This window comes from Catonella sp., from assembly GCF_057250765.1.
Map to the genome: position 1 here is coordinate 1 of NZ_DBHIEC010000013.1, position 88,978 is coordinate 88,978.

Below are 88,978 nucleotides of genomic sequence, written 5' to 3' on the forward strand. Positions count from 1 at the left end.
TTTTTGTGGCCATAACCATACCTCCTTATTTTTGTAACTTGTATCTGAAGTTTAGTATCTATATGATTATGAACATAATTATAAACATATAGAGGTATTTTGTCAAGATAGACTTTCTTTCCATCATTATGATTGTTATTTGAAAAAGTAAAGTCCACATTGGTATGGATTTTACTTATTCCAAATACCATGATTAACTCACTGGACTTTCCTAATTATAAAGATTGTATTTATACCTACGGACTTTACTGATTACCTGTTTAAAATATATATGGTGTGAGAACTCATTAGGTTAGGGTTATATATTATCAACCAAAGGGGTTTTTAACTATGAGCAAATACTTACATCTTTCTTTAGACATGCGTTCCGACATAGAGGTTATGCTGGCTAAAAATTTAGTTTCAATATGATTGCACAAGCGTTAGGAGGGAGGGGAGGTAGTTACTTATTTCAGATTCTGGAATGTATCCTCGGCTCCTGTTTGCTATGCGGTAAAAAAGAGAAATCTATGCTTGTAAGGTTGATTATAGTATTTTTTTATTACAAAGTACATATTTACACAAAAATATTATTTAAATTTAGAAAAAGTAAGTTCCAGTCTGAGCTTGAATATAAATATTGAAGCTCAGATGCGGAACTTACTTTTTCAATTCACCAAAATTAGTGATATGTAAAACAATACAAATGTTATTTCTTTAAGCACTACCAATTTACACTCTTAGATATGTCTCCGTTTTTACTACAGGTTATCGTATTACGGCAATAAATATCCTGAATAACAAGTCCATTCCCTTCATATTCTAAACCAAAATGAAAATTCCCTGAACACTTAGCTTGGTAAGATGTTCCTGACGCTTCATGACCTCCGCTCCAATTTGACACTTGCCAAATACTTAAACATCCATTTGTCAATATTACTTACAAATCTCTAAGTTTCATCTTCTCCACTTCCTTATTTTTTATATTCCTTTTTCTATACACATGGTAAATTATATAAAGAACCAGTGTAAAAATATTGGTCAAAATAAAAGTTGCAACTGCTACTAAATTTACATTCTCTCCAATTTTTGCAACATTCAATGTATAAATAACTGATACAATAAATGCTATTACAGGTAAAACAAGTCCTATTTTCCCTTGTGACTTTTTGCATATTATAACCTGTAATGCAAATGGCATAACTAAAACTACAACCCAAAAAGTCATCACAATTAAACTATCTTTCATCTCTATCACCTCCCAAAGTGCTTTTATATTTCTCAATCAGAACCTTAGCAATGTTGAAATCTATTTTATCATCAATAGCTAAAGTTTTAATAAAATTTATATATGGCTCATCTTTTTCACTTTCATTTAATTTAATTTTTTGGATAACTCTATCAAGCCTCAATCTAACTGTTGGATACGAAACATCATACATCTTTCCCAGCTCCTTAAGTGAGCCAGACATTATCACAAAATTTTTAATAAAATCTATTTCGTCGTTCTCCAAATTTTCAATCCATCCTAAAACATCGCTCTTCAATTCAGTTTTTAATTATCCTTTCTTTTATTGTCTAGATATATTATAATATTAAATTTTATTAAAGTCAAGTTTAATTTTCTTAAAGTTATAAATAAAATTATTCTTGATTAAATTAAGACATGTTATGTAAAAACATACATTGTTATTTTAAAAAGTAAAGTCCGCACTAGTATGGATTTTACTTATTCCAAATACCCTGATTAACTCACTGGACTTTACTAATTCTAAAGATGTATTTATACCTATGGACTTTACTGATTACCTAACTAAAACATATATGGCGTGAAAACTCATTAGGGTAGGGTTATATATTATAAACCAAAGGAGTTTTTAACTATGAGCAAATACTTACATCTTTCTTTAGGCATGCGTTAATTCTTATTCTAGAGCGAAGTTTGGAAACAAGAGCACTTACAATAATTTTGCGTTTCAATGTAGCAAAATAATATTAAAGAGCCTAGGTATACAAAAAAATTTCCCTAGTTGAAATTACCCAAAACCCTAAGCTCCTAAAGAGATAAACCGGTATTTCAGGTTACAAGATGAGTTCTCATACCACAATAAGGGAGGGGCGGAAGTTACTTATTCCGGATTCTGGAATGTATCCTTGGCTCCTGTTTGCTATACGGTAAAAAAGAGAAGTCTATACTTGTAAGGTTGATTATAGTTTTTTTACAAAGTACATATTTACTCAAAAATATTATTTAAATTTATAAAAAGTAAGTTACAGTCTCAGCTGGAATATAAATATTGAAGCAGAGATGCGAAACTAACTTTTTCAATTCACCCATCTTATAAGTTTTATATATAACTGCTTATCAAAATTGGCTGGATTATATAAGTGATTTTACTATAATCTCTACGAGGCTTTTTGAGTACCTTGCCAATATGCATTTTTTATGCTACACTAAGCCCTTGAGAAACACAGATGGTCGCGCCTGCCTTATGGCAGGTGAGGAAAGTCCGGGCTTCACAGGGCAGGGTGCCAGATAACGTCTGGTGGAGGTGACTCCAAGGATAGTGCAACAGAAAATAACCGTCTGACTTTGTCAGATAAGGGTGAAAAGGCGTGTGTAAGAGACCACCGCTCCTTCGGTAACGAAGGAGGCTGTGTAAACCCCATCCGAAGAAAGACCAAATATAAAGCTATACGGCTGCCCGTCGTGCTTTTAGGTGGGTCGATAGAGATTGTCGGTGACGGCAATTCGAGATAGATGATCATCAGATACATAACCCGGCTTATAGTGTTTCTCACTTAATAATAAAATAATCTAAAATATGCAAAAAAGAAGTACCCTTTCTAAGATAGATTAACGGCTTTTAGGATAAGTTCGTATAATCCCTTAGTCAGGTGCTTCTTTTTTCCTGCAAATCATATTTAGTTTTTAATGCTTAGCAATACCTCTGAATTGATGCCTTACACAGGAAAACAATTTCCTCCTATGAACTCCTTAACAAGCGAATTCTTTGGAACATTGTCAGATGGCATAGTAAGGAAATAATCCAAAAACTTAAGCAGTCTGTTTGCCTCAGAATAATAAGGCGAGTCTGTAGGTATGCCAAAAAGTAAAGGTTCTGCATACTGCTTTAACACAGCGAGCTCGTAAACAAGTGAAGAATCAAACATCTCATCTGCGCCCTCCTGGAATGGGAAGATGTTCTTTTCCTCTCCCCTCCTCACAGAAGCCCATCTTGCAAGGGTATCCTCTGCACTGCTTCCTCTTGTTCTTGCATCTCTTACCATTCTTCTAAGCAATCTCAAATCAGTAGTATGGATTCTGTTGTGGTCATCAATGTTTAGCTGAGTAAGTGCACTTATGTATATCTTAAACTTACTTTCCTTCGGAAGTGATGCGGAAAACTTATCGTTTAAGCCATGAATCCCCTCAATCACAAGGATATCCTCATCTCCCAGCTTAAGAGTCTTTCCCTTATACTCCCTCTTACCCGTCTTGAAATTAAAAGAAGGCATCTTCACTTCTTTTCCTGCAAGAAGGTCTGTCATATCCTTATTAAACTGCTCTACATCTATAGCCTCGAGGCATTCAAAGTCATATTCTCCGTTCTCATCCTTTGGAGTATGCTCCCTATCCTTAAAGTAATCATCCGCAGCGATAGGATGAGGCTTAAGTCCCTGAACCATAAGCTCTATGGACAATCTATGTGAAAATGTAGTTTTGCCTGATGAAGAAGGTCCTGCTATCATAACAATCTTCTTCTGCTGTTTTGCTATATTCTCAGCAATCTTACCTATCTTGCCCTCCTGCAATGCCTCGTTTACAAGCATTACATCATTTATCCTTCCCTCAGAGATGGTATCATTAAGATTGCCTACATTTGCTATCCCAAGGCGTTTACCCCAGGAATTTGCCTCTTTCATAGTCTTGTAAAGCAGCTCACGAGGCTTCCAGGATGGGCGCTTTACTTCAAGCCCTTCTCCTGCATTAGGCAGTGCTATAACAATGCCACCGTCATATGTCTTTAAGTCAAATGACTTCAAAGCACCTGTAGTAGACGGCATATAGCCATAAAAATAATCATGATAATTGCCAAGTCTGTATATATTGGTGGTTGAGCCTCTTCTGTATCTAAACAAATGTTCTTTGTCAGATAAATCGTTGTTAAGGAACTTGTCTATAGCCTCACTTGTAGATACGGTGCGCTTTTCAAACATGATATCCTCACTTACAAGCTCATCCATCCTCTCCCTTACTTTGAGGACAAACTCATCATCTACCTTTACATTGCCTATTATCTCACAAAATATACCGTTACCTAAAGAATATTCACAGTTCACGCCTGTAACTTCACTTTTATCATATACGTCATGAACAGATTTTATGAAAAGGAATAGCATTCCCCTCTCATAGGTTCTCGCACCATCGCTTGAATTTATATCATAGAAGGTAATCTCTGCATCTTCTGACACCTTTTTCCACAGTTCCTTTAGCTTACCGTTTACCTTGGCAAGTAATTTCCCATTATCATCTCCATATACGTCCTTTGCAATATCAGAAAGCTTAACCGCATTTTCGTACTCTAATGACTTTCCGTCAACTTTAATTACCATCTTCTGTCTCCTTTTATCCATTAATCCTAATTAGTGCCTCTTTTACCATATTTAATTCATTTTCAATTATGGCTATTCTGTCATTATTAGTGGCACTTTGTGATGTAAGAAAGCTCTTATTTTGCAGAAGCCTCTCATAATGATTCTTCCTCTTTTTAAGAAATTCCAGTAGTACAGGATGCTTTTTCTTTATAAGAATAGGGCCAAACTCGTTCTCAGCCATAGCTCCTATATCATCACAGACTTCCATTCTTTCCTTACTTTTTACTGCCTTCATAATCTGATAGTATTTTCCACCTTCACTTAGCATATCTTCATCAATTATTTCAAAACCGATATCCTTAAGATAAGCCCTTACCACTCTTAGGTCTGACTGTGGCTCTAGAATAAGGGTATCGGCCCTTCTAACGACATCTATACTCTCTGAAAGTATCTCTTTAACTAACCTGCCTCCCATGCCCGATATAAGAATGGTATCAACTTCTCCTGCCTCATAGCCGCAAAGTCCCGCACAAAGCCTAGTCTCTATCCTTTCCTCAAAGCCTTCAAGTTTAATGTTGTCTTTCGCTATATTAAGCGGTCCTTCTCTAAGATCAGAGGCAATTATTCTTTCAGCTTTACCATTTTCAAGAAGATTTATCGAAATATATGCATGGTCACAGCCCACATCTGCAAGTACCTTTGAATTGTCAACCAAGTTAGCTATAGCAAGCATTCTTTTCGGTATTCTTTTTCTTTTCTTCATTATTCCAAATAATCCTTTAATTTTCTGCTTCTGCTAGGCTGTCTAAGCTTTCTTAGTGCCTTTGACTCTATCTGCCTTATTCTCTCCCTGGTCACATTAAATTCTTTTCCTACCTCTTCAAGAGTCCTCGTACGCCCATCCTCAAGCCCGAACCTAAGTTTTATGACTCTTGCCTCTCTATCTGTAAGGCTTCCCAGTACCTCTTCAAGCTGTTCCTTAAGTATGGCATGTGTAGCCATTTCTACCGGAGCCATGTTGCTGTCATCAGGAATAAAGTCACCTATATGGCTGTCCTCCTCTTCCCCTATAGGTGTCTCAAAGGATACAGGCTCTTGGGCAATCTTCATGATATCCCTTACCTTTTCAGGCTCCATAGCGAGTTCTTTAGCTATTTCTTCCGGCTGCGGCTCCCTGCCCAAAGTCTGTGTAAGCTGCCTCTGTGTCCTTATCAGCTTATTGATGGTTTCAACCATATGTACAGGTATTCTTATAGTTCTTGCCTGATCTGCTATGGCCCTTGTAATAGACTGTTTTATCCACCAGGTTGCATAGGTGCTGAACTTATAGCCCTTTGTATAGTCAAACTTTTCAACTGCCTTTATAAGTCCCATATTTCCTTCCTGAATCAGGTCCAGAAACTGCATCCCTCTTCCGAGATATCGCTTCGCTATACTAACTACAAGCCTTAGGTTGGCTTCAGTTAACTTCTGCCTTGCCTCTTCATCACCCTCAGACATTTTTTTGGCAAGTTCTATCTCATCCTCCATTGACAAAAGCGGAACCTTGCCTATTTCCTTTAGATACATCCTTACAGGGTCTTCAGTACTTATTCCATCGGGGACAGTAAGGTCAAGAGACTCAGATTTTTCATCACTATCTATATCGTCACTATTCTCGTCAGTCAACAGAGGATCATCCTCTTCATCACTTAGTTCATCTAAAATAAGCACATTAATACCATGTTTTTCAAGGTATTTATAGCATTTATCAAGCTCTTCACTACTTATATCATAGCCTTCAAAAAAATGCTTTACATCATCCTCTTCCAGTATCCCCTTCTTTTTCTTAGCGTCCTTTACAAGCTCATTCAACTTACTTTTCAGCACCTTTTCATCCATAAGTTTACCCTCCCGAGGTCATAAAAAAGATATTAAATGCCTAATCTAAAAGTCCAGTTTCCCCAGCTCTCTTTGCTTCTTAGTAATCTCCATAAAGCTCTTCATGTCTTTACTGTCGATTGATTTAAGTTCTTCTTCAAGTCCGGCTCTTTTAACCTTAATCACTATTTCCTTAAATGCCTTATCTCTCTCAGCTTCATCAGGCTCAGCCTCAAAGTTCTCCTCAAATACCGCAGTGACCAAAGACTGATCTTCACCTGACTCATACCTGCTTATTATCTCGGCTGCGTTAGGCTTCTTACCTTCTTCAAGCTGAGAAAATATTCTCTCCGCCAGGTCTTTGTATAAAGGGGTAGCGAAATCCCCGGCAGATATTATATTTTTAATGCGGCTATATAGTTCAGGCTTGTCAGAGATGAGGCTAAGTAACAGTCTATTCGTCTTTAACAGGCCCTCATCCGCTGTCTTAGCCCTGTCTGCCTTCTTTATCCTCTCACCTGCATCTTTATATATTTCCCGTATCTCTTTTGCTCCACCTATTTTATTGACCAGGCTTTTGAGGGCATCCTTTGATACAAAATATCTATCAGCAACAGCTGCTATATAGTTCTCTCTTTCAAGCTCTTCTTCAAACTCGGTAAGTCTGTCAGCAACCTTGTTTAAGAATTCCGTCTTCCCTTCAGGCTCTGTCAGGTCATAGGACTTCTCAAGGTTTGAAAGCTCAAAATTAAAGCTGTTTTCAGCATTTTTGATTCTCTCCTCGTACTCCCCTCTTCCCACTGCCTTTATAAGCTCATCAGGATCCTTATAGGGAGTCAGCTTTAGTATTTTAGTTCTTATTCCTGCGGATTTCAAGATAGGAATCGCCCTGATTGCAGCCTTCACCCCTGCTCCATCGCTGTCGTAGGTAATAATTACATCCTTAACATATCTCGCTATAAGCCTTGCCTGCTCCTCTGTAAGTGCAGTGCCAAGAGAGGCAACAGCATTGGTAAAGCCCGCCTGGTGGAGCGCAATCACATCCATATATCCCTCACAGAGTAAGATATATCCTTCTCTGCTATGCTTAGCAAAGTTTAAGCCATAAAGATTCCTTCTCTTATTAAATATGTCTGTCTCTCTGGAGTTAAGGTACTTGGGCTCTCCATCACCCATCACTCTTCCTCCGAAGGCAATAACCTTATTGTTTAAATCCATAATAGGGAAGATAACCCTATTCCAGAACATATCAAATATCCCCCTGCCCTCTTTGAAGGATACAAGTTCTGCCTTTATCATTAATTCGTCACTATAGCCCTTTGACTTTAGATAGTTGTATAATGCATTTGGCGATTTTACTGAGTAGCCAAGACCAAAGTCATTGATAGTCTTATCTGTAAGCCCTCTGTTTTTAAGGTATTCCATAGGGTGGCTTCCATATTCTCCCCTCAGTTGGAAGTAATAAAACTTTGCTGCCTCCTTGTATATCTCAAACAATCTAGTCCTTAGATCTGCCCTCTTCCTCGCTTCTGGATTATCCTCTTCTTCAGGAAGCTTAATCCCTGCTCTGTCAGCCAAATGCCTTATTGCCTCGGGAAACGTCAAATTCTCATACTTCATTACAAAGCTGTATGCATTGCCTCCAACACCACAGCCAAAGCAGTGAAAGGTCTGCCTTCCTGTATTCACCGAAAAAGAAGGCGTCTTTTCATTATGAAACGGACACAAGCCTACGTAGTTGGAGCCTCTTTTAGTAAGTCTGACATAGGGAGAAATGACATCCACTATATCATTTTTTTCTCTAACCTCATCTACAATCTCTTCTGAATAAAACATGTATCTCCTTAGTATTTTCCCCAGCGGACAGGAACAAATATTTCTTTAATCGTCTTTATGGCATAGTCATCTGACATCCCCGCTATGTAGTCGCAAACCACCTTTTCAAGCGGTTCTCCCCTCTCCTCTACCAGCCTTTTATACTCTATAGGCAGTATTTCATAGTTTTCAAGATAATACTTATATAAATACTCAACAAGCCTCTGCGCCTGAACCTCCTCACTCTTTGCGGCAGGATTACAATAGACTTCCTTCATAAGGAAAGACCTAAGGCCTCTCATGGCCGCCTCAACAGTCTCAGACATCTTTACTTCATTTTTTCCCATACTGGTAAATATTACATCCTTTACCATGGTGTCTATTCTCTTTGCCACATCATGTCCAACCACAGCAGTAAACTCGCTTGGGAGGTCATTTTCAGTCAGTATGCCTCCCCTAAGTGCATCATCTATATCGTGGTTTACATAGGCTATTTTGTCAGAAAGCCTTACAATCTTGCCTTCAAGGGTTGAAGGCTTGCAGGCACTTCTGTGGTTTTTGATTCCATCTCTAACTTCTTTTGTGAGATTTAGCCCCTGTCCGTGCTTCTCAAGCAGTTCAACCACCCTCACGCTCTGCTCATTATGATGGAAGCCATAAGGTGAAATCTTGTTTAGAGCCCTCTCTCCTGCGTGGCCAAAAGGAGTATGACCTAAGTCATGTCCCAGGGCTATGGCTTCAGTTAGGTCTTCATTTAGCATAAGGGCTCTGGCTATGGTTCTTGCAATCTGTGAAACCTCCAAAGTATGGGTAAGCCTTGTCCTATAGTGGTCTCCTTCAGGATCAAGAAAGACCTGAGTCTTATGCTTCAACCTTCTAAATGCCTTGCAGTGCAGTATCCTATCTCTGTCCCTCTGATAAGTAGTCCTTATCTCGTCAGGCTCTTCCTCCACATCTCTGCCAAGTGATGAATCTGAAAAAGATGCATATTCACATAGCATCTTTCTTTCAAGCTCTTCCCTGAGTTCTCTAATACACTTTTTATCTTCCATATATCCCTCCTGTTGCAAAGCCCATACTATTAATATTCAAATAAACTATGACATTTCCTTTTTTTAGCCTTTCATTCCAATAATGTATTATAATGATACAGCTGTCAAATATTAGTTTTAAAAATTCTACTTATATCTTAACATATTGATGCAAACTTACGATATACTAAATAGTATATATGATACAAGTGTCAAAATTATAAAAATTCGATGCAAGCTTGCTTGCAAGAGAATTTATTATCTTTTGACACGCAAAAAATATGAGTAAGTAGCCATTTTTTGCAAAAAAAATGAGCGGATTACGAATATTTTTGCAAGGATTGCGGAAAGCGCAGCTGTAGCAATCCTGTATCAATGGGTGTCAAATACTTTTGACACCCACATCTATATATATGAAAACCCCTGGGAGAAAAAAATGGTACATAATTATTGGTTTGAAATAGCTGCCTTTATTTTGGAGCTTACCATTGGTTATATGCTATTGTTTAGACATACAATAACGTTGCCATATAACGGTATATTCAGAAAGCTGTATGTGTGTTGTTTGATCACTACGCTTTCTGCCTTAATACAGGCTTTACTTGAAGACTACATCTACTATAGTGATAAAAGTATTGCGGATTACACTCTAATCCTCAATGTTTTATCTATGATATTTTTCTATACACATATTTTGTGCTGTACCTTATCAGCATTTTATGAATGTTCAGTGCTTAACATCAAGGTAAATGAGACATTAATCAAACTATTGCTAAATGTACCGGCGGTAATTGCAATAGTAACCATAAGCCTGAATCCATTTTTAAGTACTGTATTTTATATTGATCCTGTTTTAGGCTATCAGAGAAGAGCATTTCTTATTCTTCTCTACTTAGTTGCACTTTACTACCTCATTTTTACATTAGCAATAATAATTGCCTATGGGCAAAATATAAGGCGTGACAAAAGAATAGCTTTTATCCTGCTGCCATTCATTCCGTTTTTTGGTACTGTCATTCAGTACTTTTACAGACATTCCGGAGTAGAAAACTTCTTTATGGCATTATTAGTCCTTGTCATGTATACTACAGTTGAAAGTCCTGCGGATTATATTGACTATGTAACAGGGCTTCAGAACCAAAATGCGCTTTTTACGAACTTCAGTGTGGCTATGTCAATGAAGAAGCCGGTTTCAATCGTTACTATCGCTATAGAAAAGATTGATGCCTGGGATAAGGAATTTGGTACTGAGCACACTAACTTGCTTATACTCGAGCTTTCATCCTACCTTATACACCTGTCTAAGAATGCCAGCGTCTACTCCCTTGGACGTGGCAAATTTGCCCTTTGCATTTCTTTAGAAAATTTTTGGGTAAATATGCGAATGGCGGAATTACTTGCCTATAGCATTTTGGATCGCTTCGAATCTTCTTTTGACATAACTGTTGCTAACAAGGTTATTCTTTCCAAGAGGATATGTCTATATAACTGTCCTGAGGATATAGACAGTGTGAATTTACTACAAAAAGCCATGCTCTCAGAAGCAACTGCAGTTCTTCCCAAGGGCAAGGATTATCTGACTATTGAAGACATTGACACCACTGCAAACGATAGGGAAAGGCTTATAGCAGCAAATATTCAAAGTATCTATGAAAATGGCACTATTTACCTGTCATTTTTGCCTGAATTTAATGCTTCACTTAAGATATTTGACTCTGTGAAAACAGAGCTTACAATGTATATACCTGAAATAGGTTACGTCAGTTCGCGCAGCCTTATTTCTGTTGCAGAAAAATACGGTTTGATTATTGGATTCTATGACTATATTTTGGAATCGCTGTTTAAGATGATTAGGGATAACCGCCTTATGGCATACGGAGTAAAATCAGTTGAAATTGTCATGCCTGTTTCCTTTTTGCTTAAGAAGAATAAGGTAGCAAAGCTTGTTAACCTAGCGTCTCAATATGATATTCCTCCTAAGCTTATATGTTTTGAGCTTGCTAAAAACTCTATGATTAAATTTGACGGCGTAATTGTAGATAACATGAAGGCTATGACAAGAGCAGGCTTTAGGTTCATACTTGAAAACTATGGCAATGGTTATACTAACGCTTCTGCTTTGACAGACATGCCTATATATGCTGTAACAATAGATAAATTCCTTACAGGAACCGCGATTAATTCAGAATTGGCTCATAAGATTCTTAGTTGTACAATAACTTACTTAAAAAAATTTGACTTACAGGTTAAGGCTGAGCATATTGAGACTAAGGCTTCAATGGAATATGCTCTAATGCTTGGTTTTGATTACTTACAGGGTTATTATTTTTCAAAACCGCTTAAAATAGCAGAACTAACTGAATTTTTAATAAAAGGAGGAGTACGGTAATGGCATATAGCATCTGGTTTGACGTTTGCTCTATAGTGATATTACTATTCCTTTATTTATCATATAAAATAAAAAATTCCATATCAGTGTATCAAGATGACAACTTGATGTATACTATATTTAGTGTAACTTCCTTTGTGGCAGTTGATTTCTTTGCCATTTTACTTGATGGCAAGGTAGAACCGTTACTCATATACTGTCTGCATTCTCTAAAATATATTATGATGTACAGTTCTTTTTGCCTTATGCTATTATACACTTCTATAGCTGTCAATCAGCATTTCCATGGAAGCAACATATCAAAGCTTTTTATAACACCTCTTGTTGTTGTTGCCTTGTTAATGATTATTAACTATAGTGACAGTTTTATATTTTATATTACAGAAGATGGAAGATTTGAACTTGGCAGATTTTATCCCCTCTTATACATCATTGATGCTTACTATATTGTCATATCTACTCATCTTCTACTACGCGGAAAAAAGGCACTATCACAAAACTACAAGATTATAATTCCTGCAATTATTGTTATCCTAATAACAGGTACACTGCTTGAATACTTTTTCCCTTATGCTTCTTTTATACAGTTTACATTTACCATCTTCATCACTTTGGTATTTATGGGTACACAGAATCCTGATGAGTATTATTATGAGGATTCCCAAATGATGAATAAAAATGCTTTTATAACAATGTGCGGTTCCAGATTTACTTCTGAAACCAAAACTTTGTGCATAGCGGTAACCATACATAAAATAGATTTGATTACCAGCACTTTAGAAATAAGTAAGGTAATTAATGCAGAAGGGCTATTCTTAAAAAATATAAAACAATTTTCAAAGAAGCTGCTAACTTTCAAGCTCGCAAACGGTCAATACATAATTGTGCTTGATGAAAGCAATGAAGCAAAAGCAAGACTTATATATGAGGAAACGTGCCATATAATGGAAAAGTTTGCCAACGCAACACTCTTTAGCTTTCCGATTTACTCCACCTGTTGCTTATTTAGCTCACCTAAAGATGTCTCTAGCCTCAGGATGGTGAATACACTTTTTGATGCACTAAAGCTCTATGATAATAAGGATGATATCCTAACCATTGAACCTGAGGAATTACAATTAAAAAGTGATACGGAGATTGAACGCATTGAAAAACTGGTGAAAAATGCTTTGAACGAAAACAGACTGGAAGTTTATTTTCAGCCAATTTATAATGTCAAAGAAAAAAAATACACCTCAGCTGAGGCACTTATCAGAATGAAGGATGATGAGGGCAATGACATATCCCCGGGGGTTTTTATACCTATAGCCGAAAAAAGCTCTGTCATCATTGATATAGGCGCTTTTGTTATAGAAGAAGTATGTAAACTACTCTCTACAGAGAATCTTGGTGCTTATGGACTTGAATATGTAGAGGTAAATATTTCAATGGTGGAATGCCTCCAAAGTAACCTCGCTTCCAATATTTTATCAGTCCTTAAAAAGTATAACATTGCTTCAAGCCAGATAAACTTAGAAATAACTGAAACCTCTGCCAGTGAATTTACCGATATCGTGGATACCAATATTAAAACATTATCAAGTAAAAATATTAGCTTTTCACTTGATGATTTTGGTACCGGATACTCCTCTCTTTCAAGAATACTGTCTTTACCGCTTAAGTTAATTAAGATAGACAAATCCCTGGTACAGGCGCCATTTATAAGCCGTGACAAAAAATCTATGATTCTACTTGATAACTTTATAAAAACAGCTTTTGTCGCTGGCTTTGACATTGTTGCAGAAGGTGTAGAAACAAACGAAATGGCTAAGCATGTGATTGCTCTTGGATGTACATATATCCAAGGCTTCTATTTTTCTAAGCCGTTAAGTAAAACTGATTTTGTTGATGTAATCAAGCTCAATAAACCTGTAGAAATATGATAAGTATGACCCCTGTCATTAGCAGGGGTTATATATATTTTAAAGTTCTTTTATGGCTTTATGTGTTGACTAATAATATTAGTTGTACTATCATTATCTAGTATTTATAAGGAGGGTAAATAGATGGGTGGTTTTTTTGCAGCAGCGCTTAAGAATGACTGTGTATTCGATTTATTTTTTGGAACAGATTATCATTCACACTTAGGAACCCGTAGGGCAGGTATGACAGTTCTTGGAGAACACGGTTTTGATAGAGCAATTCATAATATTGAGAATTCTCCTTTTAGAAGTAAATTTGATCGTGATGTCCAGGAAATGAAGGGAAATTACGGCATAGGCTGTATATCTGACTATGAGCCCCAGCCTCTGATAGTAAGGTCTCACCACGGTACTTATTCACTTGTTACAGTGGGTAAAATCAATAATACCGAAGAGTTAGTAGACGAGATTATAAAAGAAGGAGGAATACACTTTCTCGAAATGAGTGGTGGTGTAGTTAATCAGACTGAGCTTGTAGCCTCCTTAATCAATCAAAAAGGCAATCTCATTGACGGTATTCAGTACGTGTGGGAGAAAATAAAAGGCTCCATGACTATGCTCATCCTCACTCCTCTTGGCATATACTGTGCCAGAGACTTATATGGAAGGACTCCAGTTGCAATAGGAAGAAAGGATGAGGGATTTTGTGCTTCATTTGAAAGCTTCGCCTACCTTAATCTGGGCTATGAGCACTACAAAGAGCTTGGTCCAGGTGAAATAGATGTAATCACACCTGAAGGTGTAAAAGTTCTCGTTGATCCAAAAAGTACAAAGAAAGTCTGCTCATTCTTGTGGGTATACTTTGGCTATCCATCTTCCAGTTATGAAGGTGTTTCTGTAGAAGCCATGCGAAATAAGTGCGGCAGCCTTATGGCTAAGAGAGATGACTTCCCAAAAGATAAACTAGACATCGTTGCAGGTGTTCCTGACTCCGGAACCGCTCATGCTGTGGGCTATGCAAACGAGTCAGCCATACCTTTCTCAAGACCTTTTATAAAGTACACTCCTACCTGGCCACGTTCATTTATGCCTACCATACAATCAAAGCGTGACTTAATCGCTAAGATGAAGCTCATCCCGGTGCACGAACTAATAGATGGCAACAGGATTCTTCTCATAGATGATTCGATAGTTAGAGGTACTCAGCTTAGAGAAACCACTGAATTCTTATATAAAAGCGGCGCTAAGGAGGTACACGTAAGACCTGCCTGTCCTCCTATAATGTACGGTTGCAAATTCATAAACTTTTCACGCTCAACCTCAGAAATGGACCTCATTACAAGACGTGTAATAAGAAGTGAGGAAGGAGAAAATGTAAGCAGCGAAGTACTTGAAGAGTATACCAATCCTGACTCTGAAAAGTATAAACGCATGGTGGATGAAATCCGTAAGCAGCTTGGTTTTACCACCCTTAGCTTTAACAGGCTTGACGATATGGTAGAAGCAATAGGCATAGGCAAGGAAAATCTCTGTACCTACTGTTTTGACGGTAAGGAATAATATAGGGGCTGTTGCATAAGATATATCTCTTATACAACAGCCCTATTTTTATTTGACAGGAAATTTCTACGAAATTACCTGTCAAATAAAAATCTCTCCGAGGGATCGCACTGCGGCGGATATGTAGATGTCGCAGCTGCGACCCGCCGCAGGCGGTGAATCCTGCGAAGCAGGATTCTTTCTTGTCTTAATATGCATGTATGCCCATAATCAAAGTACCTCAAAGCTTAATCTTCTACACCAAATTCCTTTTTAATATCAGATTCAATAAGATTCCTGCCTATGACAATGAATATGTCCTGTCCCTTAGCTATATCACTTATTTCAACGTTATTTTTCGTCATATTTATAAATAGGTATTTGCCGTTTTCTTCTATAAAGCCTTTTATTCTTATGATAGCACCGAATTTATCAGGATTTTTAAATAGATGCTCTGCTTTTTCTTCAAGCTCCTTCCTATTTAGCTTTCGGTTCATAATGAAGACCGATTTGAACTCTTCCATTTCATAAAATTCCTTCTCATAATCAGAGACAACATAATCTGCCTCAGAAACCCGCTCAAAGTCACAGTTGTCAAACTTTCCTTCTGAAGGTATAACAACATTCTCATCCAGTCTTCTGTCACATTTTATCCTTTCAAGCAGGCTGTTTAGATAAGAAAGCGTACCCTCTTTGCTCCCAAACTTAAAGTTCTCCTGCTTGCTAAAGATGACTGCACCGGTGCAGGCAAGCTGAGTGGCAAGGAGATATTCAGAAGCCTCAGATATGTCCGCTGCAAAGCTTGCATCCACTATGGTTATTACACTGCCTATCTCATACCATTTATCAAGAGGCTCTTCATAAAGCAGATCAAAGAACTCTTCAGGCTCAAATATCCCTGATGGCTCTACTATAATCCTGTCATATCCGCTCATCGCCATAGCTATAAGCTTAGTCCTAAATCTCCTCTTATGTGTCTCTTGGTCTCCTCCACCTATTATCATCTCCAGCTCACAGTTATCTCCCATGATATCGCCAAGTAACATCAGGTCAATGTTGATAGCACCGTAATCATTTTCAAGTATTCCTATTCTAAGCCCTTTATCTAGGAAATACTTTGCGTATTTTTTTATAAATGTTGTCTTCCCCGAGCCCAAAAATCCTGTCACCAAATCTATTTTAATCATAAATCCCTCCGTAAGTATTATTAACCATATGTTCAATTATCCACTTAACGGTAAACACCACCTTTTGCCGTCTTCTAAATCTTCTTACATTAATAAGCTATCACTTAAAAAATATTTGTCAAGAAAAAAAATCATGTTGTTTTAACAACATACTTATTGCCTACACATCACTATAATTAAGACATCATATGAAATATATGTAACTACAATAAATCTAAAAAATATTTGGAGGTAAAAATGGAGAATAAAATGTTTTGTTATCAGTGTCAGGAAACCGCAGGCGGTAAGGGCTGCTCAGTAAGCGGTGTCTGTGGCAAGACTCCTGAAGTAGCTAACATTCAGGATCTTCTTGTTTATGTAACTAAGGGATTGTCAGCAGTTACTACTGCACTTAGAAAAGAGGGAACACCTGTAAGCTCTGAGGTGAACCACCTCATTACACTTAACCTTTTCATTACCATTACAAATGCAAACTTTGATAAGGATGCTATTGAAGCAAGGATTATCGAGACTCTTAATGTGAAAGAGGAACTCTTAAAGAGTGTTAAGAATACTGTCTGTCTTCCTCCTGCTGCTATCTGGAACGGAGATGAGGCTTCCTTCCCTGAAAAGGCTAAGACTGTAGGTGTACTTTCTACTGAGAATGAGGACATTCGCTCTCTTCGTGAGCTCATTGTATACGGTCTTAAGGGACTTTCTGCTTATTCTAAGCACGCAAATGCCCTCCTTAAGGATGACGAAGAAGTAGATATTTTCTTACAGCGCGCACTTGCTGCAACACTTGATGACAGCCTTACAGTAGATGATCTCGTTGCCCTCACTCTTGAGACAGGTAAGTACGGTGTGTCTGGTATGGCTCTTCTTGATACTGCCAACACAACTGCTTATGGCGACCCTGAAATAACCAAGGTAAATATCGGAGTGGGTAAGAATCCTGGCATACTTGTATCAGGCCACGACCTCAGAGATATAGAAATGCTCCTTGAGCAGACACAGGGCACAGGAGTAGATGTGTATACCCACTCTGAAATGTTACCTGCCCACTACTATCCTAAGCTTAAGAAATATACTAACCTTGTAGGTAACTACGGTAATGCTTGGTGGAAGCAGAAGGAGGAGTTTGAGTCATTTAACGGACCTATCCTTATGACAACTAACTGTATAGTTCCTCCAAAGGACAGCTATAAAGACAGACTTTACACCACAGGTGCAGCAGGCTTCCCAGGCTGCAAGCACATTCCGGGTTCATACGGCGAAACAAAGGACTTCTCAGAAATCATAGAGCAGGCTAAGAAATGCCCTCCTCCAACAGAGATTGAGACTGGAGAGATTGTAGGCGGTTTTGCACACAGTCAGGTATTCTCACTTGCAGGTGAGGTAATCTCAGCTGTTAAGTCAGGTGCTATCACACGTTTTGTAGTAATGGCAGGCTGTGATGGTAGGGCAAAGAGCCGTAACTACTATACCGACTTTGCTAAGGCTCTTCCAAAGAGTGCAGTTATCCTTACAGCAGGCTGTGCTAAGTATAAGTACAACAAGTTAGACCTTGGCGATATAGGTGGTATTCCAAGAGTACTTGATGCCGGACAGTGTAACGATTCTTATTCACTTGCTGTTATAGCACTTAAGCTTAAGGAAATATTTGGAGTAGAAAGCATCAATGACCTTCCTATCACATACAACATTGCTTGGTATGAGCAGAAGGCAGTAATTGTACTCCTTGCCCTCCTCTACCTTGGAGTGAAGGATATCCACTTAGGACCTACTCTCCCTGCCTTCCTTAGCCCAAATGTGGCAAAAGTTCTTGTAGAGAACTTCGGCATAGCAGGAATCGGTACAGTTGAGGATGATATAGAGCTTTTCTTTGGAAAGTCTTCAAATGGCGGTGATAAGATAACAGCTGATATGCTTATGGGAGATATCTTACAGGCTTATCCTGAGGCAGCTGAGGTCCTTATGGATGCCGGTATGCACTGCATAGGCTGCCCATCTTCTCTGATGGAATCTCTTGAAGATGCCTGCCTTGTACATGGTCTCGACGCATCAGAGCTCTTAGAGAAATTAAATGAAATTGCAAATGCTTAAATAGAAGTTTTAGAAAAAACAGGGAGATTAGTTTCCTCCCTGTTTTTATTTATTACAATATATTAGTCCATATCTGAAGCTTGCGTGCTTACATCACTATATTCCGTATCCATTACTGCCTCTATCCTATATTCCGGATAGTGCTTCTGTATCTTATTTACAACATTTTCAAACACCTGTTTTCTGTCTTTTGCATCAAAGCTGACCACCAAATCAAAACGAACTGATTCTTCTTCCCTATTAAAATAAAAACCATGCATTTGCAGAATATAAGGATTCATCGAAACAAGTTCTTCAATTGTATCTTTTATATGTATAGCACGCTTATCACTTGAATTCAATGAGTATATGCCTATAGCTGTTAGAACTACATTGTGCCTAGCATATACCTCAAGGGCAATCTTTCTGGTCAAACGGTCAATATCATCAGCTGTAAATACATCCGGAATTTCTATATGGAGTGAGCCCTGATAAACATCAGGCCCATAGTCATGTAAAACTAAATCATAGGTACCTGTTACCTCAGGAAATTCCATTACTGTTTCAGTTATTCTCGAAGCAAGTGCAGAGTCAGGTGCCTCTCCAAGTATATGAGAAAGAGTTTCTTTCAACATATCGATACCGGCTTTTATGATGAAAATAGATATAATTACACCCAAATAAGCTTCTACAGAAATCTTAAAATTTAAATATAAAACTGCCGCTACAAGAGTCGACGCAGAAATAGCAGCATCCATACTTGCATCTGTACCCGAGTTGATGAGAGATTCCGATTTCACTAAAACTCCAACCGTTTTAACATAGCGTCCTAAGATTATTTTCACTACAACAGCCACAGCGACTATTATAAGCGAAACTGTAGAGTATTCAGGTACATCAGGGCTAATTATCTTCTTTACAGATTCGACTGCAGAGGTCACACCCGCATATAGGATAATGACAGCAATTACCATCGCACTTAAATACTCAACCCTGCCATGTCCAAAGGGATGTGCCTTGTCAGGCTCCTTCTTTGACAACTTTGCACCTATTATAGTAACCACAGAGCTTGCCACATCAGAAGCATTGTTCACTGCGTCAAGTACTATGGCTATGGAATTAGTCATCAGCCCTATAACTGCCTTAAATACTGCAAGAAGTACATTTGCAACGATACCTACTATACTTGTCTGGATTATTTTCTTGTCTCTGAATTCGGAGTTATTTCTTACCTCACTTAAGCTAAGTGTATCTGTGTTATTAACACCAACTCTATTTTCCTCCATCTTTTCCTCCATACAATTTGAACGCAAATTTTATTACAGATTTTTACTATACATTGAATCATTTTACTCCAGCATCCACTTCCACATAGGTATTACCTTAACTTTTATCTCATCATATTCAAGCTCTGCCTCTTCGCTGTTGGTAATTACAATACATTTTGCATCAGGAATGAAGTTTTTAAGCTTTACAAAGGCTCCAAGTTCCCTTGCCTTCGTATCCGGATTGTCAAGCAAACTGTAGCTTACCTGTATAGCCAGCCCCCTGTTCGGAACATAAAAATCAATTTCTGCATTATTCTCAAAATAAAATACATTATCTACACTATATCTTCTAATCAGCTCAATTGCAACAAGATTTTCAAGAGCTGCAGTATTACTATCCATAATCAAGAGTCCAAGCAATCCTGTATCCATAAAATAATATTTTGACATGGTTTCTTTATCAACTAACTTTGCTGAATAATTCTGTATTTTAAATAAAAGATATGAGTCAAGCATAAATCCCATATAATTAATTACTGTCTGCTTGCCAATGGCTATACCTGTGCTTTTTGTTATATTTGTAAGCCTGTTATATGATATAGGATGCATTACAGATTCTGCTATTTTTTTTAATATCAAGCGTACTGCAAAGTCATTTGTGATTTTATTTCTTCTAATTATATCTCCAAGGTATATAGTCTGATAAATATTACTTAAATACTCTCTCTTGTTCCTTATCTCTACTAATTCAGGAAATGCACCATATTTCACATAATCATTATACAAACTGATTATTTCTGCTTTATCCGCTGTACTGATTATCCCCGAATAATCCTTTATCTTCTCTTTTGCAGTCAAATATTCCTTAAATGAATAAGGGAAAATCTGTACTATCATAAATCTTCCCCCAAGAGTTGATGCAATTTCACTACTAAGCATCTTACTGTTACTCCCGGTAATATTTACCCTATACTTCGTATCCGAAAGGCGACGTACAAACTTCTCCCAACCGTCTACATTTTGAATTTCATCCAAAAACAAGTACGGTTTGTTATTTGTACCTGATAATTCAATACTAACTTCTAAAATCATATTTAAATCATCAGTAGTTACTTCTAAAAGCCTCTCATCTTCAAAGTTAACATAAGCTATCTGATTTAACGAAACTCCGTCAACAATAAGCTTTTTTATCTGCTGATACAGCATATAAGACTTACCAGTACGTCTTATACCCACAAAACAATAATTTACATTATCTTCCAACTCATAATTCCTAAAAATAACAGAATTATTTAGGTACATTTCTTTTTGGTCAATTAGAATCTGTTTCATATTTTCTCTGTTCATAGATTCCTCCTGTCTTGTAAATAAGACAATTTTAATCCATTTTTGTCTTGTTTATAAGACAATTATACATAAATATTGTCTTACATGCAAGACAGTAATCCCACTTATTGTCTTGTTTATAAGACAATATCACTCTATTTTTGTCTTACTCACAAGACAATCTTAATTCTTATTTCCTTCCTTGCCTCCCTTCTTTTTATCTGATATGATGTTGTATAAAAGTATTTGGCACCTAGGAGGTATTTATGACAAAATACAGCTTTCCACCACTTATCAACTCATCTTCAAGAATACTGATTCTCGGCTCACTTCCTGGCGAAGAATCCATTAAACAAGCACAGTATTATGCACATCCACGCAATGCTTTCTGGAAGATTATGTTTACTGTTTTCAATGAAGCCTACAGCGAAGACTACTCTGCAAAATGTGAACTTCTCCTTAAAAATCATATAGCTCTTTGGGATATGGTGCATAGCGGTAACCGCGAAGGCTCTCTTGATTCTGATATTAAGAATGAAATCCCAAATGACATCGAGGGATTGTTAAATCAATATCAAGGCATATCAACCATTCTTTTAAATGGAAAAAAGGCAGAGGCGATGTATAATAGATATTTTAGCCAAATACCTATAAATACCATCACTCTGCCTTCTACAAGCCCTGCAAATGCAAGGCTGAATTTTGAAGAAAAACTTAATCTTTGGAAAGAAGCTATCAATCCCCCGAATCCAGCTTAAGCACACTCATAAATGCCTTCTGTGGTATCTCTACGTTACCCACCTCACGCATTCTCTTCTTTCCCTCCTTCTGTTTCTCTAGAAGCTTTCTCTTTCGTGAAATATCACCACCGTAACATTTTGCAAGCACGTCTTTACGCATAGCCCTTACAGTCTCTCTTGCAATTACCTTGCTTCCAATGGCTGCCTGAATAGGCACTTCAAAAAGCTGGCGTGGAATCTCATTTTTAAGCTTTTCACACATTTTCTTTGCTCTCTCGTAAGCACCGTCTTTAACTATAATGAAGGAAAGGGCATCTACTGACTCCTTATTGATGAGGATATCGAGTTTTACAAGCTCAGCCTTCTGATAGCCCTTAAACTCATAGTCAAATGACGCATAACCCCTTGAACGGGACTTAAGGGCATCAAAGAAATCATAAATAATTTCATTAAGCGGAAGGTCATACTTTAGCACCACCCTTGTCTCCTCAATATAGTCCATTCCATTGTTTACACCACGCCTTTCCTGACAAAGCTTCATAATGGAGCCTAAATACTCAGTTGTAACCATAATTTCAGCCTTAACAATAGGCTCCTCCATATAGTCTATCTCTGAAGGATCAGGAAGGTTTGACGGATTGGTAATGTCAATCACCGTACCATCAGTTTTATGTATCTTGTATACTACGCTAGGTGCAGTAGCCACTAGGTCTATGTCATAGTCACGCTCAAGTCTCTCCTGAACTACATCTAAATGTAATAATCCAAGGAAACCGCATCTGAAACCAAAGCCAAGAGCAATAGAGGTTTCAGGCTCGAACTGGAGGGCAGCATCATTTAGCTGAAGCTTTTCAAGTGCATCTCTAAGGTCTGCGTAATGTGCTCCATCCGCAGGATAAAGTCCACAGTAGACCATAGGAAGCACCTTCTTGTAGCCAGGAAGCGCGGTATCGCAAGGATTGTCCTTATCGGTAATGGTATCGCCCACATTGGTAAGCCTTAGGTCTTTGATACTTGCAGTAATATAGCCAACCATACCAGCTGTAAGCTCTTCACAAGGAATAAATTGTCCTGCTCCAAAGGTACCTACTTCTACAACTTCTTCTACTGCACTAGACTGGAACATCTTAATCTTTGTGCCCTTTTTTACAGTTCCTTCCATAAGCCTTGCAAATACGATAACTCCCTTATATGCATCATAAAGCGAGTTGAAAATAAGTGCCTTCAATGGATTCTCAGGCTTTCCTGACGGAGCAGGTATCTTCTCTACTATGGCTTCAAGCACATCCTCTATATTTAGGCCATTCTTGGCAGAAATAAGTGGTGCATCGTGGGCTTCAATGCCTACTATATCCTCTATTTCCTCTTTAACCCTGTCAGGATCAGCACTTGGAAGGTCAATCTTATTGATTACAGGCACAACCGTGAGGTCGTGCTCTAAGGCAAGGTATACATTGGCAAGTGTCTGAGCCTCCACTCCCTGAGAAGCATCTACTACAAGGATAGCACCCTCACAGGCAGCAAGGCTTCTTGATACCTCGTAGTTAAAGTCTACGTGTCCCGGAGTATCAATGAGGTTAAATATATACTCCTCGCCATTTTTTGCCTTGTACACTACTCTTACTGCCTGAGAACGGATGGTAATACCACGCTCCCTCTCAAGCTCCATATTGTCAAGAATCTGATCCTGCATCTCTCTCTTGGTAAGGGTGCCTGTTGCCTCTATTATCCTGTCCGCAAGGGTTGACTTGCCATGATCAATATGTGCAATAATGCAAAAATTTCTGATATTCTTAGTATTTATCTCCGACATTCTTCTCTCCGTATTTTAATATTTACTCTGACTTATACAGATTACAGTATTTTTTAAAATTTATCAAGTAAAATTCCTTTAAATCTGTTGACAATCCTTCCATTTTGTATTAAAGTAAATTAGTGTGTTTGCGTTAAGCGTCCGTGTCCGGATTAATGAAACACTTTTAATCAAACAATGATAATGGAGGTGTTAAATTGGCTAATATTAAATCTGCGAAGAAAAGAATCAAGGTTGCTGCAAAGAAGACTCTCAGAAATAAAATGATTACTTCTAGAGTTAAGACTCTTGTTAAGAAAGTCGTTTCTGCTGTTGCAGTTAGTGATAACGAGGCTGCTAAGGTTGCTCTCGCTCCTGCAGTTGCTGCCATTGATAAGGCTGCAAACAAAGGCGTATATCACAGAAAAACAGCTTCTAGAAAGATTTCACGTCTTACAAAGTCTGTAAACAAGCTTGCGTAATTAATTATATTGCATATAAAAACAGCTGCCATATCGTCATCAGTATGGCGGCTTTTTTCTTTTAAATGTTGACTTTACACCTTTGTATGTAATATTCTGTTTATATGCAGAGTAAAGACTAAAGGAGAAAGTTATGATAAGACTGAAATGCAGTTCCTGCGGTGGAGAGCTTGAACTGAAAGGCTCGGTGATGTTTGAATGTCCTTATTGCGGTTCAAAATCATTTATGTCCGATGCTGATTTTAGAGGCAACGAAGAATTCAGAAAGAAGCTTCTCGAGTACTTAAAGGCAGAGGCTTGTAACAAAGATTTTGACTATGCCGGCGATTCCTTATGGAAACAAACCGGTGAAGACTCTTTTGTTATGGCAAACGACAAAGAGCTTACCATACAGTATATGTTTAAGTACGATTATGACTCCTGTCTTTGCTACCTTTCAAAAGAAAATGTGGTATATGTTTTAGATAATGTGCGTGAGAAAGAAAGATTTTTATTTGGAGTCAATTCTCTTGTATTTCCGGAGGCAGACAGCAAGCTGCACCGCTGCTTTCCGCAGTTAAAGATGGAAATCTCCCTTAAAGACGGCAGGGAGGCTTTGGTATTCCTAAGACGTCCTAACTTCTTCTCTGTCGAGTATTTTGCACCGCTTGAGTCAAAGCATTTGGCTTGGGTAATATCCAGAATGGAGAATATATGCTGTGAGCTAGAGTATTCCGGTATTGAGCATGGCTGCATAGGTCTGAGTGCAGTCTGGATTAATCCCATCACTCATGAAGGGGCGCTGTTTGGCGATTGGAGAAAGGTTAGACCGATTAATGGTAATAAAGACCTGGTAGATGTCAGAAAGACGGCTATAAAAATAGTTAAAAATTCGAGAGAACCTATCGAGTTATATAAGTTTCTTAACTCAAACCCTGCAAAAGATGCTTTTGCTGATTTTAAGGCTTGGGATGATGTTATAGAAAAAGGCTTTGGCGGCCATAAATTTATAAAAATGTAAAGGAGAAGTCACTGTATGGGATATGGAAGTTATTCAGCTTCAGATTGGAGCAGATTAAAATCAAGCAGGAATCTTTCGGATACACAAAGCGTAGATGAAATATTTCAAAGGAGAGCCTGCAATCCTAAGTTCGATCCAAAGTTTATAGGAACCAGGGAGTGTTTTGATTCAGAGGAGCATCCAAATACAACTCCTATTGTAGTAGGTCTTGATGTTACCGCATCTATGGGCTATCTTGCTGTGGAGGTCGCAACAAAGGCACTTAATCAGCTTATTATGAAGCTGTACTCTACTGCTGCTGTTGAAGATCCCGCACTTATGTGTGCTGCGTATGGTGATTTTGGTGATTTTTCGCCTCTTCAGGTAACTCAGTTTGAATCAGATATAAGAATAGCTGAACAGCTGTTAGAGCTATATTTTGAGAGTCACGGATGTGGTGAGGTGGTTCCGACCTGTTTGTGGGAATTTCTGTCAAGACATACCAACATAGATGCCATCAATAAGAGATCAAAAAAAGGATTTTTGTTTACTATAGGTGACAATGCAAATATCAGAAAAGATCAGATTGAAGAAACCGTCAAGAGGGTAATAGGTGATGATGTTCCAGGGGCTACCCGGGAGAGTCTTTTGGAGGAAGTACAGAAGAAATTTCATGTTTTCCACATTATGATAGGCGGTGAAGGAAACAAGGATATATTGATTGGTAAAAAGATGGTGATCTCGGAAAATGAGATTGAAAATATACCTGAAATTATTATAAGTGCTATTCAGCTACAGCTAGGCAAGTCGTTAAAGGACGTACTGGCGCAGTGGGATCCTCTCAGTGTTCCTGTGATAAGTGCTGCAATCAGACAGTTGAGTATAGCTGATAGCGGGCAGTCGATTACCCTATGAGAACAATAGCTGTAGTAGGCAAGAATTACGGTGATGAAGGCAAAGGGCTTGTCACAGCAAGCCTTTGTTCTTCGTTTAAAAAGCCTTTAATCATAAAGCACAACGGTGGTGCACAGGCAGGACATACTGTAGAGGACGAGGAAAGGGGCACACGCTTCGTCCATCATCAGATAGGTTCTGGTGCTGAATACGGCGCTGATACCCTCTTTGCTGAGACTTATTATCCTGATTTGTATCAGATAAGGAAGGAAATCGAGGAGTTCAAATCCATTTTCAACGTGGCTCCAAGGATATACGGCGAGGAAGGTTGCTGTATAACGACAATAGACGATATCCTTATAAATATGGCCATTGAAACTAAGAGAGGTAAAAACAGACACGGCAGCTGTGGTATGGGAATCAATGAATGCAGCGAGAGGATTAGCGCAGGTTATAAGATAACTCTTAGGCAGATAGCAGATTCATCCTATGACGGGCTGCATGGTTTGCTTGTAAATATAAGAAAAGAATATACCCTAAAAAGAATAAAAGAATTGAAAATATCCGAACAAAATCCATATTATTCTATGATTTTTGATGACAATATTGTAGATAACTTTGCTGTAGAAATAAAAGACAACAGCAGGTTTATCGATCTTGTCAGTGCGGATAGTACCTGGCTAAAGCGTTATGATGGATTGATATTTGAATCTGGACAGGGTTTGCTTTTGGATAAGGATTATACTGCGAATGCTCCCCATCTCACATCCTCTAAAACCGGCATTACCTACCCCCTTAGATTCTTAAATAAGAGAAGTCTTAGCTTACAGGAAGCAATATATGTTACAAGAACCTATGTTACAAAACACGGCGCAGGACCGCTTCCATATGAATTTAGTACAAGTGATTGGGCTGATTTGGAGATGGATATGACAAATCTTCCTAATGAATGGCAGGGATATATCAGGTATGCAAGTCACGGAAGCACTTATGACTTTCTTCTTCCTGTTATCAACGATATTAAAGATATAAACATCAAGCCTTCTCTAGCTATTACTCATATGAATGAAACAGGTGGTAAAATACTATTTGAAAATGAGAGTCTTGACCTCAAGAACCTTAGGGAAATGTATGGTGATAAGTTACAAAATATATATATATCCAGAAGTCGTAGCGGGATTGAAAAATATTTTTAATTTACATCTAGACAATTTATATTGTATGTGATATAATTTTACAAAACCAAATGAAAATGTGAACTGAAGTTTTAATAATTCAGTTGACTTTTTACGGTTTAAGTATAATATTAAATTGAGCACACTTTTGCTCATATCAAACAAATACAAGGAGGGTTATGAAATGGAGAATTTAGGATTTTATGTCTGTAAGGATTGCGACTTTGAGGTACAGGTAATTAAGAAGGGTGACCACGAACATGAGCACAAGCTTTTCTCAGAGGAGCTCAAGTACTTAAAGCCAAACTCAAAGGAAGCTGCTCTTGAGAAGCACGTACCTGAGGTTACAGTAGATGGCGATACCATCCATGTAGCAGTAGGCAGCGTTCTTCACCCAATGACAGAAGAGCATAATATTGAGTGGGTATATCTTGAGACCGAAAAGGGCGGACAGTTAAAGCACTTTAAGGTAACTGACGAGCCTAAGGCTGTATTTAAGGTAGCTGACGATAAAGCTCTTAGAGTTTATGCATACTGCAACCTTCACGGACTTTGGGTTAAAGAGTTGTAATTAGATATTAGTAACATTAAGCCTGTAATAAGAAACTAATTGATATCATATCAATATATAACTTATTACAGGCTTTTAACTTTTTTATTAAACTCCCGAATTGATTTTATATACCATTTCGGTGTTTTAAAATTTACATTACTTAAAGTCCCATCACATATACCTGGCAAGGATTCCATTCATCCCAAAGCGTAGGAAATATTTCAAATTCCTTGAATCCGAGCGAAAGATAAAAACAGTTGGTATCATCATACTCCTTATATTTACCCATCTGAACCGTTTTTACCTGCATAAAGGAATATCCCTTCTGCTTTGCCAATTCTTTAACCTTTTCCACAAGCTTTCTGCCAATACCTTGTCTGTGATACTCTTTAAGTATTCCCATCACATAGAGTTCAACCGTATCCTTACCGGTTTCATCCAAATATACGAAACCTATAGGTTTGTTCTCATCGTATGCAGCAAAGAAAGGCCGATTTGAGCTTTCGGTTATATATTCCTCCCTTGAATCGGGAAGTCCGAACCACTCCGGTAGAGCCTCCAGTATCAGTCGTGTAATCCTCTGCTTTTCCAAAGGATCTTCTACTTCTGAAATCCTAACCTTATCTGCATTTTTCTTAAAATTATACACAAGATTTAAGCTATCCGGCACAGCTTCATCAATGTATCCTGTGTCCGCAAATCCTAACTTTTTATAAACGTGCAGAGCGGCAACATCATCCATTTTTACGCAAACTTCAACACAGTCATATTTACGCTCTTTTTCAAGCTCTGACAGAAGTATTTTTAACGCCTGTCTACCATAGCCTTTTCCCTGATACCTCCGGTCAATCATGAATTGCTGAAGCTCATAGCAGGCAGGCTCTTCATCCATATTCCTTACCATAACAAGCCCTATGGCTAATTCATCATCAGCTATTCCAATTACTCTTGCTCCGGATGAACGATAAACATATCCTCTGGCAATTATTCCTATGTTGTCTGCCAAAAAATGTTTTTGACTTTCTTTTACGGATAGTCCTGCAAAATCTATCCAGTTTTTCTCATTTAGTTCAACTAAACTTATCATTTTAATCCTCCGATTTTTATTGGAGGGTTAAATTTCGTGAACCCTCCATACACGATTTATCTTTTTCATAAAAATCACTCCTTTCATTCTTCTTTGTTACCTGAACCGAAAAACTGCGGGTATGTCAGCAGTTTATCCCAAGTCAGGTTTTTACTACTATTGATACAGGATTGCTCAGGTTTCACCTTTCGTAATCCTTATATCTTATAAAGTATGTAATATTTCATACAGCTTGTCAATATTTTTTATTCGCATCTTTTTCTTAACTATCGTAATCAAACTTCCCATCATTCTTCTCTTCAAGAGCTTTAATGACATGGAAGATGATTTCTCCTTAATGTCAACCTTTTACAGCTCCTGCGACCAAACCACTAATCATATATCGTTGGAAGAAGAAGAACAAGAAAATCATTGGCACGGTTCCTACAATTGATATCGTATTAATGAGTGACCAGTCATAAGAAAGTTCTCCCAGATATCGAAGCGCTACACCTGCTGACAAGGTTCTAAGCCCATCTGTTTGAATCAATGTTGTTGAGTGAAGATAGTCATCCCAAGTGATTAGGAATGAATAAATTCCCACAGCTAAAATTCCGGGTTTAACTAAAGGCATTACAACTTTGAACAGGGTTCCAAATCTACCTGCTCCATCAATCTGTGCCGATTCTTCAATAGCCTTAGGAACAGCATCAAAAAAACTTGACATCAGCATAATTGAAAATGGTAAGATAGAAGCCGTTAACGCCCAAATTAGCCCTGTCCTCGTATTAAGCAGGCTTACATCCTTCATTATTTTATAAAGAGATATTAAACGGCTTATAACCGGAAACATCTGTGCAGAAGTGAAAATGGCCAGTATAAACATGTTCCAGCGAAAATGAAATCTGGAAAGCGCATATCCACCAAATATTGCAATCATGCAGGATAAGGCTGCTGTCGCTCCTGCCACTATAAAATTGTTTCGATAGTAAATAAAAAACTCGTTATTCTTTTTATAAAGGTCTATATAGCTTTGGATAGTAAATTCTTTAGGCCAAAATGAAGGCGGAAACTGATAGGCCTCCATATTGTTCTTAAATGAAGTCATGAGTACCCATAATATTGGAAAAAGCAAAAACCCTAGAATTAATATCAAAACAATTATACGTAAAATCAGCCAAGTGTACTTCTTTGCTTTCATCTAGACCTGCCTTTCTGTACGCACTGCTTTATTAAACAGAAATACAACTATTATCATAAGAGCCATCCACATGGTAGTAACAGCCGCACCTGAGCCTAAGTTATTAGATACAAATGCTTCACGATAACTTAAAACACCCAAAGTGGTTGTTGCACCGTTAGGTCCTCCTCCCGTCATAGTCCATACAAGAGGAAATTGCTTAAAATTCTCAATTATCGACATTGTTAATGTGATTTTTATCACTGACATCATTGATGGAATAATGATTTTAGTCAGTTTCTGCCAGTAATTTGCGCCATCTATTGATGCTGCCTCTTGCATATCACTTGGCACATTACTAAGACCTGCCAGTAAAAGTAAAGCCCCAAGAGGTATCTGTTTCCATAGAGCAGCAATTATAACTCCAATTAGTGCAGTGTTTTGATCATTAAGAATCGCAAAATCCGTAATTCTTCCACTGGAAAACAGACTTACAAGATATTTTAACAAACCATACTGCGGTTGATATATCCACATCCATACAAGGCCTGAAATAACTGTAGGTACTACCCAGGGAATCATCATTACACTGCGGAAAAAGCGGCTTCCCCTGATCTTTTGATTTAATATTAATGCCAAAGTCATACTAATTACAAACTGTAATGTTACAACAGCAGCAACAAAAACAAGATTTACCCACACAGCTTGAAGAAGTTTTCCACTTTGAAAAATCTTAATGTAGTTTTGAAATGAGTTCCAAGTCCCAGCTGTACCCGATATAATATTTTTGATTTTAAAATCCAATAAACTTCTGTAAAAAGAGTCTAAAATTGGAATCACAATGAATAAAACCGTGGTAATCACTGCAGGCATAAGCAATGCAAGCGAAAATAATTTATCTCCGGTTTCCCTTTTTAAGCCCATTCCTTTTCTTTTTTCTACCTTTACCACACTCTCTCCTCTCTGACACTAAAACTTCTCACCAAGTTAATAATGACATTCATCTCATATAAAAGCCGTACCCTTTTCAGTGCGGAAGTAAGACGACCGCCGTCAAAAGGTACGGCTTAATGATTTTACGCCATTTTACCCCAAAATGATGTCCAATTATGCTATACTATTCCTAATCAATTGCTGCCTGTCTTAAATCTGTTACATCTTTAATATAACAATACTACTGATTTAATATTGTCTCCGCAGATTTCTTAAAATTCTCCAGTGCTGCTTCAACTTCTTCCCCACCAACAGTAATTGCCTGTGCAAGTCCACTAACTTCAAGCGCAAAGTCATTTAAGTTTGTTATCATTGGTAAAGGAGCTAAATTTGTATTCGCTGATTTAGCCTGCTCGAGCAAAGGATTAATCTCTGCTTCCATTGACTTACGTACAGCAAATGCAGGAGTTACATTTTTTAAATAGTCACTCAGTATTTCAGGTGAAATTATAAACTGCATGAAATTCTTGGCAGCCTCTAAACGCTCTGCTCCATTGTCAAAGGCAAAAAATGTATGTGCCTGTAATATAGACTGTCCGCTTCCATTTCCACCTTTAAGAGGAACAGCTACAGCAGTGAAATTAACCGCATCAGGATTGATAGATTTGATACCGTTAAATCCCCAAGAATTGTCATAATACATCGCTAACTGACCTAATGCAAAGAGGTTTCTTAAATCCTTAGCCTTTGCATTCTGTGGGTTATATCCCTTGTCATTTAAGTCTTTTAACATAGCTAACGATTCTTTTAACCCTGCATTTTCAAGACTTAACTTGCCATCCTTATCAAGATATTCTCCTCCAAAATTAGCGGTATAAGCTAATAAACTTATGCCTGAAACCGGTACCGATGCAGTTGTCTGTCCAAATGCATAAATTTTGTTTCCATCATCAGTTTTTAACTTACTAATCTTCTCTGCCATTTCGAGCATTTCCTCGTAAGTTGTTGGTGCCTTAGAAGAATCAAGTCCGGCTTTTTCAAATATATTCTTGTTATAGAATAAAACTGATGGAGAAGAGTAAAGAGGCAGTCCATACAAATGTCCGTCAACAGTAAAAGCCTCTAATATCTCAGGATAGTAATCATCCAAAAAGTCCTTATCTATAACCTCTTCAAGAGGAGCTGCAAGTCCAGCATCTATAAGAGCAGGCATCCATATCATTTCTCCAAACATAAGGTCAACCTTATCTCCGCCACCAGCCATATTAATAACTGTATTTAATATTTCAGCGTAAGGAGCTGTTACCCACTCAATTGTTACATTTGGATACTTTTCTTCAAACTTTGTTTTAGCGTTATCCCAAAATTCAGTGTAGCCTTTTTCCAAAATTGCATAGTTAGCTATTTTAAGTGTAATTTTTCCTGTAGAGCCGGTTGTGCTCTTGGCTGATGTAGACTGACTTTCAGTCTTTTTTTCTGACGTCTGTTTTGTGTCATCTTTAGAAGTCTGACTGCCACATCCCACCATACCAAACAATAATACCGCCACCAACAACATACTAAGTATTTTTTTCATCCCATTCCTCCTTTTAAGTGCGAGATTATACAAGCCTTCTATCCCTTGTGCTTCGTACTCTCTCTTTCAATCAATCTAGTTTCAAATACCTTTCTTAGCCCTTCCGATACAAGATTTTTTGTGCCTTGGTTCATAATTTCGATTAGTTCAATAGCAGTTTTGCTCATCTCCTCCTTTTGCTGTTCAATTGTAGTTATTCTTGGGGTCATAAGGCGTGAAATACTCGAGTTATCCACTCCTAGTATCATAATATCTTCAGGAATCCTCCTGCCAATATTCGTGACAATCTTAGAGGCTGTTGCCGCCAGCCTGTCATTTCTTGCAAAAATTGCATCTGTTTTGGGGTTATCTAATAAAAACTTAGCAAAACTCTCCTGCCATTGGTCTTCATCAAAGCCTGCAAAAGTCTGCTCTAGGACTTTCTCCCTGCTAAGACCATGGCGCTTCCCAGCCTCTTCAAAAGCTAAATACCTTATATCCTTATTTAGTTCGCTCTTTTTAAGAGGTTGAGCCAGATAAACTATATTCCTTGCTCTCTTTTCCCAAAGCAGGTCAAGGCCCTTTAATACTCCATCATATAGTCCTGAGTCAATAGTAGCTACTCCCTTAGGTATATCTTCATATTTTTTGCTTAGGAATAACACCACAGGGATTCCGCCGCCCGCAATCTGCCTTATGTACTCTGTCTTAAATCCCGCAGAATTGATTATTATTCCATCGAATTGGCTATTCATAACCCTTCCAATATAGGAATCCACGTTGTGATACTTACAGAGGGAAACCAGGTAGCCTTTATCATAAGCATATTTATCTAACTGATATAGGATTTCTCCAAAATATTCATCAAGTACTATATCAGTAATTAAGAGAATCTGCTTACTGGTCTTCTTTTTCAAAGCCCTTGCAATCACGTTAGGATGATAGTTTAGCTCTTCTATGGCCTTTTTAACTCTTTCCCTCTTGTCCTTTGACACATACCTATTGTCATTTATAACATAAGAAACTATTGTTTCACTCACACCTGCACGTTTTGCAACATCAGCCCGTGTCGCCCTACGACTTTCCCTACTCTCATCGGGCTTTACTTCTTTTTTCTTAGGCGTACGATCCATTTCATACCTTTCACTTAATATTTACGGTTATACTCCTTTATTGGAAGTCCTGTTCCATAGCCGTATTCGATAACTTCTCCCTCTTCTCTGTGACGGCTTCTGGAGTATCCTCCACAATCCCAAGACACTTTCTGCCTATCCTTTCTCCAAGGGCGCTTCTCCCAATAATAGCCTCTTAGCGGATCTCTTGTATCATTTTGCCAATCAAGGAGCAAATCATGCATTTCATTTCTAATTGCCTCACAAGACGGATCATCAATCAAGTTGTGCATCTCATCAGCATCTTCGTAAAGATTGTAAAGTTCATCCTGAGTTAAAAGGTTGATTGTAAGCTTCCACTTGCCCTTTACTATGCAACGCACCGGCTGGAATCCACCCCAGCCATCGTGGTCTACCTCATATCTGTTAAATTCTACAAAGACAGGCCTTCCTTCCTTAATCTCTGTTATATTCTTATCTGTTAAACTATTTAATAAGCTCTCACCTTCAAGGCTCTCAGGCTGTGGAAGTCCGTAAAAGTCGAGGATAGTTGGAACAACATCTATGTGGGAAACAGGCATTTCACTGGAAATACCCTTCTGGATCTTATCTTTCCAGCGCACAATAAATGGGATATTGATTATTTCCTCATACATTGCAGGTCCCTTAGCGTGAATTCCGTGTGAACCCTGCGCATCTCCGTGGTCGGAGGTGTAAAGTACAAGTGCTTCTTCAGCATTTTTCTCAGCTCCATCAAGCACACGTCCAATCTGAGAATCAATGAATGAGTTTGAACCAAGCAGACCTACCGCACATCCATCACCGTTACCACCTTGAATCTCCATATATTTTTCGTGCCATACCTTGATGTGGTCAGGCAACTTTGAAAAATCCATATGCTGGTTAGCCTTCTGTAAATATGGTTTATAAAAAGGCTCATAATAAGACTTTGGCGCTAAGAAAGGATGATGAGGTTCATCATAAGATACGACTAGAAAATAATCCTCATCCTTATGCTTTTCCATAAAGTCTAACGCTCTCTTGGTACAGCGGTATCCATAGGTAAACTCTTCTCCTATGCCCTCTCCCTCCAGAGCAGTCTCAAGCATACGGGAGCGTTCCCTATCTTTATCACTTTCAAGCTCATCCAGATAGTTTCTCATGTCATACCAATATTCCTCATCCCACCCATCCGGGCAGATGCCGTCTCCAAAATAGTCACCGCCATCCAAATGCCATTTCCCTATATAGGCAGCATGTATACCTGCACGGCTTAGTCTCTGTCCTATAGTTAAACTCTGCTGTGACAAAGCCATACAGTTACCTAACATTCCATTGGTATGAGGGTAGGTTCCTGTAAACAATCCGGCTCTTGCAGGACCGCAGACAGGTTGTGTAGTGTAGGCAGAATTGAATGCAAGTCCCTCGTCACACAGGCGGTCAAGACAAGGTGTGTGCATATTCTCTCCTCTTTCATTGCAGCGGCTTACCATATCACGTCTTTGGCTGTCTGTCATAATTAAAATGAATTGTTTTTTAGCCATTTTTATCTCCTTATATCATATTTCTTATTCATAAAATTACCATATACACACGAGTGTATATTTTTTATAAAATAAAAACTGCTCCCAGCTATGAGAACAGTTTATCATGTTTCGTCAAATAATACAATATTTAATTAAAATATATGATATAATTTGATATTTTGATATCAATCTAACAGGTGCTTTTCTTTTATTTCATCATTTTTACATCCTAAGCATAAGCTCCCTGTCCACTACTTCACCATGTTCAACATATATCCTATGTACCCTCTTGCTTACGGCACATACAAGTTCGTACGGAATTGTTCCTGCAATTTCCGCCATAGTTTCTATTGGATTGTTCTCGCCAAATATCTCTATCTCACTGCCCACATCTATGCTGTACTTGTCTGTTATGTCAATCATACACATATCCATACAGATTCTACCTCTTTGCTTAACAGGTCCTGCTTCCGTCATAAATGAATATTTGTTAGAGAGGCAGCGCATAAATCCATCTGCATATCCATAAGGCACAACTCCCATACGGGTTTTCTCGGTAGTTGTGTAGATTCCTCCATAGCTTATCTTGGTACCCCTTGGATAAACCTTAATCGTGCTAACAGTGGTTTTCATTGACATTACTGGCTTTAGACCAAGCTTTTTAGCATATTCGCCGTATCCATAAAGCAAAAGTCCCGGACGCACCATGTCCATATAGCTTTCAGGATAATTTACTGTAGCACCGGTATTGGCACAGTGGTGAAGTAAGAACTTCTTTCCTGATATTCTCTCTACTTCAGCTATCACATCCTTAAAAAGCTTTAACTGGTGTTCGGTATACTCTCTGCACTCCTCTCCTTCTTCATCAGATACAGCAAAATGGGTAAATATGCCCTCTGCATCTAAGTTTGGAAGATTGCATACATTTACGATTCCCTGGACTCCCGTATCAAAATGATCACCCTCGCACAGATAGCCAAGCCTTGACATACCTGTATCCACTTTTATATGAATCTTAAGAATTCCCTTGCATTTTACTGCCTCTGCACTGTATTCCAGAGCCTTGGCTTCACAAGTAACTGCCTGTGTAATATTAAAACAGATGAGCCTATCTACCTGTTCTCTGGGAGTATGTCCAAGGATTAGGATGGGCATGGTAATTCCGTTAAATCTAAGCTCCATCGCCTCATCAATGCTGCTGACTGCAAGATAGTCCGCACCCAATTCCTGTAACTTTTCTCCTACCTTTACAGAGCCATGGCCGTAGGCATCTGCCTTTACAATGCCTGCAAACTTGACATTTTCTCCGATATGCTCTTTGATTTTCTTATAATTATACTCTATGGCATCTAAGTTTATTTCTGCCCAGGTTCTTTTAAGTGTTGATTTCATTTAGTCCTCTTTTCATAAAGCTTCACATCCAACTGTTTGTCAACAATTATAGTCCAAAACTCTAAAAATACAAGTGCATATCACAATTATTAGGAAGCATCCTAATATTAACGCAAAGCCTCAATTGCTATATTTTAGATGTCCGGAATGCTGCATCAACTACCCACTCCGACAAACTGGCTATTATAAAGCTCTGCATAAAAGCCCTTCTTTTCAAGAAGTTCCTCGTGACTACCCTGCTCTATAATGGTTCCTGCCTTCATTACAAGAATAATGTCGGCCTCCTTAATGGTTGACAGCCTGTGAGCAACTATGAAGCTAGTTCTGCCCTCCATCAGGCGGTTAAATGCCTTCTGAATCTTTATTTCAGTTCTTGTATCAATCGAGGAGGTCGCCTCATCAAGAATCAGCATAGGAGGAAGTAAGAGCATTACCCTTGTGATACATAAAAGCTGCATCTGACCTTTTGACAGTCCACTTCCAGCCTCGTCTATCACAGTATTGTAGCCGTCTTTTAGCTTGCTTATAAAGCTATGTGAGTGCGCAGCCTTTGCAGCCGTAATTACTTCCTCATCAGTTGCATCAGGCTTACCCATAACTATGTTATCTCTTATAGTTCCCTGTCTAAGCCAGGTCTCCTGAAGCACCATTCCGTATGACTTTCGTAGACTATGTCTTTTAATATCCCTTATATCAGCATTTTCTACCCTGATACTTCCACTGTCCACATCGTAGAACCTCATAAGCAGGTTGATGATAGTCGTCTTGCCACAGCCCGTAGGTCCTACTATGGCTATTCTCTGGCCTTTTTTCACACTAAGGTTAAGTCCCTCAATAAGTTTTCTATCCTTTACATAAGAAAATGAAACATTATCCAGTTCTATATCACCAATTTCGCCCTTTACTGCGCTATTTTGCCCCATGTGCTTTGATTCGCCTAGTTCAATCTCACCATCCTTTACCTCAACCTCCTCATTTATAAGTTCCAGAAGCCTGCCTGCACAGGCTATGGCATTTTGAAGCTCGGTAATGATTCCTGAAATGTCGTTAAAAGGCTTGGTATACTGGTTTGCATAGGCCAAAAATGCAGTAAGGCCACCTACGCTTATGCCTCCATTTATTACCTGAAAGGCTCCTACAAGTCCTACCAGGGCATAGACTATATTGTTGACAAACCTTGTCGCAGGGTTGGTAATAGACGAGAAAAATATGGCTTTAAGCGATGCTTTTTCTATCCTTTCATTTACCTCATCAAAGTCAGCTATCACCTTCTCTTCCCTTGTGTAAGCCCTTACAACTTGTGAGCCACCTATCATTTCATTGATATGTGATGTCTGCTCTGCCCTGGTTTCGGACTGGAGCTTAAACATATTGTAGGTATGTTTTGATATAAATTTTGCGACAAATAGCGACAGAGGGGTGAGGACTACTACAATGAGGGCAGTAAATACATTTAACCTTACCATAAAAAACAATGTCCCGAAAATAGTCGCAATCCCTGTAAAACTCTGTGTAAAGCCTAACAAGAGTCCGTCTGAGAACTGGTCGGCATCAGCTATCACCCTGCTTACTATATCTCCTGTTGGATGGGCATCAAGGAAGCTTAGAGGGAGATGTTCAATCCTCTTAAATGCATCGTTTCTTATATCTCTTACCACATTGTAAGCTATATTATTGTTGATTGTAGTCATTACCCACTGAAGTAAGGCCGTAGCCCCTGACACCAGTGCAGCTGTTATAATAACCTTAAATATGCTGTATAACTCATTAAGGCCATTTTCTGCGATAAGATCAATGGCATTTCCAAATAATATAGGCAGATATAGGGTAAGAACCACAGTTATAATCGCCATTGCAAGCGATATCACTAGCAAAATCCTATAATTGCCTATATAGGCAAGAACCGCCTTAATTATCTTCTTGTTATTTTTCATATTGCTCCTTATTCAATAAACAGATTACTTATACTGAGAATTATAAATCTCCCTGTACACCTCGCAAGAGTCAAGTAACTCATCGTGCTTTCCAAGTCCTACCATCTCTCCATCGTCAAGCACCACAATCTTGTCAGCTTGCATAATGGAAGAAGTCCTCTGTGACACTATAAAGACCGTAGGCTTATAAGAAAGTGCATTTATCCCCTTTCTAAGGGCAAGGTCAGTAGCGTAGTCAAGAGCAGATGAGCTATCATCAAGAATAAGGATTTCAGGCTTTCCTACAAGGGCTCTTGCAATTGAAAGCCTCTGTTTCTGTCCTCCTGACAGGTTTCTTCCTTCCTGTTCTATCACAAAGTCAAGTCTTCCTTCTTTTGAATTAACCACATCTTCTGCACAGGCAATGCGTACAGCCTCCATAATCTCCTCATCGGTAGCATTTTCATTGCCCCATTTGATATTGTCTCTTATACTGCCCTTAAAAAGTGAAGCTTTCTGCAATACAACAGCTACGGTTTTTCTTAGTTCCTTAAAGCTATAGTCCTCTACACTTCTCCCCTTAACCCTTACTTCACCCTCACTTACATCGTAAAACCTTGGTATAAGGCTGATAAGGGATGTCTTCCCTGATCCTGTTCCTCCGATAATACCAATGGTTTCTCCCTTTTTAACCGTAAAATTGATATTATTTAAGGCATTTTCCTCTCTATCAGAAGATATTCTACCGTTGTAGTTAAGACTGACATTGTCAAATTCCACTATATTATCTCCATTTTCATCTGCTGCTTTAAGAGCCATTGCATTTCCTTCTTTCATACCAGGCTCAATTTCAAGTATGCTATAAACCCTGTTGCCACAGGCAATCGAACGGGTAATATTTAAGAACATATTGGCAAATTTGACAAGCTCTACGAGTATCTGCGACATATAGTTATAAAGAGCAACTATCTGTCCCTTGGTGAGAGCTCCTGCCTCAACCCTGATTGCACCTTTATATATGAGGAACGCTATTCCTATATTTATAATTACATAGGTCAGCGGATTCATAAGAGAAGATACAGCTCCAACCTTTTTGCTTAAATCAGTCAAAAACTTATTTGAATTTTCAAATTCTCTTATTTCTTCATCTTCCTTGCAAAATGCCCTTATAACCCTGACTCCTGTCAGGTTCTCCCTGGTCTTTCCAAGCACCTTATCAAGAGCTGTCTGCACTTCCTTGTACTTAGGAATGCACCAATACATAACTCCAAATACCACAAGTGATAGTACTAAAATGGTAATAACAAAGATAAATCCAATTTCCACATCTATCATAAATGCCATAATCATGGCACCAATTACTATGAAGGGAGATCGTAAGAATAATCTAAGTGTAAGGTTCACTCCGGTCTGAATCTGATTCATATCACTAGTAAGCCTTGTAATAAGTGTATTGGTGCCAACTCTGTCTATGTCTGAGAATGAAAACTTTTGAATATGTGCAAATACAGCGTGTTTTACCTGCTTGATAAATCCCACACTTGCTTTTGCAGCAAAAAACTGGGCTGTTATCGAAAATGTAAGTCCTACAAATCCCAGTCCAACAAGTAAAAGGCAGAGCCTCACTATAAGTCCCTTATCACCACTTCCTATGCCCTTATCTATGATATAGGCCATTACAAGTGGCACTATGAGGTCAAGGCTGGCCTCTAAGAGCTTAAAAAGCGGTCCTAGTATGCTTTCTAGTTTGTAATCACGGATGTATATTAATAATTTTCTCAATGGTTTTCTCCCAATTTTGCAGATTATATAATATCAATTTAATCACTATTTCTCATGCCTAAATAAAGATAAGCTACTTTAATTTATACGATAGTATCATTCTCCTCAGATAGTATAGCACAAGTATAAATACAAAAAAATCCCCTTTAAAAAAGGTGTTATTTGAAAAAGTAAATTCCACATTAGTATGGATTTTACTTTTTCCATACTCCATGCCTTTAACTGTGAATTTTACTAATTCTATATATCATACTTTTACCTTTGGACTTTACTGATTCCATGATTAAAATATATATTGGGTCAGATTCATCAGGTCAGGGTTTTATATACAAACTGAAAGGAATATATAGACGGCATTGTAAGTCCCCTTCTGTTAAAAGGACAATCCATAAGACATATAACAGTCAACCATTCTGATGAAATCATGGTTTCCGACAGGACTCTCTAGAAATATATAAACAACAGTCTGTTTTCTGCCAGAAACATTGACATGCCACGTACTGTAAGAATGTGTCCAAGAAAAAATAAAAGTCAAGCTTTGAAAGTTGATAAAGAGTGCAGGAAGGGAAGGACTTATGATATTTTTGCATTTCAATATGGCAAAAAAATATAAAAGAGTTAGGTATTCAAAAAATTTCACCGGATGAAATTACCCTAACCCCTAAGCTCTTAGGAAAATAAAAAGGAAATCACCGGTTAAAGGATGAACTTCTAGCTCATGTATAAAGGATGGATTTTACTTATTCCTAGTTTCGGAAAGAAAACTCGACTCCTGTTTGCCATGAAAAAAATTAGGTCACGTTCTTCCTGCAAGGCTGAGTATAACATTTTTTTCAGATAATGTATACATCTAGCCTTAATTTATACAAAATTTGTAAAAAATAATTTCCATACCGTAGCTAAAATATAAAATTTATACTTAGGGGTGGAAGTTACTTTTGCAATTCACCACTTTTAAATTTCATCTGTAGATATATTCCACTCAAGCAGTGGGCTTTCGATGATTCCCACTCTCCAAAGTACCAAAAATTCAAGGTTGATGAACTCCCTAGAATCATATCCTACGAACAGGACTGGAAGTGGAATGATCTTATTCCTTACTACGAAAAACGCTATGGTAAAACCATTAAACCTACATTTCGTAGAGTTGAATGTGACATCCCTGAGGAGTACACCTGCCCTATCTGTAATGCACCACAGCCTTATCTCACTTGGAATGATTGTAAGAAAAAATCACAGATTCGTTGCAAGGTCTGTTTTAATCTCCACTCTCCATCTGAAGATAACAGAATCTCTAAAACTCATAAGCTTCGTTGCCCTCATTGTTCTCATATCCTTGAGCCTGTAAAGAATCGTAAACACTTTATCATTCATAAATGTAAGAATCCCAGGTGTTCTTACTTCCTACACAATCTTAGAAAGGTAAAAAAAGAACATCCACAAGAAGATAAGTATAAATATAAGCTCCATTACATCTATCGTGAATTCCAGATAGATTTCTTTAAGATGGACTTAAACAGCTTACCTAAAAACGCTTCATTACTTAAGTTCACCAAGTTCGACCAGCATGTAATGGGACTCTGTCTTTCCTACAAAGTCAACCTTGGTTTGTCACTACGAAAAACAGCTCATGCATTACACGAAATTCATGGAATTAAAATATCCCATCAACAGGTGGCTAACTATCTTAAAACAGCAGCCGTTTGTGTTAAACCTTTCGTTGATAACTATGATTATCAAGCCTGCTCCGTTTTTACTGCTGATGAAACCTACATTAAGATTCGTGGAGTTAAAGGCTATATCTGGTTCATCATGGATGCCGCCAAACGTTCCATCATCGGTTACCGGATATCCGACAATCGTGGTGTTGGACCTTGTATCAAGTCAATGCGTATGGCATTCAAACACTTAAAAGAGTTACCTAAAAACTTCAAATTTATCGCCGATGGATACAGTGCATATCCTCTTGCTGCACAACAGTTCTTTATTCAATCCAAAGGTAAAATAAACTTTGATATCACTCAGGTTATTGGACTTACCAACGACGATGCTGTCTCCAAAGCGTTCCGTCCTTATAAACAGATGATTGAGAGACTCAACCGAACTTATAAACAGTCTTACAGACCTTCCAACGGCTTTGATAACATCGACGGTGCCAACTATGACCTATCCCTTGGGGCCACCTACTACAACTTCCTTCGCCCACATGAACATGCTGGCTATAAAGTTTTAAACAAAGTAGACAAACCCGAAGGTGCTTCTAACATGCCTGGTAAATGGCAACTACTAATATTCCTAGGGCAACAACGAATATTAAAAATGCAACAGGCCAAAGGCTCTAACTGTTCTTAGATTCTGAGCCAGTGGTAAGAAAACAGCCACCGCGCAAGAGGCTTGCCCTTGATGGCTCATAAAAGAACTGCTACACTGCTGTAAGTGACGGAGAAGAACTAACTGTTCTCATCATCTTCGCCGTCGGTAACGACCTTCCAGCAGTTCTTGTTGTGCTGTCAAGGGTGGCGTACTGCTAAAACAGCCTAAAATATCTACAGTTTTCAAGGTGCGAAAGTGTTTTTTTTCTTGCTAACGTTTTTTCATATTTTAGTTGACACTATCACTTGCTTCGTAGCCGAAGAACTTCCGTAACGGAACCGTACTTTGTCTCAATCCCTGCAACAGAACGGAATCAGGTAAAATATCTTATTTCCGACATGTACAATCCTTACATTGCCTATGTAGAAAAGTACTTCCCCAACGCAGTCCCTGTTGTTGATTCCTTTCATGTAATTCAATGGATTACACACTCTATTGACAACTACATACGGCAGCTTCTAAAAAAATACAGGCAACGCGACCGTGAATATCAGGACAAGCTTTCCTATGAACAGCAACGACCTGTTTCACTTCCGCCATCAGACGAAGTATACCTTCTGCAAAAATACAAGAGATGTACGTACAGTTTAATTCGCGAAACGGCGGAAATCCACTCCTTGCACGGAATGAATTAAAAGAATTGATTCAGACATACAAAAGCTCCCGCAACTTTGAACACTTTCGCAACAGATTTATTTTTGCAACCAGACAAACACCGGTGCTTAATGGAATCACTGATTATAACCCTGTAGCTTATTATGAAGAAAATGATTTTTAGGAGGAAACCACATGGAAAACTACTGTGCAATTAGCAAAAACCACACTTGCCTTAAATGGCTTGACTACGTAATAACACGTCAAGAACTAGAAGAAGCAGACTCTCTCTGTCACGGAAACTGGATAGAGATTCAACGCAAGAACCAATACATTCAGACCCTACAGGAGATTCTAGACAGCAATCACATCTCAATCCCCGATGAAATATGGTTTAATTTAATAAAAGGTCTGGCTACCCAGCCAGACCCTCATAAAAGACCCTCACGAAAGACCCTAAAGCCAGACCCTATCGAAGAACCCTAAAATACTATGCTTTTTTTAATGCCAGACCCTATCGACAAACCCTAAAATAGATTGGCAAACCCTAAAGAACTTTGATTATCCCAGAAAACTGCCGTCAAGCCACATCAATTATCATAGAATATCTGAATTTACAGAAAAAATTTCACACCATCGCTTTTGCCGTATGCAGCTTAATGCATATATGGATTTGGGGAGTATTCTACTATCCTCCCCATGTTCCCTGTTACTTATCAACTATATCAGTTCATTATAAAAATCTTAGATTTTTGTCTTGACAACTGAGCCACTATAACGACCATTTTTCAATTTTTCTCTATATATTTCACAATTCTATCTACATTTCCGTTTTCATATTCATCGTGTGTTAACTTAAAACATTCTTCCATATTAATACCGCTATAGTCCATATAACTTGCAATATCTTCTGGAATCAAAAACAAGTTTACTCCTTCACGTTTTAGAAATTGTAAATCTCCGTGATTAACATCAATAACTACTTCCACTTCCTGATTTTTTGATGCAAGTGCGGACTGCAAATTTTCTTTTAATACAGTACTTCTCTTTTTTTTAAAAATATTAAGATGTCCATCACATCCAACCTGCGAATTTCTTCCATTAGTTACATATGGTATAATAGCAATTTTTTTAATCATTATTTTAATCCTCCTCTTTTTTAGTTTTCCACAAATTAAGGTTATATTATATCATTCTTTTTGAGCCAATTCAACAATTTTTCCACTGGCAAACCATCTTTTGTTATTTGAAAAAGTAAAGTTCGCAATAGTATGGATTTTACTTTTTCCATACTCCATATCTTTAACTGTGGATTTTACTAATTCTATATATCATACTTTTACCTATAGACTTTACTGATTCCATGATTAAAATATATAACAATCAAACATTTAAAGCTCACTTTCATAAATTCAACAATGTTCTCTACTTTCTCGTTTATAATCGGTAAAAAAATCCCATTGCAACTTCTTAATTGAAATTGCAATGGGAAACATGTTTCGCAGTAGGCCTTATTGTATATTTCATGCAAGGAGTTCCTCCATCATCCTATCAACATCTGTATATGCTTTACCAATGGAATTATCTTTCTTCATAGCTTCCACTTCTTTAATCGCATCAATTGTATCTTTATTGGGTATTTCAAAACGTATTACATCCTTCATATATTTTAAAAGATTACCTTTTACATTTTCATGATTTTTAGTCACAATATTTTTATATGCATCATATGTTTCTCTATCTAAAGTAAATGAGCAAGTAACTATCTTTGTATCAGCCATAGATTTTCTCCTTATTTTAAGTTAGTCTACTTAGTAAATATACAACATTAGTATTACTTATTTCAATTGAATTCCCACAATTCACCATTACAACGAAACGAAGTCCAAGTATTTCTATGTAAACATTACCACCTTCTACTGAGTGCTATTATTATCCTCTAACCGACACAATATTCTCTTTTTCTACCAGCCTGTTTATAAAGCCTGTTCTGTCGTAGCCCGCTGGGAACAGCAGCTCAAAATCAACCTTGAGATTGTTGCTGTCTCCTTTTGTTATCTTAATCGCTCTGATTTCTATTTTCTCTTTTGTCAAATACTCTTCAAGCTCTTTTACTGCTCCATCTGATTTTTGCAATACAACTCTTAGATTATCCTGAAAGGCTTCATTTGACAAGAATCTTACCCTGTGGAAAACTACCTGCATTACAAGAATCATCACTGTACTTATGGTGGCAATGAAATACTGTCCTGCCCCCATACTCATTCCCATGCCGGCTGTAGCCCAGATGCCTGCAGCAGTTGTAAGACCACTTACCGAATTATTATTTCTTACAAATATAATTCCCGCACCAAGGAAACCTACTCCACTAACTATCTGAGCAGCAACTCTGGATGCATCAAATTTTTCCATGTCATAAAAACCATATTTTGATACTACCATAATTAGAGCTGCACCAAGTGCCACTATTGCGTGTGTACGCACTCCCGCCAGCTTATTACGATTCTTTCTCTCGAAGCCGATTGCGGCTCCCAAGAGTCCTGCTAGAAGTATTCTTAAAGCAAATTCTCCCTGAAAGATAATCTGATTCCTCAACAAGTCAAGTATAGCGTCCACCTCCTAAAAATAATATCACCATCTAATAATATCGGCAAATATCCATATATTATCAACAAGATTACTAAAATCTTTAAAATAAATCCAAATCAAGCTTTTCAATAACCAGCCTATTATCCATATCAGTGTAACAAAAGATGATACTATCTTTCAAGTAGAATTAGTATAAATTAGTGTTATTTGAAAATAGCAGTATAATTAAAAGTCTCTCCACAACATTTGCAGAGAGACCTATGTATTACTTAATTAAATTATAGAATTAGTTGCCCATCTGAGCTGCAACTTCTTCAGCGAAGTTCTCGCTCTTCTTCTCAAGACCTTCACCAGTCTCAAAACGAACAAAACCTGTAAGAGCCATGTCTGCTCCCTCGGCCTTAGCTACACTATCGATGTAGCTCTGAACTGTCATGCTGCTATCCTTAACATATACCTGGTCAACAAGGCAGATTTCCTTAAGTTCCTTGTTGAGCTGTCCCTGAAGGATGTTCTCAAGAACATTAGCAGGCTTATTAGCCATCTTAGGATCATTTGCTGCCTGAGCCTTAAGAATCTCTAACTCATGGTCAAGATATTCTTTAGAAACGGCATCTCTATTAAGGTATGTAGGGCGCATAGCTGCTATCTGCATAGCTACGTTTCTTGCAGCTTCTTTAATAGCCTCATTAACTACGTTAGTCTTAAGAGCTACAAGTACACCAATTCTGCTGCCGTGGATGTATGACTCAACTAAGCCATCATTCTCTACAAGCACTGCAAATCTTCTGATGTTCATGTTCTCACCGATAACTGCAATCTGCTCTGTAAGAGCTGTCTTAATGGACTTTCCTGCCTCAAACTCTTCCTCAAGGAAAGCCTCTATATCAGCTGCAGCTGTCTTAAGAGCCTTAGCCGCTACCTGATTAGCAAATGTAGTGAACTTCTCATTCTTAGCAACGAAATCAGTCTCAGAGTTAACTTCAACAATTGCTGCACTCTTTCCGTCTTCTGCAACTGCTGCTGCACAAACACCTTCAGCCGCAATTCTCTCAGCCTTCTTAGCAGCCTTCATAAAGCCGTTTTCTCTAAGCCATTCAACTGCCTTATCCATATCTCCGTCAGTTGCACCAAGTGCCTTCTTGCAATCCATCATACCTGAGCCTGTTATTTCACGAAGCTCTTTAACCATAGCTGCTGTAATTGCTGCCATTTTCTCTTCCTCCTATTAATCTTTATCTAAATAACTACCAAATTATTCTTCTGTAGCAACTGCTTCAGCTGCATCACCAACCTGCTCACCCTGATTAGCCTCAATAACAGCATCAGCCATCTTAGCAACGATGAGCTTTACAGCTCTGATAGCATCATCATTACCAGGAATTACATAGGTAAGTTCATCAGGATCACAGTTAGTATCAGCGATACCGATAACAGGAATATCAAGTGTATGTGCTTCCTGAATACAGATTCTTTCCTTCTTAGGGTCTACTACAAAGATTGCGTCAGGAAGCTTCTTCATCTCCTTAATACCGCCAAGGTTCTTCTCAAGTTTCTCCCAAGCCTTCTTTATCTGGATAACTTCCTTCTTAGGAAGTACATCAAATGTGCCGTCTTCGCTCATCTTCTCATACTCTTTAAGCTTTGCGATACGGCTCTTGATTGTCTTAAAGTTAGTAAGCATACCACCAAGCCATCTCTCATTTACATAGTACATACCTGAACGAATAGCCTCATCCTTTACTGCTTCCTGAGCCTGCTTCTTTGTACCAACAAAGAGGATGGTTCCGCCATTAGCTACAATGTTCTTAATAGCCTCATAAGCTGTATCAACCATTCCTACGGACTTCTGTAAATCAATGATGTGGATACCGTTTCTCTCGGTATAGATGTATGGAGCCATCTTAGGGTTCCATCTTCTGGTCTGGTGTCCGAAATGTACACCTGCTTCAAGTAACTGTTTCATTGAAATAACGCTCATTTTTCTACCTCCATGGTTTTTCTTCTGCCTGCTTCAGCGTTTACCTGCCATACCCCTTGGGGCACCATCAGTATAAAACAGACATGATTTAATAGTTAAGGTATTCATAAAAATACCCTGCACATTTTAGCGCAAAGTATATTCTATCACAAAACTGTATATATTGCAAGCACTCTATTAGATTAGTTTAGCTTTCATCATCAGATAACTTCATCAATATATAAGTCTTTTCTCCTTGATAAGTCTATGAAATCGCTACCCGCTACAATCATAGGTTTAGAGAGATAAACCTTATTGGTCATCAGCACTTTGGCCTCACGTCCGTCATTTAAGATAACTCTTGTTCCTATAAAATTATCTGCTATATGCTTAAGGAATACTGTATACATACCGGCATCATACTTCTGTATGCCCTCATCTTCAAACATCCTAATAACCTTGAATGGGCAAATCATGCCTCTGTAAGGTCTCTCAGAAGTAATGGCATCATAAATGTCCACCAAGGCAATCAACCTTGCATAAGGATCAATTTTCTTAGGTGCAAAAGGCATAGGATAGCCTGTTCCGTCAACCTTCTGATGATGTTGAAGGGCTGCATTTAATATATGAGGATTGGCATTCATCTCTTTTAATATCTCATAGCCCGCTACAGGATGATTACAAATGGTTTCATACTCTTCAGCAGTCAATTTCCCAGGCTTTGTAATGATTTCAGACGGAATGGTAAGCTTTCCTATATCATGGTAGAGGCCGCACTGTTGTGCAAGGGCTATTTCCCTCGGAGAGCAGCCCAGCCATTCAGCAAGAAGTCCGGCAAGCAAAGCAACATTGAGGCTGTGTACATAGCAAACATCATCAAATCGGCGTAAGTTTGAAAGCAAGTCAAAGATAGGAAGACTACCTTCCGGCATAATCAAATCTCCCATTATCTTCTTAGCAGTTGTCTCTAAGTCTGCGTCAGGATTGCCATCAACTATACGATTCAATGCACCTCTTAATTTAACAACTCCTGAGGAGAACTTTCCTCTAAAAAGCTTATAGTCAGGACTCTGCTGAACTCTTTCATAATATGAGTACTTCTCATCTGAGTACGATACAGGCTTTGAAAGAGCCTTGTCAAAGTCCTTCTCTTCCTTAACGAACACAAAAGAAACTTCATTTTTCTTGAGTTTTTCTATACTATCATTATCCACTTCTTCTCCAGAAGTGATAAGGAGTAAACCTGCTTTAGTATGTACATCTTTGGCTATAACCATACCGGGTTGCAATTCCCCACATCTTTTTAATACCATAATTATCCCTCATCAAAAGTTATTAGTTATACTTCTATTATACCTATTTTTACAATGATTATCAACCAAAAAAAGACAGATATTGCAATAACGCAATACCTGCCTTAATAGTTTAACTATAAAATTACTTAAGTGTAACCTTAGCGCCTGCCTCTTCAAGCTTAGCCTTGATAGACTCAGCATCTTCCTTAGAAGTAGCTTCCTTGATTACCTTTGGAGCAGCCTCAACTGCTTCCTTAGCTTCCTTAAGACCAAGGCCTGTAAGCTCACGAACAACCTTAATAACCTTAATCTTCTCTGCGCCTACCTCTGTAAGCTCTACATCAAATTCAGTCTTCTCTTCAGCTGCTGCTGCGCCAGCTCCTGCTGCTGCAACTACAACACCTGCTGCTGCAGATACACCAAATTCTTCCTCGCAAGCCTTTACGAGATCGTTTAATTCAAGTACGCTCATGCCCTTAATGGCATCAATAAATTCCTGAGTTGTCATTTTAAATACCTCCATTAAAATTAAATGATTTTTCGGCCAAATCTATGACCACCTGATAACAAAAATTAAGCTTCAGCTCCGTTACCCTTCTCTGCAATCTGCTTAAGCACACGAGCAAAGTTGGTAATAGGTGACTGTAAGCTGCCAAGGAGTTTGGAAATAAGCTCCTCTCTTGAAGGAATGGTTGCAATAACATTCATTCCCTTTGCGTCATAGTAGGTTCCCTCTACAACGCCGGACTTAATCTCAAGCGCCTTAGCCTGCTTTGCAAAATTAGAAATAATTCTTGCAGCAGCAGTAGCATCCTCGTAAGAAAATGCAACAGCTGAAGGTCCTTCTAAGTCCACATCTAACTGTGAAAAATCAGTTCCTTCAAAGGCACGCTTTAAGAGGGTGTTCTTGTATACCTTGTATACAACTCCTGCCTCTCTTAACTCCTTACGGAGCTTTGTGTCCTGCTCAACAGTGAGTCCACGATAGTCAACTAAAACTACAGAGCTTGATTTCTCAACATGTCCCTTAATCTCGTCAACTATTGGCTGTTTGATTTCAACTTTAGGCATAATCTTCCTCCATTCCGAAACACCTGTAGCCTAAAAGGCTGGGATAGAGTGTTTCTAGTAATATCCCTTTACTGCTTGAAGTCAGATGAATTATTGCTTTTACTCAAATAAAAAAGCCTGAAACTGCGAGAGTTCAGACCGTAATATTCCTAAAAATAATTACATCCCTCGGCAGGCGCTTCCACTTACACATCTTAACTGATGTACCTGCTGTCTTCGGCAGCTGTTCTTTACGAACGGTAATATTTATAACATATTGGGAAGATATTGTCAAGCATTAATTAAAAAAGCGTGAAAGCGGTGCTGTAAAGTAAACTTCACTGCCACCACACACGTTTTAAATGTGAAGTGGCAGTATATGCTTTATTTTGAAAACTTTATATTTTTAATATTTATTTCCATTCCGTCCATTTTTATATATAGTTTCTCAGGAAGTTTTTTCTTATCATTTATAGAATGTAATGCATTCATACTTACTTTATTTATTTTTATTTTTGCCTTAAATGTCAGCTTGCCGGAAGCCAATTTCCCTTTTGTTCCGTTCTTGATAAAATCACCATATAAATACTTTTTCCATACATCAGACATTTTCTTATATTCACCTGTCTGAATAGAGTCTGTCATAAGTTTGGCACTCTCATCATTCAAATGAACAGTTGACTCATTCTCTTTATATGTTACTTTACCTGTTTTTAAATTCTTGGTAATTATATAATTCTGCTTTACCTTAGTGTTCTTAATAGTTGATACTCCTGAATATTTCATTGTAACCATTTGTTTCTTAATGTTAAATTTATAATTTATAATAGATTGGGATTTCATTCCACCAAAATCAATTTTACTTACCTGATCCATAGAAACAATATTATACTTATTGACAGCTTTTTCTATGTTCTTATCTAAGCTATCATCATATTTAACTGTCTTTGCCTCAACTTCGAGCGGGGTAATAAACATCGCACAAATGAGTAAAACCATTACCGCAAATATCTTAAATCCTTTGTTCATCTTATTTTTCTCCTGTCTGTGATTTAACCGAATTTCTGTTATTTTGTTAAAGTGTCTCTTGTACTTTACCACATAAGAACCTCTACAGTCAATTATCTTATTCAATTTTAGATTATTGTTCAGAAAGTTTTATATGTCGGATACAAGTATCAAATTCATAAAGCTTCGATGCAAACTTGCTTACAAAAGAATATATTATCTTTTAACACGCAAAAAGACCGGCCACACCCTGACCGGTCATATCCCAATTTGTATAAGCTGGCGACGGGAGTCGGACCCGTGACCTCCGCACTACCAATGCGACGCTCTACCACCTGAGCCACGCCAGCAACACGTTACTCTTTTTAGAGCAACCTTAGACATTCTACTAAATTTTAGCCTAAATGTCAAGTATCATTTTATAAACCTTACTGCCCCTATTATGCCTGCATCATTGCCAAGTTCCGCAGCCTCTAAGACCAGTCCTTCTGCAAAATTAGGCATAACATGACTAAGTACCCTTTCCCTTACCTTATCTACAAAAAGTTCCTTCTGCCCGGATACTCCTCCGCCTAAGATTATCATTTCAGGATTGAAGGTATGAACAAGTCCTACCAGTGCCGCTGATATGTAGTTTATCCATTCATCTACATACTTCATAACCATTTCATTTCCTGCTGCCGCTTCCTTAAATATCCACCTTCCATCAACATCATCAGCTTCAATTCCTTTTATTTCTCCTGAGATAACGGCTTCTTTTACATTTCTTACAAGGGCGCTTGTAGAACCATAGCGCTCTATACAGCCCTTATTGCCACAAGAGCAGTCTTCTCCGTCAACATTGACAGGTATATGGCCTATCTCGCCTGCAAAGCCCTTTCTGCCAAGCAAAATCTTAGAGTCTACTATTATCCCTCCGCCAACTCCTGTACCTATTGTCATAACAACAACATTTTCCTTACCTCTTGCGGCACCCTTCCACATTTCTCCAAGGGCTGCAGCATTGGCATCGTTTAATACAGCAGTCTTTACGCCAAATTCACTCTCAAACCTTGACCTGATGTTAGTACCTTCCCAGTTCTTTATATGTCCTGCAGAACCCTCTACTATGCCAAGCTTAGTGTTTATGCCACCTGTAGCCGACACACCAATTCCCGCAATGTCGGTAAAGTTCTTATTATTTTCTTCCATAAAAAGCCTTGTGCTCTTAACTACAGTTTCAATAATGGGCGTTTCATAATTATCGAATTTTACAGGGTATTCTAAAACCCTGCTTATCAAAGTTCCATCAGCATCTACAAGTCCAAACTTTACTGCTGTACCCCCAATATCAATTCCCAAGAAGATTTTATCAGCCATATTCTTCACCTCCCTATTGGTAGTCTATATTACTCCTCTTTGTACCTTATACCCATTAAAAACAGCCCCTTGGCAGGCAGAGTTGTTCCAAGATGTCCTCTGTCTTTTCTATCTATAATAGCGAGAATGTCTTCAGGTTTTATCTTCCCTTCTCCAACCTTTACCAAAGTACCTGCTATTATTCTTACCATGTTGTAGAGGAAGCCATCTCCCCTAACCCTTATAATCATTCCGTTTCTAATGGTTTCTTCAACATCTATCTGAAACACCGTCCTAACCTTATCTTCCTTGTCAGTCTTAGCCGAACAAAAGGAGGTAAAGTCATGCCTTCCTTCTATAAATGAAGCCGCCCTTTGCATAGCTTTTGTATCTAAACTACGCCTAACATTGTGGCTGTACATTCTATCTGTCGGAAACGGGATTCCAGCCGTATTTATATGATATTCATAGGTCTTATCTATAACGTTCTTCCTCGGATGAAAGTCTGCGGATACTTCAGCGCTTTCCATTATTCTAATACTGTCCGGAAGCTTAGTATTGAGTGCAAGTGCCAATTTCTCTGCGGGAATAGTGGTTTTCGAGTCGAATACAGCCACATTCCCATAGGCGTGAACTCCGGCATCTGTCCTGCTTGCACCCATTGTTACAATATCTTCTTTAAGAAGATTTGACAAAGCCTCATTGACAAAGCCCTCAATTGTAGGTAGTTCAGGTTGATATTGATAGCCACAGTAAGCGGATCCATCATAAGCAACCGTCAGTTTAAATCTCTTCATTACTCAGACTCCAATGTATTTGTTAGCCAGTATATTCACGACTATTATAAGTCCCACATAGGCAAAACAGGTAATATAGGCTACTCCGTCACGCCTCTTATACTTGAGCGGTTTCATCTTGGTTCTGCCTTCTCCACCGTGATAACACCTTGCCTCCATAGCCATAGCAAGGTCAATTGCCCTCCTAAAGGCTGATACAAAAAGAGGAACCAGGATAGGTATGAGTGCTTTTGCCTTTTTGATAAAGCTTCCGCTTTCAAAGTCTGCTCCTCTGGCCGACTGCGCCTTCATTATCTTATCTGTTTCTTCAAGCAGTATAGGTATGAATCTAAGTGCAATTGACATCATCATAGCTATTTCGTGAACAGGTAAACCTATTTTCCCAAATACCGATAATCCTTTTTCCATACCGTCTGTAAGCTGGTTTGGGCTGGTAGTAAGAGTAAGCACAGATGAGCCTATTATAAGAAGTACAAGCCTTATTCCCATAAATATAGCCGTTTTCAGGCCTTCCTCCGTTATCCTCACATTTCCAAATAAATGTATAAGCTCCTTACCCGGAGTTAAAAACATATTGAAGACCACAGTAAACAAGAGCAATATAAATACTGCTCTGAGACCTTTAATTATAAACTTAAAGGGTACTTTTGATAGCTTGATAACTGTACCCAAAAACAAGGCTACCACTATGTAGCCAGTAAAACTGCTGAATAAAAACAGTGATACAATGAAGATAATGGTTCCCGCAAGCTTGACTCTTGGATCAAGCCTGTGTATAACCGAATCTGCAGGATAATACTGCCCTATTGTTATATCTCTAATCATTATACATCCTATCTATGTTAAAACATTCACAATATCAGGCTTTTGATTTTATTACACTCTCTTCAAAGCTCAGTCTTGTAAAGCTTTTATTATACCGTTTTAACCTTTATTTTTGCTATGAAAAGCATTTAATATTTCTTCTTTTGCCTCTTCTACAGTAGAAACATCCGTATCCACATCAAGTCCTAATTCTTTCATAGCCTGCATAACATATGTAATCTGAGGAGCCGATAGTCCCATTCTCTCAAGTTCCTTATAATGCCTGAATACTTCCTTAGGTGTTCCGTCAAATGCGACTTTTCCCGAATTCATGGCTATAATCCTGTCTGCATACTTAGCCACATCTTCCATGCTATGAGAAACTAAAATTACTGTTAGTCCCTCTTCGTGGAGTTTTGCTATCTGGTCTAGGATTTCATCCCTGCCCCTCGGGTCAAGCCCTGCTGTAGGTTCATCCAAGATGAGGATTTCAGGCTTCATAGCCAGAACTCCAGCTATAGCCACCCTTCTCTTCTGTCCTCCTGACAGCTCAAAAGGCGAATCATCATAACATTTTTCAGAAAGCCCTACCTGTTTAATGGCTTCAAAGGCTCGAAAGTCTACCTCAACCTTACTAAGGCCTAAGTTCTTAGGACCAAACTTCACATCTTCGAGCACAGTTGTCTCAAAAAGCTGATGCTCCGGGTACTGAAACACCAGTCCTACTCTGCTTCTAAGACTCTTCATATTGAAGTCTTTATCGTAGATGTCCTGTCCGTCAAAATATATGGCTCCACTCGTTGCCTTTTCAAGTCCGTTAAAATGCTGGATAAGGGTTGATTTCCCAGAGCCAGTATGCCCTATGATTCCGATAAATTCACCTTTATTTATAGTCAGGCTTACATCATCAAGAGCCTTTTTTTCGTAGGCTGTGCCGGGGCTATATACATAACTAATATGATCTGCTATGAGTAACATTTTTTGATAGCCTCCCTAAATTCTTCAACTGTGAGCACTGTTTCATCTATAGGAACTCCACTTTTCTTAAGTTCATAGGCAAGCTTTGTCACCTGAGGCACATCAAGCCTGTAGTTTTCAAGTCTTTCAACCTCGGAAAAGACTTCTCTTGGAGTGCCCTGTAGCACCACCTTTCCCTCTTCCATAACAAAGACCTTATCGGCATCTATAACCTCATCCATATAGTGAGTGATGAGGATGATGGTTATATTTTCATTTTTATTTAACTTATGAACTGTTTTAAGTACCTCTTTTCGTCCTATAGGATCAAGCATGGCCGTAGGTTCATCAAGTACTATGCACTTTGGCCTCATTGCCATTATTCCTGCAATTGCAACCCTCTGCTTCTGACCACCTGACAGCTTATTAGGGGAGTGCTTGGCATAACCTGACATCCCCACTGCTGCAAGGCTGTCCTTTACCCTTGTATGTATTTCTTCAGTTGGAACACCCATATTCTCAGGACCAAAGCCAACATCCTCTTCTACAACAGAAGCAATTATCTGATTATCAGGATTTTGAAATACCATGCCTGCACTTTGTCTTATATTTAACAAATTATTTACGTCCCTGGTATCAAAGCCATTTACCCACACTGTGCCCTCAGTAGGTACAAGCAGGGCATTAAGGTGCTTGGCAAGTGTTGATTTACCGGAGCCATTATGCCCTAAAATTGCAATAAAATCCCCCTCAGAAACCTCAAGCTCTACACCATCTATAGCACGCTCTATCTCTTCTGTATTTCCTTCTTCGTCCCGTCTTATATACTCAAATACAAGATTTTTAATATCTATTATTCCCATTTAGTCATCCTTTTCATCTTACAGACCTTTATTCAATCTGTATCGATGAAAGTATAACACAAATCTTCTAAAATGATAAGCATAATTATTATTATTCTCTAACTCCCTTAAGAGCCTGCAATGACTGGTCATGTAGTGCATCTTTTTCAAGCTTGTTTCTGCCTACATATTCATTGTAAAGCACGTCTATCAATAACAGCATAGGAAACTGCGGGGAAATGGTATTTCCTGAATTAAGATGTTGTAGTGAGGCAACAAGTACCACTTCATCGCAGTATTTCTTAAACTCACCATTGTCAGATGATGTAAATAGAACAACTGCAGCTTTCTTCTCTTTTGCCTTTTTTAGCAAATACAGCACAGGTTCAGTCTCACCACTCAAAGAAAAGCCCATAACAAGGTGCTTAGAGGTCAAAAATGGTGCCTGCATCCTCATCCTGTCAGGGTGGTCAAGACTGTCAATGTCAACCCCTATACGCATAAAGCGGCTTTCCATTTCCTTCACCGCATATCCGTTACTTCCAAGTCCAAAGACTATCAACCTGCTTTTTTCGTATAAGAGATTCACCAACCTCGCTATCTGTGTTTCATCCATTAGGTTGTAGGTTTTATTTAACAATTCCTGATAGCTTTCATATACTGTCTTTGCAGCCTTGGTCTCCTTTTTTTCTACGAAAGTTTCCTTATATTCGTATACAAACTCCCTATATCCGTTGAATCCACATTTTTTAGCAAATCTTGAAAGGGAGGCATTGGATACAAACAAGGTTTCTGTCATATTTTTTGCAGATAAGTCTATATTATCAGTATTATTTAGAAAAAAATCCGCAATCCCCTTTTCAGCCTGAGTAAATGTGTTATATCTTGACTCTATTATAGGGAGCAGGGATTTTGAATAAAATGCCATATATTACTCCTTACTAAATCAAACTAATTATTATCAGCTAATTTTAATATATCTGCTATTTTTTTTGCAAGCTTTTTGTGACTGTCTGCATCCAAGTGCATATAATCAATATTATTCATCTGTGCAAACTCTCCGGCATCAATATAAAAGCAGCCTTCCATTCTAGCGTGAACTTCATATAGTGCTGCCAGCTTATGGGATTTGTCTGAACATCTTCCCATCTCTCCTGCAAATACTGCTGTCTCACAGCCCTTTTCCATAGGAGGAGGTGCTATTACTATTATCTGTGGTTTTGAAACCCATACATCAAGAGATTTGGCAGCTCTTATTAATCTTCTTACACCATCAGCTATATTCTGAGGGGTAGCACCAAATCTCTCTTTACAGTCATTGGTGCCTAGCATGATTGTAAGCCATTCAAGCCTTGAATTGGTGTTAAGACAGGGTGTAAGGTATTTGAGTCCATTTAAGCCATCGTTTAACGGATCATCAAACACAGAAGTTCTTCCGCAAAGCCCCTCTTCAACTATTATATATTCATCTTTTAAGATGTCCTGCAATACTCCCGTATAGCGTATATCTCTTCCAAATCTATCTCCCGTATGAGCATCATAACCCCAGGTATTGGAATCTCCAAAGCATACTATTCTTCTTTCCTGCATAATTCCTCCCCTATATCCCAATAAGATTGCTACGGATTTGCCTGCCAAAGCCCGGCAAAATCTTCTTAATACAGATACTTTGCCAAAATAGCTGTCAGCTACACTAAGCAATTGTATGTTAATTTGAAAAACATCCGCAAAGTACCGTAACCGGATAAACCTAGCCCCGATATTTGCAGATGTTTAGTGATTAAAATCTAACTTTAAAAGTTGCCTTTCTTATAGTTTCAGGCTTATCAGTCATTATTCCCGGTTTATGACCGTCCTGTGGCAGGCAAAGCAAAAAATCTCCTGCATAAAGATTAACTGTTCCAATAGGCTCCCCGTAAAGAGTCATAATATCAGGCTTATACTCTCCAGCTTCCATATTGGCAGTGATACAGAAGTCAATTCTTTCACTGCCACGTACTATATAATGTATATCGCAGTAATCCTTATGTGCCTCAAATGCCCTTTCTTCTACCGGAGCAGTAGTAAATTCCATGAGGTTTACAAAGACATTATCTCCGTCTATGTCATATCTTTTAAGCTCCATTGAAGCTAGGTCGTTGTTTTTTACAAATTCAAAGCACTTCCTAAATTTTTCCTGTAAAAACTCATACTGCTCAGGATATTTAATGTTTCCAAAAACCATAGCTATCTCCTTTTAGCAGAATTTTTCTCTTGCTTCCCTAATCATCTTAGCTGCCTCTTCAACAACAACTATATCCTCTTTATTTAATTCATAAAGAGGTGCTCTTACGCTTCCTATATCGAGCTTCTCATTTATTCTAAGTATCTCCTTGATGACTCCATACATATTGCCGGTTGCAGAACACATTTTATATATTACCTCATTGGCTGCGTACTGTACTTCCCTAGCCTTATCAAACTCACCCTTTTTAACAAGTTCATCCATCCTTAAAAAGAGCTCAGGCATAACACCGTAGGTTCCACCAATTCCACCTTCTGCTCCAATAATCCTTCCACTTATAAACTGCTCGTCAGGCCCGTTGAAAATGATGTAATCCTCTCCTGCTGCTGCCTTGAACATCTGGATATCCTGTACAGGCATTGATGAATTCTTAACGCCAATTACATTTTTATTATTACGCATAGTCTCAAAGAGTTTTCCTGTAAGTGCCACCCCCGCAAGCTGAGGAATATTGTAAATAACGAAGTCTGTATGTGGTGCAGCGCTGCTTATATCATTCCAGTACTTTGCTATAGCATATTCCGGAAGTCTAAAGTAAATCGGAGGGATAGCAGCAATAGCATCTACTCCAAGTTTCTCCGAATGAGCCGCAAGCTCCATAGAATCCTTTGTATTGTTGCAGGCTACATGGTTTATGACAGTTAACTTACCCTTAGCCACTTCCATTACACTCTCTATAACAAGCTTTCTATCTGCCACACTCTGATATATACATTCTCCAGAGGAACCGTTTACATAGATTCCTTTGACACCCTTTTTAATGAAATACTCTGTAAGAGCCTTTACTCTTTCGGAGCTAGTTTCTCCTTTTTCATCATAGCAAGCGTAAAATGCAGGTATTATCCCTTTGTATTTATCTAAATTTCTCATTTTAATTTCCTTCTTTCTTAAAATAATTAAATCTAATCACTATCGGCGTAACAGGTTCTTAATTCCGGTTACGCCAGTTACATACAATTATTAGCTTATTAACCCTTTACAGCACCCATAGCTATACCCCTTGTAAAATACTTCTGGAATAATAAGAATACCATAAGGATTGGAATAGATGCAAGGGATGCGCCTGCCATAATAAGACCAAAATCAGTAGCATTTTCTGCCTGTAACTTAGCTATACCAAGTGATATGGTTAAGTTGTTCTTTGAGCTGAGCATAATGAGCTGCATAAAATAATCATTCCAGCTATTGATAAAAGTAAAGATTGCAAGAGCACCTATACCCGGCTTAACCATAGGAAGTACTATCTGAATAAAGGTCTTAGCCTCATTTGCTCCATCTATCCTAGCTGCTTCAAGCATTTCAGTAGGCACTCCTTCCGAAAACTGTTTCATAAGGAAGACTCCGAAAGGCCAACCAACAGTTGGGAAGATGACTGCCCATATCGTGTTGTAAAGTCCAAGTGAAGACATTTCACGAAGCAGAGGTATGAGAATAACCTGCTTAGGAAGCGCCATAGCTGCTACTATGAGGGAGAAAAGAAGTATTCTTCCACGAAAACGCTTCTTCGCCAAGGCATAGCCAGCCATAGCTGCCGTAATACAAGTAAGTGCCATAGCTGCCACTGCCATAAATACAGTATTAAGTAGCCATCTGATGGAAGCTGCCACCTCAGGACCACTTAGTGAGCCAAGCTCGAATATAGGTGCCTTCTGCTTAGAAAATAGCTTTTGAAAGTTTGTCATCACCCACTCGCTTGGAAACCAAACAGGAGAAGTAGCGTTTATTTCCGCAGGAGTCTTAAATGCTCCCGTAATTATCCAATACAATGGAAAGGTAAAAAGTATGGCAAGTATTGTAAGCACAACCAGACAAAATATTTTGTAAGGTGTCATCTTTTTAATACCTGAACCACCAAAATCTACATTTTTATTCTTTTTCATTTTCTACCTCTTTCTCGCTGCAAAGAATTGAACTGCTGAAAGTAAGCCGATGAATATAGCAAGTACTACTCCCATTGCATTACCGTAACCATACTTATAAAGCTTAAAAGCTGTATAATAGATATAGTACATTACTGTATCAGTGCTGTGGTTAGGTCCACCTGATGTAAGCAGCTGGATGAGAGCAAAGCACTGGAAGCTGTTGATAGTTGTAATTACTAAAATATAAAGAGTAGTAGGCATAATATTGGCCCATTTAATCCTCCAAAATATCTGGAAAGGTGTTGCACCATCCACCTGTGCCGCCTCTATAAAGGATAGGTCCACGTTGCCGAGAGCTGCTACATAAAGGACTATAGGCTGGCCTACAGAGGTAGTAAAAAGTATGAGGATGATGCACCAAAGCGCAAATCTCTCATCTCCAAGCCAGTTGATATTTTTATCAATAATTCCTGTTGCCTTTCCCAAATAGTTGGCTACTCCGTAGTAATTGTTAAATATCCATTTCCAAACCACGGTAACAGCAACTGAACCGGTTACGACAGGAAGATAGAATATTACTCTGAATATCGAAAGTAGCTTCCCATTCATATTATAAATGGCAGAAGATACCCAGAGCGAAAATATTGCCACTACAGGAACTGAAACAACAACTATTAAAAAGGTATTGGCAAGTGCCTTTAAGAATACCTTATCAGTGAAAAGATTAGTATAGTTGTCAAACCCTATGAATACATCTTTTACATCCTTGCCCATTGTAGAATCGAAGAAACTCGTATATATGCAAATAAACATCGGTACTATAACGAATCCTACAAAGAAAATAAGACTTGGAAGTAAGAAAAGATAGGCATTTCTTGTTTCTCTTGCGGCAAGAACCTTACTCCTTGCCGAAACTGTATTTGCTCTCAAAACAGTTTCCTCACTTTCTAATATTATTATAGGTCTGTGACCTATAGAGTGAATAATTATAATTTGCTATTTTACAAAAGATGCCATAGACGCGTTCAGACTGCAGCATAACTTAGTTTGCTCTTTAATCTGAGTATTCCGCGGTCTATGGCACGATTTACGTTCTAAAGACTATAGTTTTTATTATTATTATTTTGCAGCTGCTGCATTAGCTTCCTTGTTGCACTCAGTTACAACTGTCTTGATGTCATCACCTGCTCCAACCTTCTGAAGCATATTCCACCAAGCTGTACGTGTCTCAGGCCATCCCTTTGTTACCTGATAGTAGTCACCCATGTTAGGCATGAAGTTTGTAGTAAACATAGACATTGTATCAGCAATATCAGTTCCTGCATAAACATCTGTTAACTGGCTGTGTACCGGGAAGAATCCTGAAGCCTTTACAGACTCCTTAACCTGGTCTGCATCATTTGCCATAAAGTCGATGAAAGTCTTAGCTGCCTTAATCTTAGCCTCGTCCTTATTATCGAATATACCAAATCCCCAGATACCGCCGCAAAGCTTAGCGTTTCCATCTTCTGATGGGAACTGCATAGGAAGAATCTCAGCTCCGTCATTAGTGGTTCCTGCTGCTGCATTGTCCGCGTTGTTCTGCTGTGAAGCATTCCAGCAGAGTGATACAGCGAGAGTTCCATTACGGAAGAGTGTAATCTCATCTCCACCTGCTATAGAAGGATCGAAGTTAACACCCTTTGTATTCTTAAGTGTCTCAAGCGCCTTGATGTTCTTTTCATCATCTATTGTATACTGTATGTGCTCAGCATTGGTAAAAGTACCACCATAGAGGTTGTTTACAAGGGCTCTAGTACCCTGGTCACCACCCTGTCCGCTGCAGTAAACTGCAAGTACATTTTCCTGTCCTTTTTTCTGTACGGCATCTACAGCTTTAAGGAAGTTCTCAGTTGTCCATGTATGTTTTTCAGCATCAAGGTACTTAAGAGCATCTGCTTCTTCAAATACCTTTTTGTTTATTGCCATACAATGTGCAACCATGCAAAGTGGATACTCATAGTATTTACCATCTGAACCCTTGCAGGCCGCTGTAACATTCTCATAGAAGTCTTTTGAAGCATCTGTATAAAGGTCTGAAAGGTCAACCATAAGTCCCTTTGCACCCCAGTTAGCTACAAGTCTTTCAGGTCCTTCCATAACGATGTCAGGAGCCTGTCCGCCTTCAATAGCTGTATTTACCTGGTCATCACCATTGGTATAATCAAGGTACTCAACACTTACGCTAATGTCAGGATATTTAGCGTTGAAACTCTGAAGAAGTCCATCAACTGTTGCAGAATCACCCCATTTACCAATTGGATATGTCCAAAGGGTAATAGCTGTCTTCTCCCCTGCAGCTGAAGTTGTCTTAGCAGCACTACCAGGATTGCTTGCTGTACTTGAAGCCTTTGCAGATGAAGTAGCTGTTGATGTCTTTGTACTTGTGTTATTGTCAGCAGGCTTTGAACATCCAATAAGGGATGTCGCCATAATAGCAGCAAGTGCAAGTGATGTTACTTTTTTCAATTTCATTTTTCATTCCTCCTTAGAAATGTCTTTTTATTATTTCACAGTTGCTAATGCCTCTGTAAAAGATTTCGTAATGAGCTGTGGTCTCGTGATAATAGAGCCGACTACTACGCTGAAGGCTCCAAGTTCTATTACTCTTTTTGCCTTTTCAGGGGTGCTTACATTTCCCTCAGCAATTACAGGATGCTTCGCATGTTTAATGATTTCACGAAGTATCAAAAAGTCATTATCCGCAATTTTAAGATGCTCGCTCTGCTTTGTATAACCCACCATAGTTGGACTTACAAAGTCAAATCCAATCTCGTCTGCGTGAAGTGCTTCCTCAACCGTAGAACAATCTGCCATAAATAACTGATTAGGAAACTTTGCCTTAACTTCCTTAAAGAACTCATCTATTGTAAGTCCTCCCGGTCTCTTGCTGATGGTCGCATCCATAGCGATTATCTCAGGTCTAACCTCCATAAGTTCTTCAATCTCTTTCATAGTAGGGGTTATATACACATCAGAGCCTTCATAATCTCTTTTGACTATACCGATTATAGGAAGGTCGACATTCTTCTGTATCTCTGCTATATCTTCTTTAGTATTGGCTCTAATCCCTGCTGCTCCACCTTCCTTTGCTGCAAGAGCCATCCTTCCCATTATAAATGATGAGTGAAGAGGCTCGTGCGGAAGTGCCTGACAGGACACTATAAGTTTACCTCTAAGCGATTCTATTCTCTCGTTCATAATCTGCCCTTCTGTTTTACATTTCATTTATAATTCGTATTATAGCTTAATTAAAATTATTTTCAATATTAATCATTGATTATGAAAATATTTTCAATAACTTATATTTCCTTGGTTATTTTAGTTGATTTTACGATAATATTTTGTGCAATATGCACAAGACAAAGAAAGTATTTTCAACAAGATATTATTATAAGAAAATGTTTTCATAGTTTCATAATCAACTTTCTGACAGATTTGCTGAAACTTAACTTGGAATGGTATTTGCAAATATCTCTAAATTTTTTTGCAACCATAATGCACAAGTTAAAACAAATATTTTTGTGTATAAAAAAAGAGAAACCTTTTACAGTTTCTCTTTGATATTCATATTATACAAGCTCAATAAGAACTTCCATAGCTGCATCTCCCTTACGGAGACCAATCTTAACTATTCTTGTATATCCACCCTTACGGTCAACATACTTTGGAGCTATCTCATCGAAGAGCTTGTTGGAAAGATCAACAACCTTAGTGTTTTTCTTTCTTCCGGCAGCCTTCTCAGGACGCTCTGTAACTGAGTAAAGTACCTTGTTCATCTGAACTCTTGCATTACGACGGGTAGGTAGGTCTCTCTTAACCTCTTTATCTACTTCATCATATACAGCTACTTTTCTGCCATCAACTACTTCTTTAACAACCTTGCCATTGGCATCTCTACGAAGAACCTTTGACTTAACTGTAACTGTTTCAACATTATCTTTTTCTTTAACAGCAAGTGTGATAAGCTTCTCAGCTATACGGCGAAGCTCCTTAGCGCGAGCCTCAGTGGTAACAATCTTGCCATGATATAAAAGCTCTGTTACCTGACTTCTGAGTAAAGCCTTTCTCTGACTTGATGTTCTACCAAGCTTTCTATAGCCAGCCATTCCTATATCCTCCTAATTATTCATCGCCTTCATTAAGTGAAAGTCCAAGTGCCTTAATCTTCGCCTTAATCTCTTCAAGAGATTTGTTACCAAGATTTCTGACTTTCATCATATCCTCATGCGTTTTTCCAACCAACTCCTGAACAGTGTTGATACCGGATCTCTTAAGACAGTTAAATGCACGAACTGAAAGTTCAAGCTCATCTATACTCATCTCAAGAACCCTACCTCTTTCATTGTCAGGCTTAGTTACCATAACATCAACTACTTTAGCATTTTCAGATAGGTCAATGAAAGAATTGAGATGCTCACTCATTACTCTGGCTGCAAGGCTTACTGCCTCATCAGGTCCCATTGTACCATTGGTAAATACTTCCAATGTGAGCTTATCATAATCTGTCATATGTCCTACACGGGTATTTTCTATATTGATATTTACTCTTTCTACCGGTGTATAAATAGAGTCAATAGGAATAACATCGATTGCAAGTTCATCGTTCTTATTCTTATCTGCAGAAACATAACCATGTCCGCGTCCAATGCTAAGTTCCATATATAATCTGCTATTATTACCACCGTTAAGAGTAGCTATCACCTGGTCAGGATTGGTAATTGTAATGTCTGAATCTGCCTGAATGTTAGCAGCTGTTACAACACCCTCTCCCTCAAATTCAATGTATGCGGTCTTAGGTTCATCAGCCTCGCTGTCATTTCTAATAGCGAGACTCTTGATGTTCATAATAATTTCCGTAACATCTTCTTTTACTCCGGGAATAGAACTAAGCTCATGCTTAATTCCTTCAATTTTAACAGTTGTTACTGCTGCTCCCGGAAGAGATGAAAGCATAATTCTTCTGAGCGAATTCCCGAGAGTGGTACCATAACCCCTCTCAAGAGGCTCTACTACGAAGCGCCCGTATTTCTTATCTTCAGAAATCTCAGCAATTTCGATATTCGGTATCTTAAAATCAAACATTACCAGGCTCCTCCTTTAAGTGTGTTATTCGAATTAATTACTTAGAATACAACTCGACAATGAACACCTCATCTACAGGAACATCTATCTGATCTCTTGTTGGAATCTCCTTAACAGTTGCTGTAAGATTCTCACGATCAATCTCAAGCCAAGCAGGAACAAGTCTTCCGTTAGTTGCCTCAAGGACATCCTTGATTCTCTGGATAGACTTCTTCTTCTCTTTGATTTCAATCTTATCGCCCGCTGCTACTGTATAAGAAGGGATATTTACCTGCTTGCCGTTAACAAGCACCATCTTATGACCAACCATCTGTCTGGCTTCTTTTCTTGTTCTAGCAAGACCAAGACGGAAGATAACGTTATCAAGTCTCAACTCAAGAAGAATCATAAGATTCTCACCGGTTGTACCATATTTAAGCTTTTTAGCCCTTGCAAAATTGTTTCTGAAAGGCTTCTCTAATACGCCGTAAATGAATTTAGCTTTCTGCTTTTCACGAAGCTGAGCACCATATTCACTGATTTTTCTTCTGCTGTTACCTGCAGTTCTGTTGGACTTCTTATCAAGTCCCATAACCATTGGTTCTATGCCGAGAGCCCTGCATCTCTTTAATACAGGCACCATATCTCTTGCCATTTATTTTTCCTCCTAAAATAATCTACCTGGAATTAAACTCTTCTACGTTTTGGTGGTCTACATCCGTTATGAGGTACCGGAGTAACATCCTTTATGCTGGTAACCTGAATACCACAAGCCTCTAAAGCACGAATAGCTGCTTCTCTACCTGAACCAGGTCCCTTAACCATAACCTCGACAGACTTTAATCCATGAACAACAGCAGCCTTTGCTGCAGTTTCAGCCGCCATCTGAGCAGCGTAAGGGGTAGACTTTCTAGAACCTCTGAAACCAAGTCCGCCTGCACTTGCCCATGAAAGAGCATTGCCTTCAGAATCTGTTAATGTAACTATTGTATTGTTAAATGATGACTGAATGTGTGCCTGTCCGCGCTCGACATTCTTTTTCACACGCTTCTTTGTCACTTTTTTTGCTGCACCTTTTGCACTAGCCATGACCTAAGAATCCTCCTTTAATTATTTCTTCTTATTTGCGATGGTCTTCTTTGGACCTTTTCTTGTCCTTGCGTTGTTCTTTGTGTTCTGTCCACGAACAGGAAGTCCCTTTCTATGGCGAACACCTCTGTAACAACCGATCTCCTGAAGTCTCTTAATATTCATAGCTACTTCACGACGAAGATCACCTTCAACCAGAACGGATTCTTCAATTACATCACGGATTTTTCCAACCTGTTCGTCAGAAAGATCCTTGCAACGAATGTCCGGATCAACAGCTGCTTTTGTTAAAATTTCATTAGATTTAGTTCTACCAATACCATAGATATAAGTAAGACCAATCTCTACACGCTTCTCTCTTGGTAAATCGACACCACTAATACGAGCCATTAGCGTTTAACCTCCGTTATTTTTTGAATTAATAGTAACAATATATGTGAATTTGGTATCGGAATGATGATTTCCTCTACCCAGCCGCTTTAAACCGTACAACGAAATGATGAATTTCGAGGCGAAGAAGTATTTATCTTCATAATATAAGCAAAAGCTTATAAATACGGTATCACAGATATGACCGGCTCACATTTCCGGCGATATCCATAACGCAGAAAGCAAGACTCCTAATTATTAATCTTAATCAGAATTATCCCTGTCTCTGCTTGTGTTTTGGGTTCTCACAGATGATTCTGATTGCACCCTTTCTCTTGATAACCTTGCATTTTTCGCAAATTGGCTTCACAGATGACCTAACTTTCATTTCGAAAACTCCTTTCTGAATAAAGTCCACTTTATATACTAACATAGTCTACTGCAAGTTTCAAGTAAAAATTTTAAAAATTTTTTGGCAAATTTCTATAAAAATCCTGTATTCGGATAAGCAGTTACGCCAACTTCCGAAACAGGATATTTTTGTTATACCTCAAATATATATGCCCTAAAGCCCGTAAGTTCAAGCCCTGAATTAAACTCTACTTCATCCCCTGTAATAAGGTCTGTCAGGCTTCCATTTACATTGTCAATGTGGAAGTTAAGCCTTGCATTGTTTCCATCTGCATTTACGGCGATTATCATACGCTTTCCATCTTTTTCCCTAAGAAATGCACATTGCTTATTGGCTATCTGCAACGACTTAAAGCTTCCGTACCAGAGCACAGGTGAAGCATTGTGTATCTTTGTTAGTTTAGTGATATATTCGGTAAGCTCATTATATACAGGCTTATCAAAGGCAGGTCTAAGTGCAGGGTCTCCTTCTTTCTTATCTGCCTTAAAGCCCCATTCGCTTCCATAGTATATCATAGGAATACCAGGCATGGTAAACATAAGCGCATAGGCTAAAGGAATATGCTTCTCCTCAGCAAGGATACTGGCAAGCCTTGATACATCGTGATTGTCTACAAAGCTCATCAGATGTTTGCCTCTGTATAGGGTCCAGTTCTCCTCACCGAACTGACGGTTTAGGGAATGCATTATTTCAAACAGATTCATACTATTAAGGCTTGAATATATTCCCTTGTAGCACTCGTAGTTAGTAGCTGAGTGGCACATCTCATCATTCATAATCTGATTATAATCCCCACCTATCATTTCTCCACCAAGGAAAAACTCAGGTTTCATCTGACTGGTTTCGTATCTCAGTCTCTTTAAGAAATCCCTGTCAACCATATAGGCTACATCAAGCCTAAGTCCGTCAATATCAAATTCTTTAACCCAGCCCCTTACACTTTCTATAAGGTAGTCGGTAACCGCAGGGTTCTTTAGATTTAGCTTAACCAGGTCATAATGTCCTTCCCAGCCTTCATACCAAAGCCCGTCATTATAGTTACTGTTGCCTCCAAAATTGATGTTGAACCAGTCTTTGTACTGTGAATTTTCTCTTTTTTCAAGTACATCCTTAAAGCCAAAGAAGCCTCTGCCCACGTGGTTAAATACTCCGTCAAGTATCACCCTGATTCCTTCTTTATGAAGCTCTTCGCAGACCTTCTTGAAGTCCTCATTGGTTCCAAGCCTCACATCTATCTTTCTATAATCCCTTGTATTATAGCCATGTGTATCGGATTCAAATATAGGAGAAAAATATACTGCTCCTATTCCTATTTTTTTAAGATGAGGGATGAAGTCAATAACCTTCAGTATTCTATGCTCCAGATTCCCGTCATTTTCAAACGGTGCACCGCAAAAGCCCATTGGATAAAACTGATAAAACACCTTTTCATAAGCCCACATTCGCTATTTTCTCCTATTTCCTGTTTGATTTTACTTTTGCTTTTGTCTTAGGTTTAGACCACTTACCATATGTATACTCACCTTTTACTGTCCTTTTGCTCTTAGCCTGAACGCTGAAGAAAACAGGCTTATTCTTTAAGGTTGCATTTACATAGATGGTTGTAACGCCCTTCTTGTCATCATGGTATACGTTAAGATTGTCTATACCCTCGTAATTTACAGGAACAGCCATCTTACCTGTACTGTCATAAACACCCCATTTCTTACCGGCTCTTACTACAACAGCCTCATCATTATAGTTTATTACTTCCTCATACTTTACAGGGATAATAACCTTTCCCGCCCTGTTTATATAGCCTGTCATTCCGTCAAGGTCAACTCTAATAAGCGACATACCTTCGGTATTGAAGATAGAATCGTATATTATTTTCCCTTTTAACTCACCGTTTTTGTCAATGAGGCCCCATCTTCCATTGATACTAACACTCGCAAGTCCTTTGTCAAATTTTCCTACTTCATCATACTGAGGAGATATAACTTCTTCTCCTGATCCATCTATATAGCCCCAGTCACCATCAAGCTTTACTCCAGCTCTGTTTTCACTGAAAGTTTTTATTTCATCATATTTTGGAGCAATTACTTCTTCACCTCTTTGGTTGATATAACCCCATTTACCATCTAGCTTTACTCCAGCAAGTCCTTCAGCAAAATCAGTCACAGCATCGTATTTTACAGACGTGATTTTTTTTCCGGATTCACTGATAAATCCCCATTTATCTCCGAGTTTCACCTGATACGGAGCATGGGCTATATCATTTATGTCATCATATTTAGGAGGCACTATCTCCTTACCATCAGCCACCAGCCCCTTCTTACCGTCTAGCACAACCTTTGCTACAGCACCATCAAACTTTTCAATGTCATCATACTTTACAGGGATTATAACATCTCCATCAGTAGTGACGAGCCCCCATTTTCCATCTTTCTTCACCTTTACACCTGTGAACATTATTTCTTTAACTTCATCATACTGCACAGGTACAGTCTCTTTACCCAGGTCATTTACAAAGCCCCACTTACCGTCTTTCTTAACTGCAATTGCTATAGTACCATAGGCATTATCAAGCTTTTCCACCTTCACGTCATCGTAGATAAAACCTGTAATCTTCTTTCCGTTAGTCTTTACAATCGCCCATTTGCCCTTAGACTTAACAGCCTTTACATCAGGAAATATCCCTATTTCCTTTTCGTATTTAGCCTTTTTTGCTGCGACTACGTTGTTCACTGAGGCACAGGCATGATTGTTTCCAGCCATAGTCTGAACCGGGTTTATAAGTAATGCAGTTAATGGAACCAAGGTGGCAGCCTTTGTTAATATTTTGTTATACATAGTTTTTCTCCCTTTATTTATATTTTTCTTACTGGCAACCTCTTTAAGACTTCCTCATCAATTATACCTATCAAAGCCCCTGTAACAGTTCCAACAAGTATAAGATAAGAAAGGTAGGTAAATACTGCAGGCAGTTTAAGCAGTATCATAGCACATAAAAGCTGTCCAAGGTTATGCGCCACCCCTCCTGCCATACTTACTCCCATCATCCCAAAGAAGTCCGTCTTCTTTAGTACTATCATTACAGCTAAACTTAGCACACCACCTGAAATCCCATATATTGCACTATAAGGATTACCAAAGGTAAGGCCTACTAAGATTATTCTAATAATCGACACTGTTATTCCTGCTTTTGCCCCACCTGCGTACAGAGCGGCAAGAACAACTATATTGGCAAGCCCCAGTTTCATCCCGGGTATGTGAAAGTTAAATGGAATAAGAACCTCAATGTAGCTTGCTATGAAAGCAAGAGCCACTAGGATTCCATACAGAGAAACTTTTTTAGCCACCTTACCTCCTAACCTGAAACCCCGTCAATTATAGGCTCTTCTTCATTTGCATCTACTATCTTAATTACCACCCTGTTTGGCAGGCAGACTAACATTTCTCCCGGCTTGCTGATTTTACCCTGCTTCATACATTGTTTGTCAGGGCAGCTCGCTTCTTCTATATAAGCCTTCCCATCCTTTATTACAAGTTTATTCGTGCCCAGATGAGAGCCTTCAAGAAGAAAAACTCCATCCTCTTTAAGAGGATATTCCGACTTTTTTTCACCGTCAATTGAAATAACCACAGTTTTATTTCCATCATTACCTGAAGCCCCGATTACATCGACAGCAAAAAGAGCCGCTGCTATTACAAGCAAAACCAATCCCAAAACGGCATCATGTCTTCTTTTTTTCTTATATTTATCCATTGTCAAAAACAACTCCGTAATTCTTTAACTCGCTAAGAATTCAACTGCAGGATTCATAGCCTGTCTCAAGTGGTTTAAGCATCATATCTATAGTACACAGATAATCCCATCAAGAGTTTTATGTAAAAAGGAATTTCAGAGAATTTTACTATTACATAAAAAGCTTAATATACCGATTTTAAGTTCACAATTAATAAGGTTTTATTTTTAATTGGATTATACGAAAAAACCGATTGAAAGTCAATTAAGACTATCAATCGGTTTATATATCATAATTTATTATCACTAATCTTAATTCTGGCTTATTACAGCTCCCTCTCCTGAATACAAAGTTAGAGGAGAATCTAGTTCTACCTTTAATACAGTCATATACTTACCGCAGTCTGCAGGATTTAGTGATATCCAGGTAAGCCCCGGTATATTGAACCATGCGGCTCCTCCCTGTACATCATGTGTAAGTTCTTTCCCGGTACTAAGTATTGTAACTGACTCTATCTTATTACACAGTCCCTTTATGCAGATAGCTTCCCTAGGTATGTCATATACAAAAAGATACAGAGTTTTACCATCTTCAGATACCGTACTTCCTCCTGCAAAACAACCAAAAGGCAGGCCTGCATTTGTGTTGTATATAGCCTCCTCATTTTCCCTTATAAAGCTTCCAAGTTCTCTTAGCACATTTATCTGTCTTTCATCAACGCTTCCATCTTCTCTTGGCCCTATATCAAGTAAAAGATTGCCACCCATGGTTATGGTATCCACAAAAATTCTTATGACCTGTCCAGGACTTTTATAGTGGTTATCATCCTGCTGATAACCCCAGGAATCATTGATAGTAGTACAGAACTCCCACTCTCCCTCAGGTCTTTTCACAGGAAGTCCCTGCTCAGGTGTGAGATAGTCACCATATCCAGCTAGCCTTGAGTTGATAATGATATCCTTGTTAAAAGAAAGCAAATAGTCCTTAAACTCAGGCAGTCCCCACTGAGCAGCACTTCTCTCCCAGTCGCCGTCAAACCACAGCAAATCTACATTACCATAATTGGTCAAAAGTTCTTTTAATTGATTTCTGTCAAATTCAAGAAAGTTTTCCCATCTTTTTTCATCCTGTACACCATCCTTAGGAGAGCTGAAATGATTACACTGAGATTTATCCTCAGGCACTACTCCCCCCTGGTAAACACTTGGATAATCAGGGTGTGACCAATCTATCAAAGAATAATACAGACCTATTTTAATGCCCTTTTCTCTAAAAGCATCAACATATTCAGCAACCAAATCCCTTTTGACGGGAGTTTGCTTTAGGATGTTTAAGTCAGAGTACTTGGTATCAAAAAGCGCCATTCCGTCATGGTGTTTGGTTGTGAATACGGCATACTTTGCTCCGGCTTCCTTAGCCAGCTCTGCCCAGTTTTTCATATCCAGTTTTGAAGCACTAAATCCTTCTGCTTGAGCCATATAGTCTTCATAGGAGATTTTCCCGTTATAAAATGACCAGGATTCTGCTACTCCTTTTACTGCATATATTCCATAATGTATAAATAATCCAAGTTTCGCCTTTTTAAACCATTCTTCCATTTCATTTTCACCTATCCCTTACTCAAATAATGAAATAACCACAATGTTTATAGCATATAGTCTTATAGTCCGTTTTTCTTCAGTTCATTATCAAGTGTTCTTCTTATTTCCCCTGTTAGAGTTCTTGTTTCATCCAGCCTGTATTCCCAAAACATAATGCCTCCAAGGCCGTTATTTGCCACATATTCAGCCTTTTCTTTGCAGGATTGTTCATCATCATAGCTTATAAATGTATCTCCGTTAAACAGCCATGGGGCTCTGGCTTCCTCATCAAAATACCTCTTATAGCCATTTTTGTTAATATATTCTTTTACAAGCTCACCGTAGGACGGCCCATAACCACCTGTTGTTTCAGCCATCTGATGAAGCCCGTTCTCCCTGTCAGGAACACCCTTCCACATACGTGAATAATATGCAGCACCAAGAATCAGCTTATCCCTTGGGACTCCAGCCTTTTCAAAGCAGGCTGCAGCTTTTTTGGCACTTGCCTGCAAGATATCCTTTTTGTCATCCAAGAGATTGGTATGGTGTCCCGTAATGATGTGATATCCACCTCTTAAATCATAGGTCATAAGCTGAACATAGTCGAGGTACTTTTCTACCTCTCTCATATTGGTTGAGTTAATAAAATATTCCCCTGCTCCTGCCGCTATGGTAAGCATAATATCTCTGCCTAACCTAGAGCCTAATATCTCTCTTGAGGTTCTAATTAACTTTGTAAAATTTTCCTTATCATCAGCGTTTGCTGCTATACCCGCCGTACTTATACAAGGATATTCCCAATCTACATCAAGCCCGTCAAGTTCGTATTTTTTAATTATTTCTACAGCTGTAAGTGCAAATTTCTCTCTTCCTTCCTCATCTGCTGCCGCCTCTGAAAACCCTCCTGCTCCCCAGCCTCCTACAGAGAGGACTAGCTTACAGTCAGCATTTTCTTTTCTTATCCTCTTAAACTCTTCTAACACGCAATCGGGTGCGTAATCTACGCACCCGTTTACTATATGCCCAAATGCCAGATTAATGACATCAAGGGCCCTTATGTCAGAATCACTTAAAAGGGAAAGGTCGTTAGTACTTACATAGCCTATAAGTTTTTTTCTTTTCATATTTAACCTGTCACCCTAAGTATTTCTTTATTTTAGCTGTTCTTAAATCTGTTATATGCCTCGTTATGAATCTCCATATATCTCTCAAGACCTATCTTGTTAAGAGAATCCAAATAAGCATCCCATTCTTTGTCGATGTCTCCCTGTCCTGTACACCACTTTGCCTTCTGCTCATCAACAACCTTTGAAATATCGGTTGATAAGGTAGAAAGCTCTCCCGCCTCATCAGGGCTGTAGTTCATAAGAGGAAGAGGCTTCATAAGATATGGAGCATACATAGCCTGTCTTTCAGCTGCCTTAACCTGCTCCTCTGTCTTTGTAAGGTATTTTTCAACAACTTCTTTTGACATGTCCTTTGCTACATAAGGTCCTGGAGCTTCAGATATCTTTCCACTTTCAGCAGGAAGAACCTCATACTTTCCATCACCTGATTCCTTGAGGTAGATACCATACTGTAATTTCAATGAAGTAACAGGCTCATAGAAAGAATCCATAAAACGCATTGCTGCTTCAGGATTCTTACAAGCTGTAGTAATAAGTCCTCTACCCTTATCAATTGAGAAGTCCTCACATCCCCAAAGTCTTCCTGCAGGTCCCTCAAGAGGAGCAATCGCAACGTACTCAACCTTTGCAGAGGTAACAGGTCCGTTGGTAAGATAAGCACCTACATTTCCACTATCAATCTTTGCCATGTACTGGTTATGATCCTGTGTGAATACTTCTTTGTCAATGTAGCCATTCTTATACATTGAAGCAAACCACTTGATATATTCTTTGTAACCATCCTGAGTTACAGCACACACTACTTTGTCGTCCTTAATCATAATAGGGTCCCAATCAGTAGTAATTCCCCAGGCACCACTAAAGTCAGCATCTCCGTTCCATACGTGATAAGGAGGTGTAGGCTCGAATACAAAGCCCTTTTCATCCTTCTCACCATTTCCGTTAGGATCTTCTTCTACAAAACGTTTCATAAGGTTCTCAAAATCGGAAACTGTCTTAATATCCTCTGGTTTTACTCCTAATTTATCACACCAAGCCTTATTTATATTAAGAGTAGTTGTAGGCATTGGATCAGCCTGTTCATTGATTACAGGCAGCACATAAATATGTCCGTCAGGCATGGTTATAGCCTTGCGAATCTCAGGATTCTTCTCAAGAATCTTCTTAAAATTAGGTGCATATCCAGCCTCAATCAGGTCTTCCATAGGTCTGATTATGCCCTTTGATGCATAGTTAGCTACCTTCTTGGTGTTAAGTCCTGAGAATACCATATCAGGAAGCTCGTTAGAAGAAAGAATAAGACCTAGTTTCTCATCTGCACCGTCACCGCTTATGGTTGTCCAGGTAACATCAATATTGCAGTTCTTCTCAATTTCCTTAAAGATAGGATAGTCCTCCCACTCACCGCAACCCGGCTCACCATAGCCAACTGCATTGAAGCTAAGGGTATCCTTGACAATAGGAAATCCTTCTTTTGCAACCTCATTTGCAGCACTTCCCGCACTTTCAGAATTGGCTGTGCCTGAAGCAGCCTTATTGGAAGCTGTGGAAGAACCACCACCCTGGCAGGCAGTAACCGTCATTACCATCGCCATCGATAAAGCAAGCATCCTTAATTTCTTTTTCATACTTTCCCTCCTGTTTATATAGATTTATTAAAGCTCAACCCTTTACGGCTCCCAGCATCATTCCCTTTATAAAGTGCTTCTGTACGAAAGGATACATAATAAGTACAGGAAGGGATGAAACTATGATGACACCGTATTTAATAAGCTCTGCAAGCTGCCTCTGATCTTCCAGTCTGTCCATACTTGTACTGCTTAGATTGGCTACGCTGGTTGACTGGATGAGAATTTCCCTGAGTACTACCTGCAAAGGCATTTTCCAGTTATCCTTTATATAGATGAGGGCACTGAAATACGAATTCCAATGACCTACTGCATATATCAGAAGCATTACTGCAATTACCGGCTTTGATATCGGAAGAACTACCTTAAAAAAGTATTTGAAATAGTCACAGCCATCTACTGTAGATGCCTCATATAACTCATTTGGTATGTTTAACTCAAAGAATGTTCTAGCCACAATAAGGTTATATACGCTTACTGCTCCCGGAAGAGTCAAAGCCCATATCGTATTGTATAAATGCAGTGACTGTATAAGCAGATAGCTAGGAATCAGTCCTCCTCCAAAGAACATGGTAAAGGTAAATAAATACAGCAAGAACTTTGAAGCAACCATTTCCCTTCTTGAAAATGCAAAGGCCGCCGGAATGGTAGCAATAAGGTTGATGGAAGTACCAACCAACATATAGATTAGGCTGTTTAGGTATCCTGTCCATATTTTTGAATACTTGAATATCTCTGCATAACCCTTTACATTAAAGCCCTTTGTCCAAAACATAACTTTACCCGCAGCTACCTCGTTAGGTGAGCTAAAAGATGCTATTACGATGAAATATAGCGGATAAAGCACTATAAGCAGTATCAATATCATAAAGGAATAGTTTATAATGTCAAAAATCTTATCTGACTTCCCCTGTTTTGCAAATGCTTTTCCAAAAACATACATATCATTTCCTCCCTCTGATTACCAGATTGAGCTATGCCCCATCTTCTTGGCTATTTTATTTACGCTGAGCAGCAAAATACAGTTTATAACAGAGTTAAACAATCCCACTGCAGTAGAAAAACCATACTGTCCGGAAACAAGGCCGACCTTATATATATAGGTCGCAATTATCTCTGAAACTTCGGCATTCAGAGGATTTTGCATAAGGAAGGCCTTTTCAAAGCCAACACTCATGATTGAACCAGCGCTAAGTATGAGGGTAATCACTATGGTAGGTGAGATAGACGGCAAGTCAATGTACTTAATTCTCTGAAACTTGGTCGCACCGTCTATAATGGCTGCTTCGTGAAGTTCAGGGCTGACTCCCGCAAGTGCAGCTATATAGATAATTGCATTCCATCCCATACTCTGCCACACGCCTGTCCACACATAGATATGTCTCCAGTATTTGATATTACCCATAAATAGGATGGGTTCATTGCCAAACATAGATACAAACTGGTTTACAAATCCTTTTTCAGCAAAAACTATATTGATAATACCAACCAAAACAACAGTTGATATAAAGTATGGTGCGTAGGTTACTGTCTGAATGAATTTTTTGAACTTTAGATTTCTTATCTGATTAAGTCCGAGCGCAAGTAAGATGGGAATAGGAAAGCCTACAATCATCCCGTAAAGGCTTATCACTATAGTATTTCTTATAATATCTACAAAATAAGGTGAACGGAAGAATCTCTCAAAGTGAGCAAAACCCACATACCTACTTCCCATTATTCCCTGAATGGGGCTATAGTCTTTCCAGGCGAGCACAATTCCATACATCGGAATATAAGAGAACACAATGAGACCTATGAGTGCAGGAAGTACAAACACCCATAATTGCCAGGTTTTTTTAATTCTCTTTCCCAAAGAGGGTTTTTTGTAATTTGAAATCACTGCATTTGAAGTATTATTCATCTATATCCTCCCTCATACCCAAAATAATATTCCGAGCACGAAATAAAATGCCCCGATATCTTAGTAGAGCCCGACTTACTCGTCATTTGAAAAACCTGACTTAAAGAAAAATCTAATTATTTAACTGTCTAATATAGTTTCAATCTTGTAAATAATACTAATACATGTGGGTGTCTTTGTCAATCCGTCTTTGTATAATTTGTACTAAATAATATGTCTATCATCCCATATATAGCACATTTTTTTATGCAATATTATGTGTTGTTATTGTTTTATGTGGCAAAATATATAGATATCAAATCCATGCCATTGTTAAATTAATCACATATATCAGATGCAAAAAATCCCCAAGCAATGTATATGTAAATACACTGTTTGGGGATATCTAATGTGAGCATTATTTCTTTGCTATTCTTCCCTGCTTTACAAGGAGTTCAGCTATAAGCACTGCTCCGCCTGCTGCTCCTCTTAAGGTATTGTGGGAAAGACCTACAAACTTATACTGGAAGAGGCTGTCTTCACGAAGCCTTCCTATGGAAACACCCATTCCTCTCTCATAGTTTACATCAAGAGATACCTGAGGGCGATTGTCCTCTTCAAGATACTGTATAAAGTGCTTAGGAGCGCTTGGAAGTTCAAGCTCCTGTGGAAGTCCCTTGAAGCTTCTCCACTTTGCTATCATCTCTTCTTTAGAAGGCTTCTTCTCAAAATCTACAAACACTGCAGCTGTATGACCGTTAAGTACAGGTACTCTTATACACTGAGTTGTAATAAGAGGAGCCTCAGCCTTAACTATGACACCATTTTCAACCTTACCCCATATACGAAGGGGTTCTTGCTCACTCTTTTCTTCTTCTCCTCCGATATAAGGGATGATATTGCCAACCATTTCAGGCCAGTCACTAAAGTTCTTGCCGGCACCTGAGATTGCCTGATAGGTAGTAGCTACTACTCTTACAGGATTGAACTCTTTTAAGGCATGAAGAGCTGGTGCATAGCTCTGGATTGAGCAGTTTGGCTTAACTGCAATGAAGCCTCTCTTAGTACCAAGTCTTTCCTGCTGGAACTTGATGACCTCAAGGTGCTCAGGGTTAAGCTCTGGCACAACCATAGGTACATCAGGTGTCCATCTGTGAGCAGAATTATTGGATACTACAGGAGTCTCAGTCTTTGCATAAGCCTCTTCTATAGCCTTAATCTCATCCTTTGTCATATCCACCGCACTAAATACAAAGTCAACCTGAGAACTAACCTTCTCTACGTCATTTACATTTTCAACAATTAACTTCTTTACCTTCTCAGGCATTGGAGTATCAAGCTTCCATCTGTCTCCAACTGCTTCTTCATAAGTCTTCCCAGCACTTCTTGGAGAAGCTGCCACGCAGACTACATCAAACCATTCGTGATTCTCTAGCAGAGAAAGAAATCTCTGGCCTACCATACCTGTTGCGCCAAGCACACCAACTTTTAATTTTTCCATGTCTATCTCCTTATCTTTTGCCTGTCTTTCTCAGGCGAACATTTGTCTTTTTATCGATATAACGGCTATAGTACTACTTTTAGGGCTGAAATTCAAGGTTATTTTCAATATAATTTTAATTTTAGCAAATGTTTACAAAGGTGATTTCACATTTCTTTATTTTTGATGTACTATTACCATCTAAAAAGCTTATATCATAGTCATCAAGTTCTGTAATGTACCAGTCCTTTTGAAACACATTCATACCATACTTCTTTCTTGCCTTTTTTGTCTTATTAGACTTGTATGGCTTTTTATTCTTGTTTTTATTCTTGTTTTTATTCTTATTCTTCTGTACCTTACTTTCAGGCTGGCTGCTGCCGTCTTTGTAATTAATCCTTATGCCAGGCTGAACATTGTAGCAATATACATTGAACGAAATTCCTTTGCCGCCATCCTCTACGGACAGCGCTTCCATCTGTACACCACGGGCAACTAAATCATTTCCCTTAAATATAGGCCTTACTCTATAAAGAACATGATTGCCTGTAGACTTCACATAGTCTGCAACCTGAATCTCAAAAGGCAGCATTCCTTCTACGTTAAAATATCTTGTTCCCGTTATCAGGTTTCTTTCATTTGCATTTTCTCCTGCAAGCATAAAGGCAATCAGGTGGCATCTATTATATAAATACCTGTCTTCCAGTATATCATCATACTTCACTGTATGCCAACCGCTTGGGCGCACATCTCTAATGGATTCTCTTGGGCTGTTAGGCATTAACTCCTTACCTACATTGGCAAATGCAGGACCGCATCTGCCTAGCTTATCAAGCTTGCTGTATTCCTCTACTCTGTCTTTGTCTTTATCTGAAAATGAAGGCTTATTGTCATTTATTTCAACATAAGGAATACCTCTGTACTTTGGCACATCCTTTATATCAACAGGTATACTTCTATCATTTTTATCATAAACTTTTACATTGTCAGAAGTACCAAATAAGCCAAGGTCACTTATGTTACAGCCTGCAAATGCCAGTCCAATTACGGAAACCAGAATGAGTAGGTTATTCTTTATTTTTCTAAAGCTTCGCATTAAACTGTCTCCTAAATACAAATATTATCTCTAGCAGATGCCAAACATAAGTTTGATTATAACAGTTTAAGCCCAATATTACAACAGGGTGAAGGTGTTTCTCTAATGATTTTTGATTATAGATGATAAACTTAAGTATTCCGTTGACAAATTCTAAGTTGTAGGGCTGATGGGTTTGTTTGTTGACTAAGTTACGCCTTCACTAATAAATGTCCAGACTCGCTCCGGTTTTTCTGAACGAAGCTGTTTTAGAATAGTTCTGTTGACGAAAAACCTAATGCGCTCGCTTAGGCATTATTAGTTCCGGCTGTTGAACTGATGAATGATTACAAACAAACGCATCAGCCACAAAGGGGGCAGGTGGAGGTAGCTGTCTTTCATTTGGTATTCTAGTTATTATTTGTATAAATCTATGGTGCCAGCTACGAATGATAAATTCTAAGCGAGCGCATTAGGCGGAGCGAAGCGGATGCCGGAGCGAGTCTGAAATGTTATCATTCGGAGCGTCACTTAGGTTAGATTATATAACTCGACAAATTAGAATTTACAAATAATACTCTATTTCAAGCAGTATACATCAAATTATTAATGATATTTCCTTTATCTTATGATATCATTCTAAAAGGAGGTTGTTATGATTAAGAAAATTATCGCACTTTGTGCATTTACACTTATTCTCTATGGATGTAAGGGAACTGCTGTTTCCAATGCTTCATCACAGGCTGAGCCATCCTTAGCAGAGTCACAGTCAGACAGCATTGCTGATTCAGCTTCACAGGCAGATACAGCTAACAATTCCTCTATTCTAGCAAATACTATTAAAACTGAGGAAGAAGCACAGTCATTTGTGAATCCTTCCGGTAAGACTCTAGCAAAGCGTATACTTACACCTAAGGGATATAAGAGAATTAAGGCTAAAAAGGGAAGCTTTGAAGCATTTCTTAGAAACTATAAATTAAAGCCTGACGGTTCTCCCGTACTTTTATATGATGGGCGTGAAAAAGGGAATCAGTCTGCCCATATAGCAGTCTTTAGGCTCCCTATAGAGAGCGAAGACCTACAGCAGTGTGCAGATTCCATTATGAGGGTTTACGGGGAATATTATTACGGTAAAAAGGCATATAATAAAATAACCTTTCCTCTTGGAAATGGCTTTATAGCTGATTTTGATAAATGGAGAAGAGGATATTCTATTAGTGTAAGCGGTAATAAGATAACTTGGGTTTATTCCTTAAAGAATGACAGCAGTTACGACTCTTTTAAGAGATTTATGAGGATAGTTTTTGCCTACTCAGGTACTTTGAATATGGACTATTCCTCTAAGAAGATAAAGCTGTCTGAAGCTCGGGTTGGAGATATATTTGTAAGGGGCGGAAGTCCAGGCCACGTGGTTATGATTGCAGACATCTGTAAGAACAAAAAAGGTAAAAAGGCTTATCTTCTAGCACAGGGCTACCTGCCTGCCCAGGAGTTTCAGCTTCTTAAGAATCCTCTTCATGAGGATAACCCTTGGTACTTTGAAGAGGAGATTAAATATCCCCTTAGAACCCCCGAGTATTCTTTTGATAAGGGGAGTCTCAGAAGATATAAATAATTTCATTTTGCTAATCTTTAAATTTTATCGTTTACAAAACTAAAATTTATCTTAGCCGTTGTATATAAAACGAGGGTGAAGTCCGGTTTAAGGATTCCACCCTAGTTTATTATTTACTGGTTCTTATTCATAGCACTGCTTTTTTTACATCTCATAACAATTTCATACGCTCCCATTGAAATAGTTACAAGCATTAGAACATAGCAAATTACTGTAATTATCATATTTTGTTTTGATACTAATACTAATAATAAATAGGATACAGATAAACACATCAGTACAATTAGCTGAATTTTCGCAAATTTAGAGCCTAAATCAAACTCTTCATATTCTTTTGCGACATAAGTTCCTTTTTTCTTAAGTATCAGTTCTTCATATAGGACTTTTACAGCTAAAACCAGACTTACAGCAAGTGCTAATATCCCCCATGCAAAAAACACAGGGTTGTCAGAATTTATAAAGATACCCATTCCACTTCCTAGCACTATAATAAGAATTAATCTTTTATCCATATTCTCTTTTTTCATATAATATCCTTTGCTTAAAATAAGTTATAAAAAACCAATGCTTGCCTTTAATCTTAAATTCTGTAATTAAAATTCAAATTTATTTCTAAAATACTCTCTAAGTTCTGATATAGCCACTCTCTCCTGCTCCATGCTGTCTCTATCTCTGACTGTAACCATACCGTCAGTCTCTGAATCAAAGTCATAGGTAATACAGAATGGAGTTCCTATCTCATCCTGTCTTCTATATCTCTTACCGATAGCTCCTCTGTCATCATACTCACAGTTCCAGTCCTTTGAAAGCTCAGCATATACCTTTTCAGCACCCTCCCCAAGCTTCTTGGAAAGCGGAAGCACTGCCACCTTAACAGGTGCGAGGAAAGGATGGAAACGAAGTACAGTACGCATGTCTCCGCCCTCAAGTTCCTCCTCATCATAAGCTCCACAAAGGAAAGCAAGAGTAACTCTATCTGCACCAAGAGAAGGCTCTACTACATAAGGAATGTATTTTTCTTTCTTCTCATCATCAAAATACTCCATAGGCTCACCTGATACTTCCTGATGTCTTCCAAGGTCATAGTCAGTTCTGTCTGCTATTCCCCATAGCTCTCCCCAGCCAAATGGGAATAAGAACTCGATATCAGTAGTTCCCTTTGAGTAGAAAGAAAGCTCCTCAGGATCGTGGTCACGAAGACGCATCTCTTCTTCTTTCATACCAAGTGAGATAAGCCAGTCTTTACAGAACTGTCTCCAGTAGTGGAACCATTCCATATCTGTACCCGGTTCACAGAAGAACTCAAGCTCCATCTGCTCAAACTCTCTGGTACGGAAGGTGAAGTTACCTGGTGTAATCTCATTTCTAAATGACTTTCCTATCTGTCCAATACCAAATGGAATCTTCTTCCTTGAGGTACGCTGTACATTCTTAAAGTTAACAAAGATACCCTGAGCTGTCTCAGGACGAAGGTAAACAACAGCCTTGCTATCCTCTGTAATTCCCTGGAAGGTCTTAAACATAAGGTTGAACTGACGGATATCAGTGAAATCATGCTTTCCACAGCTAGGACAAGGGATTTCATGCTCATCTACAAAGCTCTTCATTTCTTCATTGGTCCATCCATCTACAGAACATCTTAGAGCTATATCCTTCTCTTTTGCAAAATCTTCAATGAGCTTGTCCGCTCTAAATCTCTCGTGACAGCACTTGCAGTCCATAAGAGGATCTGAAAAGCTTCCAAGATGTCCTGATGCTATCCAAGTCTGGGGATTCATAAGGATGGCACAGTCAACACCTACATTGTAAGGGCTTTCCTGGATAAACTTTTTCCACCAGGCCTTCTTAACATTGTTCTTAAGCTCTACACCTAAATTACCGTAATCCCAAGTATTGGCAAGTCCCCCGTAAATCTCCGAGCCCGGATACACAAAACCTCTCGCCTTGGCTAAAGCCACAATCTTCTCCATAGTTTTTTCCATAAGTCTACCTCTCTTTCTTTGATTCACTTTATTGTCAATACCTTAACAATCATTTAGAATATACTACCACGGCTTCATTCCCCTCGTCAACCCTAATATGGTGCGAATCGTAAAGATTCCCTCCGGAATAGTATTTAATCTTGTCTCCGGTCTGGAAAAGCACCGGCCCCTTTACTACTGCAATATTGTATTCATCTGAAAGCACCTCACCCGCAGCCTTCTTTTCTCCTACATCAGAGTCTGCCTCAGTAAAGCTTAGCTCTCCAAACTCAGACAGAGCTTTATCTGCCTTAATGAATCTGGCATTGTTTTCCCCTTTTTTGTTGTTAAATGCCTCATAAATCTCAGAACTCTTAAAGGTAAGCACAGCCTTTACCTTACCGCTTTTAAGTTCAATCTCGCTTAGGACCGCGGCCTTGTCACCGTATTTCTTATTATAGCTGCTAAGCTCTGAGGAAATATAGCCTTTTAGTTCGTCAAGATTTAGATATTTTTCATTAAAATCTTCTACATAGGCTACCTGGCTGCTGCCGTCAGACCTCATGTATATCGTCTCTTCTTTAACCTCATCCGCCTTTATTTCCTTCGGCATTCCATTGCAGGAGGAAAGTAAAACTGTGGTAATTACCATTCCAAAAGCTAAAAGAGTGTTCTTCTTCATTCTCATACCTCTCTTATCATTTCTAAGGATTTAAACCTCACATCTGTGTTTAAATCCCTGTACTCTTCGGCAAGCTCAATAAATTCCTTTTTTGATTCAGCTTCCAGGTTAAAAGAAAATAACTTGGTCACATCAGTTGCCGAGACTACTCTTAGTGCATATATTGTTGAAGGTCTAAGCTGTCTTCCCAAAAATCGTCCTTCATCTATACTAGGCATTATACCCTCAATTTCAAATATTTTCCACTCAAATATTGCCTTTACAAAATCAGGAGTTAACTCATCCACCTTTGCTTCAAGGGCTTTGAGTCCCATATATATAAGGTTTACAAGGTTCTTGCCTCCTATATTTTCCCTAGAAAAGTAGGATGCAAGCTCTAAAAAATAGAAACCATAATAAACCCTGTCTATATCCATCTTCAATTCATTAAAGTAATTTACTATCTTTACCTCAAGCAAAGTATATGCATTCTTACCTGAAACAAGTTTGAACTTGCCGAAAGTAAGAGGATCTGTGCCTGCAAGCAGCTTGCTGTTGGTTCTTCTTGCGCCCCTTGCAAAAGCATGAATCTTGCCAAACTCTGCAGTTATTATCACAAGGCGCTTATCGTATTCACCTATTGGCATACAGGAAACAACAACTCCCGAAACCTCTATCTCATCTGTCAAAGATTACTCCTCTTTATACCCGAAGTTCTTCATAAGGGAATCTGAATTTCTCCAATCTTTCTTAACCTTAACCCAAAGATTGAGATTTACCTTCATTCCGAGAAGGTCAGATATCTGATGCCTTGCATTTGTTCCTATTTCCTTTAGCATAGCACCCTTCTTCCCAATGATGATACCCTTATGAGAATCTCTTTCACAAAAAATGGTTGCCTCAATGTTCATTATATTCTTATGACTGTGTCTGACCGAAGTATCCTTTTCTTCCTTCATGCTCTCAACCATAACGGCTACTCCATGTGGTACCTCATCCTTCAGTCTCCTTAGAGTCTGCTCTCTAATCAGCTCAGCTGTAATCTGCCTTTCAGCCTGATCAGTAACCACATCCTCATCATAATACATAGGACCTTCAGGAAGCAAGTCAAATACAGTTTTAAGAAGGTCTTCTTTATTCTCTCCCGTAACCGCAGATACAGGTATGCAGGCCTTAAAGTCCACTATGTCTTTGTACTTGTCGATTACAGGAAGAAGCTCACCCTTTTCCACTGTGTCTATCTTGTTTACCACAAGTATAATCGGCGTCCTGGTAGTTTCAAGTAGCTTTGCTATATGTTGCTCTCCCTTGCCGATAAAGGTGGTAGGCTCAACCAGCCAAAGTACCACATCTACCTCTGAAAGAGTCCTCTCAGCTACAGAGTCCATATATTCACCAAGCTTGTTCTGCGCCTTGTGGATACCCGGTGTGTCAAGGAAGATAATCTGCCCTGCCTCATCTGTGTACACTGTCTGAATCCTGTTTCTTGTAGTTTGCGGCTTAGAAGAGGTTATTGCAATCTTCTGGCCAATAAGATTATTCATCAGAGTTGATTTGCCTACATTGGGCCTTCCTATAAGGGTTACAAAACCTGACTTAAATTTTCCCATTCATTCTCCTTGTTTTTCATTATGATAAAAGGCTTGATACTTCATCAAATTTATCAGAGTTTTCCTTTATTTTAGCCTCTGAGCCTATCACTACCATAATCTTCTCATCAAGTACAGCCTTTACATATTTAGCCATATCTCTTATATCAGAGGCAGTAGTTCCTATCATTTCTTTTCTTGACTTTCTTATATCATCTTCCGTAATACCGCTCATATATGCGTTAAATGACCTTTCACCGTCTGCAAAAGGAGTCAGAGGTATGTCCGCACTTCCTACAGCTCCAATTACATACTTGGTTACCTCTTTTTCATCGGAGTCAAAATTCTCTACAAATCCGACAACGCTCTCATATACTTCATTTGTCTCCATAAGCTTAGGGTCTCTGTAGGAAGAGAAGGATGAATCTCCATTTCTGTCAAACTTGCTGTAACAGCCGTAAGCTCCGCCCTTAACCCTGACATTTACCCAGAGGTATTCATAGCTAAGAAGCACATTTAAGACGCTTAGAACACCTGTATAAGGAAGACCTGCCTCTACAAAGTTACCTGACCTGGTTACATACTGTACCTGACCTGAGGCAGTATACCCTTTCGCATATAAGCCTTCTTTTCTATTTGCCTTAAATTCTTCAATTTCATGCCTTATCTTATCACAAAGGAGGTCTTTTCCTACTGCTTCTCCACTTGGAAGTGATTTAACTATGTTAGTTAGCTTATCACAAGAAGCATCATAGTTTTCATCATCTACAGTAAGGCTTACAATCAGCCTATCTTTTACAAAGTATTTTTTAATGAGAGAATTTAGCTTAGTATAGAGCTCTTCTTTCTTTGCTTCAAAATTCTCCTGCAAATCCTTTATAAACCTGTAGAAGCTAAGTCCTGAGAGTCTCTCACCCATTTTCCCATTGACTGAATAATATGATTTAGCAAGCAAGGCAGATACCCTGTCTCCGTTTGTCTCAAAGTCCATTTCCATACCTGATATATTTTCTCTTAGTATCTCGACTATTCTCTTATCACTGTGCGAATCAAGCCTTGACTCATAGAGCATCTCAGGAATAAGATTAAGCCCCTTCTCAGCCTGTGAAACAAGCGATTTAAAGCTAACTGAATAGTTGGTAAGCACCTTGTTTCTATCAGCCTTATCTGTATATACCTCGATATTGGTATGAACACCACCTGTATACATAAGGGTTTCAGATACAAAGTCAGAATAGCCTCTTTTTTTAGTATCAATGAGTCCCAAAAGGTCTGTAAGCAGCCCAAAATACTGTAGTTCATCAGCCTGCATATCGCTGATGTCAAAATTAAGCCTGAGATACATAATACCGTTTGTATTTACCTTGTGCCAGATTAACGGACGGCTGTCTATCTCTTTTTCTATGTTCTTAAGAGGCTTTATCTCAGGCGAAATGTCACTTCTCTCAAGGGACGGAAGCTTTGACACGTCCTCTGGAGACGATGGCTCTTCCTGAAAGGCTCTTAGTTTCTCACTGCTCTTTTTAAGAGCATTTATATCGTCTTCACTTAGGCTTTCTTTGTACTTAGCGAGCTTCTTCTTTAACTCTTCCTCTATCCTGTCATTTTTATTCTTCTCAGGAACGAGAGTGAATATAAGCTTATGTTCATTTTCAAGAAGGTATTTTCTAACCAGTTCCTCAAAATAGCCTGTACCAATCTTGCTTCTAAGCAGGTCATAGTTCTTGCCTGCATCTGCCAGCTCAAACACAAGATTGTCATCATAAAGCCAGCTTGTATACATATTGATGCCAAGGATGAGGCCTGCAGGATACCTTCCTGAATCCTGTTCACGGTACTTAAACTCAGAATAGTTGATAGCTGAAGTAAGCTTCTTTTCATCTATTCCTTCATTGACAATCTTTCTAAGTTCAGTCTCTATTATCCTTACAAATTCGTCCTTCTTATCTGCCTCAGTTCCTGTCGCATGAATAGAAAATGTAGGCTGAAGCATATGGTTTGAAAGACTTGAAGAGATTTCCTTGCCTATACCTGCCTCTATGAGAGCCTTTTTAACAGGTGCCCCCGGTGCATCCATAAGCACAAATCTGAGCAGCTGTAAGGCACCTATAGTGAAGGTATCTGTAACCACACCTGTAACTACATTGTAGGAAAGGAAGGTTTTTTCTTTCATGTCTTCGCTTTCCGCAAGAGAATAACTATCAGATAAGTCACCTCCTACAGGCTTTTGGAGAGGGATATCAGACCTTGGATCAATCTTATCAAAGTCTTTTAAGTACTCCTTATCAAGGAATTCAAGCCTCTCCTCTATATCGAAATTTCCGTGCAAAATGATGTATGAATTTGACGGATGATAAAAACGCTTGTGAAATGCCACATAGTTCTCGTAAGTAAGTTCAGGAATAACCTCCGGATCTCCGCCTGACTCAATTCCGTAAGGAGAATCAGGATAAAGAGCCTCTCTTACACGCAGATCCTCTACCTCGTCAGGAGATGAGAAAGCACCCTTCATCTCATTATAAACCACACCGTTGATTATGAGTTCACCGCTCTCCTCATCCAGTTCATAATGCCAGCCTTCCTGCTCAAATATTGCTTTATTGGTATATAGATTTGGATAAAATACTGCATCCAGGTACACACTCATAAGGTTCTTAAAGTCTTTGTCATTGCAGCTTGCCACAGGATAAATCGTCTTATCCGGATAGGTCATTGCATTTAAGAAGGTATTAAGTGAACCCTTAGCCATCTCAATAAAAGGATCTTTTGATGGATACTTTTTGGATCCACAGAGCACAGTATGCTCTACTATATGGGCTACTCCTGTAGAATCTTCAGGAGGAGTTTTAAATCCTATACAGAAAACCTTATTTTCATCGTCATTTGAAATAAGGGCAAGTCTTGCCCCGCTCTTTTTATGCCTTAAATATATACCCAGAGCCTTGATATCCTTAAGTTCCTTAGTGCTGATTAACTCATATTGCTCAGGGATTGCTACCTCACTTATGTTTTTAATGCTTCTACTCATCTAAAATATCCTTTCCACTATCTCTTTTACTCTAAAAAGAAATATGTTAAAATCAAATATTGTAATAACATCTAGTTTACCATAATTATGAAGTTTTGCAAGGAGAAGTATAGATGAAAACCTTTTTTAAGCCGATAATTTCGATTTTTATTTCACTGCTTATGATGCTTGTATCCGTTGCCTTTGCAACTACAGCAGTGTTATACTTTAGACCTCTGTATTATAGCATGATTGGAGATTTTACAGGTAAATTAAACTTAACTTATACCGAAATAAAGGAAAACTATGATGCCCTCATAGACTACAACTCATTCTGGGGGGCTGATAAGCTTAGCTTCCCTCACCTGCCTTCTTCAGAAAATGCCCTTACCCATTTTGAAGAGGTAAAGGCCATCTTCCTTTCCTTTCAGATTGTGCTGGTTATAGGAATAATCTTACTTTTAGTGCTTATACCACTCTACAAAAGGCTCTATAAATCCTATGAATACAGGCTTATTGGCGGAATCTTTACCATATGTCTTCCATCTGCAATTGCTCTGTTTATATACGCTAACTTTAACAAGGTATTTATTACCTTTCATAAGCTTGCATTTAGCAATAATTACTGGATATTTGACTACAAAAAAGATCCAATTATCTTATTTTTGCCGGAAAAATTTTTCATGCTTTCCGCTGTCTGTATAGTAGGTCTTGTATTCCTATCAGGACTAATTATGCTTATAACATACTTTAAGAAGCAGGCAAAGTAAAATAATCATTAGAGCTATACTTTTCTCCGCAAGCACTGATTTTCGCTAAAATGGCTTATTGAAAGAATCGGGTAGGAGGTAGATAATTATTTTATCTACCGACCTCCCACACCACCG

General features: G+C 38.5%; 81 protein-coding genes, 1 tRNA gene, 1 other RNA gene and 1 other annotated feature. Of the genes, 16 read left to right on the plus strand and 67 right to left on the minus strand.

Annotated features, from left to right (window positions below):
• The 3 genes from ACO6HM_RS07820 to ACO6HM_RS07830 all read right to left on the minus strand — a co-directional run.
• The coding region (locus ACO6HM_RS07820; protein WP_485390519.1) for a hypothetical protein at nucleotides 1–191 on the minus strand (191 nt) is incomplete at its 3' end.
• Between the two features lie 728 nt (nucleotides 192–919).
• Entirely contained in the window at nucleotides 920–1,228 is a 309-nt protein-coding gene (locus ACO6HM_RS07825; RefSeq protein ID WP_485390520.1) for a hypothetical protein, read from the minus strand.
• Nucleotides 1,218–1,493, minus strand: a complete 276-nt coding sequence (locus tag ACO6HM_RS07830; protein ID WP_485390521.1) for a DUF2089 family protein — start codon at nucleotides 1,491–1,493, stop codon at nucleotides 1,218–1,220. Before ACO6HM_RS07830 ends, ACO6HM_RS07825 begins: the two co-directional genes overlap by 11 nt.
• Before the next feature lie 949 nt (nucleotides 1,494–2,442).
• Here ACO6HM_RS07830 and rnpB point away from each other — a divergent pair.
• An RNA gene (rnpB, locus tag ACO6HM_RS07835) (RNase P RNA component class A) lies at nucleotides 2,443–2,784 on the plus strand.
• A 159-nt stretch (nucleotides 2,785–2,943) separates the two neighbouring features.
• Here rnpB and ACO6HM_RS07840 read toward each other — a convergent pair.
• From ACO6HM_RS07840 to ACO6HM_RS07860, 5 genes are read right to left on the minus strand one after another with little or no spacing between them, the layout of a single operon-like run.
• Complete coding sequence (locus tag ACO6HM_RS07840; RefSeq protein WP_485390522.1) at nucleotides 2,944–4,596, minus strand: uridine kinase family protein; 1,653 nt, start codon at nucleotides 4,594–4,596, stop codon at nucleotides 2,944–2,946.
• Between the two features lie 13 nt (nucleotides 4,597–4,609).
• Nucleotides 4,610–5,341 carry a tRNA (adenine(22)-N(1))-methyltransferase gene (locus ACO6HM_RS07845; RefSeq protein WP_485390523.1) on the minus strand — a complete coding sequence of 244 codons (732 nt, stop codon included), beginning with the start codon at nucleotides 5,339–5,341 and terminating at the stop codon, nucleotides 4,610–4,612.
• Complete coding sequence (gene rpoD / locus ACO6HM_RS07850) at nucleotides 5,341–6,459, minus strand: RNA polymerase sigma factor RpoD (protein ID WP_485390524.1); 1,119 nt, start codon at nucleotides 6,457–6,459, stop codon at nucleotides 5,341–5,343. Before rpoD ends, ACO6HM_RS07845 begins: the two co-directional genes overlap by 1 nt.
• 45 nt (nucleotides 6,460–6,504) lie before the next feature.
• A complete protein-coding gene (dnaG, locus tag ACO6HM_RS07855) occupies nucleotides 6,505–8,274 on the minus strand; it encodes a DNA primase (protein WP_485390525.1) in 1,770 nt (589 codons plus the stop codon).
• Between the two features lie 8 nt (nucleotides 8,275–8,282).
• Nucleotides 8,283–9,305, minus strand: coding sequence for a deoxyguanosinetriphosphate triphosphohydrolase (locus ACO6HM_RS07860; protein ID WP_485390526.1), 1,023 nt, complete (start codon nucleotides 9,303–9,305; stop codon nucleotides 8,283–8,285).
• A 415-nt stretch (nucleotides 9,306–9,720) separates the two neighbouring features.
• Here ACO6HM_RS07860 and ACO6HM_RS07865 point away from each other — a divergent pair, with 415 nt between their 5' ends.
• From ACO6HM_RS07865 to ACO6HM_RS07875, 3 genes are all read left to right on the plus strand, one after another.
• Nucleotides 9,721–11,673, plus strand: coding sequence for an EAL domain-containing protein (locus tag ACO6HM_RS07865; RefSeq protein ID WP_485390527.1), 1,953 nt, complete (start codon nucleotides 9,721–9,723; stop codon nucleotides 11,671–11,673).
• A 107-nt stretch (nucleotides 11,674–11,780) separates the two neighbouring features.
• Entirely contained in the window at nucleotides 11,781–13,595 is a 1,815-nt protein-coding gene (locus ACO6HM_RS07870) for an EAL domain-containing protein (RefSeq protein WP_485390528.1), read from the plus strand.
• A 123-nt stretch (nucleotides 13,596–13,718) separates the two neighbouring features.
• Nucleotides 13,719–15,134 (plus strand): amidophosphoribosyltransferase, encoded by a 1,416-nt coding sequence (locus ACO6HM_RS07875; protein ID WP_485390529.1) that lies wholly within the window; start codon nucleotides 13,719–13,721, stop codon nucleotides 15,132–15,134.
• Nucleotides 15,135–15,361: 227 nt separating this feature from the next.
• Here ACO6HM_RS07875 and ACO6HM_RS07880 read toward each other — a convergent pair whose 3' ends face one another.
• A complete protein-coding gene (locus tag ACO6HM_RS07880) occupies nucleotides 15,362–16,300 on the minus strand; it encodes a GTP-binding protein (RefSeq protein WP_485390530.1) in 939 nt (312 codons plus the stop codon).
• Nucleotides 16,301–16,537: 237 nt separating this feature from the next.
• Between ACO6HM_RS07880 and hcp the strand changes: the two genes are divergently transcribed.
• Nucleotides 16,538–18,385 carry a hydroxylamine reductase gene (gene hcp, locus ACO6HM_RS07885; protein ID WP_485390531.1) on the plus strand — a complete coding sequence of 616 codons (1,848 nt, stop codon included), beginning with the start codon at nucleotides 16,538–16,540 and terminating at the stop codon, nucleotides 18,383–18,385.
• A 62-nt stretch (nucleotides 18,386–18,447) separates the two neighbouring features.
• On the opposite strand, the gene ACO6HM_RS07890 is transcribed toward hcp, so the two are convergent.
• Both ACO6HM_RS07890 and ACO6HM_RS07895 read right to left on the minus strand, forming a co-directional pair.
• Complete coding sequence (locus ACO6HM_RS07890; RefSeq protein WP_485390532.1) at nucleotides 18,448–19,650, minus strand: cation diffusion facilitator family transporter; 1,203 nt, start codon at nucleotides 19,648–19,650, stop codon at nucleotides 18,448–18,450.
• Nucleotides 19,651–19,713: 63 nt separating this feature from the next.
• Entirely contained in the window at nucleotides 19,714–20,979 is a 1,266-nt protein-coding gene (locus ACO6HM_RS07895; RefSeq protein ID WP_485390533.1) for an ATP-binding protein, read from the minus strand.
• A gap of 245 nt (nucleotides 20,980–21,224) precedes the next feature.
• On the opposite strand from ACO6HM_RS07895, the gene ACO6HM_RS07900 reads away from it, so the two are divergent.
• Complete coding sequence (locus ACO6HM_RS07900; RefSeq protein ID WP_485390534.1) at nucleotides 21,225–21,716, plus strand: DNA-deoxyinosine glycosylase; 492 nt, start codon at nucleotides 21,225–21,227, stop codon at nucleotides 21,714–21,716.
• On the opposite strand, the gene lepA is transcribed toward ACO6HM_RS07900, so the two are convergent.
• Nucleotides 21,694–23,511, minus strand: coding sequence for a translation elongation factor 4 (gene lepA, locus ACO6HM_RS07905; protein ID WP_485390535.1), 1,818 nt, complete (start codon nucleotides 23,509–23,511; stop codon nucleotides 21,694–21,696). The genes ACO6HM_RS07900 and lepA overlap by 23 nt on opposite strands.
• 197 nt (nucleotides 23,512–23,708) lie before the next feature.
• Here lepA and rpsT point away from each other — a divergent pair, with 197 nt between their 5' ends.
• The 5 genes from rpsT to ACO6HM_RS07930 all read left to right on the plus strand — a co-directional run bounded on the left by rpsT (nucleotide 23,709) and on the right by ACO6HM_RS07930 (nucleotide 27,591).
• A complete protein-coding gene (gene rpsT / locus ACO6HM_RS07910) occupies nucleotides 23,709–23,972 on the plus strand; it encodes a 30S ribosomal protein S20 (protein WP_208429092.1) in 264 nt (87 codons plus the stop codon).
• A gap of 133 nt (nucleotides 23,973–24,105) precedes the next feature.
• Nucleotides 24,106–24,972, plus strand: coding sequence for a TFIIB-type zinc ribbon-containing protein (locus ACO6HM_RS07915; protein ID WP_485390536.1), 867 nt, complete (start codon nucleotides 24,106–24,108; stop codon nucleotides 24,970–24,972).
• Nucleotides 24,973–24,987: 15 nt separating this feature from the next.
• Nucleotides 24,988–25,866 carry a hypothetical protein gene (locus tag ACO6HM_RS07920; RefSeq protein ID WP_485390537.1) on the plus strand — a complete coding sequence of 293 codons (879 nt, stop codon included), beginning with the start codon at nucleotides 24,988–24,990 and terminating at the stop codon, nucleotides 25,864–25,866.
• Nucleotides 25,863–27,041 (plus strand): adenylosuccinate synthetase, encoded by a 1,179-nt coding sequence (locus tag ACO6HM_RS07925; protein ID WP_485390538.1) that lies wholly within the window; start codon nucleotides 25,863–25,865, stop codon nucleotides 27,039–27,041. Before ACO6HM_RS07920 ends, ACO6HM_RS07925 begins: the two co-directional genes overlap by 4 nt.
• A 163-nt stretch (nucleotides 27,042–27,204) precedes the next feature.
• Nucleotides 27,205–27,591 carry a desulfoferrodoxin family protein gene (locus tag ACO6HM_RS07930; RefSeq protein WP_485390539.1) on the plus strand — a complete coding sequence of 129 codons (387 nt, stop codon included), beginning with the start codon at nucleotides 27,205–27,207 and terminating at the stop codon, nucleotides 27,589–27,591.
• Between the two features lie 142 nt (nucleotides 27,592–27,733).
• On the opposite strand, the gene ACO6HM_RS07935 is transcribed toward ACO6HM_RS07930, so the two are convergent.
• The 9 genes from ACO6HM_RS07935 to ACO6HM_RS07975 form a co-directional block, all read right to left on the minus strand.
• A complete protein-coding gene (locus ACO6HM_RS07935) occupies nucleotides 27,734–28,660 on the minus strand; it encodes a GNAT family N-acetyltransferase (protein WP_485390540.1) in 927 nt (308 codons plus the stop codon).
• 340 nt (nucleotides 28,661–29,000) lie between these two features.
• A complete protein-coding gene (locus tag ACO6HM_RS07940; RefSeq protein WP_485390541.1) occupies nucleotides 29,001–29,840 on the minus strand; it encodes a carbohydrate ABC transporter permease in 840 nt (279 codons plus the stop codon).
• Nucleotides 29,841–30,770, minus strand: coding sequence for a carbohydrate ABC transporter permease (locus ACO6HM_RS07945; protein ID WP_485390542.1), 930 nt, complete (start codon nucleotides 30,768–30,770; stop codon nucleotides 29,841–29,843).
• 223 nt (nucleotides 30,771–30,993) lie between these two features.
• On the minus strand, nucleotides 30,994–32,328 hold the full coding sequence (locus ACO6HM_RS07950; RefSeq protein WP_485390543.1) for an ABC transporter substrate-binding protein: 1,335 nt from the start codon (nucleotides 32,326–32,328) through the stop codon (nucleotides 30,994–30,996).
• Nucleotides 32,329–32,366: 38 nt separating this feature from the next.
• Complete coding sequence (locus ACO6HM_RS07955; protein WP_485390544.1) at nucleotides 32,367–33,440, minus strand: LacI family DNA-binding transcriptional regulator; 1,074 nt, start codon at nucleotides 33,438–33,440, stop codon at nucleotides 32,367–32,369.
• A 14-nt stretch (nucleotides 33,441–33,454) separates the two neighbouring features.
• Entirely contained in the window at nucleotides 33,455–34,963 is a 1,509-nt protein-coding gene (locus ACO6HM_RS07960; protein WP_485390545.1) for a sulfatase-like hydrolase/transferase, read from the minus strand.
• A gap of 204 nt (nucleotides 34,964–35,167) precedes the next feature.
• The gene (alr, locus tag ACO6HM_RS07965; protein WP_485390546.1) at nucleotides 35,168–36,337 is read right to left on the minus strand and encodes an alanine racemase; all 1,170 of its coding nucleotides are present in this window, start codon (nucleotides 36,335–36,337) and stop codon (nucleotides 35,168–35,170) included.
• Nucleotides 36,338–36,492: 155 nt separating this feature from the next.
• The gene (locus tag ACO6HM_RS07970) at nucleotides 36,493–38,271 is read right to left on the minus strand and encodes an ABC transporter ATP-binding protein (RefSeq protein ID WP_485390547.1); all 1,779 of its coding nucleotides are present in this window, start codon (nucleotides 38,269–38,271) and stop codon (nucleotides 36,493–36,495) included.
• Between the two features lie 24 nt (nucleotides 38,272–38,295).
• Nucleotides 38,296–40,032 (minus strand): ABC transporter ATP-binding protein, encoded by a 1,737-nt coding sequence (locus ACO6HM_RS07975; protein WP_485390548.1) that lies wholly within the window; start codon nucleotides 40,030–40,032, stop codon nucleotides 38,296–38,298.
• A gap of 906 nt (nucleotides 40,033–40,938) precedes the next feature.
• On the opposite strand from ACO6HM_RS07975, the gene ACO6HM_RS07980 reads away from it, so the two are divergent.
• From ACO6HM_RS07980 to ACO6HM_RS07990, 3 genes are all read left to right on the plus strand, one after another.
• The gene (locus ACO6HM_RS07980; RefSeq protein ID WP_485390587.1) at nucleotides 40,939–42,384 is read left to right on the plus strand and encodes an IS6 family transposase; all 1,446 of its coding nucleotides are present in this window, start codon (nucleotides 40,939–40,941) and stop codon (nucleotides 42,382–42,384) included.
• Between the two features lie 266 nt (nucleotides 42,385–42,650).
• Nucleotides 42,651–43,040, plus strand: coding sequence for a transposase (locus ACO6HM_RS07985; protein ID WP_485390549.1), 390 nt, complete (start codon nucleotides 42,651–42,653; stop codon nucleotides 43,038–43,040).
• A gap of 154 nt (nucleotides 43,041–43,194) precedes the next feature.
• Nucleotides 43,195–43,485, plus strand: a complete 291-nt coding sequence (locus tag ACO6HM_RS07990) for a mobility-associated LCxxNW protein (RefSeq protein ID WP_485390550.1) — start codon at nucleotides 43,195–43,197, stop codon at nucleotides 43,483–43,485.
• A gap of 302 nt (nucleotides 43,486–43,787) precedes the next feature.
• Here ACO6HM_RS07990 and ACO6HM_RS07995 read toward each other — a convergent pair whose 3' ends face one another.
• The 40 genes from ACO6HM_RS07995 to ACO6HM_RS08190 all read right to left on the minus strand — a co-directional run bounded on the left by ACO6HM_RS07995 (nucleotide 43,788) and on the right by ACO6HM_RS08190 (nucleotide 79,279).
• On the minus strand, nucleotides 43,788–44,138 hold the full coding sequence (locus ACO6HM_RS07995) for a hypothetical protein (RefSeq protein ID WP_347714632.1): 351 nt from the start codon (nucleotides 44,136–44,138) through the stop codon (nucleotides 43,788–43,790).
• A gap of 384 nt (nucleotides 44,139–44,522) precedes the next feature.
• Nucleotides 44,523–44,780, minus strand: a complete 258-nt coding sequence (locus ACO6HM_RS08000; RefSeq protein WP_485390551.1) for a hypothetical protein — start codon at nucleotides 44,778–44,780, stop codon at nucleotides 44,523–44,525.
• 151 nt (nucleotides 44,781–44,931) lie between these two features.
• Nucleotides 44,932–45,594, minus strand: a complete 663-nt coding sequence (locus tag ACO6HM_RS08005; protein ID WP_485390552.1) for an MgtC/SapB family protein — start codon at nucleotides 45,592–45,594, stop codon at nucleotides 44,932–44,934.
• Nucleotides 45,595–45,874: 280 nt separating this feature from the next.
• Nucleotides 45,875–46,801 (minus strand): translation elongation factor Ts, encoded by a 927-nt coding sequence (gene tsf / locus ACO6HM_RS08010; RefSeq protein WP_485390553.1) that lies wholly within the window; start codon nucleotides 46,799–46,801, stop codon nucleotides 45,875–45,877.
• Nucleotides 46,802–46,843: 42 nt separating this feature from the next.
• Nucleotides 46,844–47,569 (minus strand): 30S ribosomal protein S2, encoded by a 726-nt coding sequence (rpsB, locus tag ACO6HM_RS08015; protein ID WP_485390554.1) that lies wholly within the window; start codon nucleotides 47,567–47,569, stop codon nucleotides 46,844–46,846.
• Between the two features lie 200 nt (nucleotides 47,570–47,769).
• Complete coding sequence (locus ACO6HM_RS08020) at nucleotides 47,770–48,861, minus strand: HD-GYP domain-containing protein (protein WP_485390555.1); 1,092 nt, start codon at nucleotides 48,859–48,861, stop codon at nucleotides 47,770–47,772.
• Between the two features lie 124 nt (nucleotides 48,862–48,985).
• Complete coding sequence (gene rplL / locus ACO6HM_RS08025) at nucleotides 48,986–49,351, minus strand: 50S ribosomal protein L7/L12 (protein ID WP_208429114.1); 366 nt, start codon at nucleotides 49,349–49,351, stop codon at nucleotides 48,986–48,988.
• Between the two features lie 65 nt (nucleotides 49,352–49,416).
• A complete protein-coding gene (gene rplJ, locus ACO6HM_RS08030) occupies nucleotides 49,417–49,914 on the minus strand; it encodes a 50S ribosomal protein L10 (protein WP_485390556.1) in 498 nt (165 codons plus the stop codon).
• 100 nt (nucleotides 49,915–50,014) lie between these two features.
• Nucleotides 50,015–50,152 (minus strand) — a sequence feature (ribosomal protein L10 leader region).
• Nucleotides 50,153–50,277: 125 nt separating this feature from the next.
• Nucleotides 50,278–50,922, minus strand: a complete 645-nt coding sequence (locus ACO6HM_RS08035; RefSeq protein ID WP_485390557.1) for a hypothetical protein — start codon at nucleotides 50,920–50,922, stop codon at nucleotides 50,278–50,280.
• A gap of 256 nt (nucleotides 50,923–51,178) precedes the next feature.
• Nucleotides 51,179–51,251: transfer RNA gene (locus ACO6HM_RS08040), tRNA-Thr, on the minus strand.
• Between the two features lie 64 nt (nucleotides 51,252–51,315).
• Nucleotides 51,316–52,260: an ROK family protein gene (locus ACO6HM_RS08045; protein WP_485390558.1), complete on the minus strand. Its 945-nt coding sequence runs from the start codon at nucleotides 52,258–52,260 to the stop codon at nucleotides 51,316–51,318.
• A gap of 29 nt (nucleotides 52,261–52,289) precedes the next feature.
• Complete coding sequence (gene truA / locus ACO6HM_RS08050; RefSeq protein WP_485390559.1) at nucleotides 52,290–53,036, minus strand: tRNA pseudouridine(38-40) synthase TruA; 747 nt, start codon at nucleotides 53,034–53,036, stop codon at nucleotides 52,290–52,292.
• 3 nt (nucleotides 53,037–53,039) lie between these two features.
• A complete protein-coding gene (locus tag ACO6HM_RS08055; protein WP_485390560.1) occupies nucleotides 53,040–53,861 on the minus strand; it encodes an energy-coupling factor transporter transmembrane component T family protein in 822 nt (273 codons plus the stop codon).
• Nucleotides 53,862–53,960: 99 nt separating this feature from the next.
• Nucleotides 53,961–54,818, minus strand: coding sequence for an energy-coupling factor transporter ATPase (locus ACO6HM_RS08060; protein WP_485390561.1), 858 nt, complete (start codon nucleotides 54,816–54,818; stop codon nucleotides 53,961–53,963).
• Nucleotides 54,806–55,660: an energy-coupling factor transporter ATPase gene (locus tag ACO6HM_RS08065; protein ID WP_485390562.1), complete on the minus strand. Its 855-nt coding sequence runs from the start codon at nucleotides 55,658–55,660 to the stop codon at nucleotides 54,806–54,808. Before ACO6HM_RS08065 ends, ACO6HM_RS08060 begins: the two co-directional genes overlap by 13 nt.
• Nucleotides 55,661–55,751: 91 nt before the next feature.
• Complete coding sequence (locus tag ACO6HM_RS08070) at nucleotides 55,752–56,567, minus strand: MurR/RpiR family transcriptional regulator (protein ID WP_485390563.1); 816 nt, start codon at nucleotides 56,565–56,567, stop codon at nucleotides 55,752–55,754.
• A 23-nt stretch (nucleotides 56,568–56,590) separates the two neighbouring features.
• A complete protein-coding gene (locus ACO6HM_RS08075; protein WP_485378725.1) occupies nucleotides 56,591–57,229 on the minus strand; it encodes a GDSL-type esterase/lipase family protein in 639 nt (212 codons plus the stop codon).
• A gap of 190 nt (nucleotides 57,230–57,419) precedes the next feature.
• The gene (locus ACO6HM_RS08080) at nucleotides 57,420–57,863 is read right to left on the minus strand and encodes a NanQ anomerase/TabA/YiaL family protein (protein WP_485390564.1); all 444 of its coding nucleotides are present in this window, start codon (nucleotides 57,861–57,863) and stop codon (nucleotides 57,420–57,422) included.
• Between the two features lie 12 nt (nucleotides 57,864–57,875).
• Nucleotides 57,876–58,793, minus strand: coding sequence for a dihydrodipicolinate synthase family protein (locus ACO6HM_RS08085; protein WP_485390565.1), 918 nt, complete (start codon nucleotides 58,791–58,793; stop codon nucleotides 57,876–57,878).
• 98 nt (nucleotides 58,794–58,891) lie between these two features.
• Complete coding sequence (locus ACO6HM_RS08090) at nucleotides 58,892–59,755, minus strand: carbohydrate ABC transporter permease (protein ID WP_485390588.1); 864 nt, start codon at nucleotides 59,753–59,755, stop codon at nucleotides 58,892–58,894.
• A 51-nt stretch (nucleotides 59,756–59,806) separates the two neighbouring features.
• On the minus strand, nucleotides 59,807–60,715 hold the full coding sequence (locus ACO6HM_RS08095; protein ID WP_485381198.1) for a carbohydrate ABC transporter permease: 909 nt from the start codon (nucleotides 60,713–60,715) through the stop codon (nucleotides 59,807–59,809).
• 189 nt (nucleotides 60,716–60,904) lie between these two features.
• Nucleotides 60,905–62,299 (minus strand): ABC transporter substrate-binding protein, encoded by a 1,395-nt coding sequence (locus ACO6HM_RS08100; RefSeq protein WP_485390566.1) that lies wholly within the window; start codon nucleotides 62,297–62,299, stop codon nucleotides 60,905–60,907.
• A gap of 30 nt (nucleotides 62,300–62,329) precedes the next feature.
• Complete coding sequence (locus ACO6HM_RS08105; protein ID WP_485390567.1) at nucleotides 62,330–63,025, minus strand: N-acetylmannosamine-6-phosphate 2-epimerase; 696 nt, start codon at nucleotides 63,023–63,025, stop codon at nucleotides 62,330–62,332.
• Nucleotides 63,026–63,396: 371 nt separating this feature from the next.
• On the minus strand, nucleotides 63,397–63,933 hold the full coding sequence (gene rplQ, locus ACO6HM_RS08110) for a 50S ribosomal protein L17 (RefSeq protein ID WP_485378731.1): 537 nt from the start codon (nucleotides 63,931–63,933) through the stop codon (nucleotides 63,397–63,399).
• Nucleotides 63,934–63,949: 16 nt separating this feature from the next.
• The gene (locus ACO6HM_RS08115; RefSeq protein WP_485378732.1) at nucleotides 63,950–64,909 is read right to left on the minus strand and encodes a DNA-directed RNA polymerase subunit alpha; all 960 of its coding nucleotides are present in this window, start codon (nucleotides 64,907–64,909) and stop codon (nucleotides 63,950–63,952) included.
• Between the two features lie 37 nt (nucleotides 64,910–64,946).
• Entirely contained in the window at nucleotides 64,947–65,543 is a 597-nt protein-coding gene (gene rpsD, locus ACO6HM_RS08120; protein ID WP_485381201.1) for a 30S ribosomal protein S4, read from the minus strand.
• 32 nt (nucleotides 65,544–65,575) lie between these two features.
• Entirely contained in the window at nucleotides 65,576–65,977 is a 402-nt protein-coding gene (gene rpsK, locus ACO6HM_RS08125) for a 30S ribosomal protein S11 (protein WP_485379207.1), read from the minus strand.
• 21 nt (nucleotides 65,978–65,998) lie between these two features.
• Nucleotides 65,999–66,367, minus strand: a complete 369-nt coding sequence (rpsM, locus tag ACO6HM_RS08130) for a 30S ribosomal protein S13 (protein ID WP_485379208.1) — start codon at nucleotides 66,365–66,367, stop codon at nucleotides 65,999–66,001.
• Between the two features lie 253 nt (nucleotides 66,368–66,620).
• Nucleotides 66,621–66,734, minus strand: coding sequence for a 50S ribosomal protein L36 (gene rpmJ, locus ACO6HM_RS08135; RefSeq protein ID WP_023353537.1), 114 nt, complete (start codon nucleotides 66,732–66,734; stop codon nucleotides 66,621–66,623).
• A gap of 155 nt (nucleotides 66,735–66,889) precedes the next feature.
• Nucleotides 66,890–68,200 carry an alpha-amylase family glycosyl hydrolase gene (locus ACO6HM_RS08140; protein ID WP_485390568.1) on the minus strand — a complete coding sequence of 437 codons (1,311 nt, stop codon included), beginning with the start codon at nucleotides 68,198–68,200 and terminating at the stop codon, nucleotides 66,890–66,892.
• Between the two features lie 13 nt (nucleotides 68,201–68,213).
• Nucleotides 68,214–69,590, minus strand: coding sequence for a WG repeat-containing protein (locus ACO6HM_RS08145; protein ID WP_485390569.1), 1,377 nt, complete (start codon nucleotides 69,588–69,590; stop codon nucleotides 68,214–68,216).
• Between the two features lie 17 nt (nucleotides 69,591–69,607).
• Complete coding sequence (locus tag ACO6HM_RS08150) at nucleotides 69,608–70,099, minus strand: Gx transporter family protein (RefSeq protein ID WP_485390570.1); 492 nt, start codon at nucleotides 70,097–70,099, stop codon at nucleotides 69,608–69,610.
• Nucleotides 70,100–70,107: 8 nt separating this feature from the next.
• The gene (locus tag ACO6HM_RS08155) at nucleotides 70,108–70,506 is read right to left on the minus strand and encodes a NusG domain II-containing protein (protein ID WP_485390571.1); all 399 of its coding nucleotides are present in this window, start codon (nucleotides 70,504–70,506) and stop codon (nucleotides 70,108–70,110) included.
• A 291-nt stretch (nucleotides 70,507–70,797) separates the two neighbouring features.
• Nucleotides 70,798–72,084, minus strand: coding sequence for an alpha-L-fucosidase (locus ACO6HM_RS08160; protein ID WP_485390572.1), 1,287 nt, complete (start codon nucleotides 72,082–72,084; stop codon nucleotides 70,798–70,800).
• 62 nt (nucleotides 72,085–72,146) lie between these two features.
• On the minus strand, nucleotides 72,147–73,190 hold the full coding sequence (locus ACO6HM_RS08165) for a glycoside hydrolase family 18 protein (RefSeq protein WP_485390573.1): 1,044 nt from the start codon (nucleotides 73,188–73,190) through the stop codon (nucleotides 72,147–72,149).
• A 32-nt stretch (nucleotides 73,191–73,222) separates the two neighbouring features.
• Entirely contained in the window at nucleotides 73,223–74,821 is a 1,599-nt protein-coding gene (locus ACO6HM_RS08170; RefSeq protein WP_485390574.1) for an extracellular solute-binding protein, read from the minus strand.
• 34 nt (nucleotides 74,822–74,855) lie between these two features.
• Nucleotides 74,856–75,764 carry a carbohydrate ABC transporter permease gene (locus ACO6HM_RS08175; protein ID WP_485390575.1) on the minus strand — a complete coding sequence of 303 codons (909 nt, stop codon included), beginning with the start codon at nucleotides 75,762–75,764 and terminating at the stop codon, nucleotides 74,856–74,858.
• A gap of 18 nt (nucleotides 75,765–75,782) precedes the next feature.
• Nucleotides 75,783–76,724, minus strand: a complete 942-nt coding sequence (locus tag ACO6HM_RS08180) for an ABC transporter permease (RefSeq protein ID WP_485390576.1) — start codon at nucleotides 76,722–76,724, stop codon at nucleotides 75,783–75,785.
• A gap of 397 nt (nucleotides 76,725–77,121) precedes the next feature.
• Nucleotides 77,122–78,204 carry an aspartate-semialdehyde dehydrogenase gene (gene asd / locus ACO6HM_RS08185; RefSeq protein WP_485390577.1) on the minus strand — a complete coding sequence of 361 codons (1,083 nt, stop codon included), beginning with the start codon at nucleotides 78,202–78,204 and terminating at the stop codon, nucleotides 77,122–77,124.
• A 121-nt stretch (nucleotides 78,205–78,325) separates the two neighbouring features.
• Complete coding sequence (locus ACO6HM_RS08190) at nucleotides 78,326–79,279, minus strand: DNA/RNA non-specific endonuclease (RefSeq protein ID WP_485390578.1); 954 nt, start codon at nucleotides 79,277–79,279, stop codon at nucleotides 78,326–78,328.
• Nucleotides 79,280–79,913: 634 nt separating this feature from the next.
• Here ACO6HM_RS08190 and ACO6HM_RS08195 point away from each other — a divergent pair.
• Complete coding sequence (locus tag ACO6HM_RS08195; RefSeq protein WP_485390579.1) at nucleotides 79,914–80,873, plus strand: DUF4846 domain-containing protein; 960 nt, start codon at nucleotides 79,914–79,916, stop codon at nucleotides 80,871–80,873.
• Between the two features lie 113 nt (nucleotides 80,874–80,986).
• Here ACO6HM_RS08195 and ACO6HM_RS08200 read toward each other — a convergent pair whose 3' ends face one another.
• The 6 genes from ACO6HM_RS08200 to ACO6HM_RS08225 all read right to left on the minus strand — a co-directional run bounded on the left by ACO6HM_RS08200 (nucleotide 80,987) and on the right by ACO6HM_RS08225 (nucleotide 88,112).
• Nucleotides 80,987–81,400 (minus strand): hypothetical protein, encoded by a 414-nt coding sequence (locus tag ACO6HM_RS08200; RefSeq protein ID WP_485390580.1) that lies wholly within the window; start codon nucleotides 81,398–81,400, stop codon nucleotides 80,987–80,989.
• 66 nt (nucleotides 81,401–81,466) lie between these two features.
• Entirely contained in the window at nucleotides 81,467–82,855 is a 1,389-nt protein-coding gene (locus ACO6HM_RS08205; protein ID WP_485390581.1) for a glycine--tRNA ligase, read from the minus strand.
• A 49-nt stretch (nucleotides 82,856–82,904) separates the two neighbouring features.
• Nucleotides 82,905–83,516 (minus strand): hypothetical protein, encoded by a 612-nt coding sequence (locus ACO6HM_RS08210; protein ID WP_485390582.1) that lies wholly within the window; start codon nucleotides 83,514–83,516, stop codon nucleotides 82,905–82,907.
• A gap of 2 nt (nucleotides 83,517–83,518) precedes the next feature.
• The gene (gene recO, locus ACO6HM_RS08215) at nucleotides 83,519–84,184 is read right to left on the minus strand and encodes a DNA repair protein RecO (protein WP_485390583.1); all 666 of its coding nucleotides are present in this window, start codon (nucleotides 84,182–84,184) and stop codon (nucleotides 83,519–83,521) included.
• Nucleotides 84,185–84,187: 3 nt separating this feature from the next.
• Nucleotides 84,188–85,105, minus strand: coding sequence for a GTPase Era (gene era / locus ACO6HM_RS08220; protein ID WP_485390584.1), 918 nt, complete (start codon nucleotides 85,103–85,105; stop codon nucleotides 84,188–84,190).
• A gap of 19 nt (nucleotides 85,106–85,124) precedes the next feature.
• Nucleotides 85,125–88,112, minus strand: coding sequence for an insulinase family protein (locus ACO6HM_RS08225; protein ID WP_485390585.1), 2,988 nt, complete (start codon nucleotides 88,110–88,112; stop codon nucleotides 85,125–85,127).
• A 113-nt stretch (nucleotides 88,113–88,225) separates the two neighbouring features.
• On the opposite strand from ACO6HM_RS08225, the gene ACO6HM_RS08230 reads away from it, so the two are divergent.
• Nucleotides 88,226–88,861 (plus strand): TIGR01906 family membrane protein, encoded by a 636-nt coding sequence (locus tag ACO6HM_RS08230; RefSeq protein WP_485390586.1) that lies wholly within the window; start codon nucleotides 88,226–88,228, stop codon nucleotides 88,859–88,861.
• Nucleotides 88,862–88,978 lie beyond the last annotated feature (117 nt).

Coding starts and splice junctions, on each gene's coding strand:
- era (WP_485390584.1), bottom strand. CDS start 85,105: ATGGGAAAATTTAAGTCAGGTTTTGTAACCCTTATAGGAAGGCCCAAT.
- rplL (WP_208429114.1), bottom strand. CDS start 49,351: ATGACAACTCAGGAATTTATTGATGCCATTAAGGGCATGAGCGTACTT.
- ACO6HM_RS08115 (WP_485378732.1), bottom strand. CDS start 64,909: ATGTTTGATTTTAAGATACCGAATATCGAAATTGCTGAGATTTCTGAA.
- ACO6HM_RS07955 (WP_485390544.1), bottom strand. CDS start 33,440: ATGGATCGTACGCCTAAGAAAAAAGAAGTAAAGCCCGATGAGAGTAGG.
- ACO6HM_RS07875 (WP_485390529.1), top strand. CDS start 13,719: ATGGGTGGTTTTTTTGCAGCAGCGCTTAAGAATGACTGTGTATTCGAT.
- tsf (WP_485390553.1), bottom strand. CDS start 46,801: ATGGCAGCAATTACAGCAGCTATGGTTAAAGAGCTTCGTGAAATAACA.
- rpsB (WP_485390554.1), bottom strand. CDS start 47,569: ATGAGCGTTATTTCAATGAAACAGTTACTTGAAGCAGGTGTACATTTC.
- ACO6HM_RS08000 (WP_485390551.1), bottom strand. CDS start 44,780: ATGGCTGATACAAAGATAGTTACTTGCTCATTTACTTTAGATAGAGAA.
- ACO6HM_RS07845 (WP_485390523.1), bottom strand. CDS start 5,341: ATGAAGAAAAGAAAAAGAATACCGAAAAGAATGCTTGCTATAGCTAAC.
- ACO6HM_RS07950 (WP_485390543.1), bottom strand. CDS start 32,328: ATGAAAAAAATACTTAGTATGTTGTTGGTGGCGGTATTATTGTTTGGT.
- ACO6HM_RS08105 (WP_485390567.1), bottom strand. CDS start 63,025: ATGAACGAGAGAATAGAATCGCTTAGAGGTAAACTTATAGTGTCCTGT.
- rplJ (WP_485390556.1), bottom strand. CDS start 49,914: ATGCCTAAAGTTGAAATCAAACAGCCAATAGTTGACGAGATTAAGGGA.
- ACO6HM_RS07995 (WP_347714632.1), bottom strand. CDS start 44,138: ATGATTAAAAAAATTGCTATTATACCATATGTAACTAATGGAAGAAAT.
- ACO6HM_RS07935 (WP_485390540.1), bottom strand. CDS start 28,660: ATGATAAGTTTAGTTGAACTAAATGAGAAAAACTGGATAGATTTTGCA.
- ACO6HM_RS08020 (WP_485390555.1), bottom strand. CDS start 48,861: ATGGTATTAAAAAGATGTGGGGAATTGCAACCCGGTATGGTTATAGCC.
- rpsK (WP_485379207.1), bottom strand. CDS start 65,977: ATGGCTAGTGCAAAAGGTGCAGCAAAAAAAGTGACAAAGAAGCGTGTG.
- ACO6HM_RS07865 (WP_485390527.1), top strand. CDS start 9,721: ATGGTACATAATTATTGGTTTGAAATAGCTGCCTTTATTTTGGAGCTT.
- ACO6HM_RS08180 (WP_485390576.1), bottom strand. CDS start 76,724: ATGAATAATACTTCAAATGCAGTGATTTCAAATTACAAAAAACCCTCT.
- hcp (WP_485390531.1), top strand. CDS start 16,538: ATGGAGAATAAAATGTTTTGTTATCAGTGTCAGGAAACCGCAGGCGGT.
- ACO6HM_RS08155 (WP_485390571.1), bottom strand. CDS start 70,506: ATGGATAAATATAAGAAAAAAAGAAGACATGATGCCGTTTTGGGATTG.
- ACO6HM_RS08175 (WP_485390575.1), bottom strand. CDS start 75,764: ATGTATGTTTTTGGAAAAGCATTTGCAAAACAGGGGAAGTCAGATAAG.
- ACO6HM_RS08075 (WP_485378725.1), bottom strand. CDS start 57,229: ATGCAGGAAAGAAGAATAGTATGCTTTGGAGATTCCAATACCTGGGGT.
- ACO6HM_RS07970 (WP_485390547.1), bottom strand. CDS start 38,271: ATGAAAAATAACAAGAAGATAATTAAGGCGGTTCTTGCCTATATAGGC.
- ACO6HM_RS08195 (WP_485390579.1), top strand. CDS start 79,914: ATGATTAAGAAAATTATCGCACTTTGTGCATTTACACTTATTCTCTAT.
- lepA (WP_485390535.1), bottom strand. CDS start 23,511: ATGTCGGAGATAAATACTAAGAATATCAGAAATTTTTGCATTATTGCA.
- ACO6HM_RS08035 (WP_485390557.1), bottom strand. CDS start 50,922: ATGAACAAAGGATTTAAGATATTTGCGGTAATGGTTTTACTCATTTGT.
- ACO6HM_RS07920 (WP_485390537.1), top strand. CDS start 24,988: ATGGGATATGGAAGTTATTCAGCTTCAGATTGGAGCAGATTAAAATCA.
- ACO6HM_RS08065 (WP_485390562.1), bottom strand. CDS start 55,660: ATGGGAATAATAGATATTAAAAATCTTGTATTTGAGTATATAAGACGG.
- rpmJ (WP_023353537.1), bottom strand. CDS start 66,734: ATGAAAGTTAGGTCATCTGTGAAGCCAATTTGCGAAAAATGCAAGGTT.
- ACO6HM_RS08080 (WP_485390564.1), bottom strand. CDS start 57,863: ATGGTTTTTGGAAACATTAAATATCCTGAGCAGTATGAGTTTTTACAG.
- dnaG (WP_485390525.1), bottom strand. CDS start 8,274: ATGTTTTATTCAGAAGAGATTGTAGATGAGGTTAGAGAAAAAAATGAT.
- ACO6HM_RS08070 (WP_485390563.1), bottom strand. CDS start 56,567: ATGGCATTTTATTCAAAATCCCTGCTCCCTATAATAGAGTCAAGATAT.
- ACO6HM_RS08170 (WP_485390574.1), bottom strand. CDS start 74,821: ATGAAAAAGAAATTAAGGATGCTTGCTTTATCGATGGCGATGGTAATG.
- ACO6HM_RS07915 (WP_485390536.1), top strand. CDS start 24,106: ATGATAAGACTGAAATGCAGTTCCTGCGGTGGAGAGCTTGAACTGAAA.
- ACO6HM_RS07895 (WP_485390533.1), bottom strand. CDS start 20,979: ATGAACAGAGAAAATATGAAACAGATTCTAATTGACCAAAAAGAAATG.
- ACO6HM_RS07840 (WP_485390522.1), bottom strand. CDS start 4,596: ATGGTAATTAAAGTTGACGGAAAGTCATTAGAGTACGAAAATGCGGTT.
- rpsD (WP_485381201.1), bottom strand. CDS start 65,543: ATGGCAAGAGATATGGTGCCTGTATTAAAGAGATGCAGGGCTCTCGGC.
- ACO6HM_RS08225 (WP_485390585.1), bottom strand. CDS start 88,112: ATGAGTAGAAGCATTAAAAACATAAGTGAGGTAGCAATCCCTGAGCAA.
- ACO6HM_RS08140 (WP_485390568.1), bottom strand. CDS start 68,200: ATGTGGGCTTATGAAAAGGTGTTTTATCAGTTTTATCCAATGGGCTTT.
- ACO6HM_RS08055 (WP_485390560.1), bottom strand. CDS start 53,861: ATGATTAGAGATATAACAATAGGGCAGTATTATCCTGCAGATTCGGTT.
- ACO6HM_RS08160 (WP_485390572.1), bottom strand. CDS start 72,084: ATGGAAGAATGGTTTAAAAAGGCGAAACTTGGATTATTTATACATTAT.
- ACO6HM_RS08060 (WP_485390561.1), bottom strand. CDS start 54,818: ATGTTACTCATAGCAGATCATATTAGTTATGTATATAGCCCCGGCACA.
- ACO6HM_RS07870 (WP_485390528.1), top strand. CDS start 11,781: ATGTATACTATATTTAGTGTAACTTCCTTTGTGGCAGTTGATTTCTTT.
- ACO6HM_RS07940 (WP_485390541.1), bottom strand. CDS start 29,840: ATGAAAGCAAAGAAGTACACTTGGCTGATTTTACGTATAATTGTTTTG.
- ACO6HM_RS08100 (WP_485390566.1), bottom strand. CDS start 62,299: ATGAAATTGAAAAAAGTAACATCACTTGCACTTGCTGCTATTATGGCG.
- ACO6HM_RS08045 (WP_485390558.1), bottom strand. CDS start 52,260: ATGGCTGATAAAATCTTCTTGGGAATTGATATTGGGGGTACAGCAGTA.
- ACO6HM_RS08090 (WP_485390588.1), bottom strand. CDS start 59,755: ATGACACCTTACAAAATATTTTGTCTGGTTGTGCTTACAATACTTGCC.
- ACO6HM_RS08190 (WP_485390578.1), bottom strand. CDS start 79,279: ATGCGAAGCTTTAGAAAAATAAAGAATAACCTACTCATTCTGGTTTCC.
- rpsM (WP_485379208.1), bottom strand. CDS start 66,367: ATGGCTCGTATTAGTGGTGTCGATTTACCAAGAGAGAAGCGTGTAGAG.
- ACO6HM_RS07925 (WP_485390538.1), top strand. CDS start 25,863: ATGAGAACAATAGCTGTAGTAGGCAAGAATTACGGTGATGAAGGCAAA.
- alr (WP_485390546.1), bottom strand. CDS start 36,337: ATGAAATCAACACTTAAAAGAACCTGGGCAGAAATAAACTTAGATGCC.
- rplQ (WP_485378731.1), bottom strand. CDS start 63,933: ATGGCTGGCTATAGAAAGCTTGGTAGAACATCAAGTCAGAGAAAGGCT.
- truA (WP_485390559.1), bottom strand. CDS start 53,036: ATGAAGAGATTTAAACTGACGGTTGCTTATGATGGATCCGCTTACTGT.
- ACO6HM_RS07890 (WP_485390532.1), bottom strand. CDS start 19,650: ATGGAGGAAAATAGAGTTGGTGTTAATAACACAGATACACTTAGCTTA.
- ACO6HM_RS07930 (WP_485390539.1), top strand. CDS start 27,205: ATGGAGAATTTAGGATTTTATGTCTGTAAGGATTGCGACTTTGAGGTA.
- ACO6HM_RS08165 (WP_485390573.1), bottom strand. CDS start 73,190: ATGAAAAGAAAAAAACTTATAGGCTATGTAAGTACTAACGACCTTTCC.
- ACO6HM_RS07880 (WP_485390530.1), bottom strand. CDS start 16,300: ATGATTAAAATAGATTTGGTGACAGGATTTTTGGGCTCGGGGAAGACA.
- ACO6HM_RS08205 (WP_485390581.1), bottom strand. CDS start 82,855: ATGGAAAAAACTATGGAGAAGATTGTGGCTTTAGCCAAGGCGAGAGGT.
- ACO6HM_RS07860 (WP_485390526.1), bottom strand. CDS start 9,305: ATGGAAGATAAAAAGTGTATTAGAGAACTCAGGGAAGAGCTTGAAAGA.
- asd (WP_485390577.1), bottom strand. CDS start 78,204: ATGGAAAAATTAAAAGTTGGTGTGCTTGGCGCAACAGGTATGGTAGGC.
- ACO6HM_RS07900 (WP_485390534.1), top strand. CDS start 21,225: ATGACAAAATACAGCTTTCCACCACTTATCAACTCATCTTCAAGAATA.
- ACO6HM_RS07990 (WP_485390550.1), top strand. CDS start 43,195: ATGGAAAACTACTGTGCAATTAGCAAAAACCACACTTGCCTTAAATGG.
- ACO6HM_RS08145 (WP_485390569.1), bottom strand. CDS start 69,590: ATGTATAACAAAATATTAACAAAGGCTGCCACCTTGGTTCCATTAACT.
- ACO6HM_RS07960 (WP_485390545.1), bottom strand. CDS start 34,963: ATGGCTAAAAAACAATTCATTTTAATTATGACAGACAGCCAAAGACGT.
- ACO6HM_RS08210 (WP_485390582.1), bottom strand. CDS start 83,516: ATGAAGAAGAACACTCTTTTAGCTTTTGGAATGGTAATTACCACAGTT.
- ACO6HM_RS08085 (WP_485390565.1), bottom strand. CDS start 58,793: ATGAGAAATTTAGATAAATACAAAGGGATAATACCTGCATTTTACGCT.
- rpoD (WP_485390524.1), bottom strand. CDS start 6,459: ATGGATGAAAAGGTGCTGAAAAGTAAGTTGAATGAGCTTGTAAAGGAC.
- ACO6HM_RS08200 (WP_485390580.1), bottom strand. CDS start 81,400: ATGAAAAAAGAGAATATGGATAAAAGATTAATTCTTATTATAGTGCTA.
- ACO6HM_RS07825 (WP_485390520.1), bottom strand. CDS start 1,228: ATGAAAGATAGTTTAATTGTGATGACTTTTTGGGTTGTAGTTTTAGTT.
- ACO6HM_RS08230 (WP_485390586.1), top strand. CDS start 88,226: ATGAAAACCTTTTTTAAGCCGATAATTTCGATTTTTATTTCACTGCTT.